Annotated in this window: 109 protein-coding genes (2 of these 109 running past the window's edge); 64 read left to right on the top strand and 45 right to left on the bottom strand. The window is 58.9% G+C overall.

Features of this window, described 5'->3' with window-relative positions; genetic code table 11:
- Nucleotides 1-1,151: the 5' portion of a 3-isopropylmalate dehydratase large subunit gene (leuC, locus tag QSV77_RS11975; protein WP_142842242.1), read on the bottom strand. Its footprint begins 259 nt before the window's first position; only the first 1,151 of its 1,410 coding nucleotides appear in the window; its start codon is at nt 1,149-1,151; its stop codon lies beyond the left edge, outside the window.
- A 412-nt stretch (nt 1,152-1,563) separates the two neighbouring features.
- Here leuC and QSV77_RS11970 point away from each other — a divergent pair, with 412 nt between their 5' ends.
- On the top strand, nt 1,564-2,841 hold the full coding sequence (locus tag QSV77_RS11970) for an MFS transporter (RefSeq protein WP_142842243.1): 1,278 nt from the start codon (nt 1,564-1,566) through the stop codon (nt 2,839-2,841).
- Between the two features lie 48 nt (nt 2,842-2,889).
- Here the strand turns inward: QSV77_RS11970 and QSV77_RS11965 are convergent, their stop codons facing one another.
- From QSV77_RS11965 to rplS, 3 genes are all read right to left on the bottom strand, one after another.
- A complete protein-coding gene (locus QSV77_RS11965) occupies nt 2,890-3,723 on the bottom strand; it encodes an amino acid ABC transporter permease (protein ID WP_302733630.1) in 834 nt (277 codons plus the stop codon).
- Nucleotides 3,720-4,517: a transporter substrate-binding domain-containing protein gene (locus QSV77_RS11960; protein WP_302733629.1), complete on the bottom strand. Its 798-nt coding sequence runs from the start codon at nt 4,515-4,517 to the stop codon at nt 3,720-3,722. Before QSV77_RS11960 ends, QSV77_RS11965 begins: the two co-directional genes overlap by 4 nt.
- A gap of 124 nt (nt 4,518-4,641) precedes the next feature.
- Nucleotides 4,642-5,181: a 50S ribosomal protein L19 gene (rplS, locus tag QSV77_RS11955; RefSeq protein ID WP_046799594.1), complete on the bottom strand. Its 540-nt coding sequence runs from the start codon at nt 5,179-5,181 to the stop codon at nt 4,642-4,644.
- A 267-nt stretch (nt 5,182-5,448) separates the two neighbouring features.
- Here rplS and QSV77_RS11950 point away from each other — a divergent pair, with 267 nt between their 5' ends.
- Complete coding sequence (locus tag QSV77_RS11950; RefSeq protein ID WP_302733628.1) at nt 5,449-6,195, top strand: sulfite exporter TauE/SafE family protein; 747 nt, start codon at nt 5,449-5,451, stop codon at nt 6,193-6,195.
- Here the strand turns inward: QSV77_RS11950 and trmD are convergent.
- From trmD to ffh, 5 genes are all read right to left on the bottom strand, one after another.
- Nucleotides 6,177-6,875 (bottom strand): tRNA (guanosine(37)-N1)-methyltransferase TrmD, encoded by a 699-nt coding sequence (gene trmD / locus QSV77_RS11945; RefSeq protein ID WP_302733627.1) that lies wholly within the window; start codon nt 6,873-6,875, stop codon nt 6,177-6,179. The two genes, QSV77_RS11950 and trmD, sit on opposite strands and share 19 nt — an antisense overlap.
- A gap of 4 nt (nt 6,876-6,879) precedes the next feature.
- Entirely contained in the window at nt 6,880-7,446 is a 567-nt protein-coding gene (gene rimM / locus QSV77_RS11940; RefSeq protein ID WP_302733626.1) for a ribosome maturation factor RimM, read from the bottom strand.
- Nucleotides 7,447-7,566: 120 nt separating this feature from the next.
- Nucleotides 7,567-7,944: a 30S ribosomal protein S16 gene (rpsP, locus tag QSV77_RS11935; RefSeq protein WP_035221728.1), complete on the bottom strand. Its 378-nt coding sequence runs from the start codon at nt 7,942-7,944 to the stop codon at nt 7,567-7,569.
- 33 nt (nt 7,945-7,977) lie between these two features.
- Nucleotides 7,978-8,295 (bottom strand): chorismate mutase, encoded by a 318-nt coding sequence (locus QSV77_RS11930; protein WP_142842248.1) that lies wholly within the window; start codon nt 8,293-8,295, stop codon nt 7,978-7,980.
- 11 nt (nt 8,296-8,306) lie between these two features.
- A complete protein-coding gene (gene ffh / locus QSV77_RS11925) occupies nt 8,307-9,878 on the bottom strand; it encodes a signal recognition particle protein (RefSeq protein WP_302733625.1) in 1,572 nt (523 codons plus the stop codon).
- Nucleotides 9,879-10,205: 327 nt separating this feature from the next.
- Here ffh and QSV77_RS11920 point away from each other — a divergent pair, with 327 nt between their 5' ends.
- From QSV77_RS11920 to QSV77_RS11890, 7 genes are all read left to right on the top strand, one after another.
- Complete coding sequence (locus tag QSV77_RS11920) at nt 10,206-11,279, top strand: MBL fold metallo-hydrolase (protein WP_302733624.1); 1,074 nt, start codon at nt 10,206-10,208, stop codon at nt 11,277-11,279.
- A 121-nt stretch (nt 11,280-11,400) separates the two neighbouring features.
- Complete coding sequence (gene dapF / locus QSV77_RS11915) at nt 11,401-12,303, top strand: diaminopimelate epimerase (RefSeq protein ID WP_302733623.1); 903 nt, start codon at nt 11,401-11,403, stop codon at nt 12,301-12,303.
- Complete coding sequence (mtaB, locus tag QSV77_RS11910; RefSeq protein WP_269701066.1) at nt 12,300-13,574, top strand: tRNA (N(6)-L-threonylcarbamoyladenosine(37)-C(2))-methylthiotransferase MtaB; 1,275 nt, start codon at nt 12,300-12,302, stop codon at nt 13,572-13,574. The genes dapF and mtaB overlap by 4 nt, the downstream gene beginning before the upstream one ends.
- A gap of 32 nt (nt 13,575-13,606) precedes the next feature.
- The gene (gene ftsY, locus QSV77_RS11905) at nt 13,607-15,043 is read left to right on the top strand and encodes a signal recognition particle-docking protein FtsY (protein WP_302733622.1); all 1,437 of its coding nucleotides are present in this window, start codon (nt 13,607-13,609) and stop codon (nt 15,041-15,043) included.
- A 2-nt stretch (nt 15,044-15,045) separates the two neighbouring features.
- Complete coding sequence (locus tag QSV77_RS11900) at nt 15,046-15,696, top strand: septation protein A (RefSeq protein WP_046799584.1); 651 nt, start codon at nt 15,046-15,048, stop codon at nt 15,694-15,696.
- Entirely contained in the window at nt 15,693-16,289 is a 597-nt protein-coding gene (locus tag QSV77_RS11895) for a DUF2585 domain-containing protein (RefSeq protein ID WP_302733621.1), read from the top strand. Before QSV77_RS11900 ends, QSV77_RS11895 begins: the two co-directional genes overlap by 4 nt.
- Before the next feature lie 92 nt (nt 16,290-16,381).
- Nucleotides 16,382-17,563, top strand: coding sequence for a diguanylate cyclase (locus QSV77_RS11890; RefSeq protein ID WP_302733620.1), 1,182 nt, complete (start codon nt 16,382-16,384; stop codon nt 17,561-17,563).
- A gap of 17 nt (nt 17,564-17,580) precedes the next feature.
- On the opposite strand, the gene QSV77_RS11885 is transcribed toward QSV77_RS11890, so the two are convergent.
- The 5 genes from QSV77_RS11885 to ccmA form a co-directional block, all read right to left on the bottom strand.
- Nucleotides 17,581-18,186: a DsbE family thiol:disulfide interchange protein gene (locus QSV77_RS11885; protein ID WP_302733619.1), complete on the bottom strand. Its 606-nt coding sequence runs from the start codon at nt 18,184-18,186 to the stop codon at nt 17,581-17,583.
- Nucleotides 18,183-18,356: a heme exporter protein CcmD gene (gene ccmD, locus QSV77_RS11880; RefSeq protein ID WP_269701077.1), complete on the bottom strand. Its 174-nt coding sequence runs from the start codon at nt 18,354-18,356 to the stop codon at nt 18,183-18,185. The genes QSV77_RS11885 and ccmD overlap by 4 nt, the downstream gene beginning before the upstream one ends.
- 4 nt (nt 18,357-18,360) lie before the next feature.
- Nucleotides 18,361-19,122 carry a heme ABC transporter permease gene (locus QSV77_RS11875; protein ID WP_269701079.1) on the bottom strand — a complete coding sequence of 254 codons (762 nt, stop codon included), beginning with the start codon at nt 19,120-19,122 and terminating at the stop codon, nt 18,361-18,363.
- Nucleotides 19,123-19,196: 74 nt separating this feature from the next.
- On the bottom strand, nt 19,197-19,856 hold the full coding sequence (ccmB, locus tag QSV77_RS11870; protein ID WP_302733618.1) for a heme exporter protein CcmB: 660 nt from the start codon (nt 19,854-19,856) through the stop codon (nt 19,197-19,199).
- Nucleotides 19,857-20,058: 202 nt separating this feature from the next.
- Complete coding sequence (ccmA, locus tag QSV77_RS11865) at nt 20,059-20,700, bottom strand: heme ABC exporter ATP-binding protein CcmA (RefSeq protein WP_302733616.1); 642 nt, start codon at nt 20,698-20,700, stop codon at nt 20,059-20,061.
- Nucleotides 20,701-20,970: 270 nt separating this feature from the next.
- On the opposite strand from ccmA, the gene acnA reads away from it, so the two are divergent.
- From acnA to QSV77_RS11850, 3 genes are all read left to right on the top strand, one after another.
- Complete coding sequence (gene acnA / locus QSV77_RS11860; RefSeq protein ID WP_302733615.1) at nt 20,971-23,664, top strand: aconitate hydratase AcnA; 2,694 nt, start codon at nt 20,971-20,973, stop codon at nt 23,662-23,664.
- 196 nt (nt 23,665-23,860) lie between these two features.
- Nucleotides 23,861-24,601 (top strand): thioredoxin family protein, encoded by a 741-nt coding sequence (locus QSV77_RS11855; RefSeq protein ID WP_046799575.1) that lies wholly within the window; start codon nt 23,861-23,863, stop codon nt 24,599-24,601.
- Nucleotides 24,602-25,001: 400 nt separating this feature from the next.
- Entirely contained in the window at nt 25,002-25,394 is a 393-nt protein-coding gene (locus QSV77_RS11850) for a DUF2794 domain-containing protein (RefSeq protein ID WP_142842262.1), read from the top strand.
- 128 nt (nt 25,395-25,522) lie between these two features.
- Here the strand turns inward: QSV77_RS11850 and QSV77_RS11845 are convergent, their stop codons facing one another.
- The 3 genes from QSV77_RS11845 to QSV77_RS11835 form a co-directional block, all read right to left on the bottom strand.
- A complete protein-coding gene (locus tag QSV77_RS11845) occupies nt 25,523-26,260 on the bottom strand; it encodes a Bax inhibitor-1/YccA family protein (protein WP_046799573.1) in 738 nt (245 codons plus the stop codon).
- Nucleotides 26,261-26,478: 218 nt separating this feature from the next.
- Entirely contained in the window at nt 26,479-29,040 is a 2,562-nt protein-coding gene (locus QSV77_RS11840; protein ID WP_302733614.1) for an ABC transporter permease, read from the bottom strand.
- The gene (locus QSV77_RS11835; protein ID WP_302733613.1) at nt 29,037-29,747 is read right to left on the bottom strand and encodes an ABC transporter ATP-binding protein; all 711 of its coding nucleotides are present in this window, start codon (nt 29,745-29,747) and stop codon (nt 29,037-29,039) included. The genes QSV77_RS11840 and QSV77_RS11835 overlap by 4 nt, the downstream gene beginning before the upstream one ends.
- A 103-nt stretch (nt 29,748-29,850) precedes the next feature.
- On the opposite strand from QSV77_RS11835, the gene QSV77_RS11830 reads away from it, so the two are divergent.
- Both QSV77_RS11830 and thpR read left to right on the top strand, forming a co-directional pair.
- On the top strand, nt 29,851-30,501 hold the full coding sequence (locus QSV77_RS11830; protein WP_302733930.1) for an arylesterase: 651 nt from the start codon (nt 29,851-29,853) through the stop codon (nt 30,499-30,501).
- Between the two features lie 68 nt (nt 30,502-30,569).
- Nucleotides 30,570-31,163 carry an RNA 2',3'-cyclic phosphodiesterase gene (gene thpR, locus QSV77_RS11825; RefSeq protein ID WP_052818732.1) on the top strand — a complete coding sequence of 198 codons (594 nt, stop codon included), beginning with the start codon at nt 30,570-30,572 and terminating at the stop codon, nt 31,161-31,163.
- Here the strand turns inward: thpR and QSV77_RS11820 are convergent.
- Nucleotides 31,097-31,576: a low molecular weight protein-tyrosine-phosphatase gene (locus tag QSV77_RS11820; protein WP_302733612.1), complete on the bottom strand. Its 480-nt coding sequence runs from the start codon at nt 31,574-31,576 to the stop codon at nt 31,097-31,099. The two genes, thpR and QSV77_RS11820, sit on opposite strands and share 67 nt — an antisense overlap.
- Before the next feature lie 59 nt (nt 31,577-31,635).
- On the opposite strand from QSV77_RS11820, the gene QSV77_RS11815 reads away from it, so the two are divergent.
- From QSV77_RS11815 to QSV77_RS11785, 7 genes are all read left to right on the top strand, one after another.
- A complete protein-coding gene (locus QSV77_RS11815; RefSeq protein WP_046799568.1) occupies nt 31,636-31,941 on the top strand; it encodes a 4a-hydroxytetrahydrobiopterin dehydratase in 306 nt (101 codons plus the stop codon).
- A gap of 51 nt (nt 31,942-31,992) precedes the next feature.
- Nucleotides 31,993-32,373 carry a YkvA family protein gene (locus QSV77_RS11810; protein WP_142842268.1) on the top strand — a complete coding sequence of 127 codons (381 nt, stop codon included), beginning with the start codon at nt 31,993-31,995 and terminating at the stop codon, nt 32,371-32,373.
- A gap of 296 nt (nt 32,374-32,669) precedes the next feature.
- Complete coding sequence (locus QSV77_RS11805) at nt 32,670-33,173, top strand: invasion associated locus B family protein (protein ID WP_003523183.1); 504 nt, start codon at nt 32,670-32,672, stop codon at nt 33,171-33,173.
- Between the two features lie 266 nt (nt 33,174-33,439).
- Complete coding sequence (gene rlmN, locus QSV77_RS11800; protein WP_077998729.1) at nt 33,440-34,612, top strand: 23S rRNA (adenine(2503)-C(2))-methyltransferase RlmN; 1,173 nt, start codon at nt 33,440-33,442, stop codon at nt 34,610-34,612.
- 108 nt (nt 34,613-34,720) lie between these two features.
- Nucleotides 34,721-35,674 carry an ABC transporter substrate-binding protein gene (locus tag QSV77_RS11795; RefSeq protein WP_142842269.1) on the top strand — a complete coding sequence of 318 codons (954 nt, stop codon included), beginning with the start codon at nt 34,721-34,723 and terminating at the stop codon, nt 35,672-35,674.
- A 106-nt stretch (nt 35,675-35,780) separates the two neighbouring features.
- Complete coding sequence (locus QSV77_RS11790) at nt 35,781-36,662, top strand: ABC transporter permease (RefSeq protein ID WP_080827112.1); 882 nt, start codon at nt 35,781-35,783, stop codon at nt 36,660-36,662.
- Nucleotides 36,659-37,453, top strand: a complete 795-nt coding sequence (locus tag QSV77_RS11785; protein ID WP_142842270.1) for an ABC transporter ATP-binding protein — start codon at nt 36,659-36,661, stop codon at nt 37,451-37,453. Before QSV77_RS11790 ends, QSV77_RS11785 begins: the two co-directional genes overlap by 4 nt.
- A 40-nt stretch (nt 37,454-37,493) precedes the next feature.
- Here the strand turns inward: QSV77_RS11785 and QSV77_RS11780 are convergent, their stop codons facing one another.
- Entirely contained in the window at nt 37,494-38,141 is a 648-nt protein-coding gene (locus QSV77_RS11780; RefSeq protein ID WP_302733610.1) for a LysE family translocator, read from the bottom strand.
- 134 nt (nt 38,142-38,275) lie between these two features.
- Nucleotides 38,276-39,130, bottom strand: coding sequence for an SDR family NAD(P)-dependent oxidoreductase (locus tag QSV77_RS11775; RefSeq protein ID WP_302733609.1), 855 nt, complete (start codon nt 39,128-39,130; stop codon nt 38,276-38,278).
- Between the two features lie 315 nt (nt 39,131-39,445).
- Between QSV77_RS11775 and QSV77_RS11770 the strand changes: the two genes are divergently transcribed.
- Nucleotides 39,446-40,669: an argininosuccinate synthase gene (locus QSV77_RS11770; protein WP_046799755.1), complete on the top strand. Its 1,224-nt coding sequence runs from the start codon at nt 39,446-39,448 to the stop codon at nt 40,667-40,669.
- Nucleotides 40,670-40,723: 54 nt separating this feature from the next.
- Here the strand turns inward: QSV77_RS11770 and QSV77_RS11765 are convergent, their stop codons facing one another.
- The 3 genes from QSV77_RS11765 to QSV77_RS11755 form a co-directional block, all read right to left on the bottom strand.
- Nucleotides 40,724-41,920: a multidrug effflux MFS transporter gene (locus QSV77_RS11765; RefSeq protein ID WP_302733608.1), complete on the bottom strand. Its 1,197-nt coding sequence runs from the start codon at nt 41,918-41,920 to the stop codon at nt 40,724-40,726.
- A gap of 5 nt (nt 41,921-41,925) precedes the next feature.
- Nucleotides 41,926-42,384, bottom strand: coding sequence for a MarR family winged helix-turn-helix transcriptional regulator (locus QSV77_RS11760; RefSeq protein ID WP_046799562.1), 459 nt, complete (start codon nt 42,382-42,384; stop codon nt 41,926-41,928).
- Between the two features lie 133 nt (nt 42,385-42,517).
- Entirely contained in the window at nt 42,518-42,874 is a 357-nt protein-coding gene (locus QSV77_RS11755; protein ID WP_302733607.1) for a hypothetical protein, read from the bottom strand.
- A gap of 244 nt (nt 42,875-43,118) precedes the next feature.
- Here QSV77_RS11755 and QSV77_RS11750 point away from each other — a divergent pair, with 244 nt between their 5' ends.
- The 4 genes from QSV77_RS11750 (at nt 43,119) to ppa (ending at nt 48,576) form a co-directional block, all read left to right on the top strand.
- A complete protein-coding gene (locus QSV77_RS11750; RefSeq protein WP_302733606.1) occupies nt 43,119-45,179 on the top strand; it encodes a M3 family metallopeptidase in 2,061 nt (686 codons plus the stop codon).
- A gap of 150 nt (nt 45,180-45,329) precedes the next feature.
- Nucleotides 45,330-47,150, top strand: coding sequence for a translational GTPase TypA (typA, locus tag QSV77_RS11745; RefSeq protein ID WP_046799559.1), 1,821 nt, complete (start codon nt 45,330-45,332; stop codon nt 47,148-47,150).
- Nucleotides 47,151-47,366: 216 nt separating this feature from the next.
- Nucleotides 47,367-47,873: a GNAT family N-acetyltransferase gene (locus tag QSV77_RS11740; RefSeq protein WP_006310825.1), complete on the top strand. Its 507-nt coding sequence runs from the start codon at nt 47,367-47,369 to the stop codon at nt 47,871-47,873.
- A 169-nt stretch (nt 47,874-48,042) separates the two neighbouring features.
- Nucleotides 48,043-48,576, top strand: a complete 534-nt coding sequence (gene ppa, locus QSV77_RS11735) for an inorganic diphosphatase (protein WP_003492422.1) — start codon at nt 48,043-48,045, stop codon at nt 48,574-48,576.
- A gap of 6 nt (nt 48,577-48,582) precedes the next feature.
- Here the strand turns inward: ppa and QSV77_RS11730 are convergent, their stop codons facing one another.
- Both QSV77_RS11730 and QSV77_RS11725 read right to left on the bottom strand, forming a co-directional pair.
- Nucleotides 48,583-48,894, bottom strand: coding sequence for a DUF167 domain-containing protein (locus tag QSV77_RS11730; RefSeq protein ID WP_161991388.1), 312 nt, complete (start codon nt 48,892-48,894; stop codon nt 48,583-48,585).
- Nucleotides 48,891-49,181 carry a YggT family protein gene (locus QSV77_RS11725; protein ID WP_003492418.1) on the bottom strand — a complete coding sequence of 97 codons (291 nt, stop codon included), beginning with the start codon at nt 49,179-49,181 and terminating at the stop codon, nt 48,891-48,893. The genes QSV77_RS11730 and QSV77_RS11725 overlap by 4 nt, the downstream gene beginning before the upstream one ends.
- Nucleotides 49,182-49,318: 137 nt before the next feature.
- Between QSV77_RS11725 and QSV77_RS11720 the strand changes: the two genes are divergently transcribed.
- Nucleotides 49,319-50,551 (top strand): MFS transporter, encoded by a 1,233-nt coding sequence (locus tag QSV77_RS11720; protein ID WP_302733605.1) that lies wholly within the window; start codon nt 49,319-49,321, stop codon nt 50,549-50,551.
- Between the two features lie 112 nt (nt 50,552-50,663).
- Here QSV77_RS11720 and QSV77_RS11715 read toward each other — a convergent pair whose 3' ends face one another.
- The 6 genes from QSV77_RS11715 to hemC form a co-directional block, all read right to left on the bottom strand.
- Entirely contained in the window at nt 50,664-51,395 is a 732-nt protein-coding gene (locus tag QSV77_RS11715) for a glutamine amidotransferase (RefSeq protein ID WP_142842281.1), read from the bottom strand.
- A complete protein-coding gene (locus QSV77_RS11710) occupies nt 51,385-51,873 on the bottom strand; it encodes a TerB family tellurite resistance protein (protein WP_142842282.1) in 489 nt (162 codons plus the stop codon). The genes QSV77_RS11715 and QSV77_RS11710 overlap by 11 nt, the downstream gene beginning before the upstream one ends.
- A gap of 14 nt (nt 51,874-51,887) precedes the next feature.
- A complete protein-coding gene (locus QSV77_RS11705; protein WP_302733603.1) occupies nt 51,888-53,510 on the bottom strand; it encodes a heme biosynthesis protein HemY in 1,623 nt (540 codons plus the stop codon).
- A 4-nt stretch (nt 53,511-53,514) separates the two neighbouring features.
- A complete protein-coding gene (locus QSV77_RS11700; protein WP_302733601.1) occupies nt 53,515-54,933 on the bottom strand; it encodes a COG4223 family protein in 1,419 nt (472 codons plus the stop codon).
- 73 nt (nt 54,934-55,006) lie between these two features.
- On the bottom strand, nt 55,007-55,747 hold the full coding sequence (locus QSV77_RS11695; protein ID WP_302733600.1) for a uroporphyrinogen-III synthase: 741 nt from the start codon (nt 55,745-55,747) through the stop codon (nt 55,007-55,009).
- A 4-nt stretch (nt 55,748-55,751) separates the two neighbouring features.
- A complete protein-coding gene (gene hemC / locus QSV77_RS11690; protein WP_302733599.1) occupies nt 55,752-56,681 on the bottom strand; it encodes a hydroxymethylbilane synthase in 930 nt (309 codons plus the stop codon).
- Between the two features lie 73 nt (nt 56,682-56,754).
- Between hemC and tsaD the strand changes: the two genes are divergently transcribed.
- Genes tsaD through QSV77_RS11665 form a run of 5 tightly spaced genes read left to right on the top strand, consistent with a single transcriptional unit; the run spans nt 56,755 to nt 60,257 of the window.
- Nucleotides 56,755-57,852: a tRNA (adenosine(37)-N6)-threonylcarbamoyltransferase complex transferase subunit TsaD gene (gene tsaD, locus QSV77_RS11685; RefSeq protein ID WP_302733598.1), complete on the top strand. Its 1,098-nt coding sequence runs from the start codon at nt 56,755-56,757 to the stop codon at nt 57,850-57,852.
- Entirely contained in the window at nt 57,852-58,835 is a 984-nt protein-coding gene (locus QSV77_RS11680; protein WP_302733597.1) for an NAD(P)H-dependent glycerol-3-phosphate dehydrogenase, read from the top strand. Before tsaD ends, QSV77_RS11680 begins: the two co-directional genes overlap by 1 nt.
- A 26-nt stretch (nt 58,836-58,861) precedes the next feature.
- On the top strand, nt 58,862-59,155 hold the full coding sequence (locus QSV77_RS11675) for a YciI-like protein (protein WP_052818748.1): 294 nt from the start codon (nt 58,862-58,864) through the stop codon (nt 59,153-59,155).
- 6 nt (nt 59,156-59,161) lie between these two features.
- On the top strand, nt 59,162-59,605 hold the full coding sequence (locus tag QSV77_RS11670; protein WP_003504993.1) for an EVE domain-containing protein: 444 nt from the start codon (nt 59,162-59,164) through the stop codon (nt 59,603-59,605).
- Between the two features lie 7 nt (nt 59,606-59,612).
- The gene (locus tag QSV77_RS11665) at nt 59,613-60,257 is read left to right on the top strand and encodes a methyltransferase (RefSeq protein WP_302733595.1); all 645 of its coding nucleotides are present in this window, start codon (nt 59,613-59,615) and stop codon (nt 60,255-60,257) included.
- A 9-nt stretch (nt 60,258-60,266) separates the two neighbouring features.
- Here QSV77_RS11665 and QSV77_RS11660 read toward each other — a convergent pair whose 3' ends face one another.
- Complete coding sequence (locus QSV77_RS11660) at nt 60,267-60,635, bottom strand: hypothetical protein (RefSeq protein WP_142842291.1); 369 nt, start codon at nt 60,633-60,635, stop codon at nt 60,267-60,269.
- 305 nt (nt 60,636-60,940) lie between these two features.
- Between QSV77_RS11660 and sdhC the strand changes: the two genes are divergently transcribed.
- From sdhC to QSV77_RS11580, 16 genes are all read left to right on the top strand, one after another.
- Nucleotides 60,941-61,333 carry a succinate dehydrogenase, cytochrome b556 subunit gene (gene sdhC, locus QSV77_RS11655; protein WP_142842292.1) on the top strand — a complete coding sequence of 131 codons (393 nt, stop codon included), beginning with the start codon at nt 60,941-60,943 and terminating at the stop codon, nt 61,331-61,333.
- Between the two features lie 13 nt (nt 61,334-61,346).
- Entirely contained in the window at nt 61,347-61,727 is a 381-nt protein-coding gene (gene sdhD, locus QSV77_RS11650; protein ID WP_142842293.1) for a succinate dehydrogenase, hydrophobic membrane anchor protein, read from the top strand.
- Between the two features lie 6 nt (nt 61,728-61,733).
- Nucleotides 61,734-63,575 (top strand): succinate dehydrogenase flavoprotein subunit, encoded by a 1,842-nt coding sequence (gene sdhA, locus QSV77_RS11645; protein ID WP_302733594.1) that lies wholly within the window; start codon nt 61,734-61,736, stop codon nt 63,573-63,575.
- Nucleotides 63,576-63,590: 15 nt separating this feature from the next.
- Nucleotides 63,591-64,370 carry a succinate dehydrogenase iron-sulfur subunit gene (locus tag QSV77_RS11640; protein ID WP_052818754.1) on the top strand — a complete coding sequence of 260 codons (780 nt, stop codon included), beginning with the start codon at nt 63,591-63,593 and terminating at the stop codon, nt 64,368-64,370.
- A gap of 205 nt (nt 64,371-64,575) precedes the next feature.
- Complete coding sequence (locus tag QSV77_RS11635; protein ID WP_302733593.1) at nt 64,576-65,118, top strand: protease inhibitor Inh/omp19 family protein; 543 nt, start codon at nt 64,576-64,578, stop codon at nt 65,116-65,118.
- Between the two features lie 92 nt (nt 65,119-65,210).
- Complete coding sequence (gene zapE / locus QSV77_RS11630) at nt 65,211-66,374, top strand: cell division protein ZapE (protein ID WP_302733592.1); 1,164 nt, start codon at nt 65,211-65,213, stop codon at nt 66,372-66,374.
- 178 nt (nt 66,375-66,552) lie between these two features.
- On the top strand, nt 66,553-67,515 hold the full coding sequence (mdh, locus tag QSV77_RS11625) for a malate dehydrogenase (RefSeq protein ID WP_003504984.1): 963 nt from the start codon (nt 66,553-66,555) through the stop codon (nt 67,513-67,515).
- A gap of 32 nt (nt 67,516-67,547) precedes the next feature.
- The gene (gene sucC, locus QSV77_RS11620; RefSeq protein ID WP_142842297.1) at nt 67,548-68,741 is read left to right on the top strand and encodes an ADP-forming succinate--CoA ligase subunit beta; all 1,194 of its coding nucleotides are present in this window, start codon (nt 67,548-67,550) and stop codon (nt 68,739-68,741) included.
- A gap of 17 nt (nt 68,742-68,758) precedes the next feature.
- Complete coding sequence (gene sucD / locus QSV77_RS11615; RefSeq protein ID WP_046799538.1) at nt 68,759-69,661, top strand: succinate--CoA ligase subunit alpha; 903 nt, start codon at nt 68,759-68,761, stop codon at nt 69,659-69,661.
- A 178-nt stretch (nt 69,662-69,839) separates the two neighbouring features.
- Nucleotides 69,840-72,836 (top strand): 2-oxoglutarate dehydrogenase E1 component, encoded by a 2,997-nt coding sequence (locus tag QSV77_RS11610; RefSeq protein ID WP_142842298.1) that lies wholly within the window; start codon nt 69,840-69,842, stop codon nt 72,834-72,836.
- Between the two features lie 53 nt (nt 72,837-72,889).
- Nucleotides 72,890-74,119 carry a 2-oxoglutarate dehydrogenase complex dihydrolipoyllysine-residue succinyltransferase gene (gene odhB / locus QSV77_RS11605; protein ID WP_302733589.1) on the top strand — a complete coding sequence of 410 codons (1,230 nt, stop codon included), beginning with the start codon at nt 72,890-72,892 and terminating at the stop codon, nt 74,117-74,119.
- 69 nt (nt 74,120-74,188) lie between these two features.
- A complete protein-coding gene (locus QSV77_RS11600) occupies nt 74,189-74,602 on the top strand; it encodes an MAPEG family protein (RefSeq protein ID WP_302733588.1) in 414 nt (137 codons plus the stop codon).
- Between the two features lie 13 nt (nt 74,603-74,615).
- Nucleotides 74,616-75,260: a LysE family translocator gene (locus QSV77_RS11595; protein WP_302733587.1), complete on the top strand. Its 645-nt coding sequence runs from the start codon at nt 74,616-74,618 to the stop codon at nt 75,258-75,260.
- A gap of 67 nt (nt 75,261-75,327) precedes the next feature.
- Nucleotides 75,328-76,734 carry a dihydrolipoyl dehydrogenase gene (gene lpdA, locus QSV77_RS11590; RefSeq protein WP_302733586.1) on the top strand — a complete coding sequence of 469 codons (1,407 nt, stop codon included), beginning with the start codon at nt 75,328-75,330 and terminating at the stop codon, nt 76,732-76,734.
- A 127-nt stretch (nt 76,735-76,861) separates the two neighbouring features.
- Nucleotides 76,862-77,362 carry a cytochrome b gene (locus QSV77_RS11585; RefSeq protein ID WP_302733585.1) on the top strand — a complete coding sequence of 167 codons (501 nt, stop codon included), beginning with the start codon at nt 76,862-76,864 and terminating at the stop codon, nt 77,360-77,362.
- Nucleotides 77,363-77,473: 111 nt separating this feature from the next.
- A complete protein-coding gene (locus tag QSV77_RS11580; protein WP_302733584.1) occupies nt 77,474-77,962 on the top strand; it encodes a DUF2867 domain-containing protein in 489 nt (162 codons plus the stop codon).
- On the opposite strand, the gene QSV77_RS11575 is transcribed toward QSV77_RS11580, so the two are convergent.
- Together QSV77_RS11575 and QSV77_RS11570 are read right to left on the bottom strand one after the other, a co-directional pair.
- Nucleotides 77,946-79,043 carry a TraB/GumN family protein gene (locus tag QSV77_RS11575; protein WP_302733583.1) on the bottom strand — a complete coding sequence of 366 codons (1,098 nt, stop codon included), beginning with the start codon at nt 79,041-79,043 and terminating at the stop codon, nt 77,946-77,948. The two genes, QSV77_RS11580 and QSV77_RS11575, sit on opposite strands and share 17 nt — an antisense overlap.
- 80 nt (nt 79,044-79,123) lie before the next feature.
- Nucleotides 79,124-80,071, bottom strand: coding sequence for a tyrosine recombinase XerC (locus QSV77_RS11570; RefSeq protein ID WP_302733582.1), 948 nt, complete (start codon nt 80,069-80,071; stop codon nt 79,124-79,126).
- Nucleotides 80,072-80,192: 121 nt separating this feature from the next.
- On the opposite strand from QSV77_RS11570, the gene QSV77_RS11565 reads away from it, so the two are divergent.
- The 8 genes from QSV77_RS11565 (at nt 80,193) to fdhD (ending at nt 89,338) form a co-directional block, all read left to right on the top strand.
- Nucleotides 80,193-82,409: a primosomal protein N' gene (locus QSV77_RS11565; protein WP_302733581.1), complete on the top strand. Its 2,217-nt coding sequence runs from the start codon at nt 80,193-80,195 to the stop codon at nt 82,407-82,409.
- 80 nt (nt 82,410-82,489) lie between these two features.
- A complete protein-coding gene (locus tag QSV77_RS11560) occupies nt 82,490-82,876 on the top strand; it encodes a phage infection protein (protein ID WP_142842307.1) in 387 nt (128 codons plus the stop codon).
- A gap of 261 nt (nt 82,877-83,137) precedes the next feature.
- On the top strand, nt 83,138-83,704 hold the full coding sequence (locus QSV77_RS11555; protein WP_193559537.1) for a F0F1 ATP synthase subunit delta: 567 nt from the start codon (nt 83,138-83,140) through the stop codon (nt 83,702-83,704).
- Entirely contained in the window at nt 83,704-85,233 is a 1,530-nt protein-coding gene (gene atpA / locus QSV77_RS11550) for a F0F1 ATP synthase subunit alpha (protein ID WP_003492364.1), read from the top strand. The genes QSV77_RS11555 and atpA overlap by 1 nt, the downstream gene beginning before the upstream one ends.
- A 31-nt stretch (nt 85,234-85,264) precedes the next feature.
- On the top strand, nt 85,265-86,143 hold the full coding sequence (locus QSV77_RS11545) for a F0F1 ATP synthase subunit gamma (RefSeq protein ID WP_142842309.1): 879 nt from the start codon (nt 85,265-85,267) through the stop codon (nt 86,141-86,143).
- Nucleotides 86,144-86,166: 23 nt separating this feature from the next.
- Nucleotides 86,167-87,621, top strand: a complete 1,455-nt coding sequence (gene atpD / locus QSV77_RS11540; RefSeq protein WP_035221615.1) for a F0F1 ATP synthase subunit beta — start codon at nt 86,167-86,169, stop codon at nt 87,619-87,621.
- A 129-nt stretch (nt 87,622-87,750) separates the two neighbouring features.
- The gene (locus tag QSV77_RS11535; RefSeq protein WP_003492358.1) at nt 87,751-88,161 is read left to right on the top strand and encodes a F0F1 ATP synthase subunit epsilon; all 411 of its coding nucleotides are present in this window, start codon (nt 87,751-87,753) and stop codon (nt 88,159-88,161) included.
- A gap of 361 nt (nt 88,162-88,522) precedes the next feature.
- On the top strand, nt 88,523-89,338 hold the full coding sequence (gene fdhD, locus QSV77_RS11530; RefSeq protein WP_302733578.1) for a formate dehydrogenase accessory sulfurtransferase FdhD: 816 nt from the start codon (nt 88,523-88,525) through the stop codon (nt 89,336-89,338).
- A 43-nt stretch (nt 89,339-89,381) separates the two neighbouring features.
- Here fdhD and QSV77_RS11525 read toward each other — a convergent pair whose 3' ends face one another.
- The 5 genes from QSV77_RS11525 to QSV77_RS11505 all read right to left on the bottom strand — a co-directional run bounded on the left by QSV77_RS11525 (nt 89,382) and on the right by QSV77_RS11505 (nt 98,827).
- Complete coding sequence (locus tag QSV77_RS11525; protein WP_302733576.1) at nt 89,382-91,118, bottom strand: methyl-accepting chemotaxis protein; 1,737 nt, start codon at nt 91,116-91,118, stop codon at nt 89,382-89,384.
- A 409-nt stretch (nt 91,119-91,527) separates the two neighbouring features.
- Complete coding sequence (locus QSV77_RS11520; protein ID WP_003504949.1) at nt 91,528-92,004, bottom strand: chemotaxis protein CheW; 477 nt, start codon at nt 92,002-92,004, stop codon at nt 91,528-91,530.
- Between the two features lie 264 nt (nt 92,005-92,268).
- The gene (locus QSV77_RS11515) at nt 92,269-96,429 is read right to left on the bottom strand and encodes a translocation/assembly module TamB domain-containing protein (RefSeq protein ID WP_302733570.1); all 4,161 of its coding nucleotides are present in this window, start codon (nt 96,427-96,429) and stop codon (nt 92,269-92,271) included.
- A gap of 45 nt (nt 96,430-96,474) precedes the next feature.
- Nucleotides 96,475-98,400, bottom strand: coding sequence for an autotransporter assembly complex family protein (locus QSV77_RS11510; protein WP_302733568.1), 1,926 nt, complete (start codon nt 98,398-98,400; stop codon nt 96,475-96,477).
- 175 nt (nt 98,401-98,575) lie between these two features.
- The gene (locus QSV77_RS11505; protein ID WP_003492347.1) at nt 98,576-98,827 is read right to left on the bottom strand and encodes a YMGG-like glycine zipper-containing protein; all 252 of its coding nucleotides are present in this window, start codon (nt 98,825-98,827) and stop codon (nt 98,576-98,578) included.
- Between the two features lie 371 nt (nt 98,828-99,198).
- On the opposite strand from QSV77_RS11505, the gene hemA reads away from it, so the two are divergent.
- Nucleotides 99,199-100,416 carry a 5-aminolevulinate synthase gene (gene hemA, locus QSV77_RS11500; RefSeq protein WP_142842313.1) on the top strand — a complete coding sequence of 406 codons (1,218 nt, stop codon included), beginning with the start codon at nt 99,199-99,201 and terminating at the stop codon, nt 100,414-100,416.
- 35 nt (nt 100,417-100,451) lie between these two features.
- Here the strand turns inward: hemA and QSV77_RS11495 are convergent, their stop codons facing one another.
- Entirely contained in the window at nt 100,452-101,645 is a 1,194-nt protein-coding gene (locus QSV77_RS11495) for a 1-deoxy-D-xylulose-5-phosphate reductoisomerase (protein WP_302733565.1), read from the bottom strand.
- Nucleotides 101,646-101,831: 186 nt separating this feature from the next.
- On the opposite strand from QSV77_RS11495, the gene QSV77_RS11490 reads away from it, so the two are divergent.
- Both QSV77_RS11490 and QSV77_RS11485 read left to right on the top strand, forming a co-directional pair.
- The gene (locus QSV77_RS11490; protein WP_302733564.1) at nt 101,832-102,533 is read left to right on the top strand and encodes a phosphatase PAP2 family protein; all 702 of its coding nucleotides are present in this window, start codon (nt 101,832-101,834) and stop codon (nt 102,531-102,533) included.
- 33 nt (nt 102,534-102,566) lie between these two features.
- A complete protein-coding gene (locus QSV77_RS11485; RefSeq protein WP_302733563.1) occupies nt 102,567-103,820 on the top strand; it encodes an FAD-dependent oxidoreductase in 1,254 nt (417 codons plus the stop codon).
- A 6-nt stretch (nt 103,821-103,826) separates the two neighbouring features.
- On the opposite strand, the gene QSV77_RS11480 is transcribed toward QSV77_RS11485, so the two are convergent.
- The 4 genes from QSV77_RS11480 to QSV77_RS11465 are packed head-to-tail and all read right to left on the bottom strand — an operon-like array spanning nt 103,827 to nt 107,724.
- Nucleotides 103,827-104,753, bottom strand: coding sequence for an ROK family protein (locus tag QSV77_RS11480; protein WP_302733562.1), 927 nt, complete (start codon nt 104,751-104,753; stop codon nt 103,827-103,829).
- A 3-nt stretch (nt 104,754-104,756) separates the two neighbouring features.
- Nucleotides 104,757-105,923: an N-acetylglucosamine-6-phosphate deacetylase gene (gene nagA / locus QSV77_RS11475; RefSeq protein ID WP_302733561.1), complete on the bottom strand. Its 1,167-nt coding sequence runs from the start codon at nt 105,921-105,923 to the stop codon at nt 104,757-104,759.
- A complete protein-coding gene (locus QSV77_RS11470; RefSeq protein ID WP_142842319.1) occupies nt 105,920-106,942 on the bottom strand; it encodes an SIS domain-containing protein in 1,023 nt (340 codons plus the stop codon). The genes nagA and QSV77_RS11470 overlap by 4 nt, the downstream gene beginning before the upstream one ends.
- Nucleotides 106,943-106,968: 26 nt before the next feature.
- Nucleotides 106,969-107,724: a GntR family transcriptional regulator gene (locus QSV77_RS11465; RefSeq protein ID WP_142842320.1), complete on the bottom strand. Its 756-nt coding sequence runs from the start codon at nt 107,722-107,724 to the stop codon at nt 106,969-106,971.
- A gap of 437 nt (nt 107,725-108,161) precedes the next feature.
- Between QSV77_RS11465 and QSV77_RS11460 the strand changes: the two genes are divergently transcribed.
- The 5 genes from QSV77_RS11460 to QSV77_RS11440 all read left to right on the top strand — a co-directional run bounded on the left by QSV77_RS11460 (nt 108,162) and on the right by QSV77_RS11440 (nt 113,665).
- Nucleotides 108,162-109,343: a Gfo/Idh/MocA family protein gene (locus tag QSV77_RS11460; RefSeq protein WP_142842322.1), complete on the top strand. Its 1,182-nt coding sequence runs from the start codon at nt 108,162-108,164 to the stop codon at nt 109,341-109,343.
- A gap of 12 nt (nt 109,344-109,355) precedes the next feature.
- The gene (locus QSV77_RS11455; RefSeq protein WP_052818771.1) at nt 109,356-110,240 is read left to right on the top strand and encodes a carbohydrate ABC transporter permease; all 885 of its coding nucleotides are present in this window, start codon (nt 109,356-109,358) and stop codon (nt 110,238-110,240) included.
- Nucleotides 110,237-111,094: a carbohydrate ABC transporter permease gene (locus QSV77_RS11450; RefSeq protein ID WP_052818772.1), complete on the top strand. Its 858-nt coding sequence runs from the start codon at nt 110,237-110,239 to the stop codon at nt 111,092-111,094. The genes QSV77_RS11455 and QSV77_RS11450 overlap by 4 nt, the downstream gene beginning before the upstream one ends.
- A gap of 38 nt (nt 111,095-111,132) precedes the next feature.
- Nucleotides 111,133-112,365 carry an ABC transporter substrate-binding protein gene (locus QSV77_RS11445; protein ID WP_142842324.1) on the top strand — a complete coding sequence of 411 codons (1,233 nt, stop codon included), beginning with the start codon at nt 111,133-111,135 and terminating at the stop codon, nt 112,363-112,365.
- 187 nt (nt 112,366-112,552) lie between these two features.
- Nucleotides 112,553-113,665 (top strand): ABC transporter ATP-binding protein, encoded by a 1,113-nt coding sequence (locus QSV77_RS11440; RefSeq protein WP_269701259.1) that lies wholly within the window; start codon nt 112,553-112,555, stop codon nt 113,663-113,665.
- A gap of 152 nt (nt 113,666-113,817) precedes the next feature.
- Here QSV77_RS11440 and QSV77_RS11435 read toward each other — a convergent pair whose 3' ends face one another.
- Nucleotides 113,818-114,006 carry the 3' end of a hypothetical protein gene (locus QSV77_RS11435; protein WP_302733559.1) on the bottom strand. The gene runs 297 nt beyond the window's last position, so 189 of the gene's 486 nt are visible here — the last part of the coding sequence; the start codon falls outside the window, past its right edge; its stop codon occupies nt 113,818-113,820.

Genomic DNA, 114,006 nt, shown 5'->3' with positions numbered 1-114,006 from the left:
AGACCCGAGCCGGGCACGATCATGGCCGAAACGGTGGGGGCTACCTTGCGGCCATCGACGATTTTTGCCGCTGCACGCAAATCCTCAATGCGGCCATTGGTGCAGGAGCCGATGAAGACGCGGTCAACGGCGATATCGGTGATGCGGGTGCCGGGTTGCAGGCCCATATATTCCAGCGCGCGCCACTTGGAGGTGCGCTTGTTCTCTTCCTCGATATCATCAGGATTGGGAACGACGCCTTCGACCGAGGTTACGTCTTCCGGTGATGAGCCCCAGGAGACGATGGGCGGCAGATTGGCTGCGTCCAGCACCACGACCTTGTCATAATGGGCGCCTTCGTCGGATTTCAGCGTCTTCCAATAGGCGATGGCCTGTTCCAGCGTTTCGCCCTTCGGCGCGCGCGGCTTGTCCTTGATGTATTCGAAAGTGGTCTCGTCAGGTGCGACCAGACCGGCGCGGGCACCGCCCTCGATGGTCATGTTGCAGACCGTCATGCGGCCTTCCATGGAAAGCGACCGGATCGCCTCGCCGGCAAATTCGATCACGTGACCGGTGCCGCCGGCCGTGCCGATCTCACCGATGATCGCGAGGATGATATCCTTGGCGGTCACGCCCTCCGGAACCTTGCCATCAACACGCACCAGCATGTTCTTGGCCTTTTTCTGGATCAGTGTCTGGGTGGCCAGAACATGCTCCACTTCCGATGTGCCGATACCATGCGCCAGCGCGCCAAAAGCGCCGTGAGTGGAGGTGTGGCTGTCGCCGCAGACGATCGTCATGCCCGGCAGGGTGAAACCCTGTTCGGGGCCGACGATATGGACGATGCCCTGTCGCTTGTCGCGCTCGGAATAATATTCGACACCGAAATCCTTGGCGTTCTGCGCAAGCGCTTCCACCTGAATGCGGCTTTCCTCGTTCTTGATGCCCTCCAGCCGGTCGGCGGTGGTAGGAACGTTATGGTCGACCACCGCAAGCGTGCGCGCCGGCGAATGCACCGGGCGGCCAGCGATGCGCAGACCTTCGAAGGCCTGCGGGCTTGTCACCTCATGGACCAGGTGACGGTCGATATAGAGAAGACAGGTTCCGTCCGGGTCACGGTTGACGACGTGGTCGTCCCAGATTTTATCATACAAAGTGCGGGGTGCGCTCATGGCTCTATGCCTTGTCATGGAAAAGGATAATCAGGGTTCAGTAAGGCGATGGACAGCAGGTGCTGTCAGGCGAGCCTAAGTCGGCTGGTGAGCGCCCCGGAAACGCGCGCAAAGAACCGTGCCGGCAGACGCTTGTGGTCCTGCAGCACATAAACATTCTGAGCGAGACATCCGAATTTAGATCCCATGGCAACTTTAATAGCAGATCGGCAGTTTTACGGCAATATGAATGCTCACTGGCCGTCAGGGGGCCGTTCGGTATCCTTCATATGCGCTGCATCAACAGTAAATGCCGGTCTTATAACGTGTTCCAGTGGTTATGATGCGGTGCAACTTGCGTATTTTGCGCTGCACATATAGATGGGTTCCCTTATCATTTGCATTCGACGAGAAATCGAAGGGAGGAAAGCATATGGTATCCGAAAAAGCCCTCATCTCGAAGATCACCTGGCGGCTGATGCCGTTTCTTGGCCTTCTCTACCTCATCGCCTATATCGACCGCCAGAATGTCAGCTATGCCAAGCTGCAGATGGTCGATGCGCTGAGCCTCAGCGAATATGCCTATGGCCTTGGTGCCTCGCTGTTCTTCATCGGTTATTTCATCTTCGAAGTGCCGAGCAATCTGTTCCTCAACCGTTTCGGTGCCAGCAAATGGTTCGCCCGCATTCTGGTTTCCTGGGGTGCGGTCACCATCGCGCTTGCCTATACGCAGAACGCAACGATGTTCTACATCCTGCGCTTCCTGCTGGGGCTCTGCGAAGCTGGTTTCTTCCCCGGCGTGCTGTTCCTGATGACGCTGTGGTTCCCGCGTGATTATCGCGGTCGAATGATCGGCCTGTTCATGATTTTCAGCGCGCTTGCCAATGCGATCGGCGCGCCGCTTGGCGGCATGCTGCTCGATCTGGATGGTTTCCTCGGTTATGCCGGTTGGGAATGGGTGTTCCTGGCGACCGGTATTCCCGCCGTCATCGCCGGTATCGCCACCTTCTTTTATCTGGATGATACGCCGGAAAAGGCGAAGTTCCTGACGCAGGATGAAAAAGACTGGCTGAAGAACCGGCTGGCTGAAGAAAACAAGGGCATGGAAGAACATGCGGAGGATGGCTTCAAGGCGCTCATCAATCCGCGCGTGCTGTTCATGGCGCTTTGCTATGTTGGTTTTCCGCTGGCCGCCTATGGTCTCAGCTACTGGCTGCCGACGATCGTGAAGAGCTTCGGCGTTTCCAACACCGCCAATGGTTTCATCAACATCATCCCGTGGGTGATCGTGGCTATTGCCCTGTTCGTTGTGCCTAACGCTGCCGACAAGGCGAAGAACAAGACGCCCTACATCGTCGGCCCGGCTTTTGTCGGCGCGTTCTGCCTGCTGATGTCGGCGCTGCTCAGCGATCCGGTCCTGCAGTTCAGCTTCCTCTGCATCGCCGCTGCGGGCATCTTCGCCGGCCAGCCGGTGTTCTGGAGCCTGCCCGGCCGCTTCCTCAAGGGAGCTGGTGCCGCCGCAGGCATTGCCGCCATCAACTCGGTGGGCAATCTCGGTGGGTTCGTGGCTCAGAATGTGGTGCCGTGGATCAAGGATCAGACCGGCAGCACGATTGCGCCGATGTTCTTCCTTGCCTTCTGCCTGGCGCTTGCGGGTGTGCTGGTCATCATCGCCGCGCGTAAAATGGGTGATCAGGCCAGGGCGGCCTGATTTCCTTTGATCAATACGACAGCCGGCTCTACCGGCTGTCGTCTTTTCTTACCCGCGTTTTGAGCGCATTGCCTTCTCGATCCGGCGCAGCATCAGCGACAGGCCGATGGTCAGGATCAGGTAGATGTAGGCGACGATCGAATAGGTCTCGAAAAAGCGGAAAGAGCCTGCCGCATAGACTTTTCCCATTTGAGTAATATCGGTGACGCCAAGTACCGAGACGAGCGAGCTGTCCTTCACCATCGAAACGAAATCGTTCGAAAGCGGCGGAAAGATCGTCCGGATCGCCTGCGGCAGGATAATCAGCCTGAAACGCCGGTAACGGCTGAAACCAAGTGCCTTTGCCGCCTCGATCTGCCCCTCCGGGACAGCTTGTATGCCGGCGCGGAAAATCTCCGCAATGAAGGCCGCATAACCGATCGTCAGGGCGATGATTGCCCGCCAAGTCAGCGACACGTCCCGCACCATCAACGGCTCCAGCCAGCCATTGGTGACGAGCGGCAAGGTCAGCCAATTGTAGAGTGCCACCAGCCCCGGTGTGCCGACGAAAGCGATATAGAACAACAGGACGATGATCGGGATGCCGCGAATGACCTCGATGTAAAATCGCGCCACCTGCCGCAGCACGATATTGTCGGCCATGCCGATTAACGCGAGAGCGAGGCCGAACAGCACGGCCAGCGTGAAGGCGGCAAGCGTGACGGAGACCGTGATGCCGATGCCCTTTGCGACGGTGCTGAAAACCTGGGCGTAAATGCCATTCACTGCGATGACCACGGCAAGGGCGATCCCGATCAAAACGATCGTGACCAGCCACCAGGGAAAATCCTCGCTCTTGCCGTTTGGCCCGCTCCGTTGCGGGGAAGTGTCGTGGAGCGTCATTCGCCGAGCTTGTAGTCGAGGAACCACTTCTTATCGAGCGCGGTAAAGGTGCCGTCCGCCTTCAGGGCTGCAATGGCGGCATTGACCGGGGCGACGAGATCCGAGCCTTTTTTGAAGATGAAGCCGAAATCGTCTCCGCCCAATGGCCCGCCAACCAGCTTCAGGGTGCCGTTGGAAGCATCGACATAACCCTTGCCCGCGACGCCGTCAGTCAGGACCAGATCGACATCGCCGGTCTTCAGCGCCTGAACGCTGGCGCCGAAGGTTTCCATCAACCGCAGGCGCGGGTTCTGTTCGTTACCATCCAGAACATCATAAACCGCGGTGTAGAAGGGTGTCGTGCCGGCTTGCGCGCCGACAAGGCCTTTTTCGAAAGCGGCGAAACTCTTCGCATCGGTGAAGCGCGCCTCGTCGGCGCGCACCAGCATGAACATTTCCGATCGCATATAGGGGGCGGAGAAATCCACTTTTTGCCTGCGGTCGTCCTTGATGCTGATGCCGGTCATGCCGATGTCGTATTGCCCGGCGGAGACCGCCTGTATCATCGCATCCCAGGAGATGTTCTGGTATTCGAGCTTGAAATTCAGCCGTTGGGCGATTTCCTTCATCGCGTCATATTCCCAGCCGATGGCCTGACCGGATTTCGGATCGACGAATTGCAGCGGCGGATAAGCGTTTTCCGTGACGACGACGATGGTGCGTCCCTTCAGATCCGGCAGATCGGCCGCACTGGAGAGCGTGGGCGCCATGGCCAAGGCGGCAAAGGCGGCGAGAAGCGGACGTCTGGCGATCATGGGAGCCTCCGGAAACGATTTTTCTGAAAATGCACGCTTGCCGAGGCAAGGGCAAGTCACGGCGGCACAACAAAAAAGGCGGCCCGAAGACCGCCTTTCCCGTAAATCCATTAAAATGGAAATCTTATTCCGCTGTGGCTTCTGCAGCCTTTGCTGCTTCTTCCGCTGCCTTGGCTTCTGCGGCTTCAGCTGCTGCCTTTTCGGCGGCGAGAGCCTGTGCTGCTGCTACCTTTTCGGCTTCCAGACGTGCCTTTTCTTCGGCAGCTGCCTGGCGCTCGGATTCGTTCAGCTTGCGGGCGCGCGTACCGGTGTTTTCAACGATACGGGCAGCCTTGCCGCGACGATCGCGCAGGTAGTAGAGCTTCGCGCGGCGAACCTTACCGCGGCGAACGATTTCAACGCCTTCGACCAGCGGGGAGTAGATCGGGAATACGCGCTCGACGCCTTCGCCGTAGGAGATCTTGCGAACGGTGAAGCTTTCGGAAAGGCCACCGCCAGAACGGGCGATGCAGACGCCTTCGTAAGCCTGAACGCGGGTACGGTTACCTTCCGTCACGCGAACGTTGACGCGCAGCGTATCGCCCGGAGAAAAGTCCGGCAGGGTGCGCTTTGCTTCGATCTTGGCAGCCTGTTCGGCTTCCAGCTGCTGAATGATATTGGTCATATTAACCTCTGATTTCTTCTGAAACAGCCAGAGCGCTCAACGGTCGTCTGTCGGTCAATGCCTTCAGACCATGCCTTGCGGCAGGAGCGGGTTCGCCATTCTTTGCTTGCGGTTAAAGGGGCAAACCCCAATTCCAAGCGCGCACATATACTAGCATGCGCCATTTGTCATCCCTTTCATGACAATATTTTATCAATTATGCGTCGCGTTGCAGCAGTTGCGAAGGGGCGTCTTGCCGGATATGGCATGAGAACCTTGGGAGGGGCCATGTCAATTTTCATCGTTCTCATGCTGTTTGCGACCGGCTTTCTGTCTGGTGTCGTCAATGCGATTGCCGGCGGCGGCACTTTCCTGACCTTCGGGGCGATGACACTTGCCGGCCTGCCGCCCATCGTTGCCAATGCAACGTCGGCAATCGTGCAATTTCCGGGCTACATTACCTCCGTGATCGCCTATGGGCCGGAAATTCGTGCGCACTGGCGTGAGGCGATCCTGCTGTCGGCCGTGTCCGTCGTTGGCGGTCTGGCCGGGTCGCTGCTGCTGTTGTCGCTCGACAATCCCTCCTTCCGCCAGCTGGTGCCATGGCTGCTTCTGGCGGCCACCGCCGTTTTCGCTGCCGGCCCGTGGCTGCGACCCAAGACGAGTGCGGAACGCTCGCCCGGAAATCTGCCTAGCCTCGCCTTTCAGGGGCTTGCATCGATTTATGGTGGTTTCTTCGGTGCCGGCATGGGCATCATGATGCTCGCCATCCTCGGAATAACTTCTGGCGGCAGCTATCATCACCTGAACGCGCTGAAGAACCTGCTGTCGGTGGTGATCGCCGTCATTGCAATCACGATTTTCGTCAGCGGCGGCGTCGTGTCCTGGTGGGCGGCACTCATCATGTTTCCGGCGGCGGCACTTGGCGGCTACGTGGGCGTGCACACCGCAAGGCGGGTGCCGCAATGGATCATCCGTTGGCTGGTAATTGCAGTCGGGCTGATTTTGACGGCCTATTATTTCGTCTCGGCCTGAGCCTTTTCGAGAAGGTCTGGCCGTCTTTCCCTGGTCAACGCCAGCGCCTGTTCGTGCCGCCACTTGTCGATGACGGCATGATTGCCCGATGTGAGAACGGCGGGAATATCACGGCCTTCCCACACCTGCGGGCGGGTATAATGCGGATGTTCCAGCAGCCCGCCCTCGAAGCTTTCATGCACGCCGGAGAGATCGTTGCCCATGACACCAGGAAGTATGCGGACGATGGCGTCCAGCAGGGTCAGCGCCGCCGGTTCGCCGCCGGAGAGAATGTAATCGCCGATCGACACCTCCTCCAGCCCACGCGCGTCGATTACCCGTTGGTCAACACCTTCGAAACGGCCGCAGACGATGATCGCGCCGTCACCCGCCGCCAGTTCGCGCACGCGGTTCTGCGACAGCGGCTTGCCACGCGGGCTCATCAGCAGGCGCGGCCGCGTGTCGCCATCCGAAACATGGTCGATGGCTGCGGCCAGAATATCGGGTTTCAGCACCATGCCGGCACCGCCGCCTGCCGGCGTGTCATCGACGCTTCTGTGCCTGTCGGTGGCGAATTCGCGGATTTGCACGGCCTCGAGCGACCATTGTTCGCGCTCCAGCGCCTTGCCGGCCAGCGAATAACCCAGATGCCCCGGAAACATTTCCGGGTAGAGCGTCAGCACGGTAGCCTTAAAGGTCATGGCTTTATTTCTTGCCGAAAGGCGGTACGCCGGTTTCGTCCTTGTCGTCGGGATTGTCGATCAGGCCGGCGGCCATCGGATCGATGAGAATGCGTCCGGCTTCGAGATCGATCTCCAGTACGGCCGACTCGGAAAAGGGAATGAGGGCAGGCCGGCGGCCGGCGCCTTTCAGTTCCAGCAGATCGCCCGCGCCGAAATCGTAAACGGCGCTGACGGCGCCATAACTTTTGCCTTCCGCGTCAACGGCTTCCAGCCCTTCGAGATCGGCATAATAAAACTCGTCGTCATCAAGCTCGTCGTCCGGCAGATTGTCGCGGTCGATGAACAGTTCCAGCCCGTTCAGGCTTTCTGCCGTATTGCGGTCGTTGATGCCCCTGAAGCGGACGACGACGACATTCTTGCCCTCGCGCACTTCCAGAATTTCAAAGAGGCGGCCATCGGCGGCGACAAGATTACCGTAATCGCCGAGCGCCATCGGGTCGGCCGTATAGGTGCTGACACGGACTTCGCCGCGCAGGCCCTGCGCGCCGCCGATCTTTGCCATGAGTACCGGGTTTTCCAGCTTTGCCATCGGGCCGTCCGTCTTCTGGTGTTGGTTGCGTCAGCTTTAAGGTTTGTTGACGCCAAAATAAACAAAAAACGGGCGGCATGGAAAACCACGCCACCCGTTTTTCAAAAGTTACCGTGCAGATTATTCTGCAGCAGAGGCTTCTGCAGCAGCAGCGGCTGCATCTTCAGCCTTCTGCTTCTTTTCAGCAACGCGCTCCAGGGCGCGCTTGCCCGGCTTTGCCTTTTCCGGGTTGCTGCGAGCGGCGCGCTCGGCAAGACCGGCTTCGGCGAGGAAGCGCAGAACGCGGTCGGTCGGCTGTGCGCCCTTGGCGATCCATTCCTTGATGAGATCAGCCTTCAGCTCAACGCGCTGCGGGTTGTCCTTGCCGAGCATCGGGTTCCAGGAACCGACCTTCTCGAGGAAACGGCCGTCGCGGGGCGAACGGGCGTCTGCAACGACGATCTGGTAATACGGGCGCTTCTTGGAACCACCGCGTGCGAGACGAATTTTAAGTGCCATGTGATATACTCCTTAGGATGGCTTGTCCGCCGTTCAGGCGGTCTTTTCGTTACCGCCATGTTCGGCGGCGATTGCTTCATGATGCCGGATGACTTCCTTGATGATGAAGTTCAAGAACTTCTCGGCGAAATCCGGGTCCAGATTGGCGTCCTTGGCCAGATGGCGAAGGCGTTCGATCTGGTATTCCTCGCGCGCCGGGTCTGCCGGCGGCAAATTGTACTTTGCCTTCAGCACGCCCACCGCCTTGGTACAGCGGAAACGTTCGGCAAGAATGTGAACCAGTGCGGCGTCGATATTGTCGATCGACTGGCGATATTCAGAAAGCTGGGCTTTCACGTCTGTAGTGTTCACTGGCGTCCCCCTCACTTCTTTTTCGGGAAGCCGGGCAGGCCCGGCATGCCGCCAAGACCAGGCAGCTTTGCGCCACCAAGACCTGGCAATCCACCTGGCATGCCACCAAGACCCGGCATTGCACCCGGCTTGCCGAGACCGGCGGCTTCAGCCTGCTTCTGAAGCGCTTCGAGCTGCTTCGGATCGATATTCGACAGATCGGGCATACCGCCGCCCATCATGCCACCGAGCCCCATCTTGCCGGCAAGGCCGCCCATCATCTGCTTCATGATGCCGCCTTTGCCCTTGCCGCCCATGGCCTTCATCATGTCGGCCATGCCGCGATGCATTTTCAGGAGCTTGTTGATTTCGGCGGCATCCGTGCCGGAACCGGCGGCGATGCGCTTCTTGCGGCTGTGCTTGAGAATATCGGGATTGGCCCGCTCGGCCCTAGTCATGGAGGAGATGATGGCGATCTGGCGGTCGAACATCTTGTCGTTCATGCCGGCCGAAGCCATCTTGTCCTTCATGCCGGCCATGCCGGGCATTAGCCCCATGATGCCGCCCATGCCGCCCATCTTCTTCATCTGGCCAAGCTGGTCGGCGAGATCGTTGAGGTCGAACTTGCCCTTGGCCATCTTCTCGGCCATGGCGCGGGCTTTTTCCGCATCGATGTTTTCGGCGGCCTTTTCGACCAGCGAAACGATGTCGCCCATGCCGAGAATACGGTCGGCGATACGGCGCGGATGGAACTCGTCGAGTTCGTTCATGCGCTCGCCGATACCGATCAGCTTGATCGGCTTGCCGGTAACGGCGCGCATGGAGAGAGCCGCACCGCCGCGACCATCACCATCCATACGGGTGAGCACGAGGCCGGTGATGCCGACGCGCTCATCGAAATTGCGCGCCAGATTGACGGCGTCCTGACCGGTCAGCGAATCCGCCACCAGCAGGATTTCATGCGGGTTGGACTTCTTCTTGATGTCGGCCATTTCCAGCATCAAGGGTTCGTCGATATGGGTACGGCCGGCGGTATCGAGGATCACGACGTCATGGCCGCCGAGCTTGGCGGCCTGCACGGCACGCGCGGCGATATCGGTCGGCGACTGGCCGGCGATGACCGGCAGCGTGTCGACGCCGGTCTGGACGCCGAGTTGGCGAAGCTGTTCCTGTGCGGCCGGACGACGCGTGTCGAGAGATGCCATCAGCACCTTCTTCTTCTCGCGGTCGGTCAGGCGCTTGGCAATCTTGCCCGTCGTAGTGGTTTTACCCGAACCCTGCAGACCGACCATCATGATGACGACGGGGGCGGCCGCATGCAGGTCGATCGAGACGCCTTCTGTGCCAAGCATTTCGACAAGTTCGTCATGTACGATCTTGACGACCATCTGGCCGGGCTTGATGGATTTCAGGACGGCGGCACCAACGGCCTTTTCACGCACCTTATCGGTGAAGGAGCGCACGACTTCTAGCGCCACGTCCGCTTCCAAGAGCGCACGGCGAACCTCGCGCAGGGCTGCGGCAACATCGGCTTCCGTCAGCGCGCCACGGCCGGTCAGTCCATTCAGAATGGAACCAAGGCGGTCCTGGAGGTTTTCAAACATCGTTTCTTCCTTCTTCGTTCCGGGGTTTCCGAAACGTCGGTGCTTTCGCTGGCAAAAACAAGACGCAAAGCCAAAAAGCACCCGAGGGCGCATCGCGCTGTCGGGTGTTGACCTCCGGGATCTCTTTATACCTCTGCGGGTCCCGGTCGGCGGCTTGGAGTCGTGAAACTGCCAGCTGATTGGCGGGGATAAACAGGAAAGTGCCGGAAAAGTCAAGGCGGTGCCGGTTTTCAGCGATCGGGCCTTGCATTTCATCTTTGTGTGATTGGCTGCAAACCGCGATTGGTGCGGCTTGAACGGCACCATTCCGCTCCCTATACCTTTAGCATGAACCGTCGAAACTTTTTTCGTTTTTCAACCCTTGGATTGCTCGCTGTGGCTGGTGGTGCGCTGTTTGCCCGCCGTTCGAATGCCAGCGCCTATTATAGTGGCCCGATCTCCGATCATTTCGACGGGGTGCGCTTCTTTAATCCCGGTGGTTCACCGCCTGGCAATTTCATGGGCCTGTTGAAATGGCGTTTCAACGGCGAGCGCGCCACATGGCCGGAAAACTATCCGAGCCCTTTTCCTTTCGCGAAGCCCGAAAGCCGGGTCGAGGGCAAGGGCATCCGTGTCACCTTCGTCGGCCATGCCTCCTTTCTGATCCAGACGGCAGGTCTGAATATTCTCGTCGATCCTGTGTGGTCGCAACGTACCAGCCCGTTCAGCTTCGCCGGTCCCAAACGGGTCAATCCGCCCGGCATCCGTTTCGAGGATCTGCCGCCCATCGATCTGGTGCTGCTGACGCATAATCATTACGACCATCTGGATATGGAAACGCTGAAGCGGCTGCATGTGGCGCACAAGCCGCTCTTCATCACGCCGCTCGGCAATGATGCCATCATCCGCACCGGCGTGGAGGCGGCGCGTATCAAGGTGGGCGACTGGGGCGATGTGCTGGAGGTCGGCTCGTCGGTTAAAATTCATTTCGAACCGTGCCACCATTGGTCTGCCCGCGGCCTCAACGACCGCAGCATGGCATTGTGGGCCGCCTTCGTCATCGAAGGGCCGGGTGGGAAAATCTACCACATCGGCGATACCGGCTTTCACGAAGGCCTCAATTATCACGCTGCGCGCAAGAAACATGGCGAATTTCGCCTCGCCAACCTGCCTTTCGGTGCTTATGAGCCGCGCTGGTTCATGAAAGGCCAGCACCAGAACCCAGCGGAAGCCGTTGAGGGCATGAAGCTTTGCGGCGCCGCGCATGTCTGCGGCCATCATTGGGGTACGGTGCAGCTCACCGATGAGGCTGTCGATGCACCACTTGCGGCGCTGAAAACGGCGCTTGTGGAGCAGGGTGTGGAAGAAAGCCGTTTTCGGCCCATGCGCCCCGGTGAGGTTTTCGACGTACCCTCCGCCTGAGCGCTGCCCGGTTTGCGCCGCAACAGTCTGGTAATTTGCCGGTCTTTCCGCCATATAGGGCGAAAGCGCGGGATAAATCCCGTATGCAATCCAATTTCAGATGGTTTTCAGGTTCAAGGCGATGGCGGATACGGTCGAATTTGCGAAGATGAACGGGCTTGGCAACAAGATCCTCGTTATCGACATGCGCGGCCGCAAGGATATGGTCACGCCTGCAGCAGCCATCGCACTCAATGCCGATCCCGCGACCCAGTTCGACCAGATCATGGCCATTCACGATCCGCGTGTCAGTGGCACGGATGCCTTTATCGACATTCTCAATTGCGATGGCACGAAGGCGCAGGCCTGCGGCAACGGCACGCGCTGCGTGGTGCAGGCTCTGTCTTCCGAAACCGGCAAGACCAGCTTCACCTTCCAGACGGTGGCTGGCATTTTGAATGCCGTCGAGCATGAAGACGGCATGATATCAGTCGATATGGGCCTGCCCCGTTTCCGCTGGAGCGATATTCCGCTGGCGGAAGAATTCCACGATACCAGCCGTATCGAATTGCAGATCGGGCCGATCGATGCGCCGATCCTGCACTCGCCTGCCGTCATGTCGATGGGCAACCCGCATGCAATTTTCTGGGTGGACCGCGATCCGATGGATTTCGATCTTGAGCGGTTCGGGCCGCTGCTCGAAAACCATCCGATGTTTCCGGAAAAGGCCAATATCACGCTCGCGCAGGTAATGTCCGACAGTGCACTGCGCACCCGCACCTGGGAGCGTGGCGCCGGGCTGACGCTCGCCTGCGGTTCCGCCGCCTGCGCTGCTGCCGTTTCCGCCGCACGCACCGGCCGCACGGCTAAGAGGGTCACCATCGATGTGGCCTCCAGCCCCATCCGCGTGCCGCTGACCATCGACTGGCGTGAGGACAACCACGTCATCATGACCGGTCCTGCCGAATGGGAATGGTCGGGTTCCGTCGATCCTGTCACGGGTGTCTGGTCACGGGATGCGGCGGCCGAGCAGGGGGCCGTATGAGCGGCGTCGAGGTCATAACCTTCGGCTGCCGTCTCAACACCTATGAATCGGAAGTGATGCGGGCGGAGGCCGAAAAGGCCGGTCTGAACAATGCCGTGCTGGTCAATACCTGCGCGGTGACGGGCGAGGCGGTGCGTCAGGCACGTCAGGCCATCCGCCGGGCACGGCGCGACAATCCGCATGCGCGCATCATCGTTACCGGTTGTGCCGCCCAGACGGAAAAACAGACCTTTGCCGAAATGCCCGAGGTGGATGCGGTGCTGGGCAATGAGGAAAAGCTGAAAAGCACTTCCTATCGTGCGCTGCCCGACTTTGGCGTCTCGGCGGAAGAAAAGCTGCGCGTCAACGACATCATGAGCATCAAGGCGACCGCGCCGCAGATGGTCAAGCACATTGACGGGCATGTGCGCGCCTTCATTCAGGTGCAGAATGGCTGCGATCATCGCTGCACCTTCTGCATCATTCCCTATGGGCGCGGTAATTCCCGCTCCGTGCCGATGGGTGCAGTGGTGGATCAGGCGCGCAGACTGACGGAAAGCGGTTATTGCGAGATCGTGCTGACCGGAGTGGATGCGACCAGCTATGGGGCTGATCTGCCGGGAGAACCCTCCCTCGGTTACCTCGCCAAGACTTTGCTGAAGCAGGTGCCGGATATTCTGCGCCTGCGCCTTTCCTCCATCGACAGTATCGAGGCCGACCATCATCTGATGGATCTGATTGCCGATGAGCCGCGTTTCATGCCGCATCTGCACCTGTCCCTCCAGCATGGCGATGACATGATCCTGAAACGCATGAAACGCCGCCATTCACGGGCCGATGCCATCCGCTTCTGTCGTGACGTGCGGTCGCTACGGCCGGATATCGCCTTTGGCGCGGATATGATTGCCGGTTTCCCGACCGAGACGGAAGAGATGTTCGAAAATGCTGCCACGCTTGCGGAAGAATGCGGCATTTCCAGCCTGCATGTGTTTCCCTACAGCCCGCGTGCCGGCACGCCGGCGGCGCGCATGCCGCAGCTCGACAGGGCGCTGGTGAAAGACCGGGCGGCAAGGCTTCGCGAACGCGGTGAAGCGCTTAAGGTGGCGCAGTTGCAGGATATGGTCGGTTCGGTGCAAACGATCCTGGTGGAAAACACCGGTTTTGCCCATACCGATAATTTCACGCTGGTGGCGGCGCCTGATCTTGCCCCGCGCACTCTTGCGCAGGTTGCGATTACCGGCCACAACGGCAAACATCTGAACATGAAGCTTCTGGCGGCGAACGCTGCCTGAGGCGGCTCAAGAGAAAAGACACGGGAACGACCATGGCCCTCGGCTTCATCAAAAAAGTCTTTTCGTTCGGCAAGGACAAGGCCGAAACGAATGAGCGGCCGCAAGAGGATGCTGCGCTTGAACGCGGCAATGAAAATGCCTCTTTTGAAGCGGCGCTGAGCGAGGCCGAAGCGCACACACCTGTCGACGAGGACCCGGTTTCCGAACTGGAGATGGAAACGGCTGGCGGGCCTGTTCCGGACGAGGCGGCGGATGCCACGCCTTCGGAAGAAGAAGATGAAGAGGACGCACCGCTTCTGCCCGGGGCCGAGCTTTCAGGCGATATGGGGCTGGTGCCGTTGTCGTTATTGCAGGCGGAAGCCGCCGCCGAGGAGCAGGCAGAGCCTTTGCCGGAAGCTGTCGATGCCGTGCTCGATGCTGACGCGATGGATGCGCTGCTGGATGAGGCGGAGTCGGTAGATGCCGTCGAACCCCCTGTCGTGCCGCAGGCTTTGCCGAAGGGCTTTTCATCGGCAAGCGAGCGCCAGGAGCCGGTTGTCGCCGCGCCTGAGCCGAAGCTCAGCTGGTTTCAGCGCCTGCGGGCCGGGCTTGCCCGCACCTCGTCACAGCTGACCACACAGATTTCGGCGCTTTTTACCAAGCGCAAGCTGGACGAAGATACGCTCGACGAGCTGGAAGACCTTCTCATCCAGTCGGATCTGGGTGTCGAGACCGCCATGCGCATCACCGGCGCTTTGTCTTCCGAACGTTATGGCAAGGATGTGAGCGGTGAGGACGTGGCGCGCATCATGGCCGGTGAGATCACCAAGGTCCTGAAGCCGGTCGCCAAACCTCTGGAACTCGATCTTTCGCACAAGCCGCATGTCATTCTCGTCGTCGGCGTGAACGGCACCGGCAAGACGACCACCATCGGCAAGCTTGCCGCCAAACTCTCAGGCTCGGGCCTTAAGGTGATGCTCGCAGCTGGCGATACCTTCCGCGCAGCGGCGATAGAGCAGCTGAAGATCTGGGCGGATCGCACCGGTTCGCAATTTATCGGCACGAAACTCGGGGCAGATGCCTCGGGTCTCGCTTACGATGCCTATGAGCAGGCGCGGGCGGAAAAGAGCGATGTGCTCATCATCGATACGGCCGGCCGTCTGCAGAACAAGACGGAACTGATGGCGGAACTGGAAAAGATCGTGCGGGTGCTCGGCAAGCTCGATCCAGATGCGCCGCACACCGTGCTTCAGACGCTGGATGCGACGACCGGGCAGAACGCCCTGAACCAGGTGGAGATATTCCGCAATGTCGCGGGTGTTTCGGGCCTGATTATGACAAAATTGGATGGCACGGCGCGGGGCGGTATCCTCGTCGCCATCGCTGCCAAACACAAGCTGCCGGTTTATTTCATCGGCGTGGGTGAAGGTGTTGATGATCTGGAGCCCTTCGAGGCGGAAGATTTCGCCAAGGCCATTGCGGGAGTTTGAGTATGGACATTGAAAGCAATTCCAAGGAAAGCGAAAAGATGGTGGCGGAAATCAGCCCGCTGCTGAAATTCGTGCTCGAACTTGGGCCGCTGATGGTGTTCTTCTTCGCCAATTCCCGCGGCGAATGGCTGGCCTCGACTTTTCCAGTTTTGACGGAGTTCGGCGGACCGATCTTCATCGCCACCGGCCTGTTCATGATCGCTACCGCCGCCGCCTTGACCGTGTCGTGGATTTTGACGCGTAAACTGCCGATCATGCCGCTGATATCAGGCATCGTGGTTTTCGTGTTCGGCGCGCTGACGCTGTGGCTGCAGAACGATACCTTCATCAAGATGAAGCCGACCATCGTCAACACGCTGTTCGGTGTCATCCTGCTGGGCGGTCTGTTCTTCGGGCAGTCGCTGCTGGGTTACGTCTTCAATTCTGCTTTCAAGCTGACGGATGAGGGCTGGCGCAAGCTGACGCTGCGCTGGGGCGTGTTTTTCCTGTTTCTGGCAGTGTTGAACGAGGTCGTCTGGCGCATGTTCACCACCGACACCTGGGTTGCCTTTAAGGTGTGGGGCACGATGCCGATCACCATCATCTTCACCATGGCGCAAATGCCGCTCGTCATGCGCCATTCTGTTGAACCTCTCGGCAAGGACGAAAAATGACAATTGCGGAGATGTCGGCGTCCCGTTCGCGTTCGCTTAGATGGTTCGGCGTGGCCGCCGGGCTGCTTCTGCTGCAGATCGTCATTCTCTACGCCATGGGCCGTATTCCCATCTGCGAATGCGGTTATGTGAAGCTGTTCGAGCCGGGTGTGAACACGCCGGGCAATTCCCAGCATCTGGCCGACTGGTATACGCCCTCGCATATCATCCATGGCTTTCTGTTTTATTGGTTCGCCTGGCTGCTGTTCCGCAACAAACCGTTTTCCATGCGGCTTTCTTTCGCAGTCCTGATCGAGGCGGCGTGGGAGCTTCTCGAAAACTCGCCCATCATCATCGATCGTTATCGCACGGCGACCATGGCGCTGGGTTATACCGGCGACAGCATTCTGAACTCGGCCATGGACACGGTTTTCATGGCGCTGGGTTTCCTTTTTGCCGCCCGCGTGCCGGTGTGGCTGACGATAATAATCGCCATCTTCTTCGAAATCTTCACGGGCTGGCTGATCCGCGATAATCTGACGCTGAACGTGGTCATGCTGGTCTGGCCGCTCGATGTGATCAAGGAATGGCAGAACGCGCTCCCGCAAATGTGAACGAGCCTGCCGGCGATATATGCAAGTTTTCTTAATGGCAGTGCGCTAGTGTGCACTGCTTAAAGGCTTGTCTCTCAGTCCGGCATAACACATTGCAAGATAATTTCGCCTATCTTCTCCCCTTCATCATGCTGACATTCGGCGTCGTGTTCCTGTTCCTGCAAAGGATCGGTCACGCTTCGGCGCGCTATTGGGGTATCGGTTATCTTGCAGCGGCTTTTGGTTTTGCCGCCCCTCTGGTGCTCGGTGGCCTGCCCTTCGAATTGCAGGCGATTATCTCGAACCTGCTGTTCTTCTCCGCCTTTTTTCTCTACGGCCATGCGCTGCTTACCCATTTCGGGCGGCCGCTTCATACGATGGCACGGCTGTCGCTCGTGCTTGCTGCCGTTGTATTGGTTTCATTTCATGTTTTCATCACGCCCGATCTGAAACGCGAACTTGTCATCGGCGATCTCGTTTGCGCCCTGCTCCTCGCTTTTCCGGTCTGGCTTGTGCGGAAGCGGCCGGTGACCCTTGCGGATCGGCTGATGGTGGCGATTGCGTCGCTGGTAGTGCTGGAAACGCTGGTGCGTATCGGCATGCTGCTGGTGATGACGCCGAATGGCTCGATGATCGAGCTCAGCGAATTTTTCGAGTCGGATTATGCCTTCTACATGCAGCTTGCCGCCAGCATATTCGGCTTCCTGCTCGCGCTTTCCGTGCTCGCAAGCCAGATTTCCGTTACCGTCGACCGGCACCTGGATGCCGCAGAACACGACCCGTTGACGGATGTGCTGAACCGGCGCGGCTTTGACCGGCGTGTTCCCGATTTTCGCAACGACACACCTGAAGGTGCGGTCATTGCCTGCGATATAGACCATTTCAAGCGCATCAACGATGTTTACGGCCATGCTGCCGGAGATATCGTGCTTATCGGTCTTTCCGATCTTCTCAGGCGCATTGCACCTGAAAGCGCGCTGGTGGCGCGTTTCGGCGGCGAGGAATTCGTGGTTTTCCTGCCCGGCCACACGGCCGCCGCTGCCGGTCAGCTTGCCAATGGCATGCGCTCGAACCTCTCATCCCTCGATTGGCGTAACCGGGGTGTGGCCACCCAGATCACCGCAAGCTTTGGCGTCTCGGCCGTCGCAAGGGGAGATCATTCCATCCATGACGCCATCAAGCGGGCCGATGACAGCCTTTATGCGGCAAAGCGCGGCGGTCGCGATCAGGTCGTGCTGGAAGGCATACGTTTGCCAGCTGAAGGCCCGTCGCTCAGGGTTATTTCGAAGAATTGAGCTTTCCTGTTCGGGGGCTATTTGCCGGCTGCGGCCGTGATGGCCGGCAGCAGGTCGCGCTCGACGCTGCGGGCATCGAAGGGACCAACCTTTTTATAAAGGATCGTGCCGTCGGCGCCGACAAGGTAACTTTCAGGGATACCGTAGACACCCCAGTCGATCGCGGCCTTGCCGTTCGGATCGACGCCTATCGCGGCAAAGGGATTGCCAAGTTCGCCAAGGAAGCGGAGCGCATTGTCCTGCTTATCCTTGTAATTGATGCCGACGACGGTGATGCGGCTGTCCTTCGCCAGTTCCTGCAATAGCGGATGCTCCTGCCGGCAGGGAATGCACCAGGAGGCAAAGACGTTGACCAGAGTCAGCTTGCCCTTGATGGCGGCATCGGTGAGCGCCGGCAGGTTCGAGCCCTCCAGCGGCGGCAGCGACAGGGAAGGCGCCTTGGTGCCGATGAGTGCTGAGGGAATGGCGCTGATATCGAGGCCGTTCACGTCCTGATCATAAAGCATCTTGCCCGCAACGAGGGCAAAACCACCGAAGAGCAGCAGAGGCAGCAGCGCCAGCCCATAACGTGCGCGACCCGTCGTCTTGGTTTTGGTATCCTGATCCTGGCTGGCCTGCGTCATTGCGCGTCACCTGCGGAACCGGCTCTTGCCCTGCGGCGCACGCCGGATGCCTCCAACTGCTTCAGTTCCCGTTTGCGCGCCTGACCGTCCAAAACGACCCAGGCGATGAGACAGAGAACCACAAGCCCCGTCGCTGCGTAAGACATGCCGATATAAAAAGCGTGTGTCATCGCCTCAGCCCTCTCGGTTCGCCATGCGGGCGGCAAGCCGCCGCTGCGCGGCCACGCGCCGACGCCAGATTTCGTTGCGCATGGCGGCGATGTGCAAGGTGAAGAACAGCAGTGTGAAGCCGATCGCCATGGTCAGAAGCGGCCAGAGAAATTCCGCGTCGATGGCGGAACCACCCATGCGGATGACGCTTGCTGGCTGGTGCAGCGTGTTCCACCATTCGACCGAAAACTTGATGATCGGAATATTTACGAAACCGACGAGGATCAGCACGGCGCTGACGCGTGCGGCTCTGGAGGGATCGTCCATGGCGCGGTTGAGCGCGATGAGGCCGAGATACATCAGGAAAAGCACGAATACGGAGGTCAGCCGCGCATCCCACACCCACCAGGTTCCCCACATGGGTTTGCCCCAGAGCGAGCCGGTAATGAGGGCAATCAGCGTGAATGCGGCGCCGATGGGGGCGGCGGCCTTGTGGCTGACATCCGCCAGCGGGTGACGCCAGACGAGCGTGCCGATGGCTGAAACCGCCATGACCGAATAACACATCATCGCAAGCCAGGCGGATGGCACGTGCACATACATGATGCGCACGGTGTAACCCTGCTGGTAATCGCCTTCGGTGGTGAAGGAGAGATAAAGACCAGCGGCCAGCACCAGCGCCGTGAGTGTAGCGAGCCAGGGCAGAATACGTGCCGCCAGCGCCAGAAACCGCGTGGGGTTGGCGAGGTCACTGAATTTGGTGATGGTGAAGGTCTGCTCGTTCATGTCGTTTGTGTAACCCGAGAATGGCCGTCCCGCAATTGATCCCTGTCAATCAGGGATCGGCAATCAAGGCATCATCAATCCATAACATTGCGCAGGGCCAAAGCGGCAAAGAAAGGGCCGGTCACGGCTGAAAATAACGTGATCGCGCAGAGAATGAGGAATGGCGGCATGAATGGCACCGGATCCTGCACCGCCGCATAAGAAGCGCTGACGCCGAAAATCAGCACCGGAATGGCAAGCGGCAGAACGAGGATGGAGACCAGAAGCCCGCCGCGCGGCAGGGCGACCGCGACGGCGGCCCCTACCGCGCCGATGAAGGTGATGGCCGGTGAGCCGACAAGAAGTGTGAGCATCACAGCGCCAATCGCAACCTCGTCCATGTTCATGAACAGACCGAGCAGCGGCGAGGCCAATACCAGCGGCAGGCCGGTTCCGACCCAATGCGCCAGGCATTTGATCAGGACCGTCAGCACCAGCGGGTTTTCCTGCATGAGAATGAGGTCCAGCGAACCGTCATCCCGCTCCGCCTGAAACAGCCGGTCCAGGCCGAGAAGGGCGGACAGAAGAGCGCCGATCCAGACGATGGCGGGACCGATGCGGGCGAGAAGATTGAGATCGGGGCCAACACCGAAGGGGATGACGGCAACCACAGTCATGAAGAACAGCACGCCGATCAAGGCGCCGCCGCCGGCACGGATGGATAGTTTGATGTCGCGGAGGAGGAGGGCGGTCATCGGGTAGGCCTCTGCGGGTGTGGTTTACCCCCCTCTGCCCTGCCGGGCATCTCCCCCTCAAGGGGGGAGATCGGCAAGATGCCCTTCCACCACTCCATTCTCGAGCGTTGAGATTGTCGAGGCCTAGCCACAGGCCGATCTCCCTCCTTGTGGGGGAGATGCCCGGCAGGGCAGAGGGGGGTGAAACCACAAGCTCCGCCGTTCATGCCCAAGCCTCCACACCCGCAAATCCCGTCATCTGCAACTCCCGCGCATTCTCCAGTCCCAATGGCTGATGGGTCGCCGCCAGGACAATGCCACCTTTCTCAAGGTGGTTTTTCACGAGGCCGGTAAACATGCCGTCCGCAGCCTTATCAAGCGCCGCCGTTGGCTCATCGAGAATCCACACCGGTCGCCATGCGATCAGAAGTTTCGCCATGGCAAAACGCCGTTGTTGGCCAGCGGAGAGATAACCGAAGGGCAGATGAGTGATACCGGCAAGACCGACGATCTCAGCCGCCTCATCGATTGCGATGCCCGTACCACCGGAAAAATCACCGAGAAAGTCTTTCCAGAAACTCAGGTTCTCCGAAACGGTCAGTTCCATTTTCATGGCGTTGCGATGGCCGAGATAATGGCAGGCCTCCGAGGGGCGCATGCCCTTTTCTATTCCTTCGCCGGCTATCTTTATCCACCCCTGTTCGGGGCGTAACAGGCCGGCCACGGTGCGCAGGAGAGTGGATTTTCCCGAGCCGTTTCGGCCGGTCAGCACCAGTGCCTCACCGTCACTTAACTTGAAGGAAATATTCATGAATATGAAATCTTCGCCGCGTCGCACGCCAAGATTTTCCGCCGTCAAATCCATGCTGCGGTTCCGTTTCAGATTTCGTCGTCTCGATAAAAAAATCGATTAGCTTCGTTGAATGGTCTGGCACGTTTCTCCGAAATTATCTATATGAGTGTCAACCACGCCAGCGGCCGGCGTGAACATCATCTTGCGCCGGACCTGAATGTTACGAGGAGTAACTTTCACGTGCGGACAGCGGAAATGGTCGTACCCGCATCCTGATGTGCTTGCGAGCACAGGGGTCCGCACGCGCGTGTTGGCTAATCAGATTATGCGGGGTTTTAAACCGTGGCCAAATCTCTCGACAGTTTCCAATGTCGTTCCGTCCTTACCGTTGACGGTAAGGACTATGTTTATTTCAGCCTTCCCAAGGCTGAGGCAAACGGTCTCAAGGGCGTTTCCAAGCTGCCTTATTCCATGAAGGTTCTCCTGGAGAACCTGCTTCGTTTCGAGGACGGCCAGTCCGTCACCAGGGAGCATATTCTGGCCGTTGCCGAATGGCTTAATAATAAGGGCCTGACCGAAACGGAAATCGCCTATCGTCCCGCCCGTGTTCTCATGCAGGACTTTACAGGCGTTCCCGCCGTGGTCGATCTTGCCGCCATGCGCGATGCCATGGTGTCGCTCGGTGGCGACCCGGAGAAAATCAATCCGCTGGTTCCCGTCGATCTCGTCATCGACCACTCCGTCATCGTCGATGAATTCGGCACGCCGAATGCCTTTGCCCGCAACGTCGAACTTGAATATGAGCGCAATGGCGAGCGTTACCGCTTCCTGAAATGGGGCCAGCAGGCGTTCAAGAATTTCCGCGTGGTTCCGCCCGGCACCGGCATCTGTCACCAGGTCAATCTTGAATATCTCGGCCAGACCGTCTGGACCAAGGAAGAGGATGGCGAGACGATTGCTTATCCGGATACCTGCGTCGGCACCGACAGCCACACAACCATGATCAATGGTCTCGGCGTTCTCGGCTGGGGCGTCGGCGGTATCGAGGCTGAAGCCGCCATGCTCGGCCAGCCGGTCTCCATGCTGCTGCCCGAGGTCATCGGCTTCAAGCTGACCGGCAAGGTGAAGGAAGGCGTGACCGCGACCGACCTCGTGCTGACCGTCGTGCAGATGCTGCGCAAGAAGGGCGTCGTCTCCAAGTTCGTTGAATTCTTCGGCCCCGGCCTCGATTCGATGACGCTCGCCGACCGCGCGACAATCGGCAATATGGGTCCGGAATATGGTGCGACCTGTGGCTTCTTCCCGGTTGATGGCGAAACCATCAATTACCTGACCATGTCCGGCCGTGCCAAGGACCGCATCGCGCTTGTCGAAGCCTATTCCAAGGCGCAGGACATGTGGCGCACCGGCGACGGTTCCGACCTCGTCTTCACCGACACGCTCGAACTCGATCTCGGCGATGTCGTGCCCTCGATGGCCGGCCCGAAGCGTCCGGAAGGCCGCCTGCCGCTCGAAACCATTGCGCCGAATTTCGCGACGGCTCTCGAAAACGACTATAAAAAGCCCGGCCAGCTTTCGAACCGTTATGTGGTTGAAGGCGAGGACTTCGATCTCGGCCATGGTGACGTGGCGATTGCCGCCATCACCTCCTGCACCAACACCTCCAACCCCTCGGTTCTTATCGCTGCCGGGCTTCTCGCCCGCAATGCGGTGGCCAAGGGGCTGAAGTCCAAGCCATGGGTCAAGACCTCGCTTGCACCGGGATCTCAGGTCGTTGCCGAATATCTTGAAAAGGCTGGCCTGCAGAAGGACCTCGACGCGATCGGCTTCAATCTCGTCGGCTTTGGCTGCACCACCTGCATCGGCAATTCGGGCCCGCTGCCGCCTGCGATCTCCAAGACGATCAACGACAAGGGCCTGATCACCGCGGGTGTTCTGTCGGGCAACCGTAACTTCGAAGGTCGTATTTCCCCTGACGTTCAGGCGAACTACCTCGCTTCGCCGCCGCTCGTCGTGGCCTATGCCCTTGCCGGCACGGTCCAGAAGGACCTGACCAAGGAGCCGATTGGTGACGATCAGGACGGTAACCCTGTCTATCTCAAGGATATCTGGCCGACTTCCAAGGAAATTCAGGAATTCATCCTGAAATACGTCACCCGCGAACTCTATGAAACGAAATATGCCGACGTGTTCAAGGGTGATGCGAACTGGCAGGCCGTTCAGGTTCCGCCGGGCCAGACCTATGCCTGGGACGACAAGTCGACCTATGTCCAGAACCCGCCTTATTTCGTCAGCATGGGCAAGAAGGGCACGGGTTTGAAGAACATCAAGGGCGCGCGCGTCCTCGGCCTGTTCGGCGACAAGATCACCACCGACCATATTTCCCCGGCCGGTTCGATCAAGGCTGCTTCGCCGGCCGGTGCTTATCTGACGGAAAACGGCGTTGCCGTTGCCGACTTCAACCAGTACGGCACGCGTCGTGGCAACCATGAAGTGATGATGCGCGGCACTTTTGCCAATATTCGTATCCGCAACCACATGCTTGGCCCGAACGGCAAGGAAGGTGGATACACCATCCACTATCCGTCCAAGGAAGAGCTGTCGATCTATGACGCTGCCATGAAATACAAGGCGGAGGGTATTCCGCTCGTCATCTTCGCCGGTGTCGAATATGGTAACGGCTCTTCCCGCGACTGGGCGGCAAAGGGCACCAATCTGCTCGGCGTCAAGGCCGTGATCGCGCAGTCCTTTGAGCGAATTCACCGCTCGAACCTCGTCGGCATGGGCGTTGTTCCCTTCGTCTTCGAGGAAGGCACGACCTGGGCAAGCCTCGACCTCAAGGGTGACGAAGTCGTCGAGATCGACGGTCTCGAAGGTGAGATCAAGCCGCGTGAAAAGAAGATCGCCAAGATCACTTACAGCGACGGTTCGGTGAAGGAAGTTCCGCTTCTGTGCCGCATCGATACGCTGGACGAAGTGATTTACATGAACAATGGCGGCATTCTGCAGACGGTTCTTCGCGATCTGGCCGGCTGATAAAGCTTAGACGAACAAGAGACGCTGGGAAAAACTCCGGCGTCTCTTCCATTTCTTGATCTGTTTTTTTGTGATTGCCGCTCACCCCTTCGTGACTTTCTATTGAAGGGCAATAGACGTTATTTTCCGGTTTGCATCCGGGCAGGATTGATCGCATCAATTCGTCTGGATATCCTGCCGGACAAAGGTTTTCGTAATGCCATTGAAATTCCCCCTGTCGATATGTCTTCTCGGCACGTTCCTCGTCACCTCCGCGCAGGCGCAGGAGGCCGTGAAGGGCGTCGTCGAATTGTTCACATCACAGGGCTGCGCATCCTGCCCGCCGGCGGATGAAGCGCTGCGCAAGATGATCCAGAAGGGCGACGTCGTCGGTCTTTCCTACCATGTCGACTACTGGAATTACCTTGGCTGGACCGATTCTCTGGCATCCAAGGAAAATACCGAACGGCAATATGGTTACATGCGGGCGCTCGGCCGCAACGGTGTTTATACGCCACAGGCCATTCTTAACGGCCGTGACCATGTCAAGGGCGCGGATGTGCGCGGTATCTATGACAGGCTCGACGCTTTCAAGCGCGAAGGCCAGGGGCTGAACGTGCCGGTCTCGTCAAAATTTGCCGGCGATGAGGTGGAGATTGATATTGGTGCCGGTAATGGCAAGGCCGATGTCGTCGTTGCCTATTTCACCCGTGAACAGACGGTGGATGTGCAGAAAGGTGAGAACCAGGGGAAAAAAATGTCCTACTGGCACAGTGTCTATGACGTACAGACGGTCGGCATGTGGGATGGTTCGCCGATGACGGTGAAGCTTCCGGCGAGCGTCGTGGCAAAGGTGAAAAAGGGCGGCTGCGCCGTGCTCCTGCAGACGGCCAATGCCAGCGGTGATCCCGCGGCAATCGTCGGCGCAAGTATCCTGCTTGGAAATGAAACCCCCTGATCGCCTGTTGGGCGATTGAAGATCCGGTCCGGGCATTGGGGGCTGGGGGTAAAGGGTCAATGCACCGGACCGGGTCATCTTGGTGCCTAGGCATCAATTGACAATAGGACTATTCCACCCAATTCGGGCCATGGTTTGACCGAAATACGGCAGGCCATGCGAAAATGGCTGCCTAAATGGTTACCATTTTTTACCCCTGCTTTTGTTGCAGGCAGTGTCTTTGGCATCGTTGGGCGGCAATTTTTCAGGGTTACCTTCTTCCCGTTCTATAGCCGGCTGAAAGATGTTGAGGTCCATCCAGCGACGTCTGCACCGGTGCACAAGCGTCTCGCAAGGCTTGCAATTTCGCTTTCACAGGCTCACATTGATGAGACGACTTGGGTGGAATCGGAGGTATTGGATGACCGATCAACCGGATGTGCAGCAGGTGCAGACCGCTTCACGCGATAATTCCACCGTTGTCGATCTCCGCGAATACAGAAAAGACAAGGACCCTTTGCCGGTCACCTTTCATCGGCGTGAGCTGGATGCGATTCTGCGCATCTATGGCCGCATGGTGGGAGAGGGGGAATGGCGCGATTATGCCATTGACCACCTGAAGGAGAAGGCGGTGTTTTCCGTCTTTAAACGCTCAGGCGAAATGCCGCTCTACCGGATTGAGAAGAACCCCAAGCTGGCGGCGAAGCAGGGCGCTTATTGTGTGGTCAATACCGATGGCCGCATTCTCAAGCGTGGCCATGAGCTGCCGCAGGTTCTCAGGGTTTTCGACAAGGTTCTGAAACTGATCGAATGAGCTTCTGGAAGAGATAGCCCGCTTGGTGGATGCGACCGGCGGAAGAGCGATTATCAGTTACGAATGCTCACAAATAAAAAGGCGGCCGTGGGGCCGCCTTTCATCTGTCGTCTGTTGAACTCTCAACCTTAGTCGTCGCGGTTACCCATGAACTGCAGCAGGAAGGTGAAGAGGTTGATGAAGTCGAGGTAGAGCGTCAGCGCGCCCATGATAGCCTTGCGGCCAGCAACGGCAACGTCGTCACCATCAAAGTACATTTCCTTGATCTTCTGCGTGTCGTAGGCGGTCAGGCCTGCGAAGATCAGCACGCCGATCGCGGAGATCGCGAACTGCAGCGCGGAGGATGCAAGGAAGATGTTGACGATGGACGCGATGATCAGGCCGAACAGACCCATGATCAGGAACGAACCGAGACCCGAAAGGTTCTTTTTCGTCGTGTAACCGTAAAGCGAGAGCGCGCCGAACGAAGCAGCGGTCACGAAGAACGTCTGAACGATGCTCTGGCCGGTGAAGACGATGAAGATCGACGACAGCGACACGCCCATCAGCGCGGCATAGACCCAGAAGGTCGTCTGCGCGGCGGAAACGCTCATGTTCTGAATACGGAAGCTAAGGAAGAAAACCAGTGCCAGCGGTGCGAGCATGATGACCCAGCGCAGCGGAGATGCATAAAGCAGCTGCTGGAAGGCAGGGTTGGACGCAGCGAATGAGTAGGTTGCGAAAGCCGCAACGCCAGTGATGACCAGAGCCAGCGCCATCAGGTTGTAAACCTTCAGCATATAGGCGCGGAGACCTTCATCGATCATCGCACCAGTCTGTGCACGGGTCTGCGCCATGCGGTTCTGGTAGTTATTGAAGTCAGCCATTGTTTCCTCTTTTGAGCTCCGTAATTGCTACGGTGTCGGGATACCTCCCGGGCGCCGCTGCGGAGCTTCAGCAAGCCTGCCCAAGAATATGATGGCAGAACGTGTCCGATACAAGGCCTTTTGCAGTCGAAAAGACACCATATGCGCGAAAAGCGCTCACGTTTTGGCGATCATTACAAAGAATTAATCGCTAAAGTTAAGCGGGGCACAACCGATGATCATTCTCCCGCCTGCCGCAGAACCGGCGCCGCCTTCTGGCCGAGAATGCGCCAGGTGCCGATGAGGCCTATGCCAACAGTCATGACGAGGGCGACAACGAGGGTCCCTATCGCCACATCCGGCAGGAAACTGGAGGGCAACTTCATGATACGGGCGATCACGAACCATGCGGAGACGCCACCGGCGAAAAGCGCGAACACGGCGGTGGCGAGACCGAGCATCATATATTCGTAGGAGAACGCGCGGATCAGCAGGTTTCGCGTGCCACCCAGCGTTTTCAGGATCACCGCATCATGGGTGCGGGCACGGTTTCCGGCGGCAAGTGCGCCGGCGAGAACCAGAACAGAGGCAATGAGTGCGACGGCTGCTGCAGCGCGGATGGCGGTGGCGAGCTGGCCGACCAGCCGGTTGACGACATCGAGAGCGTCCTTCACGCGCACGCTTGTGATTGTCGGGTAGGTGTTGGTAACAGAACGCAATATCCGGCCTTCGTCGCTTGCGGAAGCGGAAGGATCGGTAAGTGTCGCCAGCCAGGCATGGGGTGCGCCGCGGAATGTATTCGGCGAAAAGACCATGACGAAATTGATCGACAGGGATTCCCATTCGACATTACGCAGATTGGCGATCTTTGCCGTGATACTGCGGCCGAGGACGTTGACGGTTACCGTGTCGCCGATCTTGAGGCCGAGTTCCTGTGCTTCTTTTGCCGCGAAGGAGACCAGCGGTTCACCGCTATAGTCCGGCCCCCACCATGCGCCTTCCGTGAGCTTCGCGTTTTCCGGCATGTTTTCGGAATAGGTTATGCCGCGATCGCCACGCAACAACCAGCGACCGGATGGCGGCACTTCCATCTTCGTCACATCTTGACCGTTGAGCGCCAGAATGCGGCCGCGCAGCATCGGCACCTCGGTCAGCGTGCCTTGTGGTGCTTCCCGTTTCAGCAGATCACGGAAGCCTTGCACCTCGCTGCCCTGAATATCCACGAAAAAGAAATTCGGTGCGCGTTCCGGCAGGCTGTCGGTCAGTTCGCGGCGCAGATTGCCGTCGATCAGCGTCAGGGTCACGAGCAGGGTCAGGCCAAGGCCAAGTGAAAGAACGACCGAAGGCGTGAGCGCTCCCGGCCGGTGAATATTACCGATCGCCAGACGAAGGGCGGCGGAATGAACGCGCGGGCTGCGTTTGGCGATGGCCTTGACGCCGGATGCCACCAGCCGCAGCACCACGAAGGCAAAAGCGATGGCGGCGAGGAAAACCGAGGCGATGAAACGGTCTTCCGCTGAGAAGATGGCAAGGGCGGCCAGCGCTGCCAGCAACAGGCCCGTGGCGGCCAGATAGGGCCAGGACGGCCAGCTGCCCTCCTCGAAACCCTGTTCGCGGAAAAGTGCCGTTGCCGGAACCTCACGCGCCTGGCCGAGCGGCACGATAGCGAAAGCAAACGTCGTCAGGAGGCCAAACAAAGCGGCGAGGCCGAGCGCACCGGGATAGAAGGCAAGTTCTTCCGGCACGGGCAGCACACCTTCCAGAAACCGCATGGCAATCAAAGGTGCGATGGCGCCAACAACAAGACCGATGACGATACCAACGGCGGCAATGAAGGCGATCTGGAAGAGATAGGTCATGGTGACCACGGAGGCCGGCGCGCCCAGGCATTTCAGCGAGGCGATCGTGGTGCGTTTGGAATCGAGGAAGGCGCGAACAGCGTTGGCGACACCGACGCCACCGACGATGAGGGCGGTGAGGCCCACCAATGTCAGGAACTGCGAGAAGCGGTTGACGTTTTCGGTGAGTGACGGCGCTGCCCGATCACTGGTGCGAATGGACCAACCGGCATTGGGAAAGGCCTTGTTGGCCGCATCGGTCATCGTTGCCCGCGCTGCAGGATCGTTCAGCTTGATCTTGTAGGCGTGTTCGACGAGGCTGCCGGTCTGAACGAGACCGGAGGCGAAGAGGGCGTCGCGGCTGATCATCAGCCGTGGCGCGAAACCGAAACCGTCGGAGAGTGCATCCGGCTCATCGACCACCGTGCCCGTCAGTTTCAGCTTTACGTTACCAAGCAGGACTTCGTCACCGATCTTGATGCCGAGCCGTTCCAGCAGCAGCGGTGCGGCAATCGCGCCATAGGTGTCGCCATTGCCGGCCAGAAGTTCATCCAGCGGCCGGTTGGGATCAGCCACGAAGGTTCCATAGAGCGGATAGGTGCCGTCGATAGCCTTCACTTCCGTCAGCGTCTGTTCGGAACCATCGGCAAGGCGGGCCATGGAGCGAAGCCCGGTGGAAACAGCAACCGTGCCAAGGCCATCCAGATAGGCCCGTTCCTCCTGTGTTGCCTCCCTGTTGCGCAGTTCGAAACGCACGTCGCCGGCAAGAATCGACTGGCCTTCGGTGGCAATGGCGCTGGTGACCGCGCGTGACACGGAATTAACGGCGGCGATGGCGCCGGTTCCCAGCGCGATACAGGCGAGGAAAATGTAGAAGCCGCTCAACCCGCCGCGAATTTCGCGCCGTGCGAGTCTTGCGGCATTTCTGATATTGGCGAAAGACGGAAGAAGGGATCCGATCATGCCGATACCGCCCGCGCCATCTGGGGGCGGGCGCTGTCGCCCTCAATCTCACCGGAGCGCACCTTGATCTGTCGCGAGCAGCGGGCGGCGAGCGACGGATCATGGGTAACGAGGACCATGGTCATGCCGCGTTCGGCCTGTTTGGCAAAAAGAAGATCGGCGATCTGCTTGCCGGTATCTGTATCGAGATTGCCAGTTGGTTCATCGGCGATCAGCACGGCCGGTGAGGGGGCAAGCGCGCGGGCGATGGCCACACGCTGTTGCTCGCCGCCTGAGAGCTGGCCGGGATAGTGGTTGAGGCGTTCACCGAGACCGACGGCGACCAGTTCGCGTTTGGCGATTTCGAAGGGATTGGGGGTATTGGCCAGTTCCAGCGGAACGGCGACGTTTTCCAACGCCGTCATATTGGCGATGAGGTGGAAGGACTGGAAAACGATGCCGATATTCTTGCCGCGAAAATCCGCCAGCGCATCTTCGCCGAGCCTGTGCAGTTGCGTATTCGCAATGACGATTTCACCGCTGTCCAGCCGCTCGAGACCGGCAAGCACCATCAGCAGCGTTGATTTCCCCGAGCCGGAAGGGCCGACGATGCCGACCGCTTCACCTTCACCGATCGAAAGATCGATGGCCTTGAGAACGTGAACGGAGGCGGCGGCGTTGCCGAGCGTGAGGTCGGCTTTCTTCAGCTCTATGATGCTTTTCGTCACAATTCTCGTTCCTATATAGGGTGATGAAAATGGTCTGGCGGTGTCGATGCGGTCGGTATTTCAGACAAAGGGAACCAAGTTAGGCCAAGTTAGGAAAGCCGTGATGAGATTTAAAGCTGCCCTGTTTCACTTCATTGTCATTTTCGCAGCCGCCTTTTCTGCCTCTGTGGCCTCGGCCCAGGAACGGACATTGCAACTCGTCGGCCTCGGTGACAGCCTCATGGCTGGGTATCAGTTGCCGCCCACCGACAGCTATACCGCACAGCTTGAAGCTGCATTAAAGGCGAAGGGCGTCAATGCCGTCGTCGCCAATGCCGGCGTGTCCGGTGATACCTCCTCTGGCGGTTTATCGCGGGCGGAATGGTCTGTGCCAGATGGTACGGACGGGGTCATTCTGGAACTTGGCGCCAATGATGCACTGCGTGGTATTGCCCCGGAACAGACAGAAAAGAACCTCGATGCCATCATTTCCGGTTTTCAGAAACGCAATATAGCGGTGCTGCTGGTCGGTATTATGGCGCCGCCGAACATGGGTGACGACTACGCCACGCGGTTCAATCCGATTTTTCCAAAGCTTGCGGAAAAATACAACCTGCCGCTTTATCCCTTCTTTCTGGAAGGTGTGGTGACGGATGATGCGCTGAAGCTGGATGACAAGATGCACCCCAATACGAAAGGTGTGGCAATGATGGTGGAGAAATCTTTGCCGGCTGTTGAAAGCTTCATCAAGACAATCGGTGCGCAAAAAAAATAAGCACTTGCGCCCGTCTGCATTGCGTGATTCGCTATGCTTGTTCTGCCAAGAGATTCGGGGAGCTCGCCATGCCGAGACTGTTTACCGCCCTCGAAATTCCGCGCAATGCGGCTATGAGCCTCTCATTGTTGCGCGGTGGTCTGCCGGGAGCCCGGTGGATCGATGTGGAGAATTATCACATAACCCTGCGTTTTATCGGTGATATCGACGGGCGAACCGCCGATGAGGTTGTCGACAGGCTGGATCGGATCGAAAGACCGGAGTTCCAGCTCAACCTCACCGGTATGGGTTCCTTCGGTTCCAAGAAACCGCATTCCATCTGGGCCGGGGTTTCTCCCTCACCGGAAATGCATGCGTTGCAGGCCGAAGTCGAGAGAATTTGTCAAAGGATCGGTCTCCCGCCTGATCCCCGCAAATTCATGCCGCATGTGACGCTGGCGCGGCTGCGCTCATCCCGTCTGGATGATGTGGTGCATTACCTTTCCGGACGCGGCAATTTCCGCACGTCGCCCTTCACGGTCGGACGTTTCGTGCTGATGTCGTCGAAGGAATCGGTGGGTGGTGGCCCTTATGTCGTGGAAGAGGCGTTTCCGCTTCACGAAGCGCGGTCCAGCTCCATCTTTTCGAGCAACGAGCTGCATCCCGCTAAAAGCATGTTGTAGACGGTCAGAAATCCGTCTTCACCACCGAAATAGGGATCCGGGACGCTCTCGTGGCGTCCCGAAGCGTAATCCAGAAACAGGTGGATTTTGTGCCTGCGGTTTTCCGGCGCCTTTTGAAGCAGTTTCGCCAGATTGCTCGTATCCATTGCAAGGATGAGATCGAAGTTTTCGAAATCGGCCTGACTGACCTGCCGCGCGCGCTGCCCTGAAATATCAATGCCATGCTTGCGGGCTATCGCGATGGATCGGCGATCCGGGGCATTGCCGGCATGCCAGCCGCCGGTGCCGGCGGAGTCGATCGTAAGTTGGCGGGATACACCGTCTCTATCGGCAAGGTTTGCCAAAACGCCTTCGGCAAGTGGTGAGCGGCAGATATTGCCCATGCAGACAAAAAGAACAGCTATATGTTTCATGGAATATGCGTCGATCCGGTCGTTGAGGCGTTAATGGGTATCAAGCGGAGGCAAGATTGATGAAATATCCCAGAGTTGAACCGGAAGCCATCCGGCAGGCATTGTCCAAGCTCGAAGGCTGGGCCCTGCGAGAGGATGGGGCGGCGATCGTCCGGTCCTTCAAGTTTTCCAGTTTTGCGGAGGCCTTCGGTTTCATGGCTGAATCGGCTCTTGCGGCGGAAAGGCTCAATCATCACCCGGAATGGTCCAATGTCTACTCACGCGTGAAAGTCTGCCTCACAACCCATGATTCACAGGGTGTAACCGAGCGGGATTTTCTTCTGGCCGAGGCCATGCAGAAGGCAGCGGCAGGCCGGGGGAATTGAACGGCGGACGTTAACTCCCATATAATAGCCGTGACCGGAGGACCGTCGATCATGGATGATGTGAAAATCGGTGAAATTCTTCTGCCGGGTGAAACCGACAGGCAGCAGGAGCGCGAAAATGTCGTGCGCGCCAAATTCTGGCCCAAGCTGAAGCGGGTGATGACCAAGGTGCCGTTCGCGCGTGACGCGGCGGCGGCCTATTATTGCGCGATTGATCGCGACACGCCGTTGCGTGCCAAGGGCATTATTCTCGCTGCGCTCGCCTATTTCATCATGCCCATCGATGCCGTGCCGGATATGCTGGCGGTTGTCGGTTTTACCGATGATATCGCGGTCATCACCGCCGCGCTCGCCATGATCCGCGCCCATATCAAGATGGAGCATTACGATGCGGCGGATGCCATGCTGAAGAGACAGCAGGAAGCCGGGTAACGCCTCTGTGATGTGCCCGCCCGGTGCAGCCTGGCGGGCGACAAATTCTTGCCTGAATTTGTGTGTCATACACATGAAGGAAGGTCGTTCCGCGCCCTTCCTCCAGGGTGCGGGGAGTCGCCAATCTGTAACACCGCAAGACGTTTTAGGCATTTTATGCGTGTTGTTGACGGTTTGGTAACCGCTTCCCGACCACAATGAGAAAAGACGATCCGCACCTGAACGTGGCCGATCCAGAAAATGGAGCCCGCCGCTGCTTCGGGCTAATGGAAGACAATAACCCGGCAGGAAATTCTATGTTTGTAAGAAGTGTAGCAACCGCAGCGGCCATTTTGCTGACCAGCGTCGGCGTAGCATCTGCACAGTCGCCCACGCGCATCCAGCAGTTCAATGCTTGGGGTGCCTATTCGTACAAATCGGGCAACAGCACCGTCTGCTACGTTCTTTCCATTCCGACCGCCAAGGAACCGGCAAGCGTCGATCACGGCGATATCTTCTTCATCGTGTCGCAGCGTCCCGGCCAGAACATTTCCTATGAGCCGCAGGCCATGGTGGGTTATCCGCTGAAGCAGGGTTCCAAGGTTAATGTGACGATCGACAACAAGAACTTCGTCATGTTCACCAAGGACAAGGCTGCCTGGGTTGAAAACGCTGCCGAAGAGCCCGCTCTCGTGGCTGCCATGAAGGGCGGCAAGTCGATGACGGTCAAGGCGGTTTCCGGCCGTGGCACCGCGACGTCCTATTCCTATTCGCTCTCGGGCATTTCGGCTGCTCTCAAGCAGATCGAGAGCTGCAAGTAATCCTGACGCTTTACCGCGTTTGATAATGGCCGGTCATCGACCGGCCATTTGCGTTTTTGCTTGTTTGATGCTAAAGGCGCGGCAACATTGACAGGCGGATGCGCGAAAAGTGCTCCGCCTTTGATTTTCTCGACATGCAGACGATTTTCCGCCTATCCGACAGGCCGGTCGTGCGATGCATGGAATGATGGGATAGCGTGATGTCCGTAATGCAAGCCACTGCCGGCCTGGCAGTCAAAACCCCGCTGATCGCCAATAGCGATCTCATGTCCGGCAAGCCGTCGCTGATCGGCCTGACGCGTGAGGAAATGGGCGAGGCGCTGGCCGAGATCGGCGTGCCGCAGAAGCAGGTGAAGATGCGCGTCAGCCAGTTGTGGAACTGGCTTTATGTGCGCGGCGTCTCGGATTTCGACAACATGACCAATGTCGCCAAGGAGCTTCGCGAGAAGCTGAAGGCGGCCTTCACCATCGCCCGTCCGGAAATCGTCGAGGAGCAGATCTCCAATGATGGCACCCGCAAATGGCTGATGCGCTTTCCGCCGCGCGGTGCCGGCCGTCCCGTTGAGATTGAAACGGTCTATATTCCGGAGGAAGGGCGCGGCACGTTGTGCATTTCTAGCCAGGTTGGCTGCTCGCTGACCTGTTCCTTCTGTCACACCGGCACCCAGCGTCTGGTGCGCAACCTGACGGCCGAGGAAATTCTTGCCCAGCTGCTGCTGGCGCGTGACCGGCTCGGCGATTTTCCGGATGGTTCGACACCGGTTGGCGCTTATGTGCCGAGCGAAGGCCGCAAGGTGTCCAACATCGTGATGATGGGCATGGGCGAGCCGCTCTATAATTTCGAGCACGTGAAGACCGCGCTTCTGATCGCGACCGATGGTGACGGCCTGTCGCTCTCCAAGCGCCGCGTAACGCTCTCCACCTCAGGCGTCGTGCCGGAAATCTTCCGTACCGGTGACGAGATTGGCGTGATGCTGGCGATTTCACTGCATGCGGTGCGCGACGATCTGCGTGACATGCTGGTGCCGATCAACAAGAAATATCCGCTGAAGGAACTGATCGAGGCCTGCCGCAACTATCCGGGTCTTTCCAATGCCCGCCGCATCACCTTCGAATATGTGATGCTGAAGGATGTGAACGACAGCCTGGAAGATGCCAAGATGCTGGTGCAGCTGCTGAAGGGCGTTCCGGCTAAGATCAACCTCATTCCGTTCAATCCGTGGCCGGGCACGAACTACCAGTGCTCCGAATGGGCGCAGATCGAAAAATTCGCCGATTTCATCAATCAGGCGGGTTATGCCTCGCCGATCCGCACCCCGCGCGGCCGCGATATTCTCGCCGCCTGCGGCCAGTTGAAGTCGGAATCGGAACGCATGCGCAAGACCGAAAGGCTGGCTTTCGAGGCGATGATGATCGCCAATCACGGCGCGGATGACTGAATCAGCCGCATTTGCGCCATAAAGCTGGTTTTCCGGCGGTTCTCCGATTGATTTCGGTCTGTCTTGTTCCTAGAAAGACGAAAACAGGGAACCAACAGGAGGATATCCATGCGCGCATTCATTCTGGCTCTCGCTGCTGCGAGCGCCATCGTTCTGCCGGCCAAGGCTGAAAACGTCACCGTTGCCGTCACCGCCATCGTCGAACATCCGGCACTTGACGCTGCCCGTGATGGCGTCAAGGCGGCCCTTGCCGAAGCAGGTTACAAGGAAGGCGAAAACCTCAAGTTCCTTTACGAGTCCGCGCAGGGCAATCCCGGCACCGCAGCGCAGATCGCCCGCCAGTTCGTCGGCGACGCGCCCAACGTCATCGTGCCGATTTCCACGCCGTCGGCTCAAGCCGTCGTTGCGGCCACGCGCGACATTCCGGTTGTCTTCACGGCCGTCTCCGATCCGGTTGGCGCACAGCTCATCAAGAGCATGGAAAAGCCCGGTGGCAATGTGACCGGCCTTTCCGACATGCTGCCGGTTGGCGAGCATCTGGCGCTCATCAAGGAAATTTCGCCGAACGCCAAGTCCATCGGCTTCATCTACAACTCCGCCGAAGCCAATTCCGCCTCGACGCTCGCCCTGCTGAAGGCCGAGGCCGAAAAGGCGGGCCTGAAGGTTGTCGAATCCGTCGCCACCAAGTCGGCGGAAGTCCAGGGCGCAACCCGTGCTCTGGTCGGCAAGGCCGACGTGATCTACGTTCCGACCGACAACACGATCGTTTCCGCTTTCGAGGCGGCAGCCGGTGTTGCAAGCGAAGCCAAGATCCCGCTTTACGCTGCTGATACGGATTCCGTCGCGCGTGGTGCGGTTGCGGCCCTCGGCTTCAACTATTTCGACGTTGGCAAACAGACCGGCGCCGTTGTTGTCCGCATCCTCAAGGGTGAAAAGCCCGGTGAAATTCCGGCAACCGTGGCTGTCGGCACCGATCTCGTCATCAACAAGAAGGTTGCCGAAAAAGTTGGCGTCACCTTCCCCGAAAGCGTGACGAAGCGCGCCACCAAGGTCATCGACTGAACCGAAACCAGACTGAATTACGGGCGGCGGTATTTCGCCGCCCGTTTTACGTGGCACGAGACGGTGCCCGTATCCGCCTGATGGCGGCAATAACAAGGACATTACCGTGAGCCAAATCGCCTTCTGGGGTGCCGTGGAGCTGGGACTGGTCTTCGCTTTCGTGGCGATCGGCGTCTATCTCGCTTTCCGGGTGCTTGATTTTCCTGACCTGACCGTGGACGGTTCGTTTCCGCTCGGCGCTGCTGTTGCTGCCGTGCTGATCATCGCCGGTCTGAATGCCTGGGTCGCGACGGCGGTTGCGATGGTTGCCGGTGCCGCCGCGGGCATGGTCACCGCAACGCTCAACGTGCGTTTCAAAATCCTCAACCTGCTTGCTTCGATCCTGACGATGATCGCGCTGTTTTCCGTCAATCTGCGGGTGATGGGAAAGCCGAATGTGGCGCTGCTCAATCAGGATACGATGATATCGCCGTTTTACGGCTTGGGCCTTTCCGAATATCTGGTGCGGCCGCTTTTCGTCGGCGCACTGGTGCTGATCGCGGTCATCCTCGTCTGGCGTTTTCTTGAAAGCGATGCGGGCCTCGCAATGCGGGCGACAGGGGCCAATGCGCGGATGGCGCGGGCGCAGGGCGTGAAGACCGGCAACCAGATCTATCTCGGCATGGCGCTTTCGAATGCGCTGGTCGCCCTTGGCGGCGCATTGTTCGCGCAGACCAATGGCTTTGCCGATGTGACCTCGGGTGTCGGCACCATCGTCGTCGGACTTGCCGCCGTCATCATCGGCGAGACGCTGTTCGGTGCGCGCGGCATTCTGATAGCGCTCATCGGCTGTGTTTTCGGCTCGATTGCCTATCGTCTCGCCATCCAGCTTGCCTTGTCGAGCGATGTGCTGGGTCTCAAGGCATCCGACCTCAATTTCGTAACGGCGGTATTGGTGGCCATCGCATTGATCCTGCCCCGACTGCGCCGTGGGGGAGCAACATCGTGATTTCCCTTTCCGACATCCAGGTCGTCTTCGGACGTGGCACGCCACTGCAAAAGCAGGCGCTGGCCAAGATCGATCTCACCATCGAAGATGGTTCCTTTGTCACCGTCATCGGTTCCAATGGCGCCGGCAAATCCACGCTTCTCGGTGTCTTGGCCGGCGACGTACTGCCGACGGCGGGCAAAGTGGTGATTGGTGGTGCCGACGTTACCCGCAAGCCGACCGCCAGCCGGGCCGGTCGGGTGGCACGCGTGTTTCAGGATCCACTCGCGGGTAGCTGCGGCGCACTCACCATCGAAGAAAATCTGGCGCTGGCGGCGTCGCGCGGAGAGCGCCGCGGGTTGTTGTCGGCGCTTGGACGAGGCAGGCGGGATTTCTTTAGAGAACGTATCGCCTCGCTCAATCTCGGTCTCGAAAACCGACTGAAGGATCGCATGGACCTGTTGTCCGGCGGACAGAGACAGGCAGTGTCGCTTGTCATGGCGACGCTTTCCGGCTCGGATGTGCTGCTGCTTGACGAACATACGGCAGCGCTCGATCCGGGCATGGCGGAATTCGTGATGGAATTGACCCGCAAGGTGGTATCGGAGCGCAAGCTGACGACTCTGATGGTCACCCATTCCATGCGCCAGGCGCTGGATTATGGCACCCGCACGATCATGCTGCATGCCGGTGAAATCGTACTCGACGTGTCCGGTGACAGCCGCAAGGATCTTGAAGTCGAAGATCTGATCGACATGTTCCGCAAGATACGCGGCCAGAAGCTGGATGACGACGAGCTTTTGATCGGCTGATCATTCTTAAAGGCGCCTTCCGGTGCCTTTTTATTTGTGCTCAGCGCGTCTGGGTGAAGATAATCTTGACGGCGAAAAGCGAAAAGACGCCGGCGATCGTGTAATCCAGTCCACGCAGAACCTTCCGGTTGCGTTGCAGCCAGGCGGACAGGACATCGGCGGCGACAACGATGCCGATACCGATCGGCAGCGCCACGATGATGGACCAGATGCCGAGGAAGATCAGCTTGCCGGTGACGTGTGGGTCGGAGGCGCTGACGAATTGCGGCAGGAAGGTCATGAAGAAGATGATGACCTTGGGGTTCAGCAGATTGACCCATATGCCGTTCAGCAAGGCCGATCTGAGCGAGGATTGCGGCTTTTCTCCATTGGTCTTCACCATCACGAAATCCGAGCCTTTACGGATCGCCTGAATGGCGAGCCAGACCAGATAGGCGGCGCCGCCGGTTTTCAGGATCATGAAGGCTGTCGGCGAGGCGACGATGAGGGCGGCGACACCGAAGGCGACCAGCATCGTATGCACGGTGATGCCGATATTGGTTCCGACCAGCGTCATGAAGCCCGCCGCCCGGCCTTCACGCAACGAGCGGCTGATCCAGAGCGTCATGTCTGGCCCCGGCGTCACCGCCAGAAGCAGAATGGCAATGGTGAAGGCAACAAGTGTTGGCAGGCTTGGAACGAAATCCATCGCGGCACCCATGAAAGCGGCAAATGATGCCGTTGCTTAACGCGATTTCGCGTTTCTGCCAATGTTTTTGAGCCGCGTTGCCCAATGTGACTGTGGGGAGCCGCCACACCGTTCAAAGTGCGGCGGCTGATTATTCAGTTCTTGAGGAAGCTGGTGAAGGCTGCGGAATATTCCGTGTGCCAGCGCGACAGCGGTGGGCGGTTCTGGACGATATCCTGGGCCGCCCAGAGAATGCGCTTCTCATCCGTCGGGCGGTCTACTTCGCCGTCCGGGCAGAGAATGTAGAAATCGCCCCGGCTGATGCTCTCGATCATGAAATCGACGGTCTGCTCGCCGGTCCATGCGCCCTGCGGCTTTTCCGTCCTGCCATTGGCGGTCAGGCCGGTGAAGACGAAACCGGGAATTAGCAGATGGGCAGAAACCGCGCCGTCAGGAATATTGCGCAATTCGTGCTGAAGCGCTTCCGTGAAGGTTTTGACGCCTGACTTGGAGACGTTGTAGGCGGGATCGCCGGGCGGCGTGGTGATGCCCTGTTTAGAGCCGGTATTGATGATGAGTGCCGCCTCGCCATGGGCAACCATGCCCTGGCCGAAGACGCGGCTGCCGTTCACAACGCCCATCAGATTGACATTGATGACTTTTTCCCAATTGGCCTGTGGTCCGAAAATGGCGCTGCCGGGCTGGATGCCGGCATTGTTCATGAGGACGTGGACGCGTCCGAAACGCTGGATCACGGCGCGTTCCAGCGCCTCCAGTTCATCGAGTTTCGATACGTCGGTCGGGATGGCGACGATCTGCGCTTCGCCGTCCCTGGCGACGGTCAGAATATCCGCATGCGCTGCGGCGAGCTTTTCACCGTCGAGATCGACGAGCACGACACTCATGCCGAAACTCGCAAATTTACGGGCGGCGGCAAGTCCGATGCCGGATGCCGCACCTGTTATGACAGCGACATTATCTTCCTTGAATGCAGGGTGGATGGTCGTCATAGGTTTCTCCTTCGCGTCGTTTCTGCTGTTTCCAGCGGTTTGCAACGTTGCCTGAACCTGAGTGGCTTCATTCACGGTCTTCAAGTCGATCGCGCCGCTTCATGATAAAGCGCGAATTTTCTAAATGCATGTGACAATCGCTTCGTTCCCGTCGGCGCGGCCGGTCATCACCCGTCGCCAGACGCCTCCATCAATTGTTTTGTCGCTTATCTCACGGAAAAGCGCTTCACACATTTCGGGTTGCACTGTAAAAGTGCCGAAATCCCAAGGAAATGGCGGTACGCGGATGCCGTCATCATGCAGATGGACATCATTATGGCACTTCCGAAAGACGTTAAGAAAGTCGTTCTCGCCTATTCCGGCGGTCTCGACACCTCGATCATCCTGAAATGGCTTCAGACGGAACTCGGCGCTGAAGTCGTGACCTTCACTGCCGATCTCGGCCAGGGCGAAGAGCTTGAGCCGGCGCGCAAGAAGGCCGAGATGCTGGGCATCAAGGAAATCTTCATCGAGGACGTCCGCGAAGAATTCGTGCGTGACTTCGTGTTCCCGATGTTCCGCGCCAACGCCGTTTATGAAGGCGTCTACCTGCTCGGCACCTCGATTGCCCGTCCGCTGATTTCCAAGCACCTGATCGAGATCGCCAAAAAGACCGGTGCCGACGCCATTGCCCATGGCGCGACCGGCAAGGGCAACGACCAGGTCCGCTTCGAGCTTTCGGCCTATGCGCTGAACCCTGACATCAAGATCATCGCGCCCTGGCGCGACTGGGCGTTCAAGAGCCGTACCGACCTTCTGGAATTCGCCGAACAGAACCAGATCCCGGTCGCCAAGGACAAGAAGGGCGAAGCACCTTTCTCGGTTGACGCCAACCTGCTGCACTCCTCTTCCGAGGGCAAGGTCTTGGAAGACCCGGCACGGGAAGCGCCGGAATATGTGCACATGCGCACCATTTCCCCGGAAGCGGCGCCCGACAAGGCAACCGTCATCAAGGTCGGCTTCCGCAAGGGCGACGCCTGCTCCATCAATGGTGTTGAAATGTCGCCCGCGACGCTTCTCGCCACGCTCAACAATTATGGTCGGGAAAACGGCATCGGCCGTCTTGATCTGGTCGAGAACCGTTTCGTCGGCATGAAGTCGCGCGGCGTTTATGAAACGCCCGGCGGCACGATCCTGCTTGCCGCACATCGTGCCATCGAATCCATCACGCTCGACCGGGGTGCAGCGCATCTCAAGGACGATCTGATGCCGCGTTACGCTGAACTCATCTATTACGGCTTCTGGTTCTCGCCGGAGCGTGAAATGCTTCAGGCCCTGATCGACAAGAGCCAGGAGCATGTGGAAGGCGAAGTGACGCTGAAGCTCTACAAGGGCAATGTCATGGTAACCGGCCGCGAGAGCGAAAAGTCGCTCTATTCCGACGCGCTGGTGACCTTCGAAGACGACCACGGCGCTTACGACCAGAAGGATGCCGCTGGTTTCATCAAGCTCAATGCGCTGCGTCTTCGCACGCTCGCCAAGCGTAATCTCAGCAAGTAATCTTGCTGACGTGATAATAAAGGAACCCGCTGGCGGTGACGCCGGCGGGTTTTTTCATGAATGTCTTTTGGAGACGATGCGAAAGCCGATGTAGCTGGCAATTGCTGTGAATTCCATTATCGGGATGATAATGCCAAAGCCGGTCAGCGGGGAGCCGATGAGTGAGGCCGCAGCACCGCCCGCAAATCCCGACCCCATCTGAACGAAGCCCATCATCGCCGAGGCCGAACCGGCAATATGCGGGAAGGGGGCAAGGGCCGCCGTCACCATCGAGGGGGTCAACAACGCAATGCCGATTGTCGCGACTGCCACGGGCCCCATGATCGAGAGGAAGGATGGCGGTATCAGGAAGACCGACAGGAAAATGAGAAGGCCACCTGTTCCCGAAAAACAGAGGCCGAGGATGACGGAGCGGCGGTCACCCAGTCGCGGCGCGATATAACGCAGGGTGATGGAGCCAAAGAAATAAGCGCCGGTCTGCATCAGCATGCCGACGCCGAAGGCGGTAGGGGTCATGCCGACTTCATTGATGAGAATGAAGGTCAGCATCGTGGCCTGCGCATAAAGAGCGCCGATGGAACTGCCGAGCACGAGTGCGGCAAACAGAAAACGTGGCTGGGTCAGCAATGTGCCATAGGCAGACAGGAGACGGCGGGGGCGGATCAGGTTTTTGTCCGGGACTGTCGTTTCTCGCAGAAAAGCCACGACGGAAAAGATGGCGATGGCCCCGAGACCGGCCATGAGGAAAAACACCGACTGCCAACCGAAGGCTGCAAGCGATAACCCGCCAATCGTCGGTCCCATTGCCGGGCCGACAGCCAGCATGATGCCGATGAGATTCATGATGCTGGAGGCATCAGCGCCAGTGAACTGGTCGCGCACCACGGCGCGCGCCACTGTCATTCCGACGGAGGCACCTACCCCCTGTACCAATCGTGCGAAGAGCAGGACTTCAATTGTCGGCGCAAAAACCGCAAGCAGCCCGCCGCCGAGAAAGATTGAAAGAAAGACCAGACTGGCCTTTCGCCGTCCAAAAGCGTCGGATGCCGGTCCGGCGATCAACTGGGCGACGGCGAAACCGGCAAAATAGAGCGACAGGCTGAGTTTGACGGCGGGTTCGGTGGTGGCAAAAACCCGTGTCAGTTCCGGCATGGCGGGTGTGTAGATCGCCATGGAAATGGGCGCCAGCGCCGTCAGTAACGCACCGAGTATTGCCGTGCGCTTTCTGGACATGATTGTTTCTGGCGACATTGCGATCAGCTGTTCTGGCTCGGCTGTTCCGGCTGCAGATTGTTGCGAAGTGTCTGCAGGAAGCTGCGGAAAAGTGCCACTTCTTCCTCGTTCAGGCCCTGGGTGGCGTGACGGACCAGCTGGTCGATTTCCTGCCGCACCGCTTCAAGCATGTCGGCGGAGGTTTTCGTCAACACGATGCGCTTGGAACGTCTGTCCTGCGGGTCCTGCTGGCGCTCGATGAGGTCAAGGGATTGCAGCTTGTCGAGATAGGCGCAGATCGTCATGGGCTCAATGCCGAGGCGGGCGGCGATGTCCGATTGTTTGCTGCCATCAACCACGGCAACCGTCAGCAATGCTCTCGCCTCGCCGGGGGTCAGGCCAAGGCCAGCCTCGGAAATGCGGCGCTCAAATGCACTGTTCAGCAGACGTGCGCCGCTGTTCAGCAAAAATGCCAATGAATCTTTTTCGCGTTTCGTGCCCATGTTTCGCCTTTTGGTAAGTCAGCCTTACTAAATTCCGGGCGATAATCAATGGTACACAAATCATATTGTCGAAAATCGAGTAAAGTATGTGTCTGTTCGGTTGTTATATGCTCGGCAAGATAGTCGAAGATCGTTACACCAAAGCAAAGAAAGACAGGATGTCCTGCATTTTTTGCGCCTCATCCGTCGTGCCGATGGAGCTGGCGATTTCGGCCCGGTCGGAAAAATACGACAGGAAGTCGAAATCCGTATCATCGGTCACGTTGGATATGTCGATTACCTCGCCATTGGCGTTCAGTGTCTGCACCGGCAGTTCAGAGGAAAGCTCAAGCCAGGTATCGTGGCCGATTTTCCCCGCATCATAATATTCCTGAGCGATTTCGCGCAATTCGCGCGGGCTGAGGCGGGTGAAATCGATGCGCTTCACCGTCTCCTCGAAGCCAGCACCTGCATCGGATTTGGCCGCCTTGCCGAAATCGGTATTACCCACGGATCTGGCATTTCTGGAATTGTCCCTGAAAAGGAAATTATTAGAGGACCTTAAAGAATAAATCTCCATTATACATATCTCCATCATGGGATATTATTTCAATAAACCAGATCATGTCGCTGCGGCTCCGGTCAATACTTTGCCGTGGAGACATTGGCGTATTCCACACCAAATTCCGGATATTGAATTGGCGGTGGAGGCGTGCCCATATGGGTTTAAACCGGAATTGTACAAGGAAGATGAAATGCCATCCAAGACCGCGCTTTATCCCGCACTCGTTACCTGGAACGGTCACAACGGTCTGCCGAAATTCGATGCGGTCAAGGATGAGGATTTCGCTCCGGCCTTCGAAGCTGCCCTTCTGTCGCACGAACAGGAAATCGATGCGATTGCCGGCAATGCGCAGGCGCCAAGCTTTGAAAACACCGTGACCGCGCTCGAAATAGCAGGCGACGAGCTTTCTCGCATTTCAGCCCTGTTCTGGAACAAGGCGGGGGCACATACCAATAGCGCCATTCAGGCACTGGAGCGGGAAATCGCACCGAAAATGTCGCGGCACTATTCGAAGATCGGCATGAATGAGGCCCTGTTCACGCGTATCGACACATTGTGGGAAAAGCGCGGGTCGCTTGGGCTGACGGGTGAGGAAAAACGCGTTCTCGAGCGCCACTGGAAAGGTTTCGTGCGCTCCGGCGCCAAGTTGCACAAGGACCGGCAGGAACGGCTGGCGGCAATCAACGAGGAGCTTGCCGGTCTTGGCGCCAGCTTCGGGCAGAATGTCCTGGCGGATGAAAAGAGCTGGAAGCTGCTGCTTTCCACGGAAGACGAACTTGCCGGCATTCCCGGTTTTCTGCGCGATGCGATGGCGGGTGCTGCCCGCGAGCATTGCGAAGACGGGAAATTCGCCGTTACCCTCTCCCGCTCGATCATCGAGCCCTTTCTGACTTTTTCCGAGCGCCGAGATTTGCGCGAACAGGCCTTCAAGGCCTGGGTGGCGCGGGGTGAAAATGGCGGCGAAACCGACAATCGCGACATTGTCCGCCGCACACTCGAACTGCGTGAGGAAAAGGCAAAGCTTCTCGGTTACGCGAATTTCGCCGCTTATAAGCTCGACGATACAATGGCAAAAACGCCCGATGCCGTGAATGGCCTTCTCGGTCAGGTCTGGGAAAAGGCGGTTCTTCGCGCTGGTGAGGAAGAAGCCGAGCTTGCCGCCATCATTGCCGAGGAAGGCAGGAACCACGAAGTTTTGCCATGGGACTGGCGGCATTACGCCGAAAAGCTGCGGACGCGGAAATTCAGCTTCTCCGAGACTGAGTTGAAACCCTATCTGCAACTGGAAAAGATCATCGAGGCCTGCTTCGATGTGGCCAATCGTCTTTTTTCCATTCGGGTCACCGAAGTGAAAGGCATCGCCGCCTATCATCCGGATGTGCGGGTTTTCGAAATCCGCGATGAGCAGGGTGATCTGAAGGCCATGTTCCTCGGCGATTATTTCGCCCGTCCTTCCAAGCGTTCCGGCGCGTGGATGAGTTCGTTCCAGTCACAGCACAAGCTGCCCTTGAAGAACGGCACCGTCGGCGAAATACCGATCATCTATAATGTCTGCAATTTCGCGAAACCGGCCGAAGGAAAACCGGCACTGCTGTCGCTGGATGATGCGCGCACGCTGTTTCACGAATTTGGCCACGCGCTGCATGGCATGTTGTCTGATGTCACTTACCCTTCCGTGTCTGGAACGGGTGTCTCGCGCGATTTCGTGGAATTGCCGTCGCAGCTTTACGAACATTGGCTGACGGTGCCGGAAATTCTGGAAAAATACGCGCTGCATTATGAAACCGGTGCGCCGATGCCAAAGGCGCTGCTGGACAAGGTTCTGGCCGCACAGACCTTCAATGCCGGTTTCAGCACCGTTGAGTTCACCTCTTCCGCTATTGTCGATATGGCGTTTCACACCCGCGACAGCGTCGGTGATCCAATGGCCGTGCAGGGTGAGGTGCTTTCCTCGCTCAACATGCCGAAATCCATCGTCATGCGGCATGCGACGCCGCATTTCCAGCATGTGTTCTCCGGTGACGGTTATTCCGCCGGTTATTATTCCTACATGTGGTCGGAAGTGCTGGATGCCGATGCTTTTTCCGCTTTTGAGGAAACCGGCGATGCCTTTGATGGTCAGATGGCGCGCCGGCTGAAGGAGAATATCTATTCCGTCGGCGGTTCGGTGGATCCGGAGGAGGCTTATCTTGCCTTCCGCGGCAAGATGCCGAGCCCGGATGCAATGCTTTTGAAGCGCGGCCTTGTATAAGAGACTGTCATAATTCTCAGCTAGAACCTGAGCGCAGGGGGCTTATGACACAGGCCCCCCTTTCGCATTTGCAAAAAAAAGGTTATGAGCGCGCCAAACTAAATTGGCGTTTCTCATCAATATAGCGCCCAACCTCAGAGATTTTGAACAATGGCACTTCGCAACATCGCGATCATCGCGCACGTTGACCATGGAAAAACGACGCTCGTGGACGAGCTTCTGAAGCAGTCCGGCTCGTTCCGCGACAACCAGCGCGTCGCCGAGCGTGTGATGGACAGCAACGATCTCGAAAAGGAACGTGGCATCACCATTCTCGCCAAGGCGACCTCGGTGGAGTGGAAGGGTGTTCGCATCAACATCGTCGACACCCCCGGCCACGCCGACTTCGGCGGCGAAGTCGAGCGTATCCTGTCGATGGTGGATGGCGCGATCGTTCTGGTCGACAGCTCCGAAGGCCCGATGCCGCAGACCAAGTTCGTGGTCAGCAAGGCGCTGAAGGTTGGTCTTCGCCCGATTGTCGCGATCAACAAGATCGACCGTCCGGATGGCCGCCACGAAGAAGTCATCAACGAAGTGTTCGACCTTTTCGCGAACCTCGACGCCACCGACGAGCAGCTCGATTTCCCGATCCTTTACGGTTCCGGTCGTGATGGCTGGATGAACGTCAACCCGGAAGGCCCGAAGGATCAGGGTCTCGCACCGCTGCTCGATCTGGTTCTCGAGCACGTTCCGGAGCCCAAGGTCGAAGAAGGTCCGTTCCGTCTTATCGGCACGATCCTTGAAGCCAACCCTTTCCTCGGCCGTATCATCACCGGCCGCATCGCCTCCGGTTCGATCAAGCCGAACCAGGCTGTGAAGGTTCTGGGCCAGGATGGCAAGACGATCGAAACCGGCCGTATTTCCAAGATTCTCGCATTCCGCGGTATCGAGCGCACCGCGATCGATGAGGCGCATGCGGGCGACATCGTTGCGATCGCCGGCCTTTCCAAGGGCACTGTCGCCGACACCTTCTGTGATCCCTCCGTCACCGAGGCGATGACCGCGCAGCCGATCGACCCGCCGACCGTTACCATGTCCTTCATCGTTAACGACAGCCCGCTTGCCGGTACCGAAGGTGACAAGGTTACCAGCCGCGTTATCCGCGACCGTCTGTTCAAGGAAGCCGAAGGCAACGTTGCCCTGAAGATCGAAGAAGCCGAAGGCAAGGATTCGTTCTTCGTGTCCGGCCGTGGCGAATTGCAGCTGGCCGTTCTGATCGAAACCATGCGCCGTGAAGGCTTCGAACTTGCCGTGTCGCGTCCGCGCGTCGTGATGCACAAGGATGAGAACGGCACCCTGCTGGAGCCGATCGAAGAAGTCGTGATCGACGTTGACGAAGAGCATTCCGGCGTCGTCGTTCAGAAGATGTCCGAGCGCAAGGCTGAAATGGCCGAGCTGCGTCCTTCCGGCGGCAATCGCGTTCGTCTGAAGTTCTACGCTCCGACCCGTGGTCTGATTGGCTACCAGTCGGAACTGCTGACCGACACGCGCGGCACGGCAATCATGAACCGTTTGTTCCACGATTATCAGCCGTTCAAGGGCCAGATCGCCGGTCGCGTCAACGGCGTTCTGCTGTCGAATGGTTCGGGCGAAGCCGTCGCTTACGCAATGTTCAACCTTGAAGATCGCGGCCCGATGATCATCGAGCCGGGTGAAAAGGTCTATGCGGGCATGATCATCGGCATTCACACCCGCGATAACGATCTCGAAGTGAACGTGCTGAAGGGCAAGCAGCTGACCAACATCCGCGCTGCCGGCAAGGATGAAGCCGTCAAGCTGACGCCGCCGATCCGCATGACGCTTGATCGCGCTCTTTCCTGGATCCAGGAAGACGAGCTGATGGAAGTGACGCCGAAGTCCATCCGTCTGCGCAAGATGTTCCTCGACGCCAACGATCGCAAGCGTTTCGAAAAGGCCAAGCTCGCTGTGTGATTGCGGCTTGTTATTACGAATTTGAAAGAACCCGGCTTCGAGCCGGGTTTTTTTATGCGTTCGTTTTTATGTGTGCATGAGTCGAAAGGTGCTTGTGTCAAAGGTTAAGGATGCGTTAATTTTTGCTGGTCGTCCACATGAATAGGCTGTGGGTAAGCTTGCCGATGTTAACCTTTATGACTGGCAAGTTTCCGTGGCCGGGGCCAGAATCGCGTTATGAAAACGTTATCCATCGATGTTCGCCGTGCTGAACCGCATGATGCGCGCGCTATCTCCGAAGCGCACCGTCTGTCGTGGCAACAGGCCTATGCGGGGCTTATCCCGCACCGGCCGTTGACGCAGATGCTGGAGCGCCGCGGCGAAATCTGGTGGAAGAAGGCGACCAGAGGCTCTGCCACAATGCTGGTGGTGGAAGTGGCCGGTGTGGTCGCCGGATATGCGACGCTGGGCCTCAGCCGCGCGCGCGGCTTGCCGCATGACGGCGAGATTTACGAACTTTATCTGCGGCCGGAATATCAGGGCATCGGGCTCGGCTCGCTGCTGTTTACGGAGGCCCGCAGGCTGCTGACATCGCTCGGCTGCAATGGCATCGTCGTCTGGTGTCTCGAAGACAGCGACGTCGCCAATCGGTTCTTCCGTTCGCATGGCGGCCGCGACATTGCGGAAGGCATGGAAGATTTCGGCGGCAAGTCGTTACGCAAGGTTGGTTTCGTCTGGAACTGACAAAAGCTGCGGATGGATTACCTGCCGGTGCGGTCTTTTCCCGTCACCATGCGTAATCGCGATAACCTCAAATCCGGCATTCTGCCTTATCCGCTCAAAGCCATGTTGCAATGCGGCGACTTTCCCAGTATCGAAAACCAAATCCAACCCGATGAATTGAGGGAAGCGAATGCGTATCGATGCAATTTCCATAGGCAAGAACCCGCCGGATGACGTGAATGTTATCGTTGAGGTGCCGGTCGGTGGCCATCCGATCAAGTACGAGATGGACAAGGACGCCGGTGCGCTGATCGTCGATCGCTTCCTCTACACGCCGATGACCTATCCGGGTAACTATGGCTTCGTGCCGCACACGCTGTCCGACGATGGCGACCCGATCGACGTTCTCATCTGCAACACCCGTCCGCTGGTTCCCGGCTGTGTTATCAACGTCCGCCCCATCGGCGTGATGATCATGGAAGATGACGGTGGCAAGGACGAGAAAATCCTCGCTGTTCCGGCTCCGAAGCTGACGCGCCGTTACGACAAGGTTCATAACTACACCGACCTGCCGGAAATCACGCTGAAGCAGATCGAACACTTCTTCGAACACTACAAGGATCTGGAGCCCGGCAAGTGGGTGAAGATGGGCGGTTGGCAGGATGTCGACGTCGCCAAGAAGCTGATCGTCGAAGCCATCGAGCGCTACAAGGCGCAGGGCTGATAGGCTTTAGTCGGCCAGCTTGTTAAAGCGTTCTTCGAAATCCTCCGGGTCGGTGTCGATCCGGAGGATTTTTTTGCGCGCTGTTTCGCCTGAAATGAAGGTGATGGAAGACTTGGGCAGTCTGAGTTTTTTCGCCAGCAAAACAATCAGTGCCTTGTTCGCTTTGCCGCCTTCCGGCACGGCGCTGACGCGGGCTTTCAGATAGGCACGTCCGTCCGTATCCTGCTCCACGCCGTCAATTGCATCCCTCCCGCCGCTCGGCGTCAGGCGAACGGACAGGCGGACATGATCACCGTGTTTCTGCCAGAAGCCGCTCAAACGGTCATCGGATAAAGCGTGTTCCACATGAAGGAGCGGATGAAGAAGATGATCAGCAGCAGGATGATCGGCGAAATGTCGATGCCGCCGAGATTGGGCAGAATGCGGCGGATGGGGCGCAGGGCCGGTTCCGTGACATTGACCAGGAAGCTGCCGATGGCATTCACAAACTGGTTGCGGGAATTGATGACGTTGAAGGCATACAGCCAGGAAAAAATGGCACTGGCAATCAGCACCCACGTGTAGAGGTTCAAAGCCAGATCGATGGTCTGAAACAGGGCAAGCATCAATATCTCCGTATCTTGGTTGCAAGACATTTAGACATTCGCCGGTGAACCGGCAAGTGTTGCGCCAATAGGGCTGGCGATTCTTGTGATATCGCTCTATTGCAAACGTCTCATATTCTCTCGAGAGCACCCAGCCGATGTCCCTGCCTTCTGCCGAAAACCGTTTCGGTGCATTCCGGCATAGTTCCTATCGTCGCTTCTTCAGCGCCCGCTTTTTTTCAGCCTTCGCCATCCAGATTGTCAGCGTCTCAGTCGGCTGGCAGATGTATGAGGTGACCGGCAACGCCTTTTATCTCGGTCTGATCGGGCTTTTTCAGTTTCTGCCATCGCTGCTTCTGATCCTTGTTACCGGAACAGTCGCCGATAGGCACAATCGCCGGCGCATCATGGCCATTTGCCTGGTGATTGCGGCTGGCTGCGCCGCGGCGCTGCTTGGCTTGACGCTGACGCACAGCTTTTCTCCCTGGCCGGTCTTCGCCATTCTCGTGGTGTTTGGCATAGAGCGGGCATTCATGGGGCCAGCAGTTCAATCGCTGGCGCCCAATCTTGTCCCCGTCGAGGATTTACCGAACGCCATAGCGTGGAATTCTTCTTCCTGGCAGATGGCATCCATTCTTGGTCCGGTTGCGGGTGGTCTGCTTTATGGTCTCGGCGCTTCCGTTGCCTATATCGTGGCATTCGTGCTCTTCATCGTGTCGGCGACACTGGCAGTGACAATCCGCAAGCCGGAACAGCGCGGCCCGGCGAAAGCCATCAGCCTCGAAACGATGCTGGCCGGGTTCAAATTCATTTCGCAGGAAAAAATCGTCCTCGGTGCCATTTCGCTCGACCTCTTCGCGGTCCTGCTGGGCGGCGCCGTCGCGCTGATGCCGATTTTTGCCAAGGAAGTTCTGACGCTCGGGCCATGGGGTCTCGGGTTGCTGCGCGCCGCCCCGGGCATTGGTGCAATTACTGTTGCCGTCATTCTGGCCTTCAGGCCCATCCGCCACCATGCCGGCCTGCTGATGTTTATCGGTGTTGGCCTCTTCGGCATTTCCACTGTCGTATTCGGTCTTTCCGAAACCGCGTGGGTGTCGATTGCCGCACTGGTGGTCATGGGCGCATCGGACATGGTGTCGGTCTATGTGCGGGAAACCCTGATCGCGCTCTGGACGCCGGATGAGGTGCGCGGGCGTGTGAATGCGGTGAACATGGTTTTTGTAGGTGCATCGAACGAGCTGGGTGAATTCCGGGCCGGCACCATGGCGCATGTTGTTGGAGCGGTGCCTGCCGTCGTCATTGGCGGAGCAGGCACGCTTGCTGTCGCGGTCATCTGGGCGCTCGGTTTTTCGAAGCTGCGCAAGATCGACAATCTTGACGCACCGCACTGATGGCGATGGGCCTTGGATCGGCGGCAGATAATCGGAATCGGTCCCGCCGCTCAGGCTTTTGCTTGAGCATCGGATTTTCAGAAAACCGCGATGCACTTTTCGGTGCGATGCTCTAGCGCTGTGCCTTGCCTTCAAAAACCAGATCGAGGAAATTGCTGAGCCACGAGCGGAGCGGCGTGTCGAACAACATGCGGCCCTCAAGGTGCTGGCTGCCGACCTGCGCATTCGGCATGCCGAAACGTTGCGCGCCGCGTACCACCCAGCTGTGCATCATGGCGCGGGTGAGTTCGGCATGAAACTGTAGCCCCCAGGCATTTTTACCATATCGATAAGCCTGATTGGGATAGGTTTCGCCCGATGCCAGAAGCTCGGCTCCGCGCGGCAGCTCGAACCCTTCCTTGTGGAAATGATAAACCATCTTCGGCCAATGCGGCATCAAAAGCCGTCCATGTTCGGTGGCGTGAAGCGGATACCAGCCGATTTCCACCTTGCCTTCCCTGTCGGCCTCAACCTTGCCGCCCAGATGTTTGGACAACATCTGCGCACCAAGACAGATGCCGAGAAACGGCTTGTTTTCCTTCAGCGGCACCTTCAGCCAGTCAATTTCGGCTTTGACGTAATCATGAGGGTCATTGGCGCTCATCGGGCCGCCGAAGATAATGGCCCCGGCATGTTTTTCCAGCGTTTGCGGCAGGTCGTCGCCGAGTGCGGGTCGCCTTATATCCAGCCGATAGCCTTTTTCCACCAGCATCTGGCCAACGCGGCCGGGGGTGGAACGTTCCTGATGCAGGACAATGAGCAGCGAAGGTTGTTTTCCCTGTTGCCTGGAAGGGTCAAACAGCATCGTCTTGGTTTTCGCTTTCTTCAGCCGGCCCGGACCGCGTGGCAGCCTGCTGACGTTGCAGAACCCTGTCGCGAACGGATACACCAAGCAGATCGGCGACTCGCCAGATCACATGGTCTTCCATTTCGCTTCGTTCACCGTCAGCGTAAACAATATCCCATAATATGCCAATAAGTTCCACGCGCTGATCTTCGTCGAGATGGCGGCGGATATCGGTGGTGAAGCGGTAATAATCGACGGCTTCCTTGCCGGCCTCCTGACCGGCGGCGAGAAGAGCGTCCAGCTTGCCGGCATCGAGATGGTAATAATCCTGCAGGATTTCACGCAGGCGGTCACGCTCGCTTTTCGAGACAGTGCCATCCGCTTCCATGACCTGAAAACAGAGCGCGGCGACTGCCACCCTCAAATCATCAGGGCTGAAATCATCCGCATGTGGACCGACGAGGTTTTGAATAAACGACTGAATCCGGTTGAGCATCGATATCCTGTTGGTCAGAAGAGTTTGAGCCGGGTCTTGGGTTCGGCTTCCGCTCCGGGTTTCTTGACGCCGGGGTCATCCGGCGCGCCGCCGAAGAAGGGTACGGCTTCCGCCTTCTCATCCGCTGCATTGGTTTCAACCGGCGCTTCGATGGTGGCGGGCTTATTCTCCTTCGGAACCGATACGGCCGGCACCACCTCTATCGGTGCGGCGGGAACGGGTTTCGGCTCGGCACGAGGCTCGGGAGCAGTTTCGACGACGATTGTTTTCGCAACCGGTTCCGGTTCCGCCCTTGCTGGCGCTGCGGCAATCGCATTTTCGATTGTCAGGTCTTCGACAGGACCTTCGAGCTGGCCAAACGGTGCTTTCCATTCGAAGGCATCGAGACGGCCCGTCACTGGCGAAATCGGCAGCCATTTTTCCGAAACGACACCATCCGCCACCCAGGCAGGGTCACGCGGCGCGCGCAGCGCCTGCGCCATCCAGTAGCGCACCCGGCCCTGATCGCCGGTTTCGGCCTCTTCAATATCGGCCATCAGCAGGAAGATGCTTTCGCGCGGCTCGATCCGGGCTGCGGCCTTTGCCTTGGCCCGGGCCTTCGCAAATTCCTTGGCGTCGAGTGCTGCCTGCGCCACGGCGAACAGGGATTCGATATTGTTGGGCTTCTGGCTTTCGAGCCGCTCGGCACGTTTCAGCCGGTCAATGGCGGTATCACCGCTCCGGGCGCGGACATAAAGTTCGGCGATCTGCGGGTGCGGATCGGTTTTCCACACTGGCTCCAGAACCGTGGCGGCCTTGCGCAGATTGTCTTCGCGCAGATAGGATCTTGCTGCGATCAGCGCTGCCGGAACGAGGCTCTTTGCGAGCTTGAGGGCATGTTTGGCATCCTCGCGGGCACCTATCGGATCGCTTTCCAGCTTTTCGCCGGCCTTGGCGGTGAGAAGCACGGCTTTCAGCCGCTCCGCCTCACCGCGTTCGATGACGCTGGCTGCCTTCTGCTGATCGAGCAGACGGATCGCGTCATCCCACTGTCCGTTGCGACAACGATTTTCCAGCGTCGCCTGTGCTGCCCACGGCAGATAGGGGGCTTTTTCCGCCGCGTCCTCGGCATATTGCTGGGCGGCCTCATATGCACCCTGACGGCGCGCCTCTATATAAAGGCCGCGAAGGCCAAGCTCGCGGGTTTCGGGATCGCGGGCCATGGCTTCGAACTTGCGGCGTGCTTCGTCATATTTGCCTTCGATGAGATCGGCCTGCGCATCGAGCAGGTGGATCAGCGGCTCCTGATCGGCGTTGAGCAATCCTTGTGTGCGGGCCGTCATCTTGCGGGCGAGAATGGCGTTTCCTGCACCAGCGGCAATGAGGCCGGTGGAGAGCGCCTGATAACCGCGGTCACGTTTGCGGGCACGGAAATAACGGCGGGCGGCATTGGGCGAGGTCCAGACGGCGTTGACGACCCACCAGACCAGCATGACGGCCGCAACGAGCGCTGCGATGATCGAGGCGGCGACCATCAGGCTCATTTCGATCAGCTGACCCTGCCAGACGATGGAAAGCACGCCCGGCCGGTCTGCCAGCCAGGAAAAGCCGAAACCGAGCGCCAGGACGATAACGGCGAAAGTCAGAATTCTGGTCATGCCCTTACCCCTGCCTGCCGGTGCTGGTGATGGCGCGGTTCAACGTGCCGCCCACCAGATTTTCGACCTCGATGCGTGCATCCAGAGATTTTTTATAATCGGCAGATGCCGTCCTGGCTGCCTCGGGAAGTCCGTTCCATTCAAGTGCTGCGCCCTGCAGATCACCGTTGCGCAGCTTGTTTTCCATGCGCGCGATCATGGCGTCGGGTGTTTCACCCTCGATATTTCCGACCGGGCGCACCTTTACCAGCGAAAAGGCGCTTTCCGTCAGGCGTTCCATGATGCCCTGATTGGGGTCGGGCTGGTTGATGGCTGACAGCATCGCATTGGCGACATCAGGGAATTTCTGCATCAACTCCGAACGCGACGGCACGCCGGTTGCGGCAAAGGATTGCAGCGATGCAATGGCCGGATCATCAGGTGTAACCTTGGAGAGCGTATCGAGTTCCGTGAGGAACGGACCGCCGCGATCGATCGCGGCCTTCAGTGCGGCCGAGGCGATGGCGCGGGCGACTTCGATATCGTCGCGCGGTTCGTTGATCTTGGTTTCCGCGTCAGTAAGGCGGCGCGTCAGATCTGCTGTTGCCGAGGCCTGTGCGGATCGTTCCGACTGCAGCGCGGTTTCCAGCGCGGCAATTTTTTCCGTAAGCCCATCCACCTGCGGGGCCTCACCCTTCGCGCCTTCGAGCGCTGCAATGCGCTGCTCCAGTGCCGAAGTGTCCGCTGCCGGGGCATTGGCGAGTTGCTGCCGCAGGCCGGTGATATCGGTTTTCAGTGCGGCAATCTCATCGCTTCCGGCTCTTCCGGAATTGGAGGAGGGCAGGATGCCCGCATATTGCATGCTGCCGGCGGCGGCGAGTGCTATGAGGCCGCCGACGATACCCGCCGCAATAAGGCCGGAGGTTGCCGCCTGTTTGCGCTCCGCCTGCTGTGGTGTGGTCGAGGGCTTGGCAGCAGAGGCGTTGCCGGATGTGCCGGCGGAGGCTGTGGCGCCAAAAGCCGGTTTCGACGCCGCAGCAGCAGTCGCGGCGGCGCTCGCTCCGGCTGCATCCGCCGTCGGTTTTACGTCGGCTTTGGGCGGAACAGCAGTCTGCGAGACCGGCTCTTTCTGTTTGTCCCCGGAGCTCTCAGCCTTCGGTTCGGCAGCTGCGGAGCCCGCTTTGCCAACATTGGGCTCGGGCTCGATGGCGGTTTTCTTCGGCTGGTCCCAGATGGGTGCGGGATTGTCCGTTGCGGCTGCTTCAGGCTTCGTTTCCGGAGCACCCGGTTCTACCGGCGATGCCGGCGTTTTGTCATCGGGCTTTTCGTCCATCCTGGCAGCGTCCCCTTCGGCGGAAATTGCTTTCACGTCTTTTGCGTCCAGGTCGATTGTGACCGGTTCGGCTTTGGACTTGGAGTGGCGTGGCGGCTTTCCCGATACCATGACAACCTCATTTCTGCCTGCAGTAATCTAAACCTAGTCAGTGACGGCGGCAAAGGAAAGGGGCGAACGCCAATTAGGTTCCAGAGTAATGGCACAGAAGTTCGAACATCGCCGCCTCGCTCGGCTCTTCGGCGGCAATGGCCTTTGAGCGGAAAATTTCCGGAACCAGAGAAAGCACATTGCGGCTGATGCAGATGAACTGGACCGCCGCCAGCGCACCCACATATTTTTCCGCCGACGCATGGCTGAAAAAAGCCCGTGCCGCTTCGGACGAATAGAGCAGGACTACATCGACAGTGGCGTGGAGAAAGGCCGTTTCAAGCATGTTTTCGGAGATGTCCGAGGGCAGCATCTCGTAACAATCGATCGTTCTGAAGGGGATACCCGCTGCGGCAAGACCTTCCTCGAAGACGGAGCCACGGGGTCTGCCGGCGAGATAGAGCAGGGGTTGTTCCTCGGAAAAAAAGGCGCGGTGCTCCGTCACCAGTGCAGTCAGACCGAGCGCATCTCCTGACGCGGTGAATATCTGCCCGAAGCCAGCTTTTTCCGCCGCTTGCGCTGTCGCTCCGCCGACGGCAAAAAGTGGTTTCGACAGATGCAGGGCCAGTCGTTCTCCGAATGTGTCCAGCGCCCGCACCGCCTCTGCGCTGGTTACCGCGATGGCTGCCAGCGGGCCGGAGAGCGCCGAGATGGCGCGTTCACCATGATGGACGGGATGAAACAGCGGAAGAAGCACCGGCTCGTGGCCGAGCGCTTCAAGCTTTGCGGCCGTCCTTTCGCCCGAACGCTGCGGCCGGGTGACGACGATCCGCACCGGCTCAGCTCCAGCCTTCGAAGAAATTGCTGCCCGCCTTGGCGCGCACCTCTTCGCCAGCCTGTCGGCCAAGTTTCGCCGCATCCCTGCGGTTGCCGGAGATTTTGATGCCGTGGCTCGTCTGGCCATCGGGCGTGAGGATGAGGCCGAAAAAATGCAAATCTTCGCCGTCGCAGGTCGCATAACCGGCGATCGGCGTGCGACAGGAGCCATCAAGCGCGGCCAGAAAGGCGCGCTCACAGGTCACGGCGTCAAAAGTCGGCCTGTCATTTATGGGGGCAAGCAGCTCGTCCATGCGGGTATCGCCGATGCGGCTTTCCACACAGATCGCGCCTTGCGCCGGAGCAGGGGGGAATTCCTTCGGGTCGAGAATTTCCGTCGGGACATTCTCCTTGCCGAGCCGCTTCAGGCCGGCAAAGGCGAGGAGCGTTGCATCCGCCTGGCCTTCTTCGAGCTTGCGCAGGCGGGTATCGACCAGGCCGCGGAAAACGATGACGCTCAGATCCGGCCGCAGGCGGCGGATCAGCGCCTGACGGCGCAGAGAGGCGGAGCCGACAACGGCGCCCTGCGGCAACTCCAGAAGCTTCGGCGCGGTGCGGCCAATAAAGGCGTCGCGCATGTCTTCACGCGGCAGGAAGGCGGAAAGATAAAGGCCCTCAGGCAAAATAGTCGGCATGTCCTTGGAGGAATGCACGGCAATATCGAGTTCGCCGGACAGAAGCTGATTTTCCAGTTCCTCCGTGAACAGGCCCTTGCCACCGATCTCCGACAGAGCGCGATCGGTTATCCGATCACCCTTGGTGGATAGCACGACGATTTCGAACATATCTTCCGGAAGGCCATGCGCCGACATCAGCCGGCTGCGGGTCTCATAAGCCTGTGCGAGCGCCAGAGGGCTGCCGCGCGTGCCGATTCGGAAAGGTTTTGTTTGCATCCGCGTCTATCCATTGTTACCGGAGTTGTCTTAGACCAACTCAGCGCATGATCGCAATGAACGAACAGATTTGATGACCCCCTTTCTTCGTATCCTCGGCATAGAGACAAGCTGTGACGAAACCGCTGCATCCATTGTGGTTCGGCATGCGGACGGGCGTGGCGAGATCGTCTCCGACGTCGTTTTGTCGCAGCTTGAGGAACACAGCGCCTATGGCGGCGTGGTGCCGGAAATTGCCGCGCGCGCACATGTCGAGGCATTGGACACGCTGGTGGAAGAAGCGCTGGAGCAGGCGGGTGTGACGCTTGCCGATATCGATGCCATTGCCGCCACATCTGGCCCCGGCCTTATCGGCGGCCTGCTGGTAGGGCTGATGACGGGCAAGGCGATTGCGATGGCTGCGGATAAGCCGCTCTACGCCATCAACCATCTGGAGGGCCATGCGCTGACGGCGCGGCTGACCGATGGCCTGTCTTTCCCCTATCTGATGCTGCTGGTTTCAGGTGGGCATACCCAGCTGGTGCTGGTGCGTGGCGTCGGCGATTATGAGCGCTGGGGCACCACCATCGATGACGCGCTTGGTGAAGCCTTCGACAAGACGGCGAAACTTTTAGGCCTGCCCTATCCCGGTGGCCCGGCTGTCGAGAGGGCGGCGGCGAAGGGTGACCCGAACCGGTTTCCGCTGCCGCGCCCGATGGTCGGCGAAACCCGTTTGGATTTTTCCTTCTCCGGCCTGAAGACGGCGGTGCGGCAGGCGGCGACCGCCATCGCGCCGCTTTCGGAACAGGATATTGCCGATATCTGCGCCTCGTTCCAGAAGGCGGTGTCGCGCACCCTCAAGGATCGCATTGGCCGCGGCCTTGCCCGTTTCAGCGAGGAGTTTCCGCAGCTGGAAACCAAACCGGCGCTGGTCGTGGCCGGCGGCGTTGCGGCCAATCAGGAAATCCGCCAGACACTGCAGGCGCTTTGCGATACGCATGGCTTCCGTTTCGTTGCGCCGCCACACCGGCTTTGCACCGACAATGCGGCAATGATCGCCTGGGCGGGACTGGAGCGCATGGCGGATGGCAGGCAAGCCGATCCACTGGAGATACCGCCGCGCTCGCGCTGGCCACTTGATGGCAATGCGGAGACGTTGATCGGTTTCGGCAAAAGGGGAGCCAAGGCCTGATGCAGCGGGAAAAAATTGTCGTCATCGGTGCTGGCGCCTTCGGAACCGCGCTCGCCGTCGTCATCGCGCTGGAAAACCGGCATGACGTCACCCTGCTCGGACGTGATGCATCGTTGATGGCCGATCTGAAGGTTGATCGTGTTCACGAGGCGGCTCTGCCGGGTGTCGAACTGCCGGACGTGCTTGAATTTTCGGCTGAGCCGGATGTGCTGGCTGGCGCCAATATCGTGCTCTTCGCCATGCCCTCGCAGGCTCATGCGGATGCGGCGCGTCATTATGGTCCTTATCTGGCTAACGACTCTATCATCGTCACCTGCGCCAAGGGTATCGATCGCAGCTCCGGTCGCCTGCTGACGGAACTTCTGGAAGCGGAACTGCCGCATCATCCGATTGCGGTCCTTTCCGGTCCGGGATTTGCGGCAGATATCGCGCGCGGCCTGCCCACCGCCATGGCGATTGCGGCGGAAGACGCAGCGGTTGCCGAACGGCTGGCGACCACGATTTCCGGCAGGACCTTCCGGCTTTATGCCTCCACCGACCGTATTGGCGTGCAGCTCGGCGGGGCGCTGAAGAATGTTCTCGCCATTGCCGCCGGCATCGTCGAAGGCGCGGGTCTTGGCGATTCCGCCCGGGCGGCGTTGATTTCGCGCGGCCTTGCCGAGATGTCGCGTCTCATCGTCGCCATGGGCGGCAAGGCCGATACGGTACGCGGCCTTTCCGGACTTGGGGATCTGGTGCTGACCGCCACCAGCCACCAGTCGCGCAACCTGCGTTTCGGCATCGCGCTTGGCCGGGGTGAAGGCAAGGACATGTCGGGCGGGTTGGTGGAGGGTGCTTTTGCGGCTGCCGTGGCCGCCCGGCTCGGAGAAAGTCATGCCGTCGACATGCCGGTTACCGAAGCGGTGGCTGCCATCATCGATGGCAATCTGGATGTGGCGAGCGCCATGCAACAATTGATGACACGGCCAATCACCACCGAATGAGTGTGGCCGACCCTGAGGAGACGAAAATGCTGTTTGCCTTTATCTGCAAGGACAAGCCCGGACACCTGAACGTGCGCATGGAAACACGCCCGGCCCATCTGGAGCATCTGAACAAGCTGAATGCCGAGGGCACGCTGAAGATTGCCGGCCCGTTTCTGGATGCCGAAGGCAAGCCGAATGGCAGCCTCGTCATAGTGGAAGCGGCCGATATCGATGCGGCCAAGGCGCTCGCCGATGCGGATCCCTATGCCAAGGCCGGCCTGTTCGAAAGCGTTGACGTGAAGCCCTATAACTGGGTCTTCAACAATCCGGGAGCTTGAGCGGGCATGGCGAATTACTGGCTTTACAAGTCCGAGCCGTTCAAATGGTCCTGGGAGATGCAGAAGGCCAAGGGCGAGGCGGGCGAAGAATGGACCGGCGTGCGCAATTATCAGGCGCGCAACAACATGCGCGCCATGAAGATTGGCGACAAGGGTTTCTTCTATCATTCCAATGAGGGGCTGGATGTCGTCGGCATCGTCGAAGTCTGCGCGCTGTCGCATCCGGACTCGACCGCCGAAGGCGATCTGAAGTGGGACTGCGTTGATATTCGCGCTGTCTGCGATATGCCGCAGCCGGTTTCGCTGAAGGATGTGAAGGCCAACCCCAAATTGGAGAAGATGTCGCTCGTCACCTCCATGCGGCTTTCCGTGCAGCCGGTGACGGAAGAGGAATATCTCGAGGTCTGCCGCATGGGCAACCTCGCCAATCCGCCGAAATCACCGGACTGATCCTTCGGTGAAGACCGATCCCGAACGCTTCATTCTCGACAATGCTGCCATCATGCATCCACCGCATGTGCCGGAACTGCGTCTTTATCTTGCCACTGAAGCCCATGAGCTGTGGCTGAAGACGGAGGAGGAGCTGGAGGAGATCGGTCTGCCGCCACCCTTCTGGGCTTTTGCCTGGGCCGGCGGGCAGGGGCTTGCCCGTTATGTTCTCGATCATCATGAAAGCGTTTCTGGCAAGCGCGTGCTGGATTTCGCCAGCGGCTCCGGGCTAGTCGCCATCGCTGCGGCAAAGGCCGGCGCAGCCAAGGTTCTCGCAGCCGATATCGACCCGTGGACGGAAACCGCCATTCGGTTGAACGCGGCGCTCAACGGCGTGGATATAGGGTTTAGCGGCGTTGATCTGGTTGGCAAGCCGGTAGAGGCGGATGTTCTGCTGGCGGGAGACGTGTTTTACGACCGCGCCTTCGCCGACCTTCTCTTGCCATGGTTTCTGGAATTGACGTCGAAGGGCGTGCGCGTGCTTGTCGGCGATCCGGGGCGGGCCTATCTGCCCAAACAGCGGCTTTTCGCCGAGGCGACCTATCAGGTTCCGGTGACGCGGGCTCTGGAAGACAGCGAAGTCAAGAAGACCACGGTTTGGCGTTTCGTCTGATTGTTTGATTCAGGGCCGGATGATGCAGACGCCATGCTCGTAGGCGCAGGCATCGCTGGCGGTTTCGGCGCGGACATTTATTATCTTCGCCTTGGGCGCAAACGGCGCGGCTGTTGTTACACCTGCGCCGTTTCGCGCAAGCCGGCCGCCGACCGCGAAATAATTGCCGTTGCCGCGTATGCGAAGCCCCGATATCGCCCCTACATAGGTACCACCGGGAAGGGTGGAGGGCAGCCCGTCCGTAGAGAAACTTGCCTGTGATTGTTGATGCCGATAATCTTGGCGGCCACGGAAATCCTCTGCCGCTGCGGGTGGCATTACGGTGAAAATGACGCCTGCGACCATCATGGTCAGAGCGGCGATTCGGCGCTGTAACATGAGCCTCATTCTCCGGATTTTCCTGGTTAATAAAAGGTAAATTACACGATTTATGAATTACGTAAAGGTAAATATTTCAAGGGTGTAAATCTTGGAAATGCTCGATTTTTTATTTTGAGGCAAAAAAATCCAAAAAAAATTCGTGAACCAATCGATTAAATTCGAATCGCTCTTGAAATATGCTTGTCGTGACGCCCCCATGTGATTAAACGTCGCGGTTGGTGCAATGCACATTCTTTCGTCATGTGCAATTGCTTGGGGGCGTCCGGTTTGATGGGCGCACGGGAAAACGCCGCGAGGTTCTGATGGCGAATTTGACAAATAACCGGCCTTTGTCGCCGCATCTTCAAATTTACAAGCCGATTCCGACGATGGTCGCGTCCATCGTGCACCGCATCACGGGTTCCGCCCTTTATTTCGGAACGCTGCTGGTCGCCTGGTGGCTTATCGCGCTTGCTTCCGGTCCGGCCTATTACGACTGGGTCAGCTGGGCGATGGGTACGATCATCGGTAAACTCATCCTGATCGGCTACACCTGGGCTCTGGTTCACCACCTGCTGGGTGGCCTTCGCCACTTCATGTGGGATCTCGGCCACGGCTTTGAGAAGAACTTCAACACGAAACTCGCCAAGGCGACCTTTGTAGCGTCGATCTGTCTGACCGCGCTCATCTGGGTCATTGCCCTGATCGTGCGCTAAGGAGAAGCCTGTCATGGATATGCGTACACCTCTCGGAAAGGTTCGCGGCCTCGGCTCCGCCAAGGAAGGCACCGACCATTTCTGGCGCCAGCGCCTGACGGCAGTCGCCAACGTTCCGCTGCTGATCTTCTTCGTGGTCTTCCTCATCAAATATGCCGGCGCGCCCTATCCGGAAGTCGTCGCGGCGCTGTCCAACCCGCTTGTTGCTGTTATCATGGGTCTGGTGCTGGTTTCCGGCCTCATTCACATGAAGCTTGGCATGCAGGTCATCATTGAAGACTACGTCCACGCCGAGGTTTCGAAGCTCGTTCTTCTGATGCTCAATACGTTTTTCGCGGTTCTCATTGGCGGCCTCTCAATCTTCGCCATTCTGAAAATCGCATTCGCAGGATAATCCGCCATGGCATCGATCAGTTCACCTTCCCAGAATGGCAAGGCTTACACCTATGTCGATCACTCCTATGACGTGATCGTGGTAGGCGCCGGCGGCGCGGGTCTGCGCGCAACGCTCGGCATGGCGGAACAGGGTTTCCGCACGGCCTGCATCACCAAGGTCTTCCCGACGCGCTCCCACACGGTTGCGGCGCAGGGCGGCATCGCGGCATCACTCACCAACATGACGCCTGACTGTTGGCAGTGGCACCTTTACGACACCGTAAAGGGCTCCGACTGGCTGGGCGACGTTGATGCGATGCAATATCTCGCCATGGAAGCGCCGAAGGCGGTCTATGAGCTGGAGCATTACGGCGTGCCGTTCTCGCGCAATGCCGAGGGCAAGATCTACCAGCGCCCGTTCGGCGGCCACATGCAGAATTACGGTGAAGGCCCGCCGGTGCAGCGCACCTGTGCCGCTGCCGACCGTACAGGCCACGCCATTCTGCATACGCTTTATGGCCAGTCGCTGCGCAACAATGCGGAATTCTTCATCGAATATTTCGCGCTCGACCTCATCATGTCGGAAGACGGTCGTTGCACCGGCGTCGTGGCGTGGAACCTTGATGACGGCACGATCCATCGCTTCTCCGCCAAGATGGTGGTGCTGGCGACCGGCGGTTACGGCCGCGCCTATTTCTCCGCAACCTCGGCCCACACCTGCACCGGCGACGGCGGCGGCATGATTGCCCGTGCCGGCCTGCCGCTTCAGGACATGGAATTCGTACAGTTCCACCCGACCGGCATTTATGGCGCAGGCTGCCTTATCACTGAAGGCGCACGCGGCGAAGGCGGTTATCTCGTCAACTCCGAAGGCGAGCGCTTCATGGAGCGTTATGCGCCTTCCGCAAAGGACCTTGCCTCGCGTGACGTGGTGTCGCGCTGCATGACGATGGAAATCCGTGAAGGCCGCGGCGTCGGCAAGAACAAGGATCACATCTTCCTGCATCTCGATCACCTCGATCCGGCGATCCTGCATGAGCGTCTTCCGGGCATTTCCGAAAGCGCCAAGATTTTCGCAGGTGTTGACGTGACGCGCGAGCCGATCCCGGTGCTGCCGACGGTTCACTACAATATGGGCGGCATTCCCACCAACTATTGGGGTGAAGTGCTGAATGCCGATGCCAATAACCCGGAACGTATCGCACCCGGCCTGATGGCTGTCGGCGAAGCCGGTTGCGCTTCGGTTCACGGTGCCAACCGCCTCGGCTCCAACTCGCTGATCGACCTTGTGGTCTTCGGCCGTGCCGCCGCCATTCGCGCTGCCCAGGTCATCGACCGTGATGCGCCGGTTCCGGCGCTCGACATTGCGGCCTGCGACAAGATCATGGAACGCTTCGACAGTCTGCGTTATGCCAACGGCTCCACGCCGACGGCGGTGCTGCGTGACAAGATGCAGCGCGCCATGCAGGACGATGCGGCGGTGTTCCGCACGCAGGAATCGCTGGAAAGCGGTTGCCAGCGACTGTCGGCCATCTGGAAGGAGCTGCCTGACGTCAAGGTCACCGACCGTTCGATGGTCTGGAATTCCGATCTGGTCGAAACGCTTGAGTTGCACAATCTGATGGCCAACGCGATCACCACGGTCTATGGCGCGGAAGCGCGCAAGGAAAGCCGCGGCTCGCACGCCCGTGAGGATTTCGTCGATGGTCCGTTCGCCGGTCGCGACGATGTGAACTGGCGCAAGCACACGCTTGCCTGGGTCAGTCCCGAAGGCGACGTCAAACTCGACTATCGCCCGGTTCACACCGACCTGATCGCCGACGGCATCGATCCGAAAAAGATCGAGCCGAAGGCGCGCGTCTACTGATTTGAGGAACTGGACATGGTTGAACTCGCTCTCCCCAAGAATTCCCAGATCAACGAAGGCAAGGTCTGGCCGAAGCCTGACGGTGCCAAGAATGTGCGCGAATACCGCATCTATCGCTGGAACCCGGATGACGGCCAGAACCCACGCATCGATACCTATTATATCGATGTCGACGATTGCGGCCCGATGGTTCTCGATGCGCTTCTCTACATCAAGAACAACATCGACCCGACGCTGACGCTGCGCCGCTCCTGCCGCGAAGGCATTTGCGGCTCCTGCGCCATGAATATCGACGGCACCAACACGCTTGCCTGCACCAAGGGCATGGAAGAGATCAACGGCACGGTGAAGGTTTATCCGCTGCCGCATATGCCTGTTGTGAAGGACCTCGTTCCTGACCTGTCGAACTTCTACGCCCAGCATCGTTCCATCGAGCCCTGGCTGAAGACGGTTTCGCCGACGCCGGCCAAGGAATGGAAGCAAAGCCATGAAGACCGCCTGAAGCTGGACGGTCTTTATGAGTGCATTCTGTGCGCCTGCTGCTCGACCTCCTGTCCCAGCTACTGGTGGAATGGCGATCGTTATCTCGGTCCCGCCGTTCTGCTGCAGGCCTATCGCTGGCTGATCGACAGCCGCGATGAGGCAACCGGTGAGCGTCTCGACAATCTCGAGGATCCTTTCCGCCTTTATCGTTGCCACACCATCATGAACTGCGCGCAGGCCTGCCCGAAGGGCTTGAACCCGGCCAAGGCGATCGCGGAAATCAAGAAGATGATGGTCGAACGCCGCGTCTAAAGGCGATTCGCTGGCGACGGCAATTTATCCGGGCCGCGGTATCCACCGCGGCTCTTTTTACAACCGGGCTTGGGAAATTTCGGTAAAAATTGACCGAAATGGTAATTATCCCGGCCATCGCTTGCGCAAGGTAAGGCTTTAGTAATAATTCAGCCTTCTTGTTCGATCATGGTCTTTCCGGAAGCGAGAGAATCGGGAGCTTGATATGCAATTCAGATATGTGGTGACGGGCCTTGCGGTTGTGATGAGCCTTGCCGGTTGCCAACGTACCTCCTACGATTACAACAACAACGGCAGCAATAATCCCGGTTATACGCCGCCGCTGCAGGCGCAGCCGGTTCCCTCCGTTCAGTCCGGTGCCCTGCCGCCGCCCGGTGGCGCTTCGGGCAGCCAGTTCCCGTCGGCACCCGCTTCGGCAACGCCTGGCGGCACCGATATCGCTTCTGCGGCTCCGCCGACGACCGCGCTCGACGTCACCAAGGAATCCATGGTCGGCAACTGGCGCGTTTCCAATGGCGGCGCCAATTGCGACATGTTCCTGACGCTCACCAATCTCGGCAGCGGTTCGCGCGGCGGCACCCGCGGATGCTCCGGCGAGTTGACGGCGATGGGGTCCTGGGAAGTGTCCGGCAAGATGGTTCTCTTCAAGAACCGTGCAGGTGATACGATCGGCCGCGTCTACAAGAGCGCCGATGCGCGCTTTGACGGAACGACCAATAGCGGCCAGCCGCTCAGCCTCAGCCGATGAGCATTTCCGGTGCATCCGGATTGCTTTCCTCGTTTTGAGCCATTCCATTCGTCGCGGGTGCTGTGCTGCTTCCGCGACCGGAGCGCTTTTCCATGAAGCCATTGCCTGATTACAATCATAGTGTCGTTGAGCAACTCAACGCATTGACGGCAGCTGGCACTTTGCAGGCCGATGCCGCCCAGCTTGGCGTGGCGACGCATCTCGATCGTATTCTTGCTGATCTGAAGGCGCGCAAGCCGGCCAAGAAAAAAAGTGCGCTCGGCTGGATGTTCGCGCGCAAGGCCGGGCCTGCCGCCCCCGTCAAGGGATTGTATGTCTATGGCAGCGTCGGCCGCGGCAAGACGATGCTGATGGACATGTTTTATGAAATGGCGCCGGTTTCCTCCAAGCGCCGCTGCCACTTTCATGAATTTATGGCCGACGTGCATAATCGTGTGCACGCGCACCGGCAGAAGCTGAAAAATGGCGAAACCAAACAGGCTGATCCCATTCCGCCCGTTGCCGCCCAGCTGCTGGCGGAAGCCGAACTCCTGTGCTTTGACGAGTTTACCGTCACGGATATTGCCGATGCGATGATCCTTGCCCGGCTGTTCAGCGAGCTGTTTGCCAATGGCTGCACATTGGTGACGACCTCCAACGTCGTGCCCGACAATCTTTATAAGGACGGCCTTAATCGCGGCCTGTTCCTGCCTTTCGTTGATCTGCTGAAGACATATGTGGATGTGGTGACGCTGGATAGCCCGACCGATTACCGGATGGAAAAGCTGCAAAGCCTGCCGGTCTATGTCACGCCGCTCGATGGTACGGCGGATCAGGCAATGGATATGGCCTGGCGGCACATGACTGCCGGCCATCTCGTTGCGCCGACGGAAATACCAATGAAGGGCCGTTCCATTGTGGTGCCGCGAGCCAGCGGCCGGGTCGCCCGTTTTTCGTTTTCCGACCTTTGCGAAAAGCCGCTCGGGGCGTCCGATTTTCTCGCCATCGCCAACCGGTTCGATACGGTCTTCATCGATCATATCCCGCTGCTCAACGCGGATAAGCGGAACGAGACCAAACGTTTCATCATCCTTATCGATGCGCTTTATGACCACAGTGTCAGGCTTTTTGCCTCCGCCGCGGCTATGCCGGAGGACCTGCTCGGCAAGCGTAAGGGGACGGAAGGTTTCGAGTTCGATCGCACGGCCTCGCGGTTGTTTGAGATGCGCAGTGCGGATTATCTCGCGCTGCATCACGAAAAACGGCAGAAAGTTTGACACTTTCGTGACGTATTTTCTTACGTTTACGTAAGAAAATAATGATCTAAACGATTGAAAATATTCATCACAAAAGAATCTGTTGCCAATTTTGGCCAATGGGGCTAATCGAAGTGCGACAATTTGGCTGCCGGTTTGGCGCGGTGAAATTGAATTGAAGCTCAAGAGGAAGCATTCGATGGCTCGCAAAAAAATTGCACTTATTGGTTCTGGCATGATCGGCGGCACGCTGGCACACCTCGCCAGCCTGAAGGAACTGGGCGATATCGTCCTCTTCGACATCGCCGACGGCATTCCGCAGGGCAAGGGTCTGGATATTGCCCAGTCCGGCCCGGTTGAAGGTTTCAATGCGAAGCTCACCGGCGCTTCCGATTATGCCGCCATCGAAGGCGCAGACGTCTGCATCGTCACTGCCGGCGTTGCCCGCAAGCCCGGCATGAGCCGCGACGATCTTCTCGGCATCAACCTCAAGGTCATGGAACAGGTCGGCGCCGGCATCAAGAAATATGCCCCGAACGCTTTTGTGATCTGCATCACCAATCCGCTCGACGCCATGGTTTGGGCGCTGCAGAAGTTCTCCGGCCTGCCGAAGAACAAGGTCGTCGGCATGGCCGGCGTTCTCGACAGCGCGCGTTTCCGCCTGTTCCTGGCTGAAGAATTCAACGTTTCGGTTCAGGACGTCACTGCCTTCGTTCTTGGCGGTCACGGCGACACGATGGTGCCGCTCGCACGTTATTCCACCGTTGGCGGCATTCCGCTGACAGATCTCGTCAAGATGGGCTGGCTGACCGCCGAGCGCCTTGAGCAGATCATCCAGCGCACCCGCGACGGCGGTGCTGAAATCGTCGGCCTGCTGAAGACCGGTTCGGCCTATTATGCGCCGGCCGCTTCGGCGATCGAAATGGCTGAATCCTACCTCAAGGACAAGAAGCGCGTTCTGCCCGCCGCTGCCCACCTCTCGGGTCAGTATGGCGTTGACGACATGTATGTCGGCGTGCCCACCATCATCGGTGCCGGCGGTATCGAGCGCATCATCGAGATCGAACTGAACAAGGAAGAAGAAGCCGCCTTCCAGAAGTCCGTCGGCGCTGTCGCTGGTCTTTGCGAAGCCTGCGTCAACATCGCTCCGTCGCTGAAGTAATATTCCAAGCGGCTCCAAACAGGGATTATTCCATGAATATTCACGAATATCAGGCCAAGGCTCTTCTGAAGGGCTACGGTGCGCCGGTTGCTGAAGGCGTCGCCATCCTCAAGGTCGAAGAAGCCGAAGCTGCCGCAAAGCAGCTTCCCGGCCCGCTTTACGTCGTCAAGAGCCAGATCCATGCTGGCGGCCGCGGCAAGGGCAAGTTCAAGGAACTCGGCCCCGACGCCAAGGGCGGCGTTCGTCTGGCGAAGTCGATCGAGGAAGTCGTCTCCCATTCCAAGGACATGCTCGGCAACACGCTGGTAACGGCCCAGACGGGTGACGCCGGCAAGCAGGTCAACCGCCTCTACATCGAAGACGGCGCCGACATTGCACGCGAACTCTACTGCTCGCTGCTGGTTGACCGTTCCGTCGGTCAGGTTGCCTTCGTGGTTTCCACCGAAGGCGGCATGGACATCGAAGCTGTCGCCCACGATACGCCGGAAAAGATCCATACCATCGCCATCAACCCGGAAAAGGGTGTGAGCGACGCTGACGTTGCCGCGATCTCCAAGGCTCTCGAGCTTGAGGGTGCTGCAGCCGAAGACGCAAAGTCGCTGTTCCCGATCCTCTACAAGGCCTTCAACGAGAAGGACATGGCTCTCCTCGAGGTTAACCCGCTGATCGTCATGGAAAATGGCCATCTGCGCGTTCTCGACGCCAAGATGTCCTTCGATGGCAACGCGCTGTTCCGCCATGACGATGTCAAGGCGCTGCGCGACGAGACCGAAGAAGACGCCAAGGAAATCGAAGCCTCCAAGTGGGACCTCGCTTACGTGGCGCTCGACGGCAACATCGGCTGCATGGTCAATGGTGCAGGTCTTGCCATGGCGACGATGGACATCATCAAGCTTTACGGCAAAGAGCCGGCTAACTTCTGCGACGTCGGCGGTGGCGCCGGCAAGGAGAAGGTTGCGGCAGCCTTCAAGATCATCACGGCTGACCCGAAGGTCGAGGGTATCCTCGTCAACATCTTCGGCGGCATCATGAAGTGCGACGTCATCGCCGAAGGCGTGATTGCCGCGGTGAAGGAAGTCGGTTTGCAGGTTCCGCTCGTTGTTCGCCTCGAAGGCACCAATGTCGAACTTGGTAAGAAGCTCCTGAACGAATCTGGCCTTGCGATTACGGCTGCTGACGATCTGGACGACGCAGCCAAGAAGATCGTCGCGGCGATCAACGGCTAATTGAGGGACCGGAAATAATGTCTATTCTCGTTAATAAAGACACGAAGATCCTTGTTCAGGGTCTGACCGGCAAGACCGGTACCTTCCACACCGAACAGGCGCTTGCCTATTACGGCACGCAGATGGTCGGCGGTATTCACCCGAAGAAGGGTGGCGAAACCTGGACCGGCTCCAAGGGCGAAAGCCTGCCGATCTTCGCAACGGTTGCTGAAGCCAAGGAAAAGACCGGTGCAGACGCATCCGTGATCTACGTTCCGCCGGCAGGTGCCGCTGACGCCATCATCGAAGCCATCGAAGCGGAAATCCCGTTCATCACCTGCATCACCGAAGGTATTCCGGTGATGGACATGGTGCGCGTCAAGGCCCGCCTCGACCGTTCGAAGTCGCGCCTGCTCGGCCCGAACTGCCCCGGCATCATGACGCCGGAAGAATGCAAGATCGGCATCATGCCGGGCTCCATCTTCCGCAAGGGTTCGGTCGGTATCGTTTCGCGCTCCGGCACGCTCACCTATGAAGCCGTGTTCCAGACATCCAACGAAGGCCTCGGCCAGACGACGGCTGTCGGCATCGGCGGCGACCCGGTCAAGGGCACCGAGTTCATCGACATCCTGGAAATGTTCCTCGCCGACGAAGCGACGCAGTCGATCATCATGATCGGCGAAATCGGTGGTTCGGCTGAAGAAGATGCGGCGCAGTTCCTGATCGACGAAGCCAAGAAGGGCCGCAAGAAGCCGATGGCCGGCTTCATCGCGGGCCGTACGGCTCCGAAGGGCCGCACCATGGGCCACGCCGGCGCTGTCGTTTCCGGCGGCAAGGGCGATGCAGAGTCCAAGATCGCTGCCATGGAAGCAGCCGGCATCAAGGTATCGCCTTCCCCGGCGCGCCTCGGCAAGACGCTGGTTGAAGTCCTCAAGGGCTGAGACCACATGAGACCGGTAACGGGCGGCGCGGCTTTATCGCTGCGCTGCCCGATGCCGCAAAGACGATAGACAGAACGGCATACCGCCCTTGTGGCAGACAGCAATAATCAAAGCGGCAGGCCGGTGAAACGGCCCTAACGGCATCGAGGAGGCGGACGGACAAGTCCGCAGGAACACAATGGCAAGGCAAGAAGCGAACGAGCAGTTTCAGATCACGTCGTTTCTGGACGGCGCGAATGCAGCCTATATCGAGCAGCTCTATGCCCGGTACGAAGAGGATCCCTCTTCCGTGTCGCCGGAGTGGCAGAGCTTCTTCAAGGCGTTGTCCGATAATCCGGAAGACGTGAAGAAGGCCGCACAAGGCGCCTCCTGGAAGCGCGCCAACTGGCCGATCCCGGCAAATGGCGAACTGGTATCCGCACTCGACGGCAACTGGGCCACGGTCGAGAAGGCCATCGAGAAAAAGGTTCAGGCGAAGGCCGAGACGAAGAGCGCCGCGACCGGCAAGCCCGTCAGCGAAGCGGAAGTACTGCAAGCGACCCGTGACAGCGTTCGCGCCATCATGATGATCCGCGCCTACCGCATGCGCGGCCACCTGCATGCCAAGCTCGATCCGCTCGGCATCGCCAGCGCCGTCGAAGATTACAATGAGCTTTCGCCGAAGTCCTACGGCTTCGAGGAAAGCGATTACGACCGCAAGATTTTCATCGATAACGTGCTCGGCCTCGAATATGCGAGCGTGCGCGAGATGGTCGAGATTCTCGAGCGCACCTATTGCTCGACGCTCGGCGTCGAATTCATGCACATGTCCAACCCGGAAGAAAAGGGCTGGATTCAGGAACGCATCGAAGGCCCGGACAAGGGTGTGGACTTCACGCCTGAGGGCAAGAAGGCCATTCTGTCCAAGCTGGTCGAGGCCGAAGGTTACGAGCAGTTCCTCGACGTGCGTTTCAAGGGCACCAAGCGTTTTGGCCTTGATGGCGGTGAATCGCTGATCCCGGCGCTCGAACAGATCATCAAGCGCGGCGGCCAGGAAGGCCTGGAAGAAGTCGTTCTCGGCATGGCCCACCGTGGCCGCCTGAACGTCCTGACCAACGTCATGGGCAAGCCGCACCGCGCCGTGTTCCACGAATTCAAGGGCGGTTCGTTCAAGCCTGACGATGTCGAGGGTTCGGGCGACGTGAAGTACCATCTGGGTGCCTCCTCCGACCGCGAATTCGACGGCAACAAGGTTCACCTGTCGCTGACGGCCAACCCGTCGCACCTTGAAATCGTCAACCCTGTCGTCATGGGCAAGGCGCGCGCCAAGCAGGACCAGCTGGCCAAGCAGTGGGACGGCGACATCATTCCGCTTTCCGAACGCGCCAAGGTGCTGCCGCTGCTGCTGCACGGTGATGCCGCTTTTGCGGGTCAGGGCGTCGTTGCTGAAATTCTCGGCCTGTCCGGCCTGCGCGGTCACCGCGTTGCCGGCACTATGCATTTCATCATCAACAACCAGATCGGTTTCACGACGAACCCGGCCTTCTCGCGCTCGTCGCCTTACCCGTCCGACGTCGCCAAGATGATCGAAGCACCGATCTTCCACGTCAACGGTGACGATCCGGAAGCGGTTGTCTATGCGGCGAAGGTTGCGACCGAATACCGCATGAAGTTCCACAAGCCTGTCGTCATCGACATGTTCTGTTACCGCCGCTTCGGCCATAACGAAGGCGATGAGCCGGCGTTCACGCAGCCGAAGATGTACAAGGTCATCCGTGGCCACAAGACCGTTGCCCGCATCTATGCCGACCGCCTGATCGCGGAAGGCCTGATCACCGAAGGTGACTTCGAGAAGGTCAAGGCCGACTGGCGCGCGCATCTCGAGCAGGAATTCGAGGCAGGTCAGTCCTACAAGCCGAACAAGGCCGACTGGCTGGATGGTCAGTGGTCGGGCCTGCGCGCTGCCGACAATGCCGATGAGCAGCGTCGTGGGAAGACCGGCGTGCCGATGAAGCAGCTGAAGGAAATCGGCAAGAAGCTGTCGACCATTCCTGAAGGTTTCACCGCGCATCGCACGATCCAGCGTTTCATGGAAAACCGCTCGCAGATGATCGAGACGGGCGAAGGCATCGACTGGGCGATGGCGGAAGCTCTGGCTTTCGGTTCGCTTGTCGTTGATGGCCACAAAATCCGTCTTTCCGGCCAGGATTGCGAACGCGGCACATTCTCGCAGCGCCACTCGGTTCTGTACGATCAGGAGACCGAAGAGCGTTACATCCCGCTCGCCAATCTCGCCCCGACGCAGGCCCGTTACGAAGTCATCAACTCGATGCTTTCGGAAGAAGCCGTTCTTGGTTTCGAATATGGCTACTCGCTTGCCCGCCCGAATGCGCTGACGCTGTGGGAAGCCCAGTTTGGTGACTTCGCCAACGGCGCGCAGGTGGTGTTCGACCAGTTCATCTCGTCGGGTGAGCGCAAGTGGCTGCGCATGTCCGGTCTCGTCTGCCTTCTGCCGCATGGTTATGAAGGTCAGGGTCCGGAGCATTCGTCGGCCCGTCTGGAGCGTTGGCTGCAGATGTGTGCGGAAGACAACATGCAGGTTGCCAATGTGACGACGCCTGCCAACTACTTCCACATTCTGCGCCGCCAGATGAAGCGTGACTTCCGCAAGCCGCTGATCCTGATGACGCCGAAGTCCTTGCTGCGTCACAAGCGCGCCACTTCTTCGCTGGCGGAGCTGGCCGGCGAGTCCTCTTTCCACCGTCTCCTGTGGGACGATGCTGAAGTCATCAAGGATGGTCCGATCAAGCTGCAGAAGGATTCGAAGATCCGCCGTGTCGTCATGTGCACCGGCAAGGTCTATTACGATCTTCTCGAAGAGCGTGAAAAGCGCGGTATCGACGACATCTACCTGCTGCGCGTCGAACAGCTTTATCCGTTCCCGGCAAAGGCGCTCATCAACGAGCTTTCCCGTTTCCGCCACGCGGAAATGGTCTGGTGCCAGGAAGAGCCGAAGAACATGGGTTCGTGGTCGTTCATCGATCCTTACCTGGAATGGGTTCTGGCGCATATCGACGCCAAGTACCAGAAGGTCCGTTACACGGGCCGTCCGGCTGCCGCCTCTCCGGCGACCGGCCTGATGTCCAAGCACCTGGCGCAGCTTGCTGCGTTCCTGGAAGACGCGCTGGGAGAGTGAGAACTCTCCCGCATCGCCCCGCAAAAAAGACACCTGAATAACGGAACTAGATCATGGCCACTGAAATCCGCGTACCAACCCTCGGCGAATCCGTCAGCGAAGCGACCGTCGGCACCTGGTTCAAGAAGGTCGGCGATACCGTCAAGGCCGACGAACCTCTCGTTGAACTGGAAACCGACAAGGTTACCGTTGAAGTCCCGGCGCCTGCCTCCGGCGTGCTGACCGAAATCGTTGCACAGAACGGCGAGACCGTTGGTCTTGACGCGCTTCTCGGCCAGATCGCCGAAGGTGCTGCCGGCGCTGCAACCGCCGCACCGGCTGCAAAGCCTGCCGCCGCTGCCGCACCGGCACCCGCAGCAACCACTGCTGCGCCCGCCGCCAGCGGCATGCCGCCGGCACCTGCCGCCGGCAAGCTGCTTGCTGAAAACAACCTGTCTGCCGATCAGGTCGATGGTTCCGGCAAGCGTGGCCAGGTTCTGAAGGGCGACGTTCTCGCCGCTGTCGCCAAGGGCGTTTCGGCACCTGCCGCCGCTCCGGCTCCGGTTGCTGCTGCTCCCCGTCCGGTTTCCGCCGAGCAGGATCAGGTTCGCGAAGAGCGCGTGAAGATGACCCGCCTGCGCCAGACGATCGCCCGTCGCCTGAAGGATGCACAGAACACCGCCGCCATGCTCACCACCTATAACGAGGTGGACATGAGCGCGGTCATGGACCTGCGCAACCGCTACAAGGACGTGTTCGAGAAGAAGCATGGCGTCAAGCTCGGCTTCATGGGCTTCTTCACCAAGGCCGTGACCCACGCGCTGAAGGAACTGCCTGCTGTCAACGCTGAAATCGACGGCACGGACATCATCTACAAGAACTATTGTCACGTCGGCATGGCTGTCGGCACCGACAAGGGTCTCGTTGTTCCTGTCATCCGTGATGCCGATCAGCTCTCCATCGCCGGCGTCGAAAAGGAACTCGGCCGCCTCGCCAAGGCAGCGCGTGACGGCTCGCTCGGCATGGCCGACATGCAGGGCGGCACCTTCACCATCACCAATGGTGGTGTCTACGGTTCGCTGATGTCTTCGCCGATCCTCAACGCGCCGCAGTCGGGTATTCTCGGCATGCACAAGATCCAGGAGCGTCCGGTCGCCATCGGCGGTCAGGTCGTCATCCGCCCGATGATGTATCTGGCACTCTCCTACGATCACCGTATCGTTGACGGCAAGGAAGCCGTGACGTTCCTCGTTCGCGTCAAGGAAAGCCTGGAAGATCCGGAACGTCTGGTTCTCGATCTCTAATCGGTCTTGCTTTTCCTTTCAGCGGGATTTCAACTGAGGTCCCGCTGAAATCGCATTAGGAGAGCGAAAGTGCAGCCGACATTTCTTGCCGCTTCCCCCTTTTTACCGCTGATCGGTCTCAGCGTCCTGTTGCTTGCTGTGCACATCATGCTGCAAGCCATGACGGCGACGCGGGAACTGGGGCTGGACTGGAATGCCGGCCCGCGGGATGCGGAGAAGAAACCGGAAGGCAGGCTTACCGGCCGTGCAGCCCGCGCGTCTGAAAATTTCCGGGAAACCTATCCCGCTTTCATAGCACTTGCCTTCGGCGTCATCATGGCCGGCGATCCGTCCGGACTGGCACTGACCGGCGCCTGGATATGGCTGATCTGCCGGGTGATTTACATACCGCTTTATCTGGCCGGCGTGCCTTATATCCGCTCATTGGTCTGGCTCGGCTCCGTGCTCGGCCTCGCCCTGATGCTTTTCGTTTTGATGTTCTAGAGGCTTGTTTCAGATGCATCAGTATTTGATCGAACTTGCATCCCTGATGGCGATCTTCGCTTTCGCGATCGTGTCGCCCGGCGCTGATCTTGCGATGGTCATGCGCCAGGCCATGGTGCATGGGCGCAGGCAGGCCATCGTCACCAGCTTCGGTGTGGGAACGTCGCTGATGTTCCACGTCACCTATACGATCCTCGGACTTGGTCTCATCATTTCCCAGTCGATCTATCTCTTCAACATCGTCAAATGGCTTGGCGTCGCCTATCTGATCTATATCGGCGTCAAGGCGCTGCGCGCCGGCAAGACGGAATTACCGTCGGCTGAAGGCGAGGGTGGCGCTCAGGTCAAAAACAGCCAGACGGCACTGAAGGCGTTCACGCTCGGTTTTGCCGCCAATGCGCTCAATCCCAAACCGGTGTTTTTCTTCCTGTCGATCTTTTCGACGGTGGTTCATGCCCATACGCCGGTCGCCATCAAATTCGGATATGGTCTCGTCATGGCGAGCTGCCTTATCCTGTGGTTCGTCGGCGTCAGCCTGTTCATGACGACGCCACGCATGCGCGCCGCATTTCAGCGCGCCAGCCAATGGATCGACCGCACCAGCGGCGTGGTCTTCATTGCACTCGGTATAAAACTCGCAACGGAAAAAGCGGCCTGAATTTCAGGTCAAACGCAAGCAGGGCAATGATCCGGTATCTTGCCCGACATCAATCAGGAAAACGAACATGGCATATGATGTAGTTGTAATCGGCACGGGCCCCGGCGGTTATGTTTGCGCGGTCAAGGCGGCACAGCTGGGCTTGAAGGTCGCTGTCATCGAGAAGCGTGCGACCTATGGCGGCACCTGCCTCAATGTCGGCTGCATTCCGTCGAAGGCGCTGCTGCACGCGTCCGAAACCTTTGCCCATGTTGCCCATGGCGTCGATTCGCTTGGTATCGAAGTCGCCGCGCCGAAGCTGAACCTTGAAAAGATGATGGGCCACAAGGACGGCGTAGTGAAGGCCAATGTCGATGGCGTCGCCTTCCTGTTCAAGAAGAACAAGATCGATGCCTTCCAGGGTACCGGCAAGGTGGTTTCCGCCGGCAAGGTTTCCGTCACCAACGACAAGGGCGAGAGCCAGGAAATCGAAGCCAAGAACATCGTCATCGCCACCGGTTCTGATGTTGCCGGCATTCCGGGTGTTCAGGTCGATATCGATGAAAACGTCATCGTCTCCTCCACCGGCGCGATCGCTCTTTCCAAGGTTCCGGAAAAGCTGATTGTTGTCGGCGGTGGCGTCATCGGCCTCGAGCTTGGTTCGGTCTGGTCGCGTCTTGGTGCGAAGGTGACCGTCGTCGAATATCTCGACAATATTCTCGGTGGCATGGATGGCGAAGTTTCCAAGCAGTCGCAGCGTCTGCTGGCCAAGCAGGGCCTTGATTTCAAGCTCGGTGCCAAGGTAACGGCCGTTGAAAAGACCGCCACCGGCGCAAAGGTGGTGTTCGAGCCGGTCAAGGGTGGTGCTGCCGAAACGCTCGAAGCTGATGTCGTGCTGATCTCCACCGGTCGCAAGCCCTACACCGAAGGCCTCGGCCTTGCGGAAGCCGGTGTTGTGCTCGATAGCCGCGGTCGCGTCGAAATCGACGGCCACTACAAGACCAATGTCGATGGCATCTACGCGATCGGCGACGTGGTGAAGGGCCCGATGCTGGCGCACAAGGCGGAAGACGAGGGCGTTGCGCTTGCGGAAATCCTCGCCGGCCAGCGCGGCCATGTGAACTACGACGTCATTCCGGCAGTCGTCTATACCCAGCCGGAAATCGCGTCCGTCGGCAAGACCGAGGAAGAACTGAAGGCCGCTGGCGTCGCTTACAAGGTCGGCAAGTTCCCCTTCACCGCCAATGGCCGCGCCCGCGCCATGCAGGTGACGGATGGTTTCGTGAAGATTCTTGCCGACAAGGAAACCGACCGGGTTCTCGGCGGCCACATCGTCGGCTTCGGTGCTGGCGAAATGATCCACGAGATCACCGTGCTGATGGAATTCGGCGGTTCTTCGGAAGATCTTGGCCGCACCTGCCATGCGCATCCGACAATGTCGGAAGCCGTGAAGGAAGCAGCGCTTGCGACGTTCTTCAAGCCGATCCACATGTGATTGGTGTTTGAGCCTGACGCTCAAATATTAAATTTCAGTCATCTGCTGAACCCCGGCTTGCCATGCAGGCCGGGGTTTTTCATACTTGCGCCATAGCCTGTCTAACCTTTTGATAAAAGGCAATAAAATGGCGTATTCCAGTCAAGTTTCCTTCTCCGTTCCGCAGCGCGTCCTTCACTGGGCGATGGCGCTTCTGATCTTCTTCAACCTGCTGTTTCCCGACGCCATGGCTCATGCCTATCGGCTGATGCGGCAGGGTGGGACGTTGACGCCGGAGCAGATTTCTTCGGCGAATATTCACGCCTATGTTGGTTTTGCAGTCCTGCTGCTTGCGGTTCTGCGCCTCTGTCTGCGCTTTTTTCAGGGTGTGCCGCCGCATCCTGCCGAGGAACCCCGGCCATTCCAGATCGCCGCCAAAGTGGCGCATTTCACCTTTTACGCCCTTTTCTTTGTCCTGCCTCTGTCCGGTATAGCCGCCTATTACTTCGGTGCTCAGCCGGCAGGGCAGTTACATTCCGGCCCCTTCAAGGTGCTGATGTGGGTGTTGATCGTCGGTCACGTCGCAGCTGTTCTGGTTCACCAGTTCTACTGGCGCACCAATGTTCTGAAACGAATGACACACGGCTAGGACAGGCTTCATATTTTTTTCGGAAATGCCAAGCGGCGGTTTGTCGCGTTTTCTGTCCGGCTGAAAAAGCAGATGGTGAACTCCAGCGCATCGTGCGGCTGGGGTTCAGGAATGCAATATAGCGAAGACATATTGCCGGGCGCTGACTGGCGGGATTGTTTTGAAGGCGAGATGGTGACGCCGGAAGCGTCGTCACTGGATGTGAGCAGGCTTCTTCTCGATCATCCCCCGGCATGGATCAGCAGCCTGATGGCGCTTCGAAACCGCATCGTCTTGCTTTTCGGCTTGAAAACGGTCGAGCTGGCGGCAGGCATCTCGGCGGGCGGTTTTCCGGTTCTGTCATCCACGCCGCAGCGGACAGTTCTCGGCTTCGATGATCACCATCTCGATTTCCGGATCGTTGTCGATCTCGAAAGGGGCCCTAACTGCCAGTTGGTGAATGTCACCACCATCGTCAGGCGCAAGAATGTCTTTGGGCGGCTTTACATTCTCGTGGTGGGGCCGTTTCATCGCCGCATCGTGCCAGCGACGATGCGCCCGTTTTGCACCAATGTTCGGCCCGTCAAGATTAGGGATGAGACCGTCAGTCGACCCGCGTGAGCGTAAAGCCCTTTGCGCGCAGCAATTCGATCACGCCTTCTTCACCCGGCAGGTGCAGCGCGCCGACGGCCATGAAGACATTGCCTTTGGCAAGCTCGGGGGTAGCTCGATCCGCCATGACGTGATTGCGATCGGTGATGATGCGTTGCTCGAAGGCAGCGTAACCCTGTTCGCTTTCTGCCACTGCCTTCTTGGGATCCAGGCTTTTCAGCATGGGCATGGTCATGCCGATATCGCCGGCGACGTAGAGATCGGTCATGGTCTTCATCACGTCATCCATGCGATCGCCGAGTTCCAGCGTTTCGATCAAAGCCTGGAGATGAAATTCCATCGGCAGTTCTGACATGGCCGTCAACTGTTCGACCATCGTTTCCAGCCCGACGAGACGTTTTCCGTCTGCGAGCGCATCTTCGGCCAGTTTCTTGTCGAGAAAGGAAAGGCCGGTTGCCTTGCGGGCGAACTCGCAGGCCGGAAGGGCGACGAAGCTTGAGAGCATCCATGGCTTCATGCGCGATACGGCATTCAGCGGAATGCCACGCTCCTTCAGACCCTTTTCCAGACGCGCAACATTTTCGGGTGACAAAATATCGGTGATCGACTTGCCATCCAGAAACATGGTGAGTTCGGGTTTGCTCAGCAATGAGGTCGCGACCTTCTTGTCGTCGACGATTTCGTCCGATTCCACGATGACAGTTGCGGCTCTTTCGAAGGCAGGTGTCGCAGCGGCAGGCATTTCCAGAACGCGTGGATCGGTGACATGCATCGTACCAAGAAGATAGGACGGCTCAGTTCCGGCCTTTTCAATGCGCCAGAAATTGCCCTTGCCATTGGGGATCGCGGCCGCTTCCTGTTCGATCTTTGCGAAAGCCTGCGGATCGGTCTTGCGCATGTCCACGAGAATATCACTGCCGGTGCAGGTGATCTGTTGCTCTGCGGCTTCCGCTTCACCCAGCGAAAGCAACGTCATGAGCAGGATGGCGATGGCAGTTACATGCAGGGCCGCCAGCAGCCAGAGCAGGGCGTCGCCGGTTTTGCCCATCAGGGTGGCGGTGAAGTTTTGTGGCTTTATCAGGCTGTGCATGGGTCCAATCCGGTTCTTGTTCGCTTATAGAACGGCGGTTTGGATGTCTGGTTAATTTTTATGGTTAACCATTTCCTGCGTCATGCGCGCGGGTGGGCATTGTCGTAGATTTCCAGCAGTCTTGCGGTGTCGACACCGGTATAGACCTGGGTGGTGGAAAGGCTGGCATGGCCGAGCAGTTCCTGAATTGTACGCAGATCGCCGCCGCCGGCCAGAAGATGCGTGGCGAAGGAATGGCGCAGCGCATGTGGCGTGGCGTTTTCCGGCAGGCCGAAAGCGCCGCGCAGCTTCTGCATTTCCCGCTGGATGATGGCGGGCTGGAGTTTCCCCCCGCGTGCGCCAAGGAACATCGGTTCATTCGCCGCCAGAGCATAGGGGCAAAGCTTCCTGTAGGCATCGACCGCTTCCGTCACCACTGCCAGCAGCGGCACGATGCGCGTCTTGTTGCCCTTGCCGGTGATGCGCAGGCTGCGGGCGCCCGGCGGAAAATCGGCCGGCGTCAGACCGAGCGCCTCGGAAATACGGAGGCCGCAGCCATAAAGCAGCGACAGGACTGCCGCATTGCGGGCGGCGATCCACGGTTCCTCGTTCAACTGTGCCTCGGCCGTGGTGATCTTCAGGGCCTGTCGATCGGTCAGCGGCTTCGGCAGCGATTTCGGCTGTTTTGGTGCGCGCATCGCGGTGGCGCCGGCCGCATTGACGAGGCCTTTTTTTTGCAGGTGGTGAAGAAGGGAGCGCAGCCCCGCCAGATGCCGGCCGAGTGAACGCGCGCCGGCACCTTCCTTGCGCCGGTTGGCCAGAAAGGCGCGAAGATCGACCGGGCGCAGATCGGCTATATCGGCAATGGCGGCGGGTTTGCCGATGTAGCCGGTAAGGAACGTCAGGAACTGGCGGGTGTCGCGCTCATAGGCTTCCACGGTATTGTCAGAAAGACGGCGTTCACCGGCAAGTGCTGCAAGCCAGGACTGGCGTTCGTTCAACAGATCGGGTTCGGCAAATGTCAGGATTTCAGTCACGCAGCGCTCCATTCCGTGTCTGAACGCTATGCTCTTATGGTCAGCATTTGGTTAAGAGGTGGACTTTGCAAAGCCCGCCCACTACATGCGGGCGGTTTCCTTTTTCATTTCGCCGGGGCATGGTCGCCACATCATGGCAAAAGATTCGTCCAATCTGTTTGGAGCTCTGTTTGACCCGCCGGCGCCCGTGCGCACGGTGCCCGTTCTCGTGCCCATGCCGGCGCCCGGGCCTTATAGTTATGCCGTGCCTGAAGATATGGTGGTGGAGACCGGTTCCGTCGTTCAGGTGCCGCTCGGGCCCCGGCAGGTCTTCGGCGTGGTGTGGGACGATGCCGGCGAGAAGGGTGTCGATCCGAAGAAGCTGCGGCCCATCACCAAGAGTTTCGAATGCCCGCCACTGAAGGCGGAGATGCGCCGCTTCGTCGACTGGGTCGCCGCCTATACGCTTTCGCCGCCCGGCCTGGTGGCGCGCATGGCGCTCAGAGCGCCTGCCGCTTTCGATCCAGAACCGATGATCGAGGGGCTTCGGCTGACCGAAGGCCGGCCAGAACGCCTGACCCCCGCCCGCGAACGGGTCATGGAACTGGCGGCGGAAGGGCATGGCTGGACGAAGAGCGGGCTCGCCCATGCCGCCGGCGTTTCCACCAGCGTCATCGACGGTCTCGTCAAGCAGGGAGTGTTCGAGACGGTTTTTCTGCCGGCGCCGCCTGTCGTGGCCGAGCCTGATCCCGATTATGTCGAGCCGCGGCTGGAAGGCCCGCAGAAACAGGCCGCTTCGGAAATCCTTGAAGATGTGCGCAAGGGCGGCTTTCATGTTTCGCTGATCGATGGTGTGACCGGTTCGGGTAAAACCGAGGTTTATTTCGAGGCGGTGGCCGAGACGCTCCGGCAGGGCAAGCAGGTTCTCATCCTCTTGCCTGAAATCGCGTTGACGGCGGCCTTTCTTGAGCGTTTTCAGGATCGTTTCGGCGCGAAACCGGCGGAATGGCATTCGGACCTGTCGCCGCGCATGCGCGAGAAGGTCTGGCGGCAGGCGGTGACGGGCGAGGTGAAGGTGGTGGCCGGCGCGCGCTCGGCGCTTTTCCTGCCCTTCGACAATCTCGGTCTCATCATCGTCGATGAAGAGCACGACCCCGCCTACAAGCAGGAAGACCGCGTCTTTTATAATGCCCGTGACATGGCCGTCGTCAGGGCGCGGATCGCAGAATTTCCTGTCGTGCTGGTGTCGGCAACGCCGTCGGTGGAAAGCCAGGTCAATGGCAGTTCGGGGCGTTACAATACCATCCACCTGCACACGCGCTTCGGCGATGCGGCGATGCCAGACCTGCATCTCGTTGATATGCGCCGCCATCCGCCGGAGCGGGGAGGGTTTCTCTCACCCGTCCTGCTGCGTGGCATCGGCAAGACCATAGAGAAGGGTGAGCAGGCGCTGCTGTTCCTCAATCGCCGCGGTTATGCGCCGCTGACGCTTTGCCGGGTCTGCGGCCATCGTTTCCAGTGCCCGCAATGTTCCAGCTGGCTGGTGGAGCACCGCTTTCGCAATCAGTTGCAGTGCCACCAGTGTGGCCACAATGAGCCGACGCCGGACCATTGCCCGGAGTGCGGCACCTTCGATCATCTGGTGGCTTGCGGGCCGGGCGTAGAGCGCATTGCCGAAGAGGTGGAGAAACATTTCCCCGAGGCCCGCACCATCGTGCTCTCCTCCGATCTCATGGGCGTCAAGCGCCTGCGGCTGGAGCTGGAGGCGATCGTCAAGGGTGAGGCGGACATCGTCATCGGCACGCAGCTCGTCGCCAAGGGGCATAATTTTCCGCTGATGACGCTAGTCGGCATCGTTGATGCCGATCTCGGCCTTGCCAATGGTGACCCACGCGCGGCGGAGCGAACGTTCCAGCTGCTCTCGCAGGTGACGGGGCGCGCCGGGCGCACAGGGTTGAAGAGCCATGGCCTGCTGCAGACCTACCAGCCACAGCATCCCGTCATGCAGGCAATCGTTTCGGGTGATGCCTCCGCCTTTTATGAAAGAGAGATCGTTGAGCGGGAAAAGGCCGTTCTGCCGCCCTTTGGACGTCTTGCCTCGATCATCGTTTCCGCCGATACGCGCGGAGATGCCGAAACCCATGCGCGGGGTTTGAGGGCGGCTGCCCCGCAGGTGACGGGCATCATGCTGCTTGGCCCGGCGGAAGCGCCGCTGGCGCTGATCCGTGGCCGCCATCGTTTCCGTCTGCTGGTGCACGGGCGACGCAATTCCGACATGCAGTCCTTTCTTCGAACACTGCTGGCCAATGGCCCCAAGGAACGGGGCAGCGTGCATGTGCAGCTTGATATCGATCCGCAAAGTTTCCTTTGAACTTTGCCAATCAAGGCGTTTTCCCGCTGTCATGACCGTGTCATAACGCAGCAGGCGAAAAGAATGATTTGGGGAACGAGATGGAGTTTTATTTTCCTGCCGAATTCGGCGAGCAGCTGGCCTTCGGTGCGGCAGCGGTGTCGGCCGTGATCGGCCTTTTTTTCATGTTCGCACCCGGGATGACGCTGCGCGCTTTCGGTCTTCTGCCGGCTGGTGAGCGCAGGGACGGCTATGCGCTTGTGCGTTCGTCGCTTGCCGGCTTTTATCTTGGTCTCGGCGCTGCCGCCCTGCTTCTGGCGCAGCCCATGGTCTATCTCGCTTTCGGTGCGGCTTTCGGTCTCAGCGTATTCGGCGGCATTCTCTCCATTCTCTCGGATGGAGGCGCAACCATGCGGAATTTCATACTCCTGGTTGTACACTTTCTGCTGTCCGCGCTCTCGCTGAGCTACGTCTTCGGGCTGGTCTGAGGCGGGCTTTTGGGCTTTTGTGCCGCACCAAACCCGCATCCTGAGCGAAAACGGAAAATTTAAACGCATTCCCCCTTGCCCAAACGGCGCTTTCCGCTATTACGCGTGTTGCGAGTCCCGGCGTCCTATGCTAGACGGACCGCGAAATTGGGAAAAGGCAGGGGGGAATTCCGGTCTTTTTCGGGGAAATTGAAACGATTTCAAGAATTTGATGCGGTGGAGCCCCCTCGCTGATGATCTTGGATGATTAGCAGGGAAAAAGTGCCCGTGGCAGACACCTCCCAGGGAACATCCGGTGTAGCGGAAAGGTATGCGTCGTCGCTTTTCGAGCTTGCTTTGGAAGCGGGTGCGGTTGAAGCGGTTGGAGCCGATCTGGACAAGTTCGGTGCACTTCTCGACGAAAGCGACGATTTGAAGCGTCTGGTTGCGAGCCCGGTATTTTCCGCCGAGGATCAGTTCAAGGCAATCACCGCGATCTGCGAGAAGGCCGGCATTGCCGGTCTTGCTGTTAATTTCCTCAAGGTCGTTGCCAGTAACCGCCGTCTCTTTGCCGTTCCCGGCATGATCCGCGCCTACCGCACCATTGCCGCCGCCCACCGCGGCGAAATCACCGCCGAGGTCACCTCGGCACATGCGCTCGACGAGGCGCAGGAAACTGAACTGAAAGCGGCGCTGAAGAGCGTTACCGGCAAGGATGTGACGATTTCCGTTACCGTCGATCCGTCGATCCTCGGCGGCCTGATCGTCAAGGTCGGTTCCCGCCAGATCGATACGTCTCTTCGCACCAAACTTTCCACCCTTAAGCTTGCACTGAAAGAGGTTGGCTGATGGATATCCGCGCCGCGGAAATTTCCGCAATTCTGAAAGATCAAATCAAAAATTTCGGCAACGAGGCGGAAGTCTCGGAAGTCGGTCAGGTGCTTTCCGTCGGTGACGGTATTGCCCGCGTTTACGGCCTCGACAATGTTCAGGCCGGTGAAATGGTCGAGTTCCCCGGCGGCATCCGCGGCATGGCACTCAACCTTGAAGCCGACAACGTCGGTGTGGTTATCTTCGGTTCGGACCGTGACATCAAGGAAGGCGACACCGTAAAGCGGACTGGCGCTATCGTTGACGTTCCGGTTGGTCCGGAACTGCTCGGCCGCGTCGTTGACGCGCTTGGCAACCCGATCGACGGCAAGGGCCCGATCAATGCCGCCAAGCGTTCGCGCGTTGACGTCAAGGCTCCCGGCATCATTCCGCGCAAGTCGGTTCATGAGCCGATGTCGACCGGCCTCAAGGCTATCGACGCGCTCATCCCGGTTGGCCGTGGCCAGCGCGAGCTCGTCATCGGCGACCGCCAGACCGGCAAGACCGCGATCATTCTCGACACGATCCTGAACCAGAAGGCCATTCACGACAATGGCCCTGACGGCGACAAGCTTTATTGCGTCTACGTCGCTATCGGTCAGAAGCGTTCGACCGTTGCCCAGTTCGTCAAGGTTCTGGAAGAGCGCGGCGCGCTGCAGTACTCGATCATCGTTGCCGCAACGGCTTCCGATCCGGCTCCGATGCAGTACCTCGCTCCGTTTGCCGGCTGCGCCATGGGCGAATATTTCCGTGACAACGGCAAGCACGCTCTCATCGGTTACGACGACCTTTCCAAGCAGGCCGTTGCCTATCGTCAGATGTCGCTTCTGCTGCGTCGTCCTCCGGGCCGCGAAGCTTATCCGGGCGACGTTTTCTACCTTCACTCCCGTCTTCTCGAGCGCGCTGCAAAGCTCTCCGACGAAATGGGCGCAGGTTCGCTGACGGCTCTGCCGGTCATCGAAACCCAGGGTAACGACGTTTCGGCCTTTATTCCGACCAACGTGATCTCGATCACCGACGGCCAGATCTTCCTTGAAACCGACCTGTTCTACCAGGGCATCCGTCCGGCCGTTAACGTCGGTCTGTCGGTTTCGCGCGTTGGTTCTGCCGCTCAGATCAAGGCGATGAAGCAGGTTGCCGGTTCGATCAAGGGTGAACTCGCCCAGTATCGCGAAATGGCCGCTTTTGCCCAGTTCGGCTCGGACCTTGATGCGTCCACGCAGCGCCTGCTTAACCGCGGTGCCCGCCTGACCGAGCTTCTGAAGCAGCCGCAGTTCTCTCCGCTCAAGACGGAAGAGCAGGTTGCGGTGATCTTCGCTGGTGTCAACGGCTACCTCGACAAGATCCCGGTCGCACAGGTCGGCAAGTTCGAGCAGGGTTTCCTCTCCTACCTCCGCTCGGAAGGCAAGGCGATCCTCGACACCATCCGCACGGAAAAGGCTATCAGCGACGATACCAAGGGCAAGCTCAAGGGCGCTCTTGATACCTTCGCCAAGTCTTTCTCTTAAATCAGGGCTCTTTTACTCGGACGGATAACGGATGCCTTCACTAAAGGATCTGAAAAACCGCATTGCCTCCGTGAAGGCGACGCAGAAGATTACCAAGGCGATGAAAATGGTCGCCGCGGCGAAGCTTCGGCGCGCCCAGGAAGCTGCGGAGGCCGCCCGGCCTTATTCTCAGCGCATGAGCGCCGTTCTTGCCAACATCGCCTCGGCGGTCGAGGCAGACGTTGCTCCGGCGCTGATGACCGGCACCGGCAAGGACGACGTGCATCTGCTCGTCGTCTGCACGGCTGAACGTGGTCTTTGCGGCGGTTTCAACTCGCAGATTTCCCGTTTTGCCCGCGATCATGCCCGCAAGCTGATTTCGGAAGGCAAGACGGTCAAGATCATCACGGTTGGCAAGAAGGGTTACGACAGCCTTCGCCGCGAATTTGCAGCCAACATCATCGAGCGCGTCGAACTGCGCGAAGTGAAGAAGGTCGGTTTTGAAAATGCCGACCAGATCGCCAAGAAGGTGATCTCGCTCTTCAACGCGGGTGAATTCGACGTCTGCACGCTGATCTATTCGGAATTCAAGTCCGTCATCAGCCAGATCCCGACCGGCCTGCAGCTCATTCCGGCCGCTACGCCTGTTGTGGAAGCGGATGAGACGACGCAGAACGCCGTCTACGAATATGAGCCGGATGCGGCTTCTATTCTGGAAGACCTTATTCCGCGCAACATTTCGGTTCAGGTTTTCCGGGCTCTGCTCGAAAACGTTGCCGGTGAAATGGGCGCCAAGATGAGCGCGATGGACAATGCAACGCGCAATGCCGGTGAGATGATCAACAAGCTGACCCTTTCCTACAACCGTCAGCGTCAGGCTCAGATCACCAAGGAACTCATTGAAATCATTTCGGGCGCGGAAGCGCTCTGAGGTAAGGAAAGAGGGTAAGGATAATGGCTAAGGCAGCTACCCCCAAGAAAACCGCAGCGGTGAACGGCGCGGGCAAGGTTACCCAGGTTATCGGCGCTGTTGTCGACGTGGCGTTCGAAGGCGAACTGCCTCCGATCCTGAACGCGCTCGAAACCGAGAACAACGGCAACCGCCTCGTTCTGGAAGTCGCGCAGCATCTCGGCGAAAACGTCGTCCGCACGATCGCCATGGACTCGACCGAAGGTCTCGTCCGCGGTCAGGCCGTCGCCAACACCGGCGCACCGATCGAAGTTCCGGTCGGTCCGGAAACGCTCGGCCGCATCATGAACGTCATCGGCGAGCCGGTTGACGAAGCTGGTCCGATCACCACGGCCAAGAAGCGCGCCATCCACCAGGATGCACCGTCTTACGTCGAGCAGTCGACTGAAGCGCAGATCCTCGTCACCGGCATCAAGGTCGTCGACCTTCTGGCTCCTTACGCCAAGGGCGGCAAGATCGGCCTGTTCGGCGGCGCCGGCGTTGGCAAGACGGTTCTCATCATGGAACTGATCAACAACGTCGCCAAGGCGCATGGTGGTTATTCGGTATTCGCCGGCGTGGGTGAACGTACCCGCGAAGGTAACGACCTCTACCACGAAATGATCGAATCGAACGTCAACAAGCTCGGCGGCGGCGAAGGCTCCAAGGCTGCGCTCGTTTACGGCCAGATGAACGAACCGCCGGGCGCCCGCGCTCGCGTTGCTCTGACCGGTCTGACGATCGCTGAAAACTTCCGTGACGAAGGCCAGGACGTTCTGTTCTTCGTGGACAACATCTTCCGCTTCACGCAGGCTGGTTCGGAAGTGTCGGCTCTGCTCGGTCGTATTCCTTCGGCCGTGGGTTATCAGCCGACGCTGGCAACCGACATGGGCCAGATGCAGGAACGCATCACCACCACGAACAAGGGTTCGATCACCTCGGTTCAGGCGATTTACGTTCCCGCCGACGACTTGACCGACCCGGCGCCGGCAACCTCGTTCGCGCATCTTGACGCAACGACGGTTCTGTCGCGCTCGATTGCTGAAAAGGGTATTTACCCGGCTGTTGACCCGCTCGACTCCACCTCGCGTATGCTCGACCCGATGATCGTCGGCGAAGAGCATTACGAAGTTGCCCGTAAGGTTCAGTCGACCCTGCAGCGCTACAAGTCGCTTCAGGACATCATCGCCATCCTCGGCATGGACGAGCTGTCGGAAGAAGACAAGCTGACGGTTGCCCGCGCCCGTAAGATCGAGCGCTTCCTGTCGCAGCCGTTCTTCGTCGCTGAAGTCTTCACCGGTTCGCCGGGCAAGCTCGTTGCGCTCGAAGACACGATCAAGGGCTTCAAGGGTCTGGTCAACGGCGAATATGACAGCCTGCCGGAAGCAGCTTTCTACATGGTCGGTTCGATGGAAGAAGCCATCGAAAAGGCAAAGAAGCTGGCTGGCGAAGCCGCCTGATAATGAATTGGCGGGCGCGTGGTTCAACTGCGCGCCTTGCCGGCAACGGTGGCGAAACCAGAATGGTGATGCCGGCGTTGTAGCAATGAAGTCCGTGACGCCCGCGTAATTGAAAAGAAGTGAATAGCCATGGCTGACAGTTTCAAATTCGATCTCGTTTCCCCGGAACGTCTGCTCGTTTCCGAAACGGTTACGGAAGTCGTCATCCCGGCAACGCTGGGTGAGATGACGGTTCTGGCCAATCACGCTCCGACGATGACGACGATCAAGCCGGGTCTGGTGACGGTGAAGTTCGCCTCCGGTGAGACGCATAAATACGTCGTTTTCGGCGGTTTTGCTGATATTCTCCCGACCGGTTGTACGCTTCTGGCGGAATCCGCCGTTTCGGCCGATGATATGTCCCCCGACACGCTGCAGAAGCGTATTGATGCGGCCAAGGCCGAAATCGAAGAGGGCAATCACCACCACGAGCATCTGACCAAGCTTGAAAAGCACCTTTACGAACTGACGAACCTGCATGAGGTTCTCGTCGCCGCTTGAAAGCACCGGGCGGGTTCGAAAGAATGACTGCCCACACAATATTCAAAACAAAAAGCGGCCTTTGGTCGCTTTTTTGTTTTCGGCTATTGCCCCTCTCTGAGGAGAAAAGGCCGTCTCTTCTTTTTCAGGCGCGTGTTGCGAGCCGTTTGACCTCTCTGGAGCACTCGAGCAGAAAGCAGATCACTGCTCTGCCGGAAAATCGGCGAAAGCAAAGACGCGGTGCGTGGCCGCCGGGTCTGTTCCAGCAGGTGATGCTTGGGAAATTGATTCCGGTTTTCACCGCTATGGGCTAGATGTGATGTTGGAGAAAAATGCTGCTTTTCGATCGGGAGTGAGGCGAGGCAGTTTTGGCCATGGAGGAATGATAGCCGTGTCAGCAGAGGCAAGTTACCGAAGGTTCACGCGAACCGCGCGGCGGGAAGGGTTCATAATCGAGGGCGAGCGCTCTGTGCCGGAAGAAGTGCCGGTCGCCTTTTCATACGGCGGTAGTACGCATGCCGTGATGATGGCCAGTCCGGCCGACCTCATCGATTTCGCCGTCGGTTTCAGCCTGACAGAGGGCATCATATCGTCGCGTGCCGAAATCCGTTCCATCGAAGTGATCGAGGCCGCGCAAGGCTATGATGTTCAGGTGGATCTGCAGGATGCCAATGCCGATGCCCTGCGAGCCAGAAGACGGAGCATGGCAGGTCCGGTCGGTTGCGGTCTTTGCGGCATCGAATCCATAGAGCAGGCGGTTCGCGTGGTGCCGGATGTGAGCGAGGTAGAAATCTCCGTTGATGCCCATCATATCGTTGCCGCGATGAAGGCGCTGACTGACGCACAAAGCCTCAACCGGGAGACAAGGGCTGTTCACGGTGCGGGGTTTTATAGCGTTCACGAGGGATTGCTGGCGGTGCGTGAAGATGTCGGCCGCCACAACGCGCTCGACAAACTGGCAGGTGCGGTCATGAATGCGGGCATATCTTCCGGTGCTGGCATGGTGGCTGTCACCAGTCGCCTGTCGGTAGAGATGGTCCAGAAGACGGCGATCCTCGGCAGTGCCGTTCTGGCGGCGATTTCTGCGCCCACAGCGCTTGCCATTGAAACGGCCGATAGGGCGGGCGTCACCCTCATTGCGCTGGTGCGGGGTGAAGACTTTGAAATCTTCACCCGCGCGGATCGGATTGTTTTCTGACATTTAAGACCACGTCCCTTAGCGGCCTTGCGGTTTCAGGGGGCTAAAACTCCGCCCATTCTGCTGCTGCGTTTCCGTGAGACCTTGGTGCGGAATATCGCGCCTGTGGTGCCGGCAATCTGGTAACCATGGCCGGTTTCCTGTCGGCTGGACGAACGGGTGCTGCCGCGGTCTCATTTGATATTGTGAATTGCCGCAGCAGTTCGTGCAGGTTTTCCGCCTCATTGGCGAGGCCGTGGCTGGCGGCGGTGGTTTCCTCCACCATGGCGGCGTTTTTCTGGGTTGCCTGATCCATGACGTTGACGGCCTGATTGATCTCCCTCAGCCCGTTGGCCTGCTCGCGCGATGCCTCGACGATGGCCGAAACATTGACGTCGATTTCGCCCATCTGCGATTGAATATCCTTGAGGGCGCTGCCGGTTCTGCCCACGAGGTCCACACCATTGGCGACCTGTTCGCGCGAGGTGTTGATAAGGGATTTGATTTCCTTGGCGGCCACGGCGGAACGTTGTGCAAGCTCGCGGACCTCCTGCGCCACAACGGCGAAACCCTTGCCTGCCTCACCGGCGCGGGCGGCCTCAACGCCCGCATTCAGTGCGAGAAGATTGGTCTGGAAGGCAATGTCATCGATGACACCGATAATGTTGGTGATTTCGCCGGACGAACGCGAAATGGCGTCCATCGCGGAAATCGCCTGCTGAACGATTTCGCCCGAATGTTCGGCATGATCTTTCGTTCGCAGCACCAGTTTGCCAGCTTCGCCGGCGCGCTGGCTGGCATCGCTTACTGTCGTGGTAATTTCTTCCAAGGCCGCTGCCGTCTCTTCCAGCGAGGCGGCCTGCTGTTCGGTGCGCTGCGAGAGTTGATCGGCAGCAATGCGGATTTCGCCCGAGCCTGATGCGATGGTGGAGGCATTATGGGCGATCGTCTGCATGGTGGCCTGAAGTTTGCCGACAACTTCGTTGAAGTCCTGGCGCAACTTCTCCATGCTGGGCACGAAACTGTTGTCGAGGCGCTGCACAAGATCACCATCGGCCAGGGCCCGCAGGGCATCGGCAAGAACAGTGATGGCGCTCATGCGTGGCGTTACGTCGGTGGCAAATTTCACCACTTTTGCCACTTTGCCGGCGTCATCCAGAACTGGATTATAGGCGGCCTGAATCCATATTTCCTTGCCGTTCTTGCCATAGCGAACAAATTCATCCGAGATGAATTCTCCCGCTGCCAGCCGCTGCCAGAAACTGGCATAGGCGGGCGAGGCGGCATAGGCCGGATCGCAGAACATGCGATGGTGCCTGCCCTCGATTTCCTTGAGGTCGTAATTTACGGTGGCGCAGAAATTTGGATTGGCGGTGATGATCGTGCCGTCGGGAAAAAACTCGATGGTGGCCTGCGAGCGGGAGAGCGCCTCCAGTTTGCCTGCGTCTTCTGCGGCCTTGATCTTCTTGGCGGTAATATCGGTGGCGATCTTGATCACCTTGTAGGGCTTGCCCGAACGAAAAACCGGATTGTAGGAAGCCTCGATCCAGATAACCGCGCCATCCTTGCGAATACGCCGATATTCCTTGGCCTGAAACTCGCCACGGGCGAGAGATTCCCAAAACTCCTGATAGGCACGCGATGCGGCGAATTCGCCGTCACAGAAGATGCGATGGTGCTTGCCGGTGATTTCGGCAAGATCGTAACCCAGCGCCGCGCAGAAATTGCGGTTTGCCGTGAGAATATTACCTTTAAGATCGAATTCTATGACCGCCTGCGATCTGGAGATCGCATCGAGCATGTTTCGGTTATGTGCGCTTTTCCCTAACCCCAGCATTGGACGTCCCCCGAATATCGGCCACAGCGCGGCCAGCCGCATAAGAGGATGCGTTCCGCGCCGTATCATGTTGAACAACGAACAGGTTTGCCGCCAAAAGCGGCAATGCAGGCACTTGCGTCTTGTCGGCCTAGGTCAGGTATCGGACCCGCGAGATGCGTGTCGGTGCGGTACTGATTTTCAGCTTTTAATATTAGATATCTATAATATTAAAATGTTCTTATTTACAAAACGCAGGAATAGAAAAAACAAAACCGCCGGGCGATGCTCCGGCGGTCTGGCCTGATTGTCGATATCTGGAGCGAAACGGGCTTGTCTCTTTTGTCTGCGTCAGAATGCAAACCTTTGAGGGGAAGCCCGCCAGTAGGCGGGCTTAAGCCGCGAGATCTTCCGCTTCCGTTCCCTTGAACATCTTTGCAAGGTTCAGGAAGCAGATCATGCCATGTTCGTTGGCGATGATGCCTTCGGAATAGGACTTGTCGAAAGAAGCGGAGATTTCCGGAACCGGCTGAACCTGGTTTGCCGGGATCGTCAGGATGTCGGACACGCGGTCAACCAGCATGCCGATGACCATGTTGTGCACTTCGGCCACCACGATGGCGCTTCTTTCATTGGCGACGGTGCTCTTCATGCCGAGCTTGTGGGCCAGATCGATGATCGGAATGACCGAGCCGCGCAGGTTCATGACGCCGATAACGTCTTTCGGCGCGTGGGGAATAGGCGTGGAAGGCGCCCAGCCGCGAATTTCGCGGATAGTCGTCGTCTTCACGCAGAATTCCTGATCGTGCAGGCGGAACGCGATGATTTCCAGCGTCTCACCGCCAAAATTGGTAGAGTTTATCATTGCCATCAGAATTCTTCCCAATGCTCGCTGTGGAGGCCGGCGCAAGTGCACCGACACTTGCATATGCGGATTTGGCGTTCTGCCTGGTGCCTGAACAGCCGGAAATACTATTTCCGTCTTCAATGGAAGATTCGTAACATGAGATGGTTTCGCAAACCTAAATGCGAACGGCTCTGAAGTGTTTTCGTTTTCTTCGAATCGCGAAAACACTCTCTTTTTGATTTACGCATTGTCCGGACGTAAACCCGCTGCGCATTTTTACTGGCGTGCTTAGTATTCTTTCTCGTAAAATATACCGGCTGCACCTTCGCCATCACCGCCCGCCTCACCGCGCAGTTTCACGCCGCGCCCGACATCGAGGTTGATGATGGCTTTGGCACCGGATTCACCGCTCTGCTGCAGTTCGAGATAGGTTCTCTCATTCAGATATTTGCCGGCGGAAACACGGGCCTGGCCCTCTGAATCGGTGGAAATATCCAGATCATCGACGCCGAGATTGCTTCTGAGCTTGTCGAACAGCGAGGTTGAGCGACCGCCGGCCAGCTGGGCTGCGGCATCTGCCAGCCGGGCGATCTGCAGGGCGGAGAGTTTCGACATGGACTGGCCAAAGATCAGCTGCGCCATGACTTCATCCTGCGGCAGGGCAGGGGACGAGGAGAACGCGAATGTCGGGTCGTTGGCATTGCCGGAAACCGCAACCGTGACGGTGGTTGAACCAACCGTCGAGTCCGCCTTCATATCGAGAACCGGGATGAGGCCACCGCCGAAGCTGATGTTGCCGGTGGTGAAATCAAGACGACGGGTGAGGATTTCCAGCCGGCCGCGGCGCATTTCGAAGCCGCCGGAAATGACGGGAACGGCCGCCGTGCCGCGGATCGTCAGATTGCCGGTCAGTTCCGCATCGATGCCGCGACCGCGCACGAAGATGCCACTTGGTGCATTCACCTGCAGATCGAGATTGATGGTGGAGGAACTGCCGCTGCCGCCCTGATCGCCCCCTAGCGCTTTCGCCTGCGCACGGACCTTTGGCGGGGCGTTCTTGTGCTTGACGTCGATTTCAGTCAGCGAGGCCGGGAGTTTTTCCGGAATGGTGATGGCGCTTCTATCCAGCGTCAGGTTGCCACCCAGAACTGGCGAGTTCAGCAGCGGACCTTTCAGCGTCAGCGTGCCGCTCACCACCGTGGTTACCAATGTTCCGTCATTATAGCCGGCACGATCCAGCGTGATCGAAATATCGGCCGGGAAGCCCAACCCGCCGGCAATGCCGACGCTGCCTGTTCCTGAAATCGTTCCGCCGCCTGCCAGCTTACCCGTCAATCGGGAGATGACAGCGCGGTCGCGATCGAAGGTGATGGTTGCACCCAGTCCGTTGACGGTCAGGTTGCGGCGCACGTCGGTCAGACGTGTGCCATCGGTGGTGATGCTGCCGGTAATAACAGGTGCTGTGGCGCTGCCGGAAATTTTTACGTCGATGGCAGCCGTGCCGTCCACATCAAGACCCTGGGCGGCGGTCTGCGCCGCGACAGCTGAAAAAGGCAGCCTTCCGGTAAAGGCCATGGAGAGCGGGCGATTGCCGGCGATGCCGAGAGAACCGCCGCCCGAGAGCGCCATGCCGCCCTGGCCGGTCACGTTGGTGTCGATCTGCAGCGTGCCGCCGGCGAAACGGCCGTTCGCCTTGATGCCAAGCGCTGCAAGCCCGGCGGCGCGGGTCTGTGAGACCTCGGCATTCGCCCAATTGAGATTATAATCGACCGATGGGTCGGATGCCGCGCCCTTGGCGCTGACGGTGCCGGATATGCTGCCTGCCGCATCCAGCCCGGCAGCGAAGGCGTTTGCAAGACTGGCGGGAAGCGAACGGATGTCGGCATTGATGTCGAGTGCCGATCCGGCGGTGCCGTTGACCTCAATGCGCCCGTCGCCGGTGATGATGGTCAGATCGGAGATGCGCGCCGTGCCATTCTGGATTGCAATGGTGCTTGGTTTTTCAAGCCGCACGGCAATGCCCTTGGGGGCGGCGGAAAAGGCGTCGAGCCTTACCGTCATCGGCGTTCCGCCGGTATCGGCGCTGCCCTTCACCACCAGCGGTGCATTGTCGTAACGGCCGTTGACGTCGAATTGCGTTGTCGTGCCGGAATGGCCGATGGTGGCGTTCAGGCCGGAAATCGAGGCGGCGCCGGCATTGACGCTGTCGGCACTGACCTTGCCATTGATGGCGAGTGCCTGCAGGTCGTCGATGGAGATATCGGCGGCGAGCTTGGAGATTGTCGTCGTGCCCTGACGGATGCTGCCGCCATTGGCCTTTATCGTTGCGGCGATCCGGCCATTGGCGTTGCTCAGCGCGATATCGCCGGCAATATCGCCATCCGCCTGCTGCGCGGCAAGTGCGGCCAGCAGGGCAAGATCTGGGAAATTGAAGGAAAGATTGCCTGTCGGCAGGAACTGCTGCGAGAATTGCAGCTGCCCGTTCAGCAGGTTGCGGCCGACGGCCACATGCAGCTCAGGTATCGCCGTACCGTTTTCCGTTTGCACCACATTGGCGTTGGCGTCGATCTTCTGCCGGTCGAGGCTGCCGCTGGCGGTGAGTTTCGCCTGCGGTGCTGCGGGATCCGCCTTGCCTGCAGCATTGATTTTCAGTGCTTCGAGGGTTCGTCCGGCGAGAACTGCGCTTTCAGAACTCAGGGTGACGTTGAAATCCGGTGCGGAAATTGCACCGGTGGCATCGATTGCAAACTCGGCGACACCCTTTGCCTGCGGTGTCAGCTTTTCGAGAGCGGGGAATTTGCCGGTCAGGCTGGCGTTCAACGCATCGTTTTCCAGGCTGACATTGCCCGCCGCCTCGATCGTTCCGGATTTGACGGCGAGGTTCTCAACGCTGATGCGCCCGCCAATGGTCAGGTCGATATCGCCCTGCAGGGCGATTGTAGTATCAAATTTTTCTGCCAGCGCCGGCGGCAGGGTGGCCGGCAGGGCGAAGAGCTGCACGCTGGAGGTCAGGCGGTTATTGGCGAGATCAAAACTGCCGTTCAGGGTTCCGCCGACACTGGCGCTTTCGAGCGTTGCACCGTCAAAGCCGATGGCGGAAGAGGTGAAGCTGAGTGGTGCCTTGATGGTGAGTGGCGCACGCACCAGCCGGTCGATATCAGGGCTGACGAAGGATGATTGCGTAACGGAAAGGACGGTGGCGATGGTGCCGCTGCGGCTGGCGATGTTGAGGTCGGTGCTTTCGGCCGTCAGTTTGATGTCGTCAAGCCGGCCCTGCGGCAGGGCAAGGCTGCGCAATGATGCCGTGGTCTTCAGATGCGCGGCATCCGCGTTGCCCTTCAGGGAAAGGTCGAGGCCGTTGATGAGGGCCTGAACTTCGCCATTGCTGAGAGGCCAGCGGAAATCAACGGGACCGGCGGTGCCGATGAGGTTGGCGGCGAGATCGTTTTGACCGTTCGGATCGATGGTGCCGGAAGCGGTCAGCAACAATGCGCCGGTCTCCAGCGTACTGCTGCCGATTTCGATGCGGCCCTGCGGTGAGAGCGTGGCGTTTGCATCGAGCTTCGTCTCACCGGCAAAAAGCTGGCGGAAGGCGGGGGGGAGGAGCAGATCCGGCTGACCACCGCCCGCGATCTCGATACGGCGCGTGCCGTCATCGCCCAGAATATGGCGGCCGTTAACATTGACGACGGGGTTACCGGCGACATTGCCGCGCAGCGTGCCGGTCCAGTTGGAAAGCGGTCCTTCGCCGTTCACATCGATCGCCACTGCGGGCGTACCGGGCAGCGAAAGCAGCGTGGCGAGAAGCCCGCCTTCGGGCTCTTTCATCTCCGCTTTCAGCTTCAACACATTTTCATTCGGCAGGAAGGCGATGTCGGCATTCACGGCGGCATCCACCGCATTCATCCGATGGGCTGTAAGCGACAGCCTGATATCGTCACGGGCGGCCTTGAGATTGCCTTCGGCCGTCAACTCGAAAGGGCTGCCGAGAAGTGATTGCCCAAGGCTGATATCTGGAAAGCTGAAATTATCGATGCCGACTTCAATCGGCAGCGAAGAACTGCCGGAGCTTTTGGTCGTCGTCTGCTCGGAGGCTAGCGGTTTACGCTCGACGTCGATCGATCCGGCCGAGACCCGGTCGGCATGAAAGGTTCTGGCAAGAAGCGAGAGCGGTGACCAGTCGACGGCGATCTGGTTCACGCGGGCATAGGGTCCCTGCCGGTCCGAAAGGGTGACGTTGTCGAGCCGCAGGCGGCCGGTCAAAAGGCCGCTCGGGGGGGAAATCTCGATTGTCTGATCGGGCGTCGATACAAGTGCTGAAATCTGCTTTGCTGCAATTCTGGCGCCCATCGGTGTAAACCCGACGAACAGAACCGCAAGCAGCACCAGCACCACGCAGCACAAGGCAACGTAGCCCAGCCATTTCAGCAATCGAATCAACGTTTTCATCAAAGGTAATCTACACTCTGCTTTAAGGGTGTTCGATGGCGGTGTTTAAAAAGACTGGCCGATGCCAGCATAAATGCCGAAACTGTTACCGCCATCATATTTATCAAGCGGCATGGCAACGTCGAGACGCAAAGGCCCGAAGGGCGTTGCGTAACGCAGGCCAATGCCGGCGCCGGCCCGGATATCGGAAAAATCTGGCGCCACATCTTCCGAGACTACACCCGCATCGATGAAAGGTACGATGCCGATCGTATCGGTGACCTTGATGCGGGCTTCCACGGACCCTACCACATAAGAGCGGCCGCCGGTTGCGTCGCCTGCTGCATTATAGGGTGATATTTCCTGATAGCTGTAACCGCGCACCGATCCGCCGCCGCCGGCATAAAAGCGCCGGGTGGTGGGGATGTCCTGCAGGTCGCTGCCGCCGACGAGCACGCCGCCGGAAAGCTTTCCGGCCATGATCAGCCGATCTTTCGCGCCGAGCCCCTTGTAACCGCTGATCGAGCCTTCGAACGACGAGAAGAACGTGCCGTTCAGCGCCTCGTAGCTGGGCTTGGCGGCTATCGAAGCACGAAAACCTTCGGTGGGATTGAGCTTGTCGTCGCGCGTATCGCGAACGAATTCCAGCGGGATGGAGGTCGTCAGATATTCGTTCTTGCCGAAGGCGTCTTCGGTATCGGCCCACTGTACTTCGAGGCCCGCGGCGGCGGTGTCGGTATCGTTGAGCTCATAGGCAAAGCCGGCCGTGCCCGTCACCGTCTTGGCATCGTATGTGTCGGGATGTTCTGTCTTGGCGATCAGGCTTGTCTTGAAGGTGGTGCGCGGGTTGAACATGCCGGGCTTGGTGAAGGTAATGCCAGCCGAATAATCCATGCCTTTGACGCTGGATGCCTCGGCGATGCGCGAGACGGAGCCTTCGATACGCAGCGATTCCGCCTGTCCGAACAGGTTCCGGTGACCCCAGTAACCCTGAAGGCCAATGCCTTCCGTGGTGGAATATTGCGCGCCGACACCGAAATAACGGTGCTTGCCTTCAGACACTTCGATGGTGAGCGGAATGGTGCCATCGCGCGCCAGCGTGCCCGCTTCCTTGATCGTCAGGCTGGAGAAGACGCCCAGCTGGCGCAGCCGGTCCGAGGCCTTGCGCAGCTTTTCCGGCGAATAGGGTTCGCCGCCATTGAGGCGCGAATAACGGCGGATGAAATCACCGTCGACGGTTTTTTCGCCGGTGACGGTGACTTCGCCCAGCGGCGCAACAGGCCCACCTTCAGCTGCCATCGTGATGTCGACCGTGTTCGTCGCGTGATTGGCGACCGCCTCGCGCTTCGTCAGCTTTGCGAGCGGCCGGCCTTCCGCCTTCAGATCGTCGATCAGCTTGTTGCCGGCGCGGATGATCGCCAGAGACCCGGCATCGCCGCCGGTGACGAGGCCGTATTCCTCGAGGTTACGGCCCGTCACGTCACCTTCGAGCCGGACGCTGCCGAGCGTGAATTTCGGCCCTGGCGTCACCGTTATGACCACCGGTACGGGTGCGCTGTGATCAAAGACGGGATTGGGCGGCAGGGCATCTACATCCCTGCCCGCGACGGTGACCTTGACGATGCCGCCGTAACGGGCGTTTTCATAAAGCGCGGCGATCAGCCTGTCCCTGTCGTCTCTCGCCTTTATCAGAAGGCCGAGATCGCCGGAGGCGGGCTTGTCCTTGTCGGCGAGAAGAAGCGAGCTGTTTTCAAGGCTGCCTTTCAACGACTTGTCTGCATCACCTGCATCAAGTGTCACGGCGTATTTGACGGGATTGATAACCTCGACCTCGGGTTCTTCCGAACCCCAGAGGCGCATGCCGAACAGTTTGAAGGCAAAGGCGTCACGGGTAAACACCGGATACAGGGCGAACGTGAAAGCAACCGCAAGTGCGGTGCCAGCTTTCCGATACGCAATACCTGTCTTCGGCTTAGTTCGTGTTCTTTGCATAAGCTGCTTTATGGTTGAGCATTTATTTTGGCTCCAACCCGTTTCCTGTCCGTTAACATTGCAATTTAATCATAAATAAACGGCGTTGAGGACCCTTTGGCTTGCGTTTTGCCGGCCTTAACGCAAAAAGCCCCGGGTGACCGGGGCTTCTGTGCAACGGTATTTCGCAATGCGATTAACGGCAACGCGCCGTGTAACGCTGACCGTACTGGTCGCGATAATAGCAATAGCCCGGCTCGGAAGCATTGCCGATCAAGGCACCGCCTACGCCGCCGATGGCTGCACCCACTGCCGCGCCACGAACATTGCCCGTGATAGCGCCGCCAAGAACCGCACCGGAAACGGCACCGATCGAAGCACCCTTTTCGGTCTGCGTGCAGCTTGCAAGCGACAGGCCGACCAGCGCAAATATGATTGCCTTTTTCATGAAACTCTCTCCAACGTTACAATGAGCTCTTCGGCTCGGTAGGCGTCCCATATTTATCTGCGGCGACTGCTACCTCCGACCGCCACAGATAACTAACAATTCGATGCCGTTAAGGGAAGCCTCATGTTTCGGGGATTCCTCCGCGCGTAAATCGATTGCGTGCCAGACAACGGCGCTACGCGAAAAAGGTTCCAAAATTCGTGGTTTTTTGATGTGAATCAATTTTGTACTTTTCATCGGCGGCTATAAACGGTTTATTGGAATGGTTCAAAACAACGGCGAATTGACGCAGACGCGGTTAAAGTGGCCCAAAAGGGTTGACGGTCCCGGTGTCGGAGCGGAAAACGGTCTGGTCAATTCTGGAGCATGGCATGGACTTCGAGGCATTTTTCACGACGGAACTGCAAAGCCTGCATTCTGAGGGACGTTATCGCGTTTTTGCGGATATCGAACGCCAGCAGGGCAATTTTCCCCGCGCGACACGGTATAACGCTAATGGCGAGCGCAAGGACGTAACGGTCTGGTGCTCCAACGACTATCTCGGCATGGGCCAGAACCCGAAAGTCATCGAAGCCATGAAAGCGGCGATCGATCACTGTGGCGCGGGTGCGGGAGGCACCCGGAATATTTCTGGTACCAACCATTATCACGTCCTTCTTGAACAGGAACTTGCCGATCTGCACGGCAAGGAATCGGCGCTGATCTTCACCTCGGGTTATGTGTCCAACTGGGCAACACTTGGCACACTCGGTCAGAAGATTCCGGGCCTCATCATTTTCTCCGATGCGCTGAACCATGCTTCGATGATCGAGGGCATTCGTTATGGCCGTTGCGAGCGGGTGATCTGGAAGCACAACGATCTTGAAGATCTCGAGGCAAAGCTCAAGGCTGCCGATCCGAACGCGCCGAAGCTCATCGCCTTTGAATCCGTCTATTCGATGGATGGCGATATCGCGCCGATCAAGGAAATCTGTGACCTGGCCGACCGTTATGGCGCCATGACCTATCTCGATGAAGTTCACGCCGTTGGCATGTATGGTCCGCGCGGTGGCGGTATTGCCGAGCGCGAAGGCTTGATGGATCGCCTGACGATCATCGAGGGAACGCTTGGCAAGGCCTTCGGCGTCATGGGCGGCTATATTACCGGTTCTACGGCGGTCTGCGATTTCATCCGCTCCTTCGCCTCCGGCTTCATCTTCACCACGGCCCTGCCGCCGTCGCTTGCCGCCGGTGCCATTGCTTCGATCCAGCATCTGAAGGCAAGCCCCTTCGAGCGCGCCCGCCATCAGGACCGGGTTCGCAAGCTGCGCGGGCTTCTCGATGCTCGCGGTATTCCGCATATGGATAATCCGAGCCACATCGTACCTGTCATGGTGGGCGATGCCGCCAAGTGCAAATGGATTTCGGATATTCTGCTCGACAGTCACGGTGTCTATGTGCAGCCGATCAATTACCCGACCGTGCCGCGCAAGACAGAACGTCTGCGCATTACCCCGACGCCGCTGCATACCGATGCCGATATCGAGCAGCTGGTCGGTGCGCTGCATCAGCTCTGGTCGCATTGCGCACTGGCGCGGGCGGTGGCGTGAGGCCTTAATTCAAATAAAAGCAGATCGGGCCGCGTTTACGCGGCCTTTTCTTTGGTGGAGATCAATTCACGGGCGTGGCGTCGGGCTTCCTCATCCGCTGCGAAGACATCTTCCATCGTGGCGGCTGAGCGGCCGTCATGCATGCGGTCCATGACCGTTTCGACGATTTCGGCCATGTCGAGGAAGCCGATGCCGCCCGCGACGAAGGCATGAAAGGCGGTTTCTTCCGCTGCGTTCAGGGCGGCACCCTGCAGACCGCCACGCTCCAGCGCCATACGGGCGAGCCGCAGCGCGGGGAAGCGGGTTTCATCCGGCGCCTCGAAATCGAGCCGCGCCAGTTTTGCGAAATCCAGCCGCTCAACGTTCAGATTGCCGCGCTGAGGATAGGTAAGAGCATAGGAAATGGCGGTGCGCATGTCGGGAGAGCCGAGCTGGGCGATATAGGAACCGTCGCTGTAACCGACCATCGAATGCACGATCGATTGCGGATGGACGATCACCTCCACCTGATCGGGCCGGAGATCGAAGAGGTATTTCGCCTCGATCATTTCCAGCCCCTTGTTGAACATGGAGGCGCTGCCGATGGAGACCTTCAGCCCCATCGACCAGTTGGGATGGGCGCGGGCAATATCGGCCGTGACATTGGCCATCTCATCGCGTGACCAGGTGCGGAATGGTCCGCCGGAGGCCGTCAGCACGATGCGCTCCACCGCTTGTTTGTGATCGCCCGTCAGGCACTGGAAGATCGCGCTGTGTTCGCTATCGACCGGGATCAGCCTGCCGCCGCCCTGTTTGACCGTGCGTAGAAAAACATCACCGGCTGAAACGAGGCATTCCTTGTTGGCAAGGGCGATATCGGCGCCACGCCGGGCGGCTGTCAGCGTCGGGGCAAGGCCGGGCGTCCCGGCAATCGCCGCCATCACCCAGCCGGCATCCATCGACGCCGCTTCTTCAAGGCCGGATTTGCCAGCCGCAACTTTTATGCCGGTGCCGGCAAGGGCGGCTTTCAATTCTTCATATTTGTCATCTTCGGCCGTCACCACCATCTGTGCGCCGAATTGACGCGCCTGCTCTGCCAGAAGTGCGATGTTTCCCGCGCCGGTTAGCGCCATGATCTGGAATTGCTCGCGGCCGCCCAACTGATGCACGACATCCAGCGTGCTGGTGCCGATCGAACCGGTGGAACCCAATATCGTCAGTTTGCGTGGCATTTCACTGGCATTCGTCATCTTCGGTCCGTCAGTATCGTGCGGTTCGCACCTTTTGGAGCATGTCATTCTTGCGAAACCGCTGCGCAGTTTCGGTGACATGCATTAGCCTCTACTCGTGAAAATCAACCATAACAAGGATAAAGCCCGGCTATTGTTTCTGCGGATGGCAAAGCCATATGCAAGAAAAACGATGAGAGGACTTAGATGCGACGTTTCCTGGTTTCCAGCGGATGGATTTTTGCGGCAAGCCTTGTGCTGGTGCTGGTCTTTATTCCTCTCGATCCACGTCTTTCCGAAAGCGCACAGGCCCTGCCCGGAACGATCGTCTCCTTCAATCGCGCCATCACCGATTTCGGAACCTTCAGCTGGATGCTCTATTCCACGGGCGCCCTAGCCATTCTTGCCTATGTCGGCGCACGGGTTTTGCAGGCGCAGACCTATGCCGGGCGCTTGAGAACCGCGTGGCGGCTTCTCGCCTATTTTTTCCTGACGATCGGAACGGCAAGCATTCTCGTCCATACGCTGAAATTCCTGATCGGACGGGCGCGGCCGGAGCTTTTCCTGGAAATGGGCGCCTATAGCCTCACCCCGTTTACCGGGGATAATCTCTATGAGAGCTTTCCTTCCGGCCATTCGACCGCTGCCGGCGCGTTTTTCGGTGTTTTTGCGATGCTGATGCCGCGCTTCCGCTGGGCCTTTCTTTTGTTCGCCCTTGTCATTGGCGTTTCGCGTGTCATCGTTGGCGCGCATTATCCAAGCGACGTTGCCGCCGGGCTGCTGCTCGGCATGTGGACGGCCATGGCCTTCGCTTTTATTTTCGCCCGGTCCGAAATGCTGTTTCGGTTCGATGCCTATGGCTGGCCGCAGCCGAAAAATGCAAATCTTCCGGTAGCGGATCCGCGATAGGGACGTTGAACGGGGCGGAAACGGAGAGATGTGATGGAAGAAGCGAAAGTCGCGCCGGAAAATGACGGTAAGGCGGTTCAACACATCCGCACCTCCGTTGCCATTGCCGGTGGAGGCCCGGCGGGTGTGATGCTTGGCCTGCTGCTTGCCCGCAGCGGTATCGATGTGACGGTGGTCGAGAAACATGGGGATTTCCTGCGCGATTTTCGCGGCGACACCATCCACCCGTCCACGCTCGAACTGATGGAGCAGCTGGGTTTCATCGACGAGTTTCTCAGCCTGCCGCATACCCGTGCGCCACGGCTGAACGCGGTTATCGGCGGCGAGCGTATCACGATCGCGGATTTTTCCCGGCTGCCGGTCCGTCATCGTTTCATCGCCTTCATGCCGCAATGGGATTTTCTCAATTTCATCGTCGGCAAGGCCGGGCAATATGAGAACTTCCGGCTGCTGATGAATGCGCCGGTCACCGGCCTGATCGAGCGAGACGGGCGTGTCGGTGGTCTGATCGTCAATACAGCGGATGGTGTGATCGAGATCGCCGCCGATCTGGTGGTGGGCGCGGATGGCCGCACTTCCATCGTCCGGGAAGCGGCGGGGCTGGAAATCCAGCGGTTCGGTATTCCGACCGAGGTGCTGTGGATGCGCCTTTCAAAACAGCCGGGCGATTCGACCGAAACCATGGGTCATGTCGGCTCGCGACAGGGTTTCGTGATGATCAACCGCGGCGATTACTGGCAATGCGGTTATGTGGTTCGCAAGGGCTTTTTCGCGGACATAAAGCTGCAGGGACTTGAGGCGTTCAGGGAGAGGGTGGCGGAAATCTGCCCGTTCCCGCGCGAGAGGCTGGACGAGCTTACCAGCTGGGACGACGTGCATCTCCTGACCGTTCGCATCGACCGGCTGAAGCGCTGGTGGAAGCCCGGCCTGATCTGCATCGGGGACGCTGCCCATGCCATGTCCCCAGTTGGCGGTGTCGGCGTCAATCTGGCCGTTCAGGATGCCGTTGCTGCGGCCAATGTACTCGTGCCGGTATTTTTATCCGGCCGGCCCGTTGGTGACGATGATCTTGCCGCAATCGAGAAACGACGATCCTTCCCGACCAAGGCCACGCAATTTCTGCAGCGAATGATGCGCATCGGCCGCAAGAAGGGGCAGGCGGCGGAGGCGGAAAAGCCGAAAGGTCCGCCGGCGCTTGTGCTGGCGCTCATGCGATTTCCGCTTCTTGCCCATTTGACTGGGCGGCTGGTCGGGCTGGGCTTTCGCCGGGAAAAGATCGAGACGTAAGGCCGCTCAGGCAGGGACGGCGATTTCCTTCTCGTATTTCAGTCCGATGACGGCTGAACCGATCAGCCCCGGCTCGATCCGGCAAATGGCAGGCACGACCAGCGGGCGGTTGAAACGCCGGAGAACGCGGCCCCTGACCGCTTCGTCCAGAGCGGCCAGAAGCTCTCTCGAATTCGAAAGCCCGCCGCCGACAGGCACGATGGTTGCGCCGGTGACGTTGATCACCATAGCGAGTGGCGAGGCGAGAATATCAACGAGAATATCGATGGTTCTTGCGGCCTGCGCATCGCCCGCCTGCCAGGCGGAGATGATGTCCTCGCTGGTCATATCCTGCTGGTGAAGATGCAGATGCAGCTTTTCCATGCCACGGGCGCTGCCGATGGCATCAATGCAACCGGTGAGGCCGCAGCCGCACTCAAAACGCGGCAGTGCTACCGGCGGATTGCCGGCCAGGGTCGCGGCCACCGGCCCGTGTCCCCATTCGCCGGCGAAGCCGCCATCGCTGTTGATGAGCCTGCCATCGATGACCAGCCCGCCGCCGACACCCGTCCCGAGAATGACGCCGAAGACGACGCGATGGCCCTGTCCGGAGCCGATTTCCGATTCGGCGATCACGAAACAATCGGCATCATTTGATACGATGACGGGAAGGTTTAGCGCCTTTTCCAACTCGTCCTTCAGCACCCTGCCATGGATGCTCTGAATATTGGCAACGGTGGCCTTGCCGGTTTCGGGATCGATGACGCCGGCAATCGACAGCGACACGCAGGCGGGTGTGCCGCCGCTATTGTCGATGACGGATTTGAGGCCGGCCGCGAAGTCCTCGAAACTGGTTTTCGGTGTCGGTATGCGCGGCACGGGGCGAATATCATCCGGGGCATAAGCAATGGCCCCCTTGATGGTCGTTCCGCCAATATCGAAACAAACGATCATTGTTCAGGCTCCGGAACGCGCGGCATCGTGGATTTTTTCTCCGCCGATCCATGTGGAATGCATTTGAAGGTCAGGTGTCAGCACGACGAAATCCGCATCGGAACCGGGCAGGAGTTTCCCCTTGGCCGCCGCACCGATGGCTTCTGCTGGATAAGCGGAGGCCATTCTCAAGGCCTCCTCCAGCGGCGTGTCCATCTTCTCATGCATGAAGCGGATGCAGGACAGCATATCGATATCCGCCCCCGCCAGCGTGCCATCGGCAAGCGTCAGGCGTCCGCCATTGCGATAGACGCGCCGGCCGTTCAGTTCAAAGCCGTCATCATCCGTGCCGATTGTGGACATGGCATCGGTGACAAGGAAGATGCGGGCCGGGCCGTTCTTGGCGCGCAGCGCAATGCCGATCGCGGCTGGATCGACATGGAAACCATCGGCGATCAGCCCGCAATCCAGTTTTCCGTTCGAGAGTGCGGCTCCCACCAGCCCCGGTTCACGATGGCCAAGCGGACTCATGGCGTTGAAGAGATGGGTCACCATGGAAGCGCCGGCATCAGCATAGGCCGTCGCCACATCGAGGCCTGTGTCGGTGTGGCCGAGGCTGACGACGATGCCGGCTTTTCGGAGCGCTGCAACCTGCTCCTTGGTCACGTTTTCCGGGGCAATGGTGGTCAGCACGAAGGAAAGTTCGGCCTTGCAACGGGTCAGAACCTCAAGATCGGTTGTCTCCATCTTGCGGATCAGCGCCGGATCATGGGTGCCCTTGCGTGCGACGGAAAGATGCGGACCCTCGAAATGCAGGCCGAGGAAACCCGGCACATTTGCTTTGCCGGCGGCGATACCCGCCTGTGCTGCTTTGGAGGTCACATCCGGCCGGTCGGTGATGAGCGTGACCATCAGCGCCGTGGTGCCGAATTTTGCGTGGGCGGAGCATATCCGGGCGATGCCATTCACATCCGGCTGGTTGTTGAACATCACCCCGCCGCCGCCATTGACCTGAAGGTCTATGAAGCCCGGCGCGATCAGCAACCCGTTCGCATCAATCACTTCGGCTTCGGCAGGCACCTTGTCTGAGATGTCGGTGACATGTCCGTCACTGGTCAGCAGTACCTTGCCATCATGCCAGGCGGCGCCATCGAAAATGCGGGCGCCGACAAATGCCTTTATGCCACTCATTGGGTTTCCGTTACCTTCTTCAATGCCACCGGTGCATCCGGGTTGAAGCCGCGCGCGCGCGACAATTGCTCGATGAAGCCGTAAAACGGTGCGATCAGCAACAGGGCATCGGTCAGCGGGTGGTTGGTCTCGACGAAGGGCAGGGGCTTGGCCGGGCTGCCTTTTGCGGATGTGACGAAAACATTTGCGCCCTTATGGGCAAGATTTGCGGCGATATCCGTCACCGAAGTCTCGGCGCGGTCGCGTGCGGCAAAGGCGATGACCGGGAATTTCGGTGCGACCAGCGAGACCGGGCCATGCATGACCTCCGCCGACGAATAGGCTTCGGCATGCAGTTCGCAGGTTTCCTTGCATTTCAGCGCGGCTTCTGCGGCAATGGCAAGGGCAGGGCCACGGCCCAGCATATAAAGCGATTCTTCGCCCTTCACCGCCTCGGCGATCTGGCTCCAGTCGAGCGCAACGGCTCTTGCGAAATTCTGCGGCAGGGCGCTGACGGCCTTGGCGAGCAGGTTGTCTTCCGTCCATTCGGCAAGGATTGCGAGGCCAGCAACGATGGAGTTGACGAAGGATTTGGTGGCGGCAACAGCCTTTTCCGGTCCTGCCTGGATGTCGATGGCCTGATTGGCTGCATTGCCAAGCGGAGAGGGCAAGGTGTTGACGAGAGAGACGGTGAGTGCACCGCCCTTGCGGGCACTTTCCGCCAGGGCAACAATATCAGGGCTTTTGCCGGACTGAGACACGGCGAAGGCCGCCGCCCGTTCCAGCCGCAGTTTCGTCTGGTAGATGGAGGCGAGTGAGGGCCCAAGCGACGCAACCGGCAGCCCGGTCTGCAATTCGATCGCATATTTCAGGAAGTGCGCGGCGTGGTCGGAAGAACCCCGCGCAATTGTGACGATAACGGCTGGATCGCGGGCCTTCAGCTGGCTGCCAGCTTCCTGAAAATCATTTTTCGCATTGTCCAGCAGACGGGCGACGGCATCGGGAATCTCGTTGATTTCCTGGCGCATCAGGGTTGTCATCGTTTCGTGTCCTTGATCGGTGTGTTTCACTCTGAGGTCATCGTCAATTCGGCGACGAGGTCATAGGCGTCGCTGCGGTAAAGGGCGCGGGATATTTCCATGAGCCGCCCGCTTTCCAGATAGGCCATGCGCTGAACGGACAGCGCGGCGGAGCCCGGCGGAACGCCCAGCAGCAGCGTTTCCTCATCCGTGAGATTACGGGCGGAAATGCGCTGAATGGCACGGACGGGGCGAATGCCGTTTTTCTCAAGCTCCAGATAAAGCGAGTTCTCGACCAGCTGCGGGTCGGGCAAGAGATCACCGGGCAGGCTCGTCACTTCGAGCGCAATCGGCTGGTCATTGGCAAGGCGCAGACGGGTAAGCCGCGCCACCATGGCGGATTGGGAAAGGCCGAGCGCCATCATCTCGTCGCCGGTCGGATAGAACAGACCCCTGTCCAGCCAGCGCGTGCTTGCGGCCATTCCCCGCCGGCGCATGTCTTCCGTAAACGAGGTAAGCTTGGTGAGTGGCTGTTGCATGCGGGTGATGGGCTTGACGACGAAGGTGCCGGAGCCGTGCCTGCGGACCAGCAGGCCGTCACGCACCAGATCATCCACCGCCTTGCGCACCGTAACGCGGCTCACACCGGCGCTTTCGGCAATGTCACGCTCGGGCGGCAGGGCGTCGCCATGTTTCAGGCGGCCGCCATTGATGGCGTCTTCAATCGTCTGACGCAGTTTCAGGTAGAGCGGGCCGCCGCCTCCCGATTGCAGGTCATCCAGATTAAGCACTGCCCCGTTCATCCATAACCTCTGTCGCACCTAATGTGCCAATTCTGGCTATACCATACGCGCCATAATCGGCAATACCAAAATAGAACCATTAACGAATTTGTACGATTAATAAGGGTTTTATTCGATAGTTTGCCGAATAATGAGGCCTTATGCATGAAATTCATCCATTAACCAAAAAAATTTTCCGGTTGCAGATATTGCTCTAGACGATTGGCATTTTTTTGGTATTGTTTTCGCAACGGTGATCGGTGGCGCCCTGTTGCGCATCCGTATCGCTGGGAAAAATCGGCTTCCGGCCCTGGGTTGGGCGTGCGAAATCGAATTTAACTTGACCGTCGTGAAAATTAATTTCATCGTGGCAGGCAATTATCGCAGATAACTGAATGGCCAACGTAGAAATGGTCGCTTCTGCGAAAATGAATTACGAATGAACAGGGAACAAGTTCATGAAAGTGGGAATTATCGGACTCGGATTCCGTCTCGGTTATCTGGGCTACGTTTTTCATGAAATCGACAAGGATTTCGAGATCGTCGGTTATGTCGATCCCGCACCGGCTGGTCTGCCGGGTCTGCAGGAAAAGGGCATTTCGGTCGGCAAGGCGTATGACAGCCCCGAGGAGCTGATCGCCAACGAAAAATTCGATCTTCTGATGATCGGTTCGCCGAACCATATGCATCTGGAGCATATCCGCCTCGGGCTCGAAGCCGGTTGCACCATCTTCAGTGAAAAGCCGATCGTCGTCAGCATCGAGGAGAGCCTTGAGCTTGCCCGATTGCTCAACAAGCATGGCCACGAGCGGCTGCTGGTGGGCCTTGTGCTGCGTTATTCGCCGCTTTACCGCGATCTGCGGGCCGCGCAGGCCGAAGGCAAGCTGGGCGATGTCGTCTCCATCGAGGCCTCGGAACATATTCCGCCCTATCACGGCGCGTTCTTCATGCGTGACTGGCGGCGCTATGAGCATTATTCCGGCTCCTTCATGCTGGAAAAATGCTGCCACGATCTCGATCTTTATAATGGTGTCGTCGGTGCGCGGCCGCGGTTCGTATCGAGCTTCGGTGGCCGCAAGAGCTTCACGCTTGCCAATGCCCCGCAAAATGACGGTATCAATGACATGGAGGTCTACCATCGCAAGCCGAGCGGCTGGATGGGTTCCGAAAAGGTCTTCGACAGCGACGGCGACATCATCGATTACCAGACGGCGATCGTTGAATATGAAAATGGCGCGTCGCTTGCGTTCCATACCAATCTCAACGTTCCCGACGATTTCCGCCGCTTCTGCGTGATCGGCGCCAAGGGCATGGCGGAGGGCGACTTTGTGCGCGGCTTCCTCAACGTGCACAATGCCCGGACCAACGAAAAGACCGTGGCCAAGACCTATTCGGCAGCCACCACCCTCTCGCAGCATTATGGCGCCGACGAGCAGATGGCAGAGGATGTGATCGCCCATATCGTCAAGGGCGAGCCCTTGCCGGTCTCCGCGCTCGATGCGATCGAGGCCGGCATTCTGGCGCTTGCCATGGACGAGGCACGTCACGGCCGCAAGGTGGTGGACCTCAAGCCGGTCTGGGATGAATATGACTTGGCGCTCCATGGGCAGCCAAAATCCTCCGCCGTGAAATCGGCTTAAGGGGGCGCTGCGATGGATGCGAAACGCAGCGCGGTCATCTTCGCCTGGCTTCTTCTTCTGCCGGCGCTTTTATACATCACGGTTATCGTTGCTTATCCGCTCGTCGATACCTTCATCCTGTCGTTTACCGATGCGTCGCTCAGAAAAACGACGAATTGGGTGGGTTTCATCAATTATGAGAAAATCTTCAACGCGACCTTTGCCGATGTCATCACGCGGACCTTTGTCTGGACGTTCTTTTCTGTCTCGATAAAGATGATCATTGGCACATTTGGTGCTGTGCTCCTGAATTCGGCCGTTCCTGGCCGGGCGCTGTTCCGTATCCTGACGATGCCACCATGGATCGTGCCGATGGCTATCGGCATCTTCATGTGGGGCTGGATGTATAACGGCCAGTTCGGCATGATTTCCGGCGTGCTGCAGAATCTCGGTCTGGTAAACGGCCCGGTCGCGTTCCTTGCCTATGGCAACACGGCCTTCTGGGCGACGATCATCACCGACGTGTGGATCGGCGTGCCGATGGTGACGCTTTATCTGCTGGCGGCAATTCAGGCCATCCCGCAGGACCTCTATGAGGCGGCGTGGACGGACGGCGCCAGCCGTGCTTACCGCTTCCGCCGCATCACGTTGCCGCTGATGCTGCCCGCCATGATCACCATGTCGATGATCTCGCTGATTTCGACCTTCAATTCGTTCGATATCATCTGGATCCTGACGCAGGGCGGTCCGACCGGCCAGACGACCACCATGATCATCGATACCTATAAAACGGCGATCGGCTCTTACAAATACGGTGAAGGTGCGGCCCGCGCCGTACTGATCTGCATCTTCCTGTCGATCTTCACCTATTTCTACTTCCGCATCACCAGCCGTATCTCGCAGGAGGCCAGCCGATGACCGACAAAAATGCGATGATCAACCGCTACAGGTGGTATGAAATGGTCGGGATTTATTGCGGCATTGCCGTATTCCTGACCTTCGTGCTGGCGCCCTTCGTGGAAGGTTTTCTGGTTTCGCTGAAACCGCTCAGCCTGCTCTTTTCCTCGCCCTACAAGTTCTGGCCGCAAAACGGGTCCTTCGAGGCCTACCGGACCATGTGGGTCAGCGTTCCCGGTTTTGCCCGGTATGTCTTCAACTCCTTCTTCATCTCGACGATCTCAACCATCATCGTGCTCCTGCTGGTGGTGCCGGCATCCTATGCCTTTGCCCGGTTCCAGTTTCGCGGGCGTGGACAGCTGCTGGGTGCGTTTCTCGCAATCAACATGTTTTCGGGCGCCGTTCTGCTGATCCCGCTTTACCGGCTGATGCGCAACATGGGTGTGCTGAACACCTATCTGGCGATGATCATTCCCGGCGCTGCCTTCCTGATCCCCACCGCGATCTGGCTGCTGCGCACCTATATGCTGCGCATTCCGCGGGAGCTGGAAGAGGCGGCCTATGTGGACGGCGCGAGCTATTTCTACACTTTCCGCCGGGTGATCCTGCCGCTGGCGATGCCGGGCATCGCCGTCGTCTCCATCACCACCTTCATCGGTGCTTACGCCCAGCAGTTCATCTTCGCGCTCACCTTCAATTCCAAGACCGAATATATGCCGCTGCCCATCGGCCTGTTTGCCTATTTCGGTCGTCAGGAAGTCATCTGGAATGAGTTGATGGCGGCCAGCTTCGTCGGCATCGCGCCGGCCATGGTCGTGATCTTCTTCATGCAACGATATCTCGTCAGCGGGCTCACCGCCGGCGCGGTGAAATAAACAACAACCGGAACGACCACCAAAACGGGAGACTAATTATGGCACTGAAACATTACGGATTGGCGCTTTGCGCATTCGCATTTGCCGGTTCCACTGCCCTTACCACGGTGACGGCACATGCCGCCGACAAGGAGATCAGCTGGATCTATTGCGGCGACAAGATGGACCCCATCCATGAAAAATACATCAAGGAATGGGAAGGCAAGAATGCCGGCTTCAAGGTTGTTCCGGAGGTCGTGGGCTGGGCGCAGTGCCAGGACAAGGCAACGACGCTCGCTGCCGCCGGCACCCCGGTCGCCATGGCCTATGTCGGTTCGCGCACGCTGAAGCAGTTCGCGCAGAACGATCTCATCGTTCCGGTGCCGATGACGGAAGACGAAAAGAAGACCTATTACCCCAACATCGTCGACACGGTGACCTTCGAGGACACGCAGTGGGGCGTGCCGGTCGCTTTCTCGACCAAGGCGCTCTACTGGAACAAGGATCTGTTCAAGCAGGCCGGTCTCGACCCGGAAGTGCCGCCGAAGACCTGGGCTGAAGAAATCGCCTTCGCCAAGCAGATCAAGGAAAAGACCGGCATTGCCGGTTATGGCCTGCCCGCCAAGACCTTCGACAACACCATGCACCAGTTCATGCACTGGGTTTATACCAATAACGGCAAGGTCATCGACGGCGACAAGATCACCGTCGACAGCCCGCAGGTCGTTGCAGCCCTCACGGCTTACAAGGACATCACCCCTTATTCCGTCGAAGGTCCCACGGCCTACGAGCAGAACGAAATCCGCGCCATCTTCCTTGATGGCAAGGTTGGCATGATCCAGGCCGGTTCGGGTGCTGCAACCCGCCTGCAGGAAACCAAGATCAACTGGGGCATTGCCACGCTGCCGCTCGGCCCTGAAGCCAAGGGTCCCGGCACGCTGCTCATCACCGACAGCCTTGCGATCTTCAAGGGAACCGGCGTGGAAGAAAAGGCGACCGAATTCGCCAAGTTCATCACTTCGCCCGGCCCGCAGGGCGAATACGAGTTGCAGGGCGGCGCTGGCCTCACCCCGCTGCGTCCGTCGGCCAAGGTTGATGAATTCGTCGCCAAGGACCCCTTCTGGAAGCCGCTGATCGACGGTATCGCCTATGGTGGTCCCGAGCCGCTCTTCACCGACTACAAGGGCTTCCAGGATACGATGATCGAGATGGTGCAGTCTGTCGTTACCGGCAAGGCGACCCCGGAGGATGCCGCGAAGAAGGCCTCCGCCGCGCTCGAGCAGTATAAATAATCCACAATGCGACGGTTGCGGGCGAAGGTCGCCCGCAACCTCATGAATTCGCCGCGAGAATGCCCGCCGCTGTGATGGAACGGGCTTCTCATGTTTTTCAACGGTTCCGGTAAGACGCGGTTTTCCCCATGTCTCGGAACGTCTCTGAACGCAGCCTGATGTCGGCTGGTGACGGGAGAGGCAAGTTTTGGGTCAGCTTTATCTCAATAACGTCCGCAAGAACTATGGACATTTCGAAGTCATCAAGGGCGTTCAGCTCGACATCAGGGATGGCGAGTTCGTCGTTTTTGTCGGCCCTTCGGGATGCGGCAAATCCACATTGCTGCGCATGATCGCCGGCCTTGAGGATATTACCGCCGGCGACGTCGTCATTAACGGCGTGAAGGTCAATGAATTGCCGCCGGTCAAACGCGGCATTGCCATGGTCTTCCAGTCCTATGCGCTCTATCCGCATATGACGGTTTTCGAAAACATCGCTTTTCCGCTCCGCGTCGAAAAGATGGAAGAGAGCAAGATCAAGGAAAAGGTCGAGGGGGTTGCCAAGATCCTGCAACTCGACCAGCGCCTGCAGCAACGTCCCGGCATGTTGTCCGGCGGCCAGCGCCAGCGTGTCGCAATCGGCCGCGCCATCGTTCGTGAGCCGAAGATATTCCTGTTCGACGAGCCGCTGTCCAACCTCGATGCGGCACTCCGCGCCGACATGCGCATCGAGCTTACCAATCTTCACCGGACGCTGCAGGCGACGATGATCTATGTCACCCACGATCAGGTCGAGGCCATGACCATGGCTGACCGCATTGTGGTGCTGAATGCCGGCGAAATCGCCCAGGTCGGTGCTCCGCTCGAGCTTTACCACAAGCCGGCTAACCTGTTCGTGGCCGGCTTCATCGGCAACCCGAAAATGAATTTCCTGAAGGTCACCTGCAAAGCGGCCAGCGCCGAGGGCGTGACTGTGGAATATGAGGGCCAGACAATCACCGTGCCGGTGGAACCTCGCGCTGGCCTTGAAGGCAGGCAACTGACGCTTGGCATTCGCCCGGAACATACAGGCCTTGAAACGGCTGACCTTAATGTGAAGGTCGCGCCCAGCGTCATCGAGCGGCTGGGAGTGAACACGATCGCTTATGGGATTGCCCCGACGGGTGAGAACTATTGCGCGCTGCTTTCCGGTTCCGCGCCTGTCGTCGTTGATGAACCGATCATCACCGGCATCAAGGCATCGGATTGCCACCTGTTCGATGAAAGCGGCATTGCGCTCGAACGGCGTGTCGACCTTTCCGTCCTCAAGCTGATCCAATAAAGGGCAGGAACCGGGCCATGAAATCTGTTTTCCCGTGCCCGGCTGTTTCTGACGCGATGCATCTGCGGCGGTTTTCTGCCGTCGCCGCCAGACGAAAAAACAACGCCGGGCTTTCGGCCCGGCGTTCGCAACGTTCCCGCATGTCTGCTCTATCAGGGCATGGGATTGGGCATGTAACCGGTGAAACCGCTGATCTTCCAGCGTCCTTCGTGCAGCCGGCAATAATAGAGCGTCTGCCATTTCATGACGTCGAAGCTGCCATCAGCCTTACGAAGCCCGCCGTCGAACTTCTTGCGAACCAGCGCCGTTTCGCCTTCCACTTCGATCTCTTCCAGCGTGGT

The sequence above is a fragment of the Agrobacterium sp. V1 genome, from assembly GCF_030518355.1.
Lineage (GTDB): Bacteria > Pseudomonadota > Alphaproteobacteria > Rhizobiales > Rhizobiaceae > Agrobacterium > Agrobacterium cucumeris.
This window is presented reverse-complemented; position numbering and strand designations above follow the sequence as displayed.

Bases quoted from the DNA above. Each gene is read 5' to 3' on its own strand.
- QSV77_RS11970 (WP_142842243.1), top strand. From the start codon at position 1,564: ATGGTATCCGAAAAAGCCCTCATCTCGAAGATCACCTGGCGGCTGATG.
- QSV77_RS11965 (WP_302733630.1), bottom strand. From the start codon at position 3,723: ATGACGCTCCACGACACTTCCCCGCAACGGAGCGGGCCAAACGGCAAG.
- QSV77_RS11960 (WP_302733629.1), bottom strand. From the start codon at position 4,517: ATGATCGCCAGACGTCCGCTTCTCGCCGCCTTTGCCGCCTTGGCCATG.
- rplS (WP_046799594.1), bottom strand. From the start codon at position 5,181: ATGACCAATATCATTCAGCAGCTGGAAGCCGAACAGGCTGCCAAGATC.
- QSV77_RS11950 (WP_302733628.1), top strand. From the start codon at position 5,449: ATGTCAATTTTCATCGTTCTCATGCTGTTTGCGACCGGCTTTCTGTCT.
- trmD (WP_302733627.1), bottom strand. From the start codon at position 6,875: ATGACCTTTAAGGCTACCGTGCTGACGCTCTACCCGGAAATGTTTCCG.
- rimM (WP_302733626.1), bottom strand. From the start codon at position 7,446: ATGGCAAAGCTGGAAAACCCGGTACTCATGGCAAAGATCGGCGGCGCG.
- rpsP (WP_035221728.1), bottom strand. From the start codon at position 7,944: ATGGCACTTAAAATTCGTCTCGCACGCGGTGGTTCCAAGAAGCGCCCG.
- ffh (WP_302733625.1), bottom strand. From the start codon at position 9,878: ATGTTTGAAAACCTCCAGGACCGCCTTGGTTCCATTCTGAATGGACTG.
- QSV77_RS11920 (WP_302733624.1), top strand. From the start codon at position 10,206: ATGAACCGTCGAAACTTTTTTCGTTTTTCAACCCTTGGATTGCTCGCT.
- dapF (WP_302733623.1), top strand. From the start codon at position 11,401: ATGGCGGATACGGTCGAATTTGCGAAGATGAACGGGCTTGGCAACAAG.
- mtaB (WP_269701066.1), top strand. From the start codon at position 12,300: ATGAGCGGCGTCGAGGTCATAACCTTCGGCTGCCGTCTCAACACCTAT.
- ftsY (WP_302733622.1), top strand. From the start codon at position 13,607: ATGGCCCTCGGCTTCATCAAAAAAGTCTTTTCGTTCGGCAAGGACAAG.
- QSV77_RS11900 (WP_046799584.1), top strand. From the start codon at position 15,046: ATGGACATTGAAAGCAATTCCAAGGAAAGCGAAAAGATGGTGGCGGAA.
- QSV77_RS11895 (WP_302733621.1), top strand. From the start codon at position 15,693: ATGACAATTGCGGAGATGTCGGCGTCCCGTTCGCGTTCGCTTAGATGG.
- QSV77_RS11885 (WP_302733619.1), bottom strand. From the start codon at position 18,186: ATGACGCAGGCCAGCCAGGATCAGGATACCAAAACCAAGACGACGGGT.
- ccmD (WP_269701077.1), bottom strand. From the start codon at position 18,356: ATGACACACGCTTTTTATATCGGCATGTCTTACGCAGCGACGGGGCTT.
- QSV77_RS11875 (WP_269701079.1), bottom strand. From the start codon at position 19,122: ATGAACGAGCAGACCTTCACCATCACCAAATTCAGTGACCTCGCCAAC.
- ccmB (WP_302733618.1), bottom strand. From the start codon at position 19,856: ATGACCGCCCTCCTCCTCCGCGACATCAAACTATCCATCCGTGCCGGC.
- ccmA (WP_302733616.1), bottom strand. From the start codon at position 20,700: ATGGATTTGACGGCGGAAAATCTTGGCGTGCGACGCGGCGAAGATTTC.
- QSV77_RS11855 (WP_046799575.1), top strand. From the start codon at position 23,861: ATGCCATTGAAATTCCCCCTGTCGATATGTCTTCTCGGCACGTTCCTC.
- QSV77_RS11850 (WP_142842262.1), top strand. From the start codon at position 25,002: ATGACCGATCAACCGGATGTGCAGCAGGTGCAGACCGCTTCACGCGAT.
- QSV77_RS11845 (WP_046799573.1), bottom strand. From the start codon at position 26,260: ATGGCTGACTTCAATAACTACCAGAACCGCATGGCGCAGACCCGTGCA.
- QSV77_RS11840 (WP_302733614.1), bottom strand. From the start codon at position 29,040: ATGATCGGATCCCTTCTTCCGTCTTTCGCCAATATCAGAAATGCCGCA.
- QSV77_RS11830 (WP_302733930.1), top strand. From the start codon at position 29,851: ATGAGATTTAAAGCTGCCCTGTTTCACTTCATTGTCATTTTCGCAGCC.
- thpR (WP_052818732.1), top strand. From the start codon at position 30,570: ATGCCGAGACTGTTTACCGCCCTCGAAATTCCGCGCAATGCGGCTATG.
- QSV77_RS11820 (WP_302733612.1), bottom strand. From the start codon at position 31,576: ATGAAACATATAGCTGTTCTTTTTGTCTGCATGGGCAATATCTGCCGC.
- QSV77_RS11815 (WP_046799568.1), top strand. From the start codon at position 31,636: ATGAAATATCCCAGAGTTGAACCGGAAGCCATCCGGCAGGCATTGTCC.
- QSV77_RS11810 (WP_142842268.1), top strand. From the start codon at position 31,993: ATGGATGATGTGAAAATCGGTGAAATTCTTCTGCCGGGTGAAACCGAC.
- QSV77_RS11805 (WP_003523183.1), top strand. From the start codon at position 32,670: ATGTTTGTAAGAAGTGTAGCAACCGCAGCGGCCATTTTGCTGACCAGC.
- rlmN (WP_077998729.1), top strand. From the start codon at position 33,440: ATGTCCGGCAAGCCGTCGCTGATCGGCCTGACGCGTGAGGAAATGGGC.
- QSV77_RS11795 (WP_142842269.1), top strand. From the start codon at position 34,721: ATGCGCGCATTCATTCTGGCTCTCGCTGCTGCGAGCGCCATCGTTCTG.
- QSV77_RS11780 (WP_302733610.1), bottom strand. From the start codon at position 38,141: ATGGATTTCGTTCCAAGCCTGCCAACACTTGTTGCCTTCACCATTGCC.
- QSV77_RS11775 (WP_302733609.1), bottom strand. From the start codon at position 39,130: ATGACGACCATCCACCCTGCATTCAAGGAAGATAATGTCGCTGTCATA.
- QSV77_RS11770 (WP_046799755.1), top strand. From the start codon at position 39,446: ATGGCACTTCCGAAAGACGTTAAGAAAGTCGTTCTCGCCTATTCCGGC.
- QSV77_RS11765 (WP_302733608.1), bottom strand. From the start codon at position 41,920: ATGTCGCCAGAAACAATCATGTCCAGAAAGCGCACGGCAATACTCGGT.
- QSV77_RS11760 (WP_046799562.1), bottom strand. From the start codon at position 42,384: ATGGGCACGAAACGCGAAAAAGATTCATTGGCATTTTTGCTGAACAGC.
- QSV77_RS11750 (WP_302733606.1), top strand. From the start codon at position 43,119: ATGCCATCCAAGACCGCGCTTTATCCCGCACTCGTTACCTGGAACGGT.
- typA (WP_046799559.1), top strand. From the start codon at position 45,330: ATGGCACTTCGCAACATCGCGATCATCGCGCACGTTGACCATGGAAAA.
- QSV77_RS11740 (WP_006310825.1), top strand. From the start codon at position 47,367: ATGAAAACGTTATCCATCGATGTTCGCCGTGCTGAACCGCATGATGCG.
- ppa (WP_003492422.1), top strand. From the start codon at position 48,043: ATGCGTATCGATGCAATTTCCATAGGCAAGAACCCGCCGGATGACGTG.
- QSV77_RS11725 (WP_003492418.1), bottom strand. From the start codon at position 49,181: ATGCTTGCCCTGTTTCAGACCATCGATCTGGCTTTGAACCTCTACACG.
- QSV77_RS11720 (WP_302733605.1), top strand. From the start codon at position 49,319: ATGTCCCTGCCTTCTGCCGAAAACCGTTTCGGTGCATTCCGGCATAGT.
- QSV77_RS11715 (WP_142842281.1), bottom strand. From the start codon at position 51,395: ATGCTGTTTGACCCTTCCAGGCAACAGGGAAAACAACCTTCGCTGCTC.
- QSV77_RS11710 (WP_142842282.1), bottom strand. From the start codon at position 51,873: ATGCTCAACCGGATTCAGTCGTTTATTCAAAACCTCGTCGGTCCACAT.
- QSV77_RS11705 (WP_302733603.1), bottom strand. From the start codon at position 53,510: ATGACCAGAATTCTGACTTTCGCCGTTATCGTCCTGGCGCTCGGTTTC.
- QSV77_RS11700 (WP_302733601.1), bottom strand. From the start codon at position 54,933: ATGGTATCGGGAAAGCCGCCACGCCACTCCAAGTCCAAAGCCGAACCG.
- hemC (WP_302733599.1), bottom strand. From the start codon at position 56,681: ATGCAAACAAAACCTTTCCGAATCGGCACGCGCGGCAGCCCTCTGGCG.
- tsaD (WP_302733598.1), top strand. From the start codon at position 56,755: ATGACCCCCTTTCTTCGTATCCTCGGCATAGAGACAAGCTGTGACGAA.
- QSV77_RS11680 (WP_302733597.1), top strand. From the start codon at position 57,852: ATGCAGCGGGAAAAAATTGTCGTCATCGGTGCTGGCGCCTTCGGAACC.
- QSV77_RS11675 (WP_052818748.1), top strand. From the start codon at position 58,862: ATGCTGTTTGCCTTTATCTGCAAGGACAAGCCCGGACACCTGAACGTG.
- QSV77_RS11670 (WP_003504993.1), top strand. From the start codon at position 59,162: ATGGCGAATTACTGGCTTTACAAGTCCGAGCCGTTCAAATGGTCCTGG.
- QSV77_RS11660 (WP_142842291.1), bottom strand. From the start codon at position 60,635: ATGTTACAGCGCCGAATCGCCGCTCTGACCATGATGGTCGCAGGCGTC.
- sdhC (WP_142842292.1), top strand. From the start codon at position 60,941: ATGGCGAATTTGACAAATAACCGGCCTTTGTCGCCGCATCTTCAAATT.
- sdhD (WP_142842293.1), top strand. From the start codon at position 61,347: ATGGATATGCGTACACCTCTCGGAAAGGTTCGCGGCCTCGGCTCCGCC.
- sdhA (WP_302733594.1), top strand. From the start codon at position 61,734: ATGGCATCGATCAGTTCACCTTCCCAGAATGGCAAGGCTTACACCTAT.
- QSV77_RS11640 (WP_052818754.1), top strand. From the start codon at position 63,591: ATGGTTGAACTCGCTCTCCCCAAGAATTCCCAGATCAACGAAGGCAAG.
- QSV77_RS11635 (WP_302733593.1), top strand. From the start codon at position 64,576: ATGCAATTCAGATATGTGGTGACGGGCCTTGCGGTTGTGATGAGCCTT.
- zapE (WP_302733592.1), top strand. From the start codon at position 65,211: ATGAAGCCATTGCCTGATTACAATCATAGTGTCGTTGAGCAACTCAAC.
- mdh (WP_003504984.1), top strand. From the start codon at position 66,553: ATGGCTCGCAAAAAAATTGCACTTATTGGTTCTGGCATGATCGGCGGC.
- sucC (WP_142842297.1), top strand. From the start codon at position 67,548: ATGAATATTCACGAATATCAGGCCAAGGCTCTTCTGAAGGGCTACGGT.
- sucD (WP_046799538.1), top strand. From the start codon at position 68,759: ATGTCTATTCTCGTTAATAAAGACACGAAGATCCTTGTTCAGGGTCTG.
- QSV77_RS11610 (WP_142842298.1), top strand. From the start codon at position 69,840: ATGGCAAGGCAAGAAGCGAACGAGCAGTTTCAGATCACGTCGTTTCTG.
- odhB (WP_302733589.1), top strand. From the start codon at position 72,890: ATGGCCACTGAAATCCGCGTACCAACCCTCGGCGAATCCGTCAGCGAA.
- QSV77_RS11595 (WP_302733587.1), top strand. From the start codon at position 74,616: ATGCATCAGTATTTGATCGAACTTGCATCCCTGATGGCGATCTTCGCT.
- lpdA (WP_302733586.1), top strand. From the start codon at position 75,328: ATGGCATATGATGTAGTTGTAATCGGCACGGGCCCCGGCGGTTATGTT.
- QSV77_RS11585 (WP_302733585.1), top strand. From the start codon at position 76,862: ATGGCGTATTCCAGTCAAGTTTCCTTCTCCGTTCCGCAGCGCGTCCTT.
- QSV77_RS11580 (WP_302733584.1), top strand. From the start codon at position 77,474: ATGCAATATAGCGAAGACATATTGCCGGGCGCTGACTGGCGGGATTGT.
- QSV77_RS11575 (WP_302733583.1), bottom strand. From the start codon at position 79,043: ATGCACAGCCTGATAAAGCCACAAAACTTCACCGCCACCCTGATGGGC.
- QSV77_RS11570 (WP_302733582.1), bottom strand. From the start codon at position 80,071: ATGGAGCGCTGCGTGACTGAAATCCTGACATTTGCCGAACCCGATCTG.
- QSV77_RS11565 (WP_302733581.1), top strand. From the start codon at position 80,193: ATGGCAAAAGATTCGTCCAATCTGTTTGGAGCTCTGTTTGACCCGCCG.
- QSV77_RS11560 (WP_142842307.1), top strand. From the start codon at position 82,490: ATGGAGTTTTATTTTCCTGCCGAATTCGGCGAGCAGCTGGCCTTCGGT.
- atpA (WP_003492364.1), top strand. From the start codon at position 83,704: ATGGATATCCGCGCCGCGGAAATTTCCGCAATTCTGAAAGATCAAATC.
- QSV77_RS11545 (WP_142842309.1), top strand. From the start codon at position 85,265: ATGCCTTCACTAAAGGATCTGAAAAACCGCATTGCCTCCGTGAAGGCG.
- atpD (WP_035221615.1), top strand. From the start codon at position 86,167: ATGGCTAAGGCAGCTACCCCCAAGAAAACCGCAGCGGTGAACGGCGCG.
- QSV77_RS11535 (WP_003492358.1), top strand. From the start codon at position 87,751: ATGGCTGACAGTTTCAAATTCGATCTCGTTTCCCCGGAACGTCTGCTC.
- fdhD (WP_302733578.1), top strand. From the start codon at position 88,523: ATGATAGCCGTGTCAGCAGAGGCAAGTTACCGAAGGTTCACGCGAACC.
- QSV77_RS11525 (WP_302733576.1), bottom strand. From the start codon at position 91,118: ATGCTCGATGCGATCTCCAGATCGCAGGCGGTCATAGAATTCGATCTT.
- QSV77_RS11520 (WP_003504949.1), bottom strand. From the start codon at position 92,004: ATGGCAATGATAAACTCTACCAATTTTGGCGGTGAGACGCTGGAAATC.
- QSV77_RS11515 (WP_302733570.1), bottom strand. From the start codon at position 96,429: ATGAAAACGTTGATTCGATTGCTGAAATGGCTGGGCTACGTTGCCTTG.
- QSV77_RS11510 (WP_302733568.1), bottom strand. From the start codon at position 98,400: ATGCAAAGAACACGAACTAAGCCGAAGACAGGTATTGCGTATCGGAAA.
- QSV77_RS11505 (WP_003492347.1), bottom strand. From the start codon at position 98,827: ATGAAAAAGGCAATCATATTTGCGCTGGTCGGCCTGTCGCTTGCAAGC.
- hemA (WP_142842313.1), top strand. From the start codon at position 99,199: ATGGACTTCGAGGCATTTTTCACGACGGAACTGCAAAGCCTGCATTCT.
- QSV77_RS11495 (WP_302733565.1), bottom strand. From the start codon at position 101,645: ATGACGAATGCCAGTGAAATGCCACGCAAACTGACGATATTGGGTTCC.
- QSV77_RS11490 (WP_302733564.1), top strand. From the start codon at position 101,832: ATGCGACGTTTCCTGGTTTCCAGCGGATGGATTTTTGCGGCAAGCCTT.
- QSV77_RS11485 (WP_302733563.1), top strand. From the start codon at position 102,567: ATGGAAGAAGCGAAAGTCGCGCCGGAAAATGACGGTAAGGCGGTTCAA.
- QSV77_RS11480 (WP_302733562.1), bottom strand. From the start codon at position 104,753: ATGATCGTTTGTTTCGATATTGGCGGAACGACCATCAAGGGGGCCATT.
- nagA (WP_302733561.1), bottom strand. From the start codon at position 105,923: ATGAGTGGCATAAAGGCATTTGTCGGCGCCCGCATTTTCGATGGCGCC.
- QSV77_RS11470 (WP_142842319.1), bottom strand. From the start codon at position 106,942: ATGACAACCCTGATGCGCCAGGAAATCAACGAGATTCCCGATGCCGTC.
- QSV77_RS11465 (WP_142842320.1), bottom strand. From the start codon at position 107,724: ATGAACGGGGCAGTGCTTAATCTGGATGACCTGCAATCGGGAGGCGGC.
- QSV77_RS11460 (WP_142842322.1), top strand. From the start codon at position 108,162: ATGAAAGTGGGAATTATCGGACTCGGATTCCGTCTCGGTTATCTGGGC.
- QSV77_RS11455 (WP_052818771.1), top strand. From the start codon at position 109,356: ATGGATGCGAAACGCAGCGCGGTCATCTTCGCCTGGCTTCTTCTTCTG.
- QSV77_RS11450 (WP_052818772.1), top strand. From the start codon at position 110,237: ATGACCGACAAAAATGCGATGATCAACCGCTACAGGTGGTATGAAATG.
- QSV77_RS11445 (WP_142842324.1), top strand. From the start codon at position 111,133: ATGGCACTGAAACATTACGGATTGGCGCTTTGCGCATTCGCATTTGCC.